Source organism: Streptococcus sanguinis (assembly GCF_019929225.1).
Classification (GTDB): Bacteria; Bacillota; Bacilli; order Lactobacillales; family Streptococcaceae; genus Streptococcus; species Streptococcus sanguinis_J.
On the sequence record NZ_JAHZPA010000005.1, the window covers coordinates 1 to 114108 of the forward strand.

The 114108-nt window shown below is 43.9% G+C and carries 121 protein-coding genes, 1 tRNA gene and 2 pseudogenes; 29 read left to right on the top strand and 95 right to left on the bottom strand.

From position 1 onward, the window contains the following. Window positions 1–308 (top strand): annotated as a pseudogene (locus tag K1I80_RS08365) (transposase); the annotation flags it as partial. Window positions 309–337: 29 nt separating this feature from the next. Here the strand turns inward: K1I80_RS08365 and fni are convergent. The 8 genes from fni to gla all read right to left on the bottom strand — a co-directional run bounded on the left by fni (window position 338) and on the right by gla (window position 8308). Continuing rightward, window positions 338–1345 carry a type 2 isopentenyl-diphosphate Delta-isomerase gene (fni, locus tag K1I80_RS08370; protein ID WP_223313670.1) on the bottom strand — a complete coding sequence of 336 codons (1008 nt, stop codon included), beginning with the start codon at window positions 1343–1345 and terminating at the stop codon, window positions 338–340. After that, the gene (locus K1I80_RS08375; protein WP_223313545.1) at window positions 1326–2345 is read right to left on the bottom strand and encodes a phosphomevalonate kinase; all 1020 of its coding nucleotides are present in this window, start codon (window positions 2343–2345) and stop codon (window positions 1326–1328) included. The genes fni and K1I80_RS08375 overlap by 20 nt, the downstream gene beginning before the upstream one ends. Further along, a complete protein-coding gene (gene mvaD / locus K1I80_RS08380; RefSeq protein ID WP_223313546.1) occupies window positions 2335–3282 on the bottom strand; it encodes a diphosphomevalonate decarboxylase in 948 nt (315 codons plus the stop codon). Before mvaD ends, K1I80_RS08375 begins: the two co-directional genes overlap by 11 nt. Next, entirely contained in the window at window positions 3264–4142 is an 879-nt protein-coding gene (gene mvk / locus K1I80_RS08385; protein WP_223313547.1) for a mevalonate kinase, read from the bottom strand. Before mvk ends, mvaD begins: the two co-directional genes overlap by 19 nt. Window positions 4143–4292: 150 nt before the next feature. Beyond that, a complete protein-coding gene (locus K1I80_RS08390; protein ID WP_223313548.1) occupies window positions 4293–5228 on the bottom strand; it encodes a serine hydrolase domain-containing protein in 936 nt (311 codons plus the stop codon). Next, window positions 5225–5959 (bottom strand): CppA family protein, encoded by a 735-nt coding sequence (locus tag K1I80_RS08395; protein ID WP_223313549.1) that lies wholly within the window; start codon window positions 5957–5959, stop codon window positions 5225–5227. Before K1I80_RS08395 ends, K1I80_RS08390 begins: the two co-directional genes overlap by 4 nt. 95 nt (window positions 5960–6054) lie before the next feature. Next, window positions 6055–7338, bottom strand: a complete 1284-nt coding sequence (locus K1I80_RS08400; protein WP_125433881.1) for a DUF308 domain-containing protein — start codon at window positions 7336–7338, stop codon at window positions 6055–6057. 64 nt (window positions 7339–7402) lie between these two features. After that, window positions 7403–8308 (bottom strand): aquaglyceroporin Gla, encoded by a 906-nt coding sequence (gla, locus tag K1I80_RS08405; RefSeq protein WP_125433880.1) that lies wholly within the window; start codon window positions 8306–8308, stop codon window positions 7403–7405. A gap of 104 nt (window positions 8309–8412) precedes the next feature. On the opposite strand from gla, the gene K1I80_RS08410 reads away from it, so the two are divergent. Further along, window positions 8413–10701 carry a Xaa-Pro dipeptidyl-peptidase gene (locus tag K1I80_RS08410; RefSeq protein ID WP_223313550.1) on the top strand — a complete coding sequence of 763 codons (2289 nt, stop codon included), beginning with the start codon at window positions 8413–8415 and terminating at the stop codon, window positions 10699–10701. Between the two features lie 38 nt (window positions 10702–10739). Here K1I80_RS08410 and K1I80_RS08415 read toward each other — a convergent pair whose 3' ends face one another. Beyond that, window positions 10740–11153, bottom strand: a complete 414-nt coding sequence (locus tag K1I80_RS08415; RefSeq protein ID WP_223313551.1) for a glycosyltransferase — start codon at window positions 11151–11153, stop codon at window positions 10740–10742. Between the two features lie 169 nt (window positions 11154–11322). Between K1I80_RS08415 and K1I80_RS08420 the strand changes: the two genes are divergently transcribed. Further along, window positions 11323–11622, top strand: coding sequence for a YbaB/EbfC family nucleoid-associated protein (locus K1I80_RS08420; RefSeq protein WP_032906355.1), 300 nt, complete (start codon window positions 11323–11325; stop codon window positions 11620–11622). 106 nt (window positions 11623–11728) lie between these two features. Here the strand turns inward: K1I80_RS08420 and K1I80_RS08425 are convergent, their stop codons facing one another. Beyond that, a complete protein-coding gene (locus K1I80_RS08425; RefSeq protein WP_223313552.1) occupies window positions 11729–13483 on the bottom strand; it encodes a glycerophosphoryl diester phosphodiesterase membrane domain-containing protein in 1755 nt (584 codons plus the stop codon). 90 nt (window positions 13484–13573) lie between these two features. Continuing rightward, on the bottom strand, window positions 13574–14068 hold the full coding sequence (locus K1I80_RS08430) for a DUF536 domain-containing protein (RefSeq protein ID WP_002896624.1): 495 nt from the start codon (window positions 14066–14068) through the stop codon (window positions 13574–13576). A gap of 301 nt (window positions 14069–14369) precedes the next feature. Between K1I80_RS08430 and K1I80_RS08435 the strand changes: the two genes are divergently transcribed. Together K1I80_RS08435 and K1I80_RS08440 are read left to right on the top strand one after the other, a co-directional pair. Next, window positions 14370–15545: a BaiN/RdsA family NAD(P)/FAD-dependent oxidoreductase gene (locus tag K1I80_RS08435; protein ID WP_223313553.1), complete on the top strand. Its 1176-nt coding sequence runs from the start codon at window positions 14370–14372 to the stop codon at window positions 15543–15545. A 44-nt stretch (window positions 15546–15589) separates the two neighbouring features. Next, window positions 15590–16045: an 8-oxo-dGTP diphosphatase gene (locus K1I80_RS08440; protein WP_032909604.1), complete on the top strand. Its 456-nt coding sequence runs from the start codon at window positions 15590–15592 to the stop codon at window positions 16043–16045. Window positions 16046–16076: 31 nt separating this feature from the next. On the opposite strand, the gene K1I80_RS08445 is transcribed toward K1I80_RS08440, so the two are convergent. The 8 genes from K1I80_RS08445 to K1I80_RS08480 all read right to left on the bottom strand — a co-directional run bounded on the left by K1I80_RS08445 (window position 16077) and on the right by K1I80_RS08480 (window position 21435). Beyond that, on the bottom strand, window positions 16077–16817 hold the full coding sequence (locus K1I80_RS08445; RefSeq protein WP_223313554.1) for a MerR family transcriptional regulator: 741 nt from the start codon (window positions 16815–16817) through the stop codon (window positions 16077–16079). Window positions 16818–16922: 105 nt separating this feature from the next. Further along, window positions 16923–17669 carry a class I SAM-dependent methyltransferase gene (locus K1I80_RS08450; protein ID WP_223313555.1) on the bottom strand — a complete coding sequence of 249 codons (747 nt, stop codon included), beginning with the start codon at window positions 17667–17669 and terminating at the stop codon, window positions 16923–16925. Window positions 17670–17792: 123 nt separating this feature from the next. Next, entirely contained in the window at window positions 17793–18131 is a 339-nt protein-coding gene (locus K1I80_RS08455; RefSeq protein WP_223313556.1) for an AzlD domain-containing protein, read from the bottom strand. Then, on the bottom strand, window positions 18121–18816 hold the full coding sequence (locus K1I80_RS08460; RefSeq protein WP_223313557.1) for an AzlC family ABC transporter permease: 696 nt from the start codon (window positions 18814–18816) through the stop codon (window positions 18121–18123). Before K1I80_RS08460 ends, K1I80_RS08455 begins: the two co-directional genes overlap by 11 nt. Window positions 18817–18825: 9 nt before the next feature. Further along, complete coding sequence (tsaD, locus tag K1I80_RS08465; RefSeq protein ID WP_002916071.1) at window positions 18826–19836, bottom strand: tRNA (adenosine(37)-N6)-threonylcarbamoyltransferase complex transferase subunit TsaD; 1011 nt, start codon at window positions 19834–19836, stop codon at window positions 18826–18828. Next, on the bottom strand, window positions 19826–20278 hold the full coding sequence (rimI, locus tag K1I80_RS08470; protein ID WP_223313558.1) for a ribosomal protein S18-alanine N-acetyltransferase: 453 nt from the start codon (window positions 20276–20278) through the stop codon (window positions 19826–19828). The genes tsaD and rimI overlap by 11 nt, the downstream gene beginning before the upstream one ends. Then, window positions 20275–20961, bottom strand: coding sequence for a tRNA (adenosine(37)-N6)-threonylcarbamoyltransferase complex dimerization subunit type 1 TsaB (tsaB, locus tag K1I80_RS08475; protein ID WP_223313559.1), 687 nt, complete (start codon window positions 20959–20961; stop codon window positions 20275–20277). Before tsaB ends, rimI begins: the two co-directional genes overlap by 4 nt. A gap of 9 nt (window positions 20962–20970) precedes the next feature. Further along, window positions 20971–21435: a MarR family winged helix-turn-helix transcriptional regulator gene (locus K1I80_RS08480; protein ID WP_000225125.1), complete on the bottom strand. Its 465-nt coding sequence runs from the start codon at window positions 21433–21435 to the stop codon at window positions 20971–20973. A gap of 132 nt (window positions 21436–21567) precedes the next feature. On the opposite strand from K1I80_RS08480, the gene K1I80_RS08485 reads away from it, so the two are divergent. The 4 genes from K1I80_RS08485 (at window position 21568) to rnjA (ending at window position 26033) form a co-directional block, all read left to right on the top strand. Then, window positions 21568–22620, top strand: a complete 1053-nt coding sequence (locus tag K1I80_RS08485; RefSeq protein WP_223313560.1) for an SDR family oxidoreductase — start codon at window positions 21568–21570, stop codon at window positions 22618–22620. Between the two features lie 226 nt (window positions 22621–22846). Next, window positions 22847–23884, top strand: a complete 1038-nt coding sequence (locus tag K1I80_RS08490; protein WP_223313561.1) for an SDR family oxidoreductase — start codon at window positions 22847–22849, stop codon at window positions 23882–23884. 232 nt (window positions 23885–24116) lie between these two features. Then, entirely contained in the window at window positions 24117–24347 is a 231-nt protein-coding gene (locus tag K1I80_RS08495; RefSeq protein ID WP_048772151.1) for a DNA-dependent RNA polymerase subunit epsilon, read from the top strand. Between the two features lie 3 nt (window positions 24348–24350). Next, window positions 24351–26033: a ribonuclease J1 gene (rnjA, locus tag K1I80_RS08500; RefSeq protein ID WP_002898451.1), complete on the top strand. Its 1683-nt coding sequence runs from the start codon at window positions 24351–24353 to the stop codon at window positions 26031–26033. A gap of 29 nt (window positions 26034–26062) precedes the next feature. Here the strand turns inward: rnjA and K1I80_RS08505 are convergent, their stop codons facing one another. From K1I80_RS08505 to leuS, 12 genes are all read right to left on the bottom strand, one after another. Beyond that, on the bottom strand, window positions 26063–26809 hold the full coding sequence (locus K1I80_RS08505) for a DNA alkylation repair protein (protein ID WP_223313562.1): 747 nt from the start codon (window positions 26807–26809) through the stop codon (window positions 26063–26065). Next, on the bottom strand, window positions 26793–27380 hold the full coding sequence (locus tag K1I80_RS08510; protein ID WP_223311901.1) for a TetR/AcrR family transcriptional regulator: 588 nt from the start codon (window positions 27378–27380) through the stop codon (window positions 26793–26795). Before K1I80_RS08510 ends, K1I80_RS08505 begins: the two co-directional genes overlap by 17 nt. Beyond that, a complete protein-coding gene (locus K1I80_RS08515) occupies window positions 27373–27792 on the bottom strand; it encodes a VOC family protein (protein WP_223311902.1) in 420 nt (139 codons plus the stop codon). Before K1I80_RS08515 ends, K1I80_RS08510 begins: the two co-directional genes overlap by 8 nt. Before the next feature lie 104 nt (window positions 27793–27896). Beyond that, entirely contained in the window at window positions 27897–28301 is a 405-nt protein-coding gene (locus K1I80_RS08520) for a GNAT family N-acetyltransferase (protein ID WP_223311903.1), read from the bottom strand. A 54-nt stretch (window positions 28302–28355) separates the two neighbouring features. Further along, window positions 28356–29702 (bottom strand): type I glutamate--ammonia ligase, encoded by a 1347-nt coding sequence (glnA, locus tag K1I80_RS08525; protein ID WP_004193809.1) that lies wholly within the window; start codon window positions 29700–29702, stop codon window positions 28356–28358. A gap of 30 nt (window positions 29703–29732) precedes the next feature. Then, a complete protein-coding gene (locus tag K1I80_RS08530) occupies window positions 29733–30098 on the bottom strand; it encodes a MerR family transcriptional regulator (protein ID WP_002896641.1) in 366 nt (121 codons plus the stop codon). Window positions 30099–30178: 80 nt separating this feature from the next. Next, the gene (locus K1I80_RS08535) at window positions 30179–30703 is read right to left on the bottom strand and encodes an FUSC family protein (RefSeq protein ID WP_002896642.1); all 525 of its coding nucleotides are present in this window, start codon (window positions 30701–30703) and stop codon (window positions 30179–30181) included. Between the two features lie 177 nt (window positions 30704–30880). Further along, the gene (locus K1I80_RS08540; protein WP_223324190.1) at window positions 30881–31546 is read right to left on the bottom strand and encodes a COG3942 and LysM peptidoglycan-binding domain-containing protein; all 666 of its coding nucleotides are present in this window, start codon (window positions 31544–31546) and stop codon (window positions 30881–30883) included. Between the two features lie 171 nt (window positions 31547–31717). Continuing rightward, on the bottom strand, window positions 31718–36283 hold the full coding sequence (locus tag K1I80_RS08545; protein ID WP_317627757.1) for an antigen I/II family LPXTG-anchored adhesin: 4566 nt from the start codon (window positions 36281–36283) through the stop codon (window positions 31718–31720). 317 nt (window positions 36284–36600) lie between these two features. After that, the gene (locus K1I80_RS08550; protein ID WP_002926909.1) at window positions 36601–37797 is read right to left on the bottom strand and encodes a phosphoglycerate kinase; all 1197 of its coding nucleotides are present in this window, start codon (window positions 37795–37797) and stop codon (window positions 36601–36603) included. Between the two features lie 244 nt (window positions 37798–38041). Continuing rightward, window positions 38042–38731: a VIT1/CCC1 transporter family protein gene (locus tag K1I80_RS08555; RefSeq protein WP_111676608.1), complete on the bottom strand. Its 690-nt coding sequence runs from the start codon at window positions 38729–38731 to the stop codon at window positions 38042–38044. 177 nt (window positions 38732–38908) lie between these two features. Beyond that, complete coding sequence (gene leuS, locus K1I80_RS08560; RefSeq protein ID WP_223313564.1) at window positions 38909–41410, bottom strand: leucine--tRNA ligase; 2502 nt, start codon at window positions 41408–41410, stop codon at window positions 38909–38911. Between the two features lie 164 nt (window positions 41411–41574). Between leuS and K1I80_RS08565 the strand changes: the two genes are divergently transcribed. After that, window positions 41575–42138 carry a methyltransferase family protein gene (locus K1I80_RS08565; RefSeq protein ID WP_223313565.1) on the top strand — a complete coding sequence of 188 codons (564 nt, stop codon included), beginning with the start codon at window positions 41575–41577 and terminating at the stop codon, window positions 42136–42138. 67 nt (window positions 42139–42205) lie between these two features. Here the strand turns inward: K1I80_RS08565 and K1I80_RS08570 are convergent, their stop codons facing one another. The 9 genes from K1I80_RS08570 to K1I80_RS08610 form a co-directional block, all read right to left on the bottom strand. Beyond that, window positions 42206–43300, bottom strand: a complete 1095-nt coding sequence (locus K1I80_RS08570) for a glycerol dehydrogenase (RefSeq protein ID WP_223313566.1) — start codon at window positions 43298–43300, stop codon at window positions 42206–42208. A 45-nt stretch (window positions 43301–43345) separates the two neighbouring features. Further along, window positions 43346–44014 carry a fructose-6-phosphate aldolase gene (locus tag K1I80_RS08575; RefSeq protein ID WP_223313567.1) on the bottom strand — a complete coding sequence of 223 codons (669 nt, stop codon included), beginning with the start codon at window positions 44012–44014 and terminating at the stop codon, window positions 43346–43348. 14 nt (window positions 44015–44028) lie between these two features. After that, on the bottom strand, window positions 44029–46470 hold the full coding sequence (locus K1I80_RS08580; protein ID WP_223313568.1) for a glycyl radical protein: 2442 nt from the start codon (window positions 46468–46470) through the stop codon (window positions 44029–44031). 168 nt (window positions 46471–46638) lie between these two features. Further along, a complete protein-coding gene (locus K1I80_RS08585) occupies window positions 46639–47940 on the bottom strand; it encodes a PTS sugar transporter subunit IIC (protein WP_223313569.1) in 1302 nt (433 codons plus the stop codon). Window positions 47941–47957: 17 nt separating this feature from the next. Further along, on the bottom strand, window positions 47958–48269 hold the full coding sequence (locus K1I80_RS08590; RefSeq protein WP_002896658.1) for a PTS sugar transporter subunit IIB: 312 nt from the start codon (window positions 48267–48269) through the stop codon (window positions 47958–47960). Window positions 48270–48289: 20 nt separating this feature from the next. Beyond that, complete coding sequence (locus K1I80_RS08595) at window positions 48290–48613, bottom strand: PTS lactose/cellobiose transporter subunit IIA (RefSeq protein ID WP_002896659.1); 324 nt, start codon at window positions 48611–48613, stop codon at window positions 48290–48292. A gap of 332 nt (window positions 48614–48945) precedes the next feature. Beyond that, window positions 48946–49437: a hypothetical protein gene (locus K1I80_RS08600; RefSeq protein WP_185773105.1), complete on the bottom strand. Its 492-nt coding sequence runs from the start codon at window positions 49435–49437 to the stop codon at window positions 48946–48948. A 101-nt stretch (window positions 49438–49538) separates the two neighbouring features. Then, a complete protein-coding gene (locus K1I80_RS08605) occupies window positions 49539–50510 on the bottom strand; it encodes a sugar-binding transcriptional regulator (protein WP_223313570.1) in 972 nt (323 codons plus the stop codon). 18 nt (window positions 50511–50528) lie between these two features. Then, entirely contained in the window at window positions 50529–51272 is a 744-nt protein-coding gene (locus tag K1I80_RS08610) for a DeoR/GlpR family DNA-binding transcription regulator (RefSeq protein WP_002916109.1), read from the bottom strand. Window positions 51273–51396: 124 nt separating this feature from the next. On the opposite strand from K1I80_RS08610, the gene K1I80_RS08615 reads away from it, so the two are divergent. Beyond that, a complete protein-coding gene (locus tag K1I80_RS08615) occupies window positions 51397–52173 on the top strand; it encodes a glycyl-radical enzyme activating protein (protein ID WP_185755048.1) in 777 nt (258 codons plus the stop codon). Window positions 52174–52243: 70 nt separating this feature from the next. Here K1I80_RS08615 and K1I80_RS08620 read toward each other — a convergent pair whose 3' ends face one another. Then, complete coding sequence (locus K1I80_RS08620; RefSeq protein ID WP_223313571.1) at window positions 52244–53113, bottom strand: glycosyltransferase family 2 protein; 870 nt, start codon at window positions 53111–53113, stop codon at window positions 52244–52246. Window positions 53114–53323: 210 nt separating this feature from the next. On the opposite strand from K1I80_RS08620, the gene K1I80_RS08625 reads away from it, so the two are divergent. Then, window positions 53324–54301 (top strand): nuclease-related domain-containing protein, encoded by a 978-nt coding sequence (locus K1I80_RS08625; protein ID WP_223311909.1) that lies wholly within the window; start codon window positions 53324–53326, stop codon window positions 54299–54301. Window positions 54302–54344: 43 nt separating this feature from the next. Here K1I80_RS08625 and K1I80_RS08630 read toward each other — a convergent pair whose 3' ends face one another. The 6 genes from K1I80_RS08630 to K1I80_RS08655 form a co-directional block, all read right to left on the bottom strand. Next, window positions 54345–55760 (bottom strand): LPXTG cell wall anchor domain-containing protein, encoded by a 1416-nt coding sequence (locus K1I80_RS08630; protein ID WP_223313572.1) that lies wholly within the window; start codon window positions 55758–55760, stop codon window positions 54345–54347. A gap of 118 nt (window positions 55761–55878) precedes the next feature. Next, window positions 55879–56808 (bottom strand): aldo/keto reductase, encoded by a 930-nt coding sequence (locus tag K1I80_RS08635; RefSeq protein ID WP_223311911.1) that lies wholly within the window; start codon window positions 56806–56808, stop codon window positions 55879–55881. A 9-nt stretch (window positions 56809–56817) separates the two neighbouring features. After that, window positions 56818–58596, bottom strand: coding sequence for a glycoside hydrolase family 35 protein (locus K1I80_RS08640; protein ID WP_223313573.1), 1779 nt, complete (start codon window positions 58594–58596; stop codon window positions 56818–56820). Further along, entirely contained in the window at window positions 58597–59958 is a 1362-nt protein-coding gene (locus K1I80_RS08645; RefSeq protein WP_002896670.1) for a PTS sugar transporter subunit IIC, read from the bottom strand. It lies immediately after the preceding gene. A gap of 5 nt (window positions 59959–59963) precedes the next feature. Next, on the bottom strand, window positions 59964–60281 hold the full coding sequence (locus K1I80_RS08650) for a PTS lactose/cellobiose transporter subunit IIA (protein ID WP_002898520.1): 318 nt from the start codon (window positions 60279–60281) through the stop codon (window positions 59964–59966). 8 nt (window positions 60282–60289) lie between these two features. Further along, window positions 60290–60607 (bottom strand): PTS sugar transporter subunit IIB, encoded by a 318-nt coding sequence (locus tag K1I80_RS08655; protein WP_317627767.1) that lies wholly within the window; start codon window positions 60605–60607, stop codon window positions 60290–60292. A 204-nt stretch (window positions 60608–60811) separates the two neighbouring features. Between K1I80_RS08655 and K1I80_RS08660 the strand changes: the two genes are divergently transcribed. Beyond that, complete coding sequence (locus tag K1I80_RS08660; protein WP_223313575.1) at window positions 60812–62008, top strand: ROK family protein; 1197 nt, start codon at window positions 60812–60814, stop codon at window positions 62006–62008. Window positions 62009–62094: 86 nt separating this feature from the next. On the opposite strand, the gene K1I80_RS08665 is transcribed toward K1I80_RS08660, so the two are convergent. Continuing rightward, window positions 62095–62991, bottom strand: a complete 897-nt coding sequence (locus K1I80_RS08665) for a DUF7916 family protein (RefSeq protein ID WP_124764418.1) — start codon at window positions 62989–62991, stop codon at window positions 62095–62097. A 233-nt stretch (window positions 62992–63224) separates the two neighbouring features. After that, the gene (locus tag K1I80_RS08670; RefSeq protein WP_223313576.1) at window positions 63225–65117 is read right to left on the bottom strand and encodes a M13 family metallopeptidase; all 1893 of its coding nucleotides are present in this window, start codon (window positions 65115–65117) and stop codon (window positions 63225–63227) included. Window positions 65118–65266: 149 nt separating this feature from the next. On the opposite strand from K1I80_RS08670, the gene K1I80_RS08675 reads away from it, so the two are divergent. From K1I80_RS08675 to tpx, 4 genes are all read left to right on the top strand, one after another. Further along, on the top strand, window positions 65267–65986 hold the full coding sequence (locus K1I80_RS08675) for a metal ABC transporter ATP-binding protein (RefSeq protein WP_317627766.1): 720 nt from the start codon (window positions 65267–65269) through the stop codon (window positions 65984–65986). Window position 65987: 1 nt separating this feature from the next. Further along, window positions 65988–66836 carry a metal ABC transporter permease gene (locus K1I80_RS08680; RefSeq protein ID WP_032909779.1) on the top strand — a complete coding sequence of 283 codons (849 nt, stop codon included), beginning with the start codon at window positions 65988–65990 and terminating at the stop codon, window positions 66834–66836. Window positions 66837–66855: 19 nt separating this feature from the next. Continuing rightward, window positions 66856–67785, top strand: a complete 930-nt coding sequence (gene ssaB, locus K1I80_RS08685; protein ID WP_223313579.1) for a metal ABC transporter substrate-binding lipoprotein/adhesin SsaB — start codon at window positions 66856–66858, stop codon at window positions 67783–67785. A 151-nt stretch (window positions 67786–67936) separates the two neighbouring features. Next, entirely contained in the window at window positions 67937–68428 is a 492-nt protein-coding gene (gene tpx / locus K1I80_RS08690) for a thiol peroxidase (protein ID WP_002896683.1), read from the top strand. A 20-nt stretch (window positions 68429–68448) separates the two neighbouring features. Here the strand turns inward: tpx and K1I80_RS08695 are convergent, their stop codons facing one another. The 3 genes and pseudogenes from K1I80_RS08695 to K1I80_RS08705 all read right to left on the bottom strand — a co-directional run. Further along, complete coding sequence (locus K1I80_RS08695; RefSeq protein WP_002907383.1) at window positions 68449–69546, bottom strand: DUF3114 domain-containing protein; 1098 nt, start codon at window positions 69544–69546, stop codon at window positions 68449–68451. Window positions 69547–69832: 286 nt separating this feature from the next. Next, window positions 69833–72073: an SEC10/PgrA surface exclusion domain-containing protein gene (locus K1I80_RS08700; protein ID WP_223313580.1), complete on the bottom strand. Its 2241-nt coding sequence runs from the start codon at window positions 72071–72073 to the stop codon at window positions 69833–69835. A gap of 278 nt (window positions 72074–72351) precedes the next feature. Continuing rightward, window positions 72352–72843: pseudogene (locus tag K1I80_RS08705) on the bottom strand (C39 family peptidase); the annotation flags it as partial. Window positions 72844–72942: 99 nt separating this feature from the next. Between K1I80_RS08705 and K1I80_RS08710 the strand changes: the two are divergent. The 3 genes from K1I80_RS08710 (at window position 72943) to K1I80_RS08720 (ending at window position 74575) form a co-directional block, all read left to right on the top strand. Continuing rightward, window positions 72943–73590 carry a metal-dependent transcriptional regulator gene (locus K1I80_RS08710; RefSeq protein WP_223313581.1) on the top strand — a complete coding sequence of 216 codons (648 nt, stop codon included), beginning with the start codon at window positions 72943–72945 and terminating at the stop codon, window positions 73588–73590. Between the two features lie 105 nt (window positions 73591–73695). Beyond that, the gene (locus K1I80_RS08715) at window positions 73696–74157 is read left to right on the top strand and encodes a MarR family winged helix-turn-helix transcriptional regulator (protein WP_223313582.1); all 462 of its coding nucleotides are present in this window, start codon (window positions 73696–73698) and stop codon (window positions 74155–74157) included. Beyond that, window positions 74150–74575, top strand: a complete 426-nt coding sequence (locus tag K1I80_RS08720; RefSeq protein ID WP_223313583.1) for an EVE domain-containing protein — start codon at window positions 74150–74152, stop codon at window positions 74573–74575. The genes K1I80_RS08715 and K1I80_RS08720 overlap by 8 nt, the downstream gene beginning before the upstream one ends. Window positions 74576–74620: 45 nt before the next feature. On the opposite strand, the gene K1I80_RS08725 is transcribed toward K1I80_RS08720, so the two are convergent. Further along, the gene (locus tag K1I80_RS08725) at window positions 74621–75235 is read right to left on the bottom strand and encodes a CPBP family intramembrane glutamic endopeptidase (RefSeq protein WP_223313584.1); all 615 of its coding nucleotides are present in this window, start codon (window positions 75233–75235) and stop codon (window positions 74621–74623) included. A gap of 498 nt (window positions 75236–75733) precedes the next feature. On the opposite strand from K1I80_RS08725, the gene K1I80_RS08730 reads away from it, so the two are divergent. Next, window positions 75734–76531 (top strand): DUF4037 domain-containing protein, encoded by a 798-nt coding sequence (locus K1I80_RS08730; RefSeq protein ID WP_223313585.1) that lies wholly within the window; start codon window positions 75734–75736, stop codon window positions 76529–76531. 99 nt (window positions 76532–76630) lie between these two features. Here the strand turns inward: K1I80_RS08730 and dtd are convergent, their stop codons facing one another. The 8 genes from dtd to K1I80_RS08765 all read right to left on the bottom strand — a co-directional run bounded on the left by dtd (window position 76631) and on the right by K1I80_RS08765 (window position 82505). Next, window positions 76631–77074 carry a D-aminoacyl-tRNA deacylase gene (gene dtd, locus K1I80_RS08735; protein WP_223313586.1) on the bottom strand — a complete coding sequence of 148 codons (444 nt, stop codon included), beginning with the start codon at window positions 77072–77074 and terminating at the stop codon, window positions 76631–76633. 68 nt (window positions 77075–77142) lie between these two features. Next, window positions 77143–79362 carry a RelA/SpoT family protein gene (locus tag K1I80_RS08740; RefSeq protein ID WP_223313587.1) on the bottom strand — a complete coding sequence of 740 codons (2220 nt, stop codon included), beginning with the start codon at window positions 79360–79362 and terminating at the stop codon, window positions 77143–77145. A 267-nt stretch (window positions 79363–79629) separates the two neighbouring features. Next, window positions 79630–80022, bottom strand: a complete 393-nt coding sequence (locus K1I80_RS08745) for a DUF1310 family protein (RefSeq protein WP_223313588.1) — start codon at window positions 80020–80022, stop codon at window positions 79630–79632. Between the two features lie 45 nt (window positions 80023–80067). Continuing rightward, window positions 80068–80460, bottom strand: a complete 393-nt coding sequence (locus K1I80_RS08750; RefSeq protein ID WP_223313589.1) for a DUF1310 family protein — start codon at window positions 80458–80460, stop codon at window positions 80068–80070. A gap of 94 nt (window positions 80461–80554) precedes the next feature. Next, window positions 80555–80956, bottom strand: coding sequence for a DUF1310 family protein (locus K1I80_RS08755; protein ID WP_223313590.1), 402 nt, complete (start codon window positions 80954–80956; stop codon window positions 80555–80557). Between the two features lie 45 nt (window positions 80957–81001). Then, window positions 81002–81394 (bottom strand): DUF1310 family protein, encoded by a 393-nt coding sequence (locus tag K1I80_RS08760; protein ID WP_223313591.1) that lies wholly within the window; start codon window positions 81392–81394, stop codon window positions 81002–81004. A 66-nt stretch (window positions 81395–81460) separates the two neighbouring features. Continuing rightward, window positions 81461–81589, bottom strand: coding sequence for a hypothetical protein (locus K1I80_RS12050; RefSeq protein ID WP_263280787.1), 129 nt, complete (start codon window positions 81587–81589; stop codon window positions 81461–81463). Window positions 81590–81845: 256 nt separating this feature from the next. Continuing rightward, a complete protein-coding gene (locus K1I80_RS08765; protein WP_223313592.1) occupies window positions 81846–82505 on the bottom strand; it encodes a hypothetical protein in 660 nt (219 codons plus the stop codon). Window positions 82506–82756: 251 nt separating this feature from the next. Between K1I80_RS08765 and K1I80_RS08770 the strand changes: the two genes are divergently transcribed. Next, entirely contained in the window at window positions 82757–85168 is a 2412-nt protein-coding gene (locus tag K1I80_RS08770; RefSeq protein WP_223313593.1) for a bifunctional 2',3'-cyclic-nucleotide 2'-phosphodiesterase/3'-nucleotidase, read from the top strand. Window positions 85169–85211: 43 nt separating this feature from the next. Here K1I80_RS08770 and K1I80_RS08775 read toward each other — a convergent pair whose 3' ends face one another. The 5 genes from K1I80_RS08775 to K1I80_RS08795 all read right to left on the bottom strand — a co-directional run bounded on the left by K1I80_RS08775 (window position 85212) and on the right by K1I80_RS08795 (window position 88461). After that, window positions 85212–85964 (bottom strand): 16S rRNA (uracil(1498)-N(3))-methyltransferase, encoded by a 753-nt coding sequence (locus K1I80_RS08775; protein WP_223313594.1) that lies wholly within the window; start codon window positions 85962–85964, stop codon window positions 85212–85214. Continuing rightward, on the bottom strand, window positions 85965–86918 hold the full coding sequence (gene prmA / locus K1I80_RS08780; protein ID WP_223313595.1) for a 50S ribosomal protein L11 methyltransferase: 954 nt from the start codon (window positions 86916–86918) through the stop codon (window positions 85965–85967). It lies immediately after the preceding gene. Window positions 86919–87061: 143 nt separating this feature from the next. After that, window positions 87062–87532: a GNAT family N-acetyltransferase gene (locus K1I80_RS08785; protein ID WP_125341182.1), complete on the bottom strand. Its 471-nt coding sequence runs from the start codon at window positions 87530–87532 to the stop codon at window positions 87062–87064. Then, a complete protein-coding gene (locus K1I80_RS08790) occupies window positions 87529–87981 on the bottom strand; it encodes an NUDIX hydrolase (RefSeq protein WP_223313596.1) in 453 nt (150 codons plus the stop codon). The genes K1I80_RS08785 and K1I80_RS08790 overlap by 4 nt, the downstream gene beginning before the upstream one ends. A gap of 9 nt (window positions 87982–87990) precedes the next feature. Next, entirely contained in the window at window positions 87991–88461 is a 471-nt protein-coding gene (locus K1I80_RS08795; RefSeq protein ID WP_223313597.1) for a DUF3013 family protein, read from the bottom strand. Window positions 88462–88548: 87 nt separating this feature from the next. On the opposite strand from K1I80_RS08795, the gene K1I80_RS08800 reads away from it, so the two are divergent. After that, window positions 88549–89817 (top strand): replication-associated recombination protein A, encoded by a 1269-nt coding sequence (locus K1I80_RS08800; RefSeq protein WP_223313598.1) that lies wholly within the window; start codon window positions 88549–88551, stop codon window positions 89815–89817. Window positions 89818–90082: 265 nt separating this feature from the next. Beyond that, window positions 90083–90155: transfer RNA gene (locus K1I80_RS08805), tRNA-Lys, on the top strand. A 22-nt stretch (window positions 90156–90177) separates the two neighbouring features. On the opposite strand, the gene K1I80_RS08810 is transcribed toward K1I80_RS08805, so the two are convergent. From K1I80_RS08810 to K1I80_RS08930, 25 genes are all read right to left on the bottom strand, one after another. Beyond that, window positions 90178–91389: a site-specific integrase gene (locus tag K1I80_RS08810; protein WP_223313599.1), complete on the bottom strand. Its 1212-nt coding sequence runs from the start codon at window positions 91387–91389 to the stop codon at window positions 90178–90180. Next, window positions 91382–91570: a DUF3173 family protein gene (locus K1I80_RS08815; protein WP_223313600.1), complete on the bottom strand. Its 189-nt coding sequence runs from the start codon at window positions 91568–91570 to the stop codon at window positions 91382–91384. Before K1I80_RS08815 ends, K1I80_RS08810 begins: the two co-directional genes overlap by 8 nt. A gap of 58 nt (window positions 91571–91628) precedes the next feature. Then, window positions 91629–92147, bottom strand: coding sequence for an ATP-binding protein (locus K1I80_RS08820; protein ID WP_223313601.1), 519 nt, complete (start codon window positions 92145–92147; stop codon window positions 91629–91631). A gap of 1 nt (window position 92148) precedes the next feature. Further along, window positions 92149–92532: an ASCH domain-containing protein gene (locus K1I80_RS08825; RefSeq protein ID WP_223313602.1), complete on the bottom strand. Its 384-nt coding sequence runs from the start codon at window positions 92530–92532 to the stop codon at window positions 92149–92151. Then, a complete protein-coding gene (locus tag K1I80_RS08830; RefSeq protein ID WP_223313603.1) occupies window positions 92510–93556 on the bottom strand; it encodes a hypothetical protein in 1047 nt (348 codons plus the stop codon). The genes K1I80_RS08825 and K1I80_RS08830 overlap by 23 nt, the downstream gene beginning before the upstream one ends. A 64-nt stretch (window positions 93557–93620) precedes the next feature. Further along, entirely contained in the window at window positions 93621–94694 is a 1074-nt protein-coding gene (locus K1I80_RS08835; RefSeq protein WP_223313604.1) for a phage tail tip lysozyme, read from the bottom strand. 3 nt (window positions 94695–94697) lie between these two features. Beyond that, on the bottom strand, window positions 94698–97034 hold the full coding sequence (locus tag K1I80_RS08840) for a hypothetical protein (RefSeq protein WP_223313605.1): 2337 nt from the start codon (window positions 97032–97034) through the stop codon (window positions 94698–94700). Continuing rightward, entirely contained in the window at window positions 97034–99541 is a 2508-nt protein-coding gene (locus tag K1I80_RS08845; RefSeq protein ID WP_223313606.1) for an ATP-binding protein, read from the bottom strand. The genes K1I80_RS08840 and K1I80_RS08845 overlap by 1 nt, the downstream gene beginning before the upstream one ends. Then, on the bottom strand, window positions 99528–99956 hold the full coding sequence (locus K1I80_RS08850) for a TcpE family conjugal transfer membrane protein (RefSeq protein ID WP_223313607.1): 429 nt from the start codon (window positions 99954–99956) through the stop codon (window positions 99528–99530). Before K1I80_RS08850 ends, K1I80_RS08845 begins: the two co-directional genes overlap by 14 nt. Before the next feature lie 4 nt (window positions 99957–99960). After that, the gene (locus K1I80_RS08855; protein WP_223313608.1) at window positions 99961–100194 is read right to left on the bottom strand and encodes a TcpD family membrane protein; all 234 of its coding nucleotides are present in this window, start codon (window positions 100192–100194) and stop codon (window positions 99961–99963) included. A gap of 15 nt (window positions 100195–100209) precedes the next feature. Then, complete coding sequence (locus K1I80_RS08860; protein ID WP_223313609.1) at window positions 100210–101160, bottom strand: conjugal transfer protein; 951 nt, start codon at window positions 101158–101160, stop codon at window positions 100210–100212. A gap of 25 nt (window positions 101161–101185) precedes the next feature. Beyond that, on the bottom strand, window positions 101186–101422 hold the full coding sequence (locus tag K1I80_RS08865; RefSeq protein ID WP_223313610.1) for an asparagine synthase: 237 nt from the start codon (window positions 101420–101422) through the stop codon (window positions 101186–101188). A 1-nt stretch (window position 101423) separates the two neighbouring features. Next, window positions 101424–101894 carry a hypothetical protein gene (locus K1I80_RS08870; protein ID WP_223313611.1) on the bottom strand — a complete coding sequence of 157 codons (471 nt, stop codon included), beginning with the start codon at window positions 101892–101894 and terminating at the stop codon, window positions 101424–101426. A gap of 49 nt (window positions 101895–101943) precedes the next feature. Further along, entirely contained in the window at window positions 101944–102216 is a 273-nt protein-coding gene (locus K1I80_RS08875) for a hypothetical protein (protein ID WP_223312739.1), read from the bottom strand. 44 nt (window positions 102217–102260) lie between these two features. Further along, window positions 102261–102407 (bottom strand): hypothetical protein, encoded by a 147-nt coding sequence (locus K1I80_RS08880; RefSeq protein WP_223313612.1) that lies wholly within the window; start codon window positions 102405–102407, stop codon window positions 102261–102263. A gap of 3 nt (window positions 102408–102410) precedes the next feature. Then, entirely contained in the window at window positions 102411–102800 is a 390-nt protein-coding gene (locus K1I80_RS08885) for a hypothetical protein (protein ID WP_223313613.1), read from the bottom strand. Continuing rightward, window positions 102793–103068 (bottom strand): hypothetical protein, encoded by a 276-nt coding sequence (locus tag K1I80_RS08890; protein ID WP_223313614.1) that lies wholly within the window; start codon window positions 103066–103068, stop codon window positions 102793–102795. Before K1I80_RS08890 ends, K1I80_RS08885 begins: the two co-directional genes overlap by 8 nt. Beyond that, complete coding sequence (locus K1I80_RS08895; protein WP_223313615.1) at window positions 103065–104294, bottom strand: replication initiation factor domain-containing protein; 1230 nt, start codon at window positions 104292–104294, stop codon at window positions 103065–103067. The genes K1I80_RS08890 and K1I80_RS08895 overlap by 4 nt, the downstream gene beginning before the upstream one ends. A 258-nt stretch (window positions 104295–104552) precedes the next feature. Continuing rightward, window positions 104553–106223, bottom strand: coding sequence for an FtsK/SpoIIIE domain-containing protein (locus K1I80_RS08900; protein ID WP_223313616.1), 1671 nt, complete (start codon window positions 106221–106223; stop codon window positions 104553–104555). 49 nt (window positions 106224–106272) lie between these two features. Next, on the bottom strand, window positions 106273–106677 hold the full coding sequence (locus K1I80_RS08905; protein ID WP_223313617.1) for a hypothetical protein: 405 nt from the start codon (window positions 106675–106677) through the stop codon (window positions 106273–106275). Between the two features lie 12 nt (window positions 106678–106689). Further along, window positions 106690–107007 carry a hypothetical protein gene (locus K1I80_RS08910; protein WP_223313618.1) on the bottom strand — a complete coding sequence of 106 codons (318 nt, stop codon included), beginning with the start codon at window positions 107005–107007 and terminating at the stop codon, window positions 106690–106692. A gap of 90 nt (window positions 107008–107097) precedes the next feature. After that, window positions 107098–107325: a TetR family transcriptional regulator gene (locus tag K1I80_RS08915; protein ID WP_223313619.1), complete on the bottom strand. Its 228-nt coding sequence runs from the start codon at window positions 107323–107325 to the stop codon at window positions 107098–107100. Window position 107326: 1 nt separating this feature from the next. Beyond that, window positions 107327–107581, bottom strand: coding sequence for a hypothetical protein (locus K1I80_RS08920; protein WP_223313620.1), 255 nt, complete (start codon window positions 107579–107581; stop codon window positions 107327–107329). Window positions 107582–107607: 26 nt separating this feature from the next. Then, entirely contained in the window at window positions 107608–107898 is a 291-nt protein-coding gene (locus tag K1I80_RS08925; protein WP_223313621.1) for a hypothetical protein, read from the bottom strand. Between the two features lie 161 nt (window positions 107899–108059). After that, entirely contained in the window at window positions 108060–108332 is a 273-nt protein-coding gene (locus tag K1I80_RS08930; protein WP_223313622.1) for a hypothetical protein, read from the bottom strand. Between the two features lie 263 nt (window positions 108333–108595). Between K1I80_RS08930 and K1I80_RS08935 the strand changes: the two genes are divergently transcribed. Further along, window positions 108596–109498, top strand: a complete 903-nt coding sequence (locus K1I80_RS08935; RefSeq protein WP_223313623.1) for a beta family protein — start codon at window positions 108596–108598, stop codon at window positions 109496–109498. Here K1I80_RS08935 and K1I80_RS08940 read toward each other — a convergent pair. Then, on the bottom strand, window positions 109493–110098 hold the full coding sequence (locus K1I80_RS08940; protein ID WP_223313624.1) for a sce7726 family protein: 606 nt from the start codon (window positions 110096–110098) through the stop codon (window positions 109493–109495). The two genes, K1I80_RS08935 and K1I80_RS08940, sit on opposite strands and share 6 nt — an antisense overlap. Continuing rightward, window positions 110089–110286, bottom strand: coding sequence for a hypothetical protein (locus K1I80_RS08945; protein ID WP_223313625.1), 198 nt, complete (start codon window positions 110284–110286; stop codon window positions 110089–110091). Before K1I80_RS08945 ends, K1I80_RS08940 begins: the two co-directional genes overlap by 10 nt. Window positions 110287–110401: 115 nt before the next feature. Between K1I80_RS08945 and K1I80_RS08950 the strand changes: the two genes are divergently transcribed. After that, window positions 110402–110764 (top strand): hypothetical protein, encoded by a 363-nt coding sequence (locus K1I80_RS08950; RefSeq protein ID WP_223313626.1) that lies wholly within the window; start codon window positions 110402–110404, stop codon window positions 110762–110764. Here K1I80_RS08950 and K1I80_RS08955 read toward each other — a convergent pair. Beyond that, window positions 110727–110957 carry a hypothetical protein gene (locus K1I80_RS08955; protein ID WP_223313627.1) on the bottom strand — a complete coding sequence of 77 codons (231 nt, stop codon included), beginning with the start codon at window positions 110955–110957 and terminating at the stop codon, window positions 110727–110729. The genes K1I80_RS08950 and K1I80_RS08955 overlap by 38 nt on opposite strands. Before the next feature lie 909 nt (window positions 110958–111866). Between K1I80_RS08955 and K1I80_RS08960 the strand changes: the two genes are divergently transcribed. From K1I80_RS08960 to K1I80_RS08970, 3 genes are all read left to right on the top strand, one after another. Next, window positions 111867–112031, top strand: a complete 165-nt coding sequence (locus K1I80_RS08960) for a hypothetical protein (RefSeq protein WP_223312719.1) — start codon at window positions 111867–111869, stop codon at window positions 112029–112031. Between the two features lie 372 nt (window positions 112032–112403). Then, window positions 112404–112733 carry a helix-turn-helix domain-containing protein gene (locus K1I80_RS08965; RefSeq protein ID WP_223313628.1) on the top strand — a complete coding sequence of 110 codons (330 nt, stop codon included), beginning with the start codon at window positions 112404–112406 and terminating at the stop codon, window positions 112731–112733. 14 nt (window positions 112734–112747) lie between these two features. Next, complete coding sequence (locus tag K1I80_RS08970; RefSeq protein ID WP_223313629.1) at window positions 112748–113179, top strand: ImmA/IrrE family metallo-endopeptidase; 432 nt, start codon at window positions 112748–112750, stop codon at window positions 113177–113179. A 41-nt stretch (window positions 113180–113220) separates the two neighbouring features. Here K1I80_RS08970 and K1I80_RS08975 read toward each other — a convergent pair whose 3' ends face one another. Next, window positions 113221–113670 carry a hypothetical protein gene (locus K1I80_RS08975; protein ID WP_223313630.1) on the bottom strand — a complete coding sequence of 150 codons (450 nt, stop codon included), beginning with the start codon at window positions 113668–113670 and terminating at the stop codon, window positions 113221–113223. Window positions 113671–114108 lie beyond the last annotated feature (438 nt).

Below are 114108 nucleotides of genomic sequence, written 5' to 3' on the forward strand. Positions count from 1 at the left end.
TCGACATCAAAGAGGGATGAAGGAGCTCTATAAGAAGCGCAAAGAAACCATCGAGCGGCTCTTTGGGACAGCCAAAGAATACCACAACCTCCGTTATACAAGAGAGAAAGGCAAGTCCAAGATGGAAGATAAGGTTGGGCTTACTTTGGCGTGTTTGAATCTCAAAAAACTAGTAAAAATGAGGGTGGACAAGCATTTTTATTTTGTTCAAATGACTATTATTCTATCAAAAGATGGAATTTTAGCCTGACAAACAGAAAAAGACAAACACCATTTGGAATGTTTGTCTTCGGTCTGAAAGGCCTTGATGGCCTTTTTTTGTATGTCTTTATGCTATTTATTGAATCTGTTCCTGAGCTTCTTTCAGTCGCCCATAGAGTAGATAGGGAACACTCTTTAGTTCTTGCAAATTTCGGCAGGACAAGGCGCACATGATGAGGCGCAGATCCGATTTCCAACCTTCTACAATATCAATAACTTCTTCCACTGAGTGATTCTCTACCAAGTCCAGCATGGTACGAGATAGGCCAACCGCCTTGGCTCCTAAGACAAGGGCTTTGATCATATCCAAAGGATGGCGGACACCTCCACTAGTCAAAAGTTCGACCTCATCGCGAAGTGGCTGAAGAGCTAGCAGGCTCTGCAGAGTAGATTGCCCCCAATCATTGAGGTAATCACGATTACCACCCCGCTGATTTTCAATATAGGCAAAGCTAGTACCACCACGGCCGGAAATATCAAAAGTCTGAATCCCCAAGGAGCGCGCTTCTTCGACAGTAGAGCGATCCATGCCAAAGCCAACTTCTTTAAGAATTAGAGGGACTTCTAATCGCTGACCATAATCTTCTAAGTGCTGTCTCCAAGAATGAAACTCCCGCTCGCCCTCTGGCATCAGCAATTCCTGCATGAGATTGACATGAACCTGCAAAAAGAGAGGTTGCAAATCAGCTATCGCCTGCTGAGCGGCTTGATAAGGCTTGTCCAAGCCAATATTGGTAGCCAGCAATAAATTAGGCCGACCAACCGCCACCTGATAGGAAGAATCAGAAGGATTTTTCAAGGCTGCGCTGTAAGAGCCAGTTACAAAAAGAAGGCCGCAACTTTCAGCCACTCGAGCCAGCTTCTCATTGATTTGACCGCCTTTGTGACTGCCACCAGTCATGGCATTGATGTAAAAAGGAAACTCCCAGTCACGGCCAGCAAAGTGAGTAGATAGGTCTATCTCTGCCAAATCATACTTGGGCAGAGAACGGTGAACCAGTTCCATTTCATCAAAACTGTTGTAACCCGGACGCTGCTCTAAGGCGTATTTGATATGGTCGTCCTTACGATTCTGGCTCATCATGGCCCATCCTTTCTCTGTATAATAGTTCAATGCCAGCTTCTTGCCAGGCTTGAATCAGTTTCTTGCTAGATGCGGCATCAAAGCTGAGAGCAATCCCACAGTCGCCACCGCCGGCACCACTGCTCTTAGCCACACAGTTCAGTCCCTCTGCCGCTTCTTTTAAGACTTTCAGCCTGTCTGTATAAATAGCTGGGCTGAGCCTTTCTAAGAGCTGGCTAGCCTTTTCCAGACTAGACTGAATAGCAAGCTTCTCTCCTGCTAGTAAAGCCCTCTCCAAAGTATCAACTTGCATCCTACTGCCTGTCAAAAAGGACTCTGAAATAGCTGACTTAACTTGATTGACCAAGTCCTTAGAAATCGCCGGCTGCTTGGTCCAGCCAACTAGAAAATCCATGGCTAAGCAAGGCTTAATACTACGAATTTCAAACCCCCAATCCTCTGCTAACAGCTGTAGCAAATTAACTTTGCCCATACGCTTGCGAACCAGCTCTCTATCAAAAGATCGGTAGTAAATCAGGTCTTCATAAGCAATGCAGGCTAGATCTCCCATGGAGCCATTGTCCCCTCGCTTGAGGAGAACGTAAGAAGCCAGCTTAAAGAGCAGCTCTGGCTCTAAGTCCAGCTCATAAAGGGCTGCCATAGCCTTGATGGTCAGAATAACAACACTACCACTGGAGCCAATCCCAAACTTCTTGCCTTCTCTCTCCATCTTGCCACTAATCTTCAGAGAAAAAGGCTGAAGTTGGTAGCCTAAGGCTAGCAAATAAGTGTTCATAACCCCTACCGCCTCCTGAATCAAGGCATAATCAGGGTCTGGCTCTAGGCTAGCGCTGTGTTCAAACATATCTGATGTCAAGTGATAGTAAGGCGCTGTCTGGATTTCCCCTGTCATATAGATGGGAATGGCCTTGATAATGGCCGGCTGACCGGCCGTCAGCACTGCATATTCACCCGCCAGATAGAGCTTGCCGCAGGTTTGGACTCTTGCACTAGCTTTCATCTGACAAGTCCTTTGTTTTGGAGACGATAAGCCGGTAGTCCTTCTCAAAAATAGCTACCAGATGGGCTAGGTCTTCCTCCAAGCAGAGCACCTTGACATTTGGCCCCGCATCCATGGTAAAGTAGCAACGCTCGCCCTGGTCCCGCAGCTTTCTGACAGCATCCATAGCTTGGTAAGACTCCTCTGTCAGATAAGAAAATGGCGGATAAGCTTTCTCTGTCGTAGCATGCATCCGAAGAGCATTTTCTTCAGTCAGCTGACCCACCTTGGCAAAATCATTGTCCTGCAAATAGCCTAGCATAGCCTGATAATCCAAGGCAGACTGGGCAATCCAATCTGGGAAAATGGTGGAAGTTTTAGCACAGAGCTCCATACCGTCGCGACTGGAAATGGGCTTTTTCTCAGCGTGAAGAACTAGCATAATCATGGCTAGCTTCAAATCCGTCTTGACTGGATAAATGGCCCCACTGTCCTTATCCCAGGCCGCTAGCGGACCAAAGAAAGAGCGAGCAGACGATCCTGAAGCAAACTTGGCCAGCTGAGCCAGCTCTTGCGTCTGATAGCCCGTCTGAAAATAAGCATTGCAGGCCTTGACTAGGGCAGACAGACCGCTGGAGCTGGAAGACAGACCCGCTGCTGTTGGCATATTATTGCTGGTATCAACGCGGACAAAACCATCTTCTGGAGAACGGAAACGGTCAATAATCTTACTGATTTTGGAATGTTCTGCCGGGCTTTGCAGCTGACCGTCAATATAAAACTCATCTCCAGTCGCTGTAGCCGGCAAAGGACTCAGCTGGGTCTCGGTATACATATTTTCCAGTGTCAGCGAGATACTGCTGGTAGACGGAATCATCTTTTCTGCATCTTTCTTCCCCCAATATTTGACAATTGCAATATTGGCATAGGATTTGACACTTACAGGCTTTCGATCCATGTGTTAATGGCCCCTTTCTCTCTCAATAAGGCGGCTAAGGCCTCCGCCTGACTTCTTTCTCCTACAAGAGCAATGACACAGCCGCCCAGACCACCTCCGCTCATTTTACCTCCCAAAGCTCCGTTTTCAAGAGCTGCCGATACCAGCTCATCTGCTTTCTGGCAAGAAACCCCTAGCTTGGCTAGCTTCTCATGAGCCTTGGTCATAGCTTGTCCCATTGTCATCAGGTCCTTGATAGAAATGGCTTTCTCAAGGATTTTCGTTAAATTCCCCAATTCCTGCAGCAAAGGCAGAGCCTTTTGACCCTGACTTTCTACAGCACGGATAGCTTCGCGGGTATGACCGTGAATGCCCGTATCTGCAATCACTAAAAAGGCATCCAGATCCAGCTCAATTTCACTGAAACCGAAATTGCGGATAAACTTAATAGCCACATCGCTGAGGCAGGTCTTGGCATCAAGGCCGCTGGGATTCATATGGGCAATCATCTCTGCCCGATTGGCTAGAATCTCCAGTGTTTGGTCATCCAGTTCTTCCTCAAAGTAGTCAAAGACCGCCCGAATAGCTGCAATACTAACCGCGGCTGAAGACCCCATTCCCCTCTTCTCAGGGACCATGGACTCCACCTGACAGCGTATCTTAGCTCCTTGCTGGCCTAGATGTTCTAGACAGGCAAAAACAGCCATAGACAGCGTATCCTCGGCGTAGAGGGTCCAGGCCCGCTCAGACGGAAAGACCTGACAGGTTACTTCAATACGATTAAGAGGCAGGGAAATGGCCGGATAGCCATAGACCACCGAATGCTCTCCCATTAAAATAATTTTACTATGTGCCTTGCCGACACCGATTTCTTTTGTCATATTCTTCTCTTGTCTGTAGATTCTCTCTATCTTATTTTAATATACTTTGGCAAAAAAAGCGATTTTTATTAAGAGAAAATCACTGGGGCTAGAGACCGATATTTATATAGGCAGACACGATAAAACTCCGGGGCTTGCAGCCGGAGTCTTTTAAAGTTCTCTTCTTATCAGGTCCATCAGCTGGTTACGATCCAAGATCCATTGAGCCCGCTCGTCTTTTTCATAGGTCCGGTTGGACAGGAAAATAGCCGCCTTTTGCTCCTTGCGATTATACATAATAAAGGTTCCTGTGTAGCCAGTGTGATCCAGCCAGCTGCCCTCTAGATTCCAGGCTAGACTGCGTCTTTTGCTAGGCTCCTTGGAAAAATTCTGGGGCAGATTGGCCGCAAAATCATCCTGCAGATAATGCTCCAGAAAGACTTCCAAATCCCTGAGAGTTGAAAATAAGCCAGCACTGCCAGCATGGATGCCTAGAACACGCGCCTTGGGGTCATGAACCTGACCATCATGGACACCGCGAACGGTCGGCACAGCTCCTAGAACTGGACCAAAACCAGTCTCAGCCAAACCCCAAGGCTGGAAAATCTGACTTTGAAAAATCTGATACAGGGACTGACCATAGATCTCTTCCAACATAAAGCCCAAGAGCAGAAAATTCACATCCGTATAGCGAAAGGTCTTATCTTCAAGCACTGTCAAATGATTAAGCGCTGCTTTCAACTCGGGGGCTGTCAGCTGGTCACGATTGGGAATAAAGGGATCCACCCCTGACGTGTGGGTCAAGAGCTGACGCAAGGTCACATCTTCTCGATGGAAGGCCGGATAGTAATGCTGCAAGGGCAAATCCAGCTCCAGCTTGCCCTGCTCATACAAAAAGGCTGCCAGAGTGCCAACTCCGACCACCTTGCTGACGCTAGCCAAGTCATAGACCAAACCCGCTTGAGTGGCCTTTTTTTCTTGCGGATTAGCTAGACCAAAGTAGAATTCCTGCCACCGGCCAGCTTGATACAAGGCCAGACTAGCACCGGGATAGATACCGTCTTTCAGCTGTTCTTGGATTTTACTGATGATTTTTTCTAGAGTCATGCTTCAAACCACAATTCAATCTTGCTAGAATCCTGACTCAGCAGGAACTTATCCGACTTGGGTACAAAGACCTCCTGCCCTTCAAAGATAGGACGCAGGGCAGCGGTTTCTAAACGATTGACCTGAGCTTTGAGCATGGTCAAGTCCCAAGTTAGGGCATTGTCTGCCTGCAAGTCTTGTCCCTCTGCTTCTGTAAAAATCAGGAAATCCAGCGCATTTTCAATCTTGCTGTAAAATTCTTGGGCTGCATTGGCATCAGGCACACGAATTTCTACCGTCTCTATCTCAAATTGGCTAAGACCGATGAAGTCCTCTTGCTTTTCAAATTCAGGCACCGCCGTGACCTCTTGCAGATTTGCTCTATTCTCTTCTGCATGCAGGAGAACTAGGTCTCCTTCTGGCGACAGGGCTTCAAAAGCATAGCCTTTCTCTCCTTGATACAGCTTTGTCCAAGCGGGCTTTTGAGCCAATAGAGACTCTATTTCTTTAGCATCTGCAACCTTGACAACGATTCTGGCTAATTTTTTAGGACCTTTGACTCGCCGCGACCGCATACTGGGTGATTCTTCCAGCTGCAGTTTCTCTGTCTTAGTCTGATCTCCCAAAGACAGAAAAGCAGCTTCCTCTAAAAGGGCCTTCATGCCCAGCTGATTTACAAAAAATTCTTGATTTAAATGACGATTATTTATCTTTAATACAGGGATAATTCTAATAATATGATTCGCGCTCATAATTCCTCCAAACCATTTTATTGTAATGGATTTTCATCTTTTTGACAAGAAATTATGCGCAAATAAACAATTTTTAAAACAAGAAGGCCTTGGATTTATTGGTAAACGGTCTGAGCAATGACCAAGCCTCTAGCGGACTCAAACTCGTACTGCAGATAGGACTGGTAGGTACCGGGCGCGATAATCCCGCGAATATCCAGAATATCTGTCCCAGCCTGCCCAATAATCGAATCTGCTAGTAGGCAACAGTTGGTCGACAGGACAAAATACGTCTTGAAACGACTGGTTTTAAACTTATATAGCTGCGCTCCTAGTTCATGCTTCAACTTGTAGGAGTATGTTGGCTGGCCATTTTTCAATTCTGCTGGCGGCTCCCATTCTACCAACAGCTGATCGATTTCAGCCAAGCGCTTTTCAACCGCCTCTTTCTCCTTATCTGTCAAAGCCAGAGAATAACCAAAGAGTGTTTTCTTGCTTTCTTTTTTGCAAAGCTCAATATAAGCGTCTTTAGGAACCTTGAAGAGAACACCGTCTCCAATCATGCCCTTGCATCGCTCAGAAAAAACATCATAGCTACCATAAGAAATCACTTGTCCCTGATAACAAATATCTACATGACCAATGGCTCCTAATAAACTTGTCTTTGAAGTATGGACCAAGACCTCCAAGTCCGCCTTTTTTTCTCTATTCTTAACAAGACTATAAACATTTTTACAATCAGAAGCTGCATCTCCCTGAATCAGTCGATTAAAGCGTTCCAGATTTTCTACCGGAATAAAGGCTGCAAAAATAATAGGTAGGTTAATACGAATTTGCCTACGTAGCCGATGTTTTTCCCAGTCGTTGTCGAAAAAGAGGCCATCCCGGATATTGGACATTCCCAGCATCATCAAATAGATTCCCAAAATCAAAAACTGTAAGTGTCCGTCGGTCGCAGGCGAAAGAATACTGGTCAGCCCAATCCCACCATAGAGAATGGTATCAAATAGATAGCGTAAACCTCCCTTGACATGATTTTGCCGATAAAGCAGATAGGTCATTCCGTAAATACCGGCAGTCAAGAGCTGGTAGCTACCCAAACTGATAATCACAATATTGACAGGCACATCACTGATTCGGTTGAGCCAGCTGATACCCATGGCGACTGCAATCTGAAGCAGACTATGCCAGACAGCCCCTTCTTTCTTGCGCGTAAAAACATGAAGAACAATATTTACCAAGCCAACAACTGTCAGATAAAGCGAAATAAAATCGAAGGCCAGCTTGGTAAATCTGAAGCCATTGACAATGATAATCAGGCCAAAAACAAGGGCTAAAAAACCAAAGAGTAAGGTCCTGCGGCCACTGACCTTATGAAATTTTGATACTTGCATCTCCATCTTTACCTTCTCTATCGTTCAAAAAAGAGCTGGGGGAAATCCCCCCAACTCTGATCTTATGTGCTTATCCGTAGATTGTTTTAAACAAGAGGACTGCTGTGATACCTGCAAGAATCGGTGCCACAACTGGAACCCAAGAATACCACCATTTTGAATCACCCTTGTGTTTGCCCAAAATGGATTCTGGCAGGATGAAGTGGAGGATACGAGGTCCGAGGTCACGAGCTGGGTTCAGTCCTGGTCCTGTAGGGCCTCCCAGAGAGGTTACCAAAGCCATTACCAAGAAACCAAGTGCCAAGTGAGCGACTGAAAGGCTACCAACTTGGAATGGTGCAACTTGGTCTTTAGCCTGAGATATTGCAGCAGCAATCTGTTCTTTAGGAACTGAAGTCCCTTGTGCTGCCATCTGAGCAGCTTGCGAATTGATAGTTGCTTCAGCTTTGCTCAACAATTCTGCTCCAAAGAAGTTCTTGGTCAAGCCCATAGCAGCAAAGAAAAGAACAAAAGAACCAACAAATTCATTGATAAAACCATTGAACAAGGCTGCTTTACGTGATTCAGGCGTGCCATGGTCTAGACTAGAGATGGTAGAGAAAGTACCCAAAATATTATTAGGATTTTCTGTTCCCAAATAGTAAGGGCGATGGGTCGCAACGACTAAAGCCTGTCCGAAGATAGCTCCCAAAATCTGCGCTGCAATATATGGTGCAACCTGTGCCCAAGGGAAATAACCGCTGACAGCAAGTCCCAAAGTAAAGGCAGGGTTGATATGGTTACCGGACACATTACCAAACATCAAAGCTGGAATCATAACCCCCATACCGTATCCGACAGCGATGACTAACCAACCGCTCTGGTGTCCCTTAGTTCCTTTTAATTCAACGTTGGCAACAGCTCCGTTCCCCAAGACAATGAGGATAGCTGTTCCTAAAAATTCTGTGGCGTATTTAACGACCCATTCGAAATCCATTTAGTGATTCTCCTTAAATATTTTTTAGACAAAGTCTATTTTATCAAGTATAATGGATAATGTAAAGGTCATTTTTAATAAAAATAAGAAAAAGAGGGAAGAATATGCGTTTTAATCAGTATAGTTATGCAAGAACGAAACGGGAAAATATGTTGATAGAATTAGCTGAATTAGGCTTTTTTTATGACAGCAATCGCTCTGACAAGGAAAATCTTGAAGATTTTCTCCGCACCAGCTTTTTCACTTATAAAAATACAGATTATCCCTTGAAATCCTGGGCTGCTGACAGCCAAACAGACCTGCTGAGCTTTTTCCAGTCTGACAGAGAACTGACAGCACCTATCTTTTACACTGTGGCTTTTCAACTGCTTGAGTTCTCGCCCTTTATTGATTTTACAGATGTTGAGGCCTTTCGCAAGGAAACAGGCTTTCCCATTACATTTGGAGACTTGTTGGAAAATCTCTACCAGCTGCTCAACACTCGGACAAAAAATGGCAACCTCTTAGTTGATAAGCTAGTCAGCGAGGGTTTGATTCCTGAGGACAATACCCACCACTACTTCAACGGCAAGAGCCTGGCAACCTTTTCCAGCCACGATGCCAGCCGAGAGGTGGTTTATGTAGAAAGCCGAGTTGATACCGATGGAAACGGTCGGCCAGACCTCATCAAGGTCAGCATTATCCGGCCCCGCTATCAAGGACAAGTTCCTGCTGTCATGACCGCTTCTCCTTATCATCAAGGAACCAATGACCCCGCCAGCGACAAGGCTCTCCACGATATGAATGTGGACTTAGTAAAAAAAGAACCCCATCAAATCACAGTCCAAGATCCTGAGCTCAAATTGCTCCAACTGGATTCGCTGGCCCCTGCCCAAGAAGTCTCTGAAGCCGAGGAAAAATTGGGTCATATCGGCACCTACACGCTCAATGATTACTTGCTGCCCCGCGGCTTTGCCAATCTCTATGTGTCTGGTGTAGGAACTAAAGACTCTGAAGGACTGATGACCAGCGGCGACTATCAGCAGATCGAGGCTTATAAGAACGTTATTGACTGGCTCAACGGTCGCTGCCGAGCCTTCACCGACCACACTCGCCAACGGGAAATCAAGGCCACCTGGTCCAACGGAAAAGTGGCTACGACCGGTATCTCCTATCTGGGCACCATGTCCAATGGATTGGCAACGACTGGAGTAGATGGGTTAGAAGTCATTATCGCTGAATCTGGGATTTCTTCTTGGTATAATTACTACCGCGAAAACGGCCTTGTCACAAGTCCTGGCGGCTATCCAGGAGAGGATTTTGAATCCTTGACCGAACTGACCTACTCCCGCAATCTGAGGGCTGGTGACTACCTGCGCAACAACGACGCTTATCAGCGAAGCCTAGAGCAGCAGCGCAAAGACCTAGACCGGCAAACCGGAGATTACAATCAATTTTGGCATGACCGCAACTACCTGCTCCACGCAGAGAAGGTCAAGGCTGAAGTCGTCTTCACCCATGGCTCTCAAGACTGGAACGTTAAGCCTCTCCATGTCTATAATATGTTTCGGGCCTTACCGCCCCATATCAAAAAGCATCTTTTCTTCCATAACGGTGCCCATGTTTACATGAACAACTGGCAGTCCATCGACTTCCGCGAGTCTATCAATGCTCTGCTGAGCAAGAAACTGCTGGGATGTGAATCAGACTTCGAACTGCCAGCAGTCATCTGGCAGGACAATGGCCAAGCTCAAAGCTGGCTGACCTTGGAAGACTTCGGTGGACAAGAGCAGAATCTTCATCTCCAACTAGGCCAAGACTGCCAATCTATCCAAAATCAATACCCAGAAGAAGACTATAATCGTTTTGCTAAAAACTACCAAAGCTTTAAGACTGAGCTCTTTGACGGTAAGGTCAACCAGATTACTCTGGACTGGACCTTGGAAAAGGACCTCTTTCTCAACGGAGCGAGCCAGCTCAATCTTCGCCTCAAATCCAGCACCGATAAGGGATTGATTTCTGCCCAATTGCTGGATTTCGGACCAGCTAAACGCCTAACTCCGATTCCGACTCCTATTGAGCCTAGAGTCATGGATAACGGCCGCTACTACATGCTGGACAATCTGGTTGAACTCCCCCATACTGAAACGCCTCATCGCGTCATCACCAAAGGCTTCATCAACCTGCAAAACCGGACCAACCTACTGACTGTCGAAGAAGTCACTCCTGACCAATGGCTGGAATTTTCCTTTGAACTGCAACCAACCATCTATAAAATGAAAAAAGGCGACCAACTGCGCCTGGTCCTCTACACTACAGACTTTGAGCATACCGTCCGTGATAAGACCGACTATCAGCTGACGGTAGATTTGGAACAATCTAGTCTGGATTTGCCGACCATGACGTTACTTTAATAAAAGAAAAAGACGCTGAGATTCAGCGCCTTTTTCTTTTATCGTAGATTGAGATATTTCTCTGCATATTTTTTATAATCTGGCTTTTCCTTGCGGTTCATAGCAAAGAGCATACTGCCTGTGAGATAGTCATCGTCTGAGTCAGGAATTAGCATAATAGCAATATTTTTATCTTTCTCAGGAAAGATGATAGAAAATGTTCCGCCATTATCTTTCCGAGTCAGGCCGTAATAACTCACTCCATTCTTAAAACCAACTGCATTTTGAGTATACTCATACTCTTCTTCATTGACAATAATGGTCTTGTCTTTTATTTCAATGGTCTTTTGTTCACCGCTAGCATCCTGTACATTCCATTTTCCCTGAATTTTGGGACTGCCGCTGCAGCCAATTAGGATGAAGAGGGATGAGAGCACTACCAACAGCAAAGCTTTTATCTTCTTGTTTTTCAAGTTGTCTTCTCCTTGGTATATAGATTCATGACCATTCTACTATAAAGGCTAAATTTTTGTCAAACCTCTTAGAAATCTTCTTCTTGCCACTTTTCCAAAAAATGATATAATTTGAAGAGTGAAGATTACCAAGGGCTTAGCCCTTGTGAGAGAAAGGAAAGAAAATCTTATGATGAACATGCAAAGCATGATGAAGCAAGCACAAAAGCTTCAAAAACAAATGGAAAAAGGACAGGCAGAACTAGCTGCAACAGAATTTACCGGCAAATCAGCTCAAGACTTAGTCGTTGCTAAACTGACTGGCGATAAAAAGGTAGTCAGCATTGACTTCAATCCAGCAGTTGTGGATCCTGAAGATTTGGAAACTCTGTCAGAGATGACTGCGCAGGCCCTGAATCACGCGCTGGCTCAGATTGATGAGGCCACTCAGAAGAAAATGGGCGCTTTTGCAGGTAAATTGCCATTTTAAGCAAGATAAATAATCTCTCAACTTAACTAAAGTCAAGACGAACCATCAAAAAAAGACTGAGATTCTTCAGTCTTTTTTGATTTATAGTCGTTTCCTCACTAATCCACTACACAAAATTAAGCAAATCTGCTGCCTTACTCATCAAAAGCAGGGCATAGTCGGGTTTGTTTTGCAGTTCCTTGATAGAGCTCTGCACCAGCTCTAAATCATCAGTAATCATGCCGTCAACGCCCAAGCGGAAGGATTTGCCGATGCTATCCGTATCATTAATGGTCCAGTCATAGAGTTGCTTATCCGTCGTCCATAGCTTATCGACAAAGTTTTCATCGAGGGTCGAGTACTCCATCGTATAGCCGGAAGCCTGTGTCCGTGGGAAAATAGTATTGTAGGGCAGGATAAAGAAGGTCGGTATGCTCTCATCATACTGGACTGTCTTGTCAATAACCTGATAGTCCAAAGACTGAATCTGATGGCCATAAACCTTGATATTGGCTCCGTATTGGCTAAGGAAACGGTCCATCATATCGTCTGAGTCCAAGCTGCTGGTCTTGATTTCTATCAAGAGTCTCTGGCCCATCTGATTGGCTCGTTTGAGATAAGCATCAAAACTGGAAATTTTGGCAGTGTGTCCATTTTCTGAAATATCTAAAGCTGTCAGCTCTTTCAGAGTCAGCTCTTGCGGTTTAGCATCAACGCCGGCCAAGGCTTTTAGATTGGCATCGTGCATCATGACAAACTGGCCATCCTTGGTCTCCTGTACATCCATTTCGATATAATCTGGCTTGAGCAGGGCAGTTTTCTCTAGCGACTCAACTGTATTCTGAACACCATTTCCCTGCGAAACCCCACGATGCGAGATGGTCAGAGGGACGTTTTCCAAGGGCAGATTGAGATAGACAAAGCCTTCAAGGGCAAAGACAGAGCTAGTGACCAAAAGGATAAACCAGCGCATGAGAGGCAGGCCTTTTCTGTAGCGGTATTCAGACAGCTTACTGTCTGTCAGAAAAGCCACAAACTTAATCAGAAAGTAGGCTACCATGAAGTAATAAGCCAGCTTTATGAGGCAATAATTGACAATCGCTGCTGTCAAGGCTATCTGATTGGACTGGCCATCCGCATACTGCTGCAACACTAAAATCGGAATGCTGCTTAAAAGAAAGAAGAGAAAGCTCTTAGCCAGTATCCAAAAGAGCTGCCAAGTATAGCGAATCAAGTGCCCCTTGGTCTTCTCCAAACTATACCTAATCGCATCTCGTAGGCGGAAATGCTCAAAAAAGAGCTTGGGCAGGGCAAACATCAGGCGGACAGCTATCAAAAAAAGCAGAAACCCTAAAGCATAGATTGATAGTCTCATCCATAAGGCCGTCTTGAGATAGGTCACGATAAATTCTGGAATCAGAATTTTATTCAAGTAGTAGATTTTGAGAATTTGCCGCAGAAAGGGAAAGATAAAGCCCATATACAGTGCAATAAAGAGGACCTTGCTGGGCCTAGCGTAGCGAATCAGCGAGCCGCTGTCTTTGAAACTTTTCTTAATGAACTGAAAGGCGCTTCGTTCTTCCTCGTCCAGAAGATTGCGGAGCCCCATAAATATCAGTCCAATCTGAAAATAAGCGACAAAGAGATTGGCCGCAAAAAGCGCTAGAAAGGCTAAGCCAACCCAGACATTTGAAGTCAGAACTTTAAAGGCATTCGTATAAGATAAGAAGAGGTAGCCTGTCTGCTTGAGCAGAGTCTCTGCTGCAAAGGAGTTGAAAGGCACCCAGGCCAGCTCCATGAGCATAAAGACTGTGAAAAAGAGCAACAGAATTTTATCAAGATTGCGATAGAGACGTAAAAGTCCCAGTCTTTGTGATTTCATTTTCCTCCTTTATGTTGTGAACGATACAAAACTTGCTAAAAAGCGATTCTTATTTAAAACAAGGTTGAGACAGATGTCCCAACCTTATTTTTATTTTCCAAATAAACGTGCCCAGAAGCCCTTGCTTTCCTGCTCCTGCACCTTTTCCTTGGCTTCATCCAACTCCAACAGCAAGGTTTCACGCTCATTCATAGCCTTGGCTGTTAGCTGCTGCTGCTGATCCAGTTGCTTGTCCTTTTCAGCAATCTGGACATCCTTAATGCGCAGCTGCTCATCTTTCTTAGCTAGCTGGCTATCCTTGGCCTTAAGCTGCTCATAGAGACGCACAATCTCAGCATTTTTTTCGTCCACCAAGATTTCCATCAGCTCGCGTTGCTTCACATCTTCGCTAACAGGTTCATCTTCAAAAATAGTTTTCTTATAAATCTCTTCCAGCTTAATCAAGCCGCTGCGGGTCACCACCGTGACTCCTTTTTCATTCTTTTCCGTATCTTCTGGCGGCAGTGCCTTGACACGATTGTTAATCGCCTGGCGGCTAACTCCAAGAATCTCGGCTAACTCGCTGACTGTCTTTTCAATTGCCATAATTTCCTCAAAAACTTTTTCTAGTTTGTAGATACCTAAATCTTATCATATCAAGCCTTAACTGTCAAATTTCACAATATTTTTTGAGCCTGACTCCTATCTTTTTAGCCCTTTTTTATGATACAATGAGACAGATTAGTCTAATAAAAGAAATGAAAAAATCGAATGAATTTAGAAGCCTAGAGATGTTCAGCTACAGCCTTCCAAGAACGTCTGCAAGATAGCAAAAACCTGCTCACCAAGGAAGCGCAAGATTTCCGACTAACTGATAGAAACCACTCTCCACGAAAGGAAAAGACCAATGAAGTATTTCGACACAATCATCATCGGAGGAGGACCGGCTGGCATGATGGCTGCCATTTCCAGTTCTTTCTACGGACAGAAGACCCTGCTCCTTGAGAAAAATAAACGATTGGGCAAGAAACTAGCCGGAACGGGTGGTGGCCGCTGCAATGTGACCAATAACGGAAACCTAGATGACCTCATGGCCAGTATTCCGGGCAACGGGCGCTTTCTTTACAGCGTTTTTTCCCAGTTTGACAACCATGATATCATCAACTTCTTTACAGAGAACGGTGTCAAACTCAAGGTTGAAGACCACGGACGTGTTTTCCCAGCGACAGACAAATCCCGCACCATTATCGAAGCTTTGGAAAAGAAAATTGCAGAGCTAGGCGGCACTGTCATCACCAATACCGAAATCGTCTCCGTTAAAAAATCTGACGACCTTTTCACTGTCAGATCCAGCGACCAGACTTGGACCTGCCAGAAATTGATTGTGACGACTGGCGGCAAGTCCTACCCTTCAACAGGCTCGACAGGCTTCGGTCATGATATTGCCCGACACTTCAAGCACACAGTGACTGACCTAGAAGCTGCTGAAAGTCCTCTTCTGACTGACTTTCCTCACAAAGCGCTTCAGGGGATTTCACTGGACGATGTGACCCTCAGCTATGGCAAGCATGTCATCACCCACGACTTGCTCTTTACCCACTTTGGCCTATCAGGTCCGGCAGCTCTGCGCTTGTCTAGCTTTGTCAAGGGCGGTGAAACCATCTATCTGGACCTTTTGCCACAGATGAGTCAGCAGGCTCTGACGGATTTTTTAGAAGAACATCGGGAAAAATCCCTGAAGAACTGCCTGAAAATTCTCCTGCCCGAGCGAATGGCAGACTTTTTTGCCCAACCCTTTCCCGAGAAAGTCAAACAACTCAATCTCAGTGAAAAAGAGGCTCTGATCAAACAAATCAAAGAACTGCCCATCCATGTCACTGGCAAAATGTCCCTGGCCAAGTCCTTTGTAACCAAAGGCGGCGTCAGCCTCAAAGAAATTAATCCCAAAACTCTGGAAAGCAAACTGGTTCCCGGCCTCCACTTCGCTGGAGAGGTCCTAGACATCAATGCCCACACGGGCGGCTTCAACATCACATCTGCCCTTTGCACCGGCTGGGTGGCAGGGAGCTTGCATTATGAGTGATGGCTCATATTTATCCATTCAGGTCAAACAAAAGGAATAAGCAAATGAATCGACTAGAAAATGTAGAATTCGTCAACATGTGCATGATTTATGACGGAGAAAAAGTTCTCGTACAAGAACGAGTCAAGTCTGACTGGCCCGGCATCACTTTTCCTGGCGGGCATGTAGAGCGCGGAGAATCTTTTACCGATGCAGTTATCAGAGAAATCAAAGAAGAAACTGGATTAACCATATTCAATCCTCAACTTTGTGGCATAAAGAATTGGTATGATGATAAAGATTTTCGTTATGTCGTCCTGCTCTACAAGACAAAGCACTATTCCGGTGTGCTGCAATCCTCAGATGAAGGAAAGGTCTGGTGGGAAGATTTTAAAAATTTGTCCCATTTAAAGCTAGCAACAAGTGACATGTCTGATATGCTGCGTGTTTTTTTAGAAGACGATTTAAGTGAATTCTTTTACTATAAAGACGGTGATGACTGGCTTTATGACTTGAAGTAGAAATAAATAGGCTAGGAAATTCCTAGCCTATTTATTTCGCATTTGTCCGAACATAAGCTGCAATCACATCTGCTGTGTACTGGGCAGTGCCTGGTCCAAATTGATCGATATTTTTCTTGAATTCTGGATTATGAACATAGCCCTGACCGATATGGGCAAAGACTTGCAGTGAGCAGTCAAAACCGTAAGTGCGAATGGCTTGTAAGAGACGCGCTGCCTGCTCTTGATTTTCCGCTGCTTCAACTGGCAAGCCTTGTTGCATATTCTCTGCCAGACTTTGAAAAACTTGATTGAAGGCTGCGGCAGATTCTTCTTCCCGTCCATTTTGACGAACCAATGCTTCCGACATGACTTCTTGACCGTATTCTTCGACGGCTTCTTGATGGTATTTGTGATTGTCTTCGTAGGTAAAGCCTGCGAATTTTTCTTTCATTGTCATTTTTCTTTCTCCCTTTTCATCTTGGATGGTTTTTTGTAAGGTGGAAATCAAGGTATCCAAGCGATCTCTTTCCTGCTGCAAATACTCTAACTGCCTAACCAGATGCGGCAATAAGCCCTGTTCATCCTGACTCAGCAGCTCTGCTATTTTCTCCAAAGAAAAACCCAGATACTTATAGTAAAGGATGACCTGCAACCTCTCTAAATCAGCTTGGCTGTATGTCCGATAGCCATTTTCTGATTTGGCGGGGACTAACAGTCCGATTTTATCATAATGATGCAGGGTTTTGACAGAGACTCCTGAAAGCTGCGCAGCTTCTTTGATATGGTACATGATAGACCTCCTTACTACTATAGTATAAGCCCTGACCAAAGGTCAGAGTCAAGCTTTTTTAGAAATTTTTTTAAACCTATTTAAAGTTCCCAAAGCGTCTAGCAGTTATTTACGAGAAACCATAGCAATAAAGCCCAGTTTTTCCTGATTTTTTTGAAACATCTTAAACATCTTCATAAACTGGCCGTAGTTCTCTTTTTTAAGGGCATTAAAGCAGATTTTCAGAGTTCCTCCAAGTCCTTCATCATAAATCATACCTCGAAGGCTCATCAAGGTCATTTCGCCGACAAAAGTGTCTACACGATTAAAAGCGTGAGAACGCGCCAGCTGAATCCAAGAGCCTTCTGTCAGAGGACCGACATTGACATTAATTGCACGAGATAGCTCTTCCCGGACATTCTCATCTTTTTGCTTGAGCATGACGTCGTGGGTGAGGAGCACTCCACATGGCTTCAGCACCCGGTAGTACTCATCCATACATTTGGCCTTCCCCTTATCCGTCTGCATGGTCAGCATGGCTTCATTGATAACAATATCAAACGAATTGTCATCATAAGGCAGCTTCATGGCATTAGCCTGCTCAAATGTGACGAGTTCACTAACACCAGCTTTGTCTCCATTAAGCTTAGCCTGAGCCAGCGCAGCCTTATCCAAATCAACTGCAGTAATCTGGCAGCCATATTTTTTAGCCAGCTCGATTGTTGTGGTCCCCATATTGCAGGCAACTTCTAGAACTTTCTTATCGCTGGAAAACTGCCCCTGCTCAATCAGCCAATCCGTTGCCAGCTTACCACCGGGACGAAGACGTTTCTTTCCTAATTTTGCTAAAAATTTATGACCTGCTTCTGCCATTTCCGAACCTCCATGATTTTTATTGCTTCCATTATAGCATAAAATATTATATTTTCAGATAATTCTTAGAATTTAGCAAAAAAACAGACCGAATCGACCGATTCAATCTGTCTTGTATCTTCTTTACAAGCCAAGAAATCCAGCTAGATAGCGCAACAAGGCCACCAAGACTACACCAAACACAACAGTTGCAATTAAGTTCTTATACTTAAAAGCCACATAGCTAGTCGGAAAAACAGCCAGTAAATCCAACCATTTAAAACTTGGAAACTGGCCCGTTTTAGCATTGGTGACGCTGGATAGGATAAGGGCAAAGATGATGGAAACTGGCAGATATTTGAGAAAACGCTCTGCCACGAGCGGAAGCCCCTTGTATTTGACTAGGATAAAGGGTAAAACCCGCGGAATCCAAGTGACTAGGGCTGACAAAAGAATAGCCAGCAAAATATACTTACTTATCATCCAAAATCACCCCCACCGTACAGCCTAGCAAGGTTGCAAAAAGCACCGCTAACGAATTTTGAAGCAGCATGGTTAGGAGCAAGTAGCTAAGGCCCACCACGCCCAAGACGAAAAAGAGCTTCTTTATCTTGACCCGTCGCAGCATGATTGTAAATTGAGAGGAGAAAATGCCAATAAACATGGCGACTAGGGCAAAGTCCAGACCAAAGCTCTCAGGATTGGGCAGAAGGGCGCCGAGGGCAGTTCCTAAAATAGTACCCAAAATCCAAGAAGTATAACCCATAAAATTATTGCCCATCATCCAACGAGCAGCGATTTCCTCTGTATGTGCCCGCTCTCCCATCAAGACTCCATAAGATTCATCCGTCAAAAAAGAGCCAATGACAATATTCTGCATCAAGCTAGACTTACGAAAAAGAGTTGATGCATGCATACAGAGCAAAAGATGCCGGATATTAATAAGAAAAACAGTCAGTGCGATGGCCAAGACCGGCGCCTGCTGGGCAAATAAACCAATCATGGCAAACTGGGCACTGCCGGCATAAACCAGAACACTCATCAACCCCATCTCCAAGGGATTCATATAAGGCGATGCCATGATGCCGCAGGCTAGACCAATCCCAATATAGCCCAGAGCCGTTGGCACCGCCGCTTGTGCCCCTTGTTTAAATGTCTGTCCGCGCATTCTTCTCCTTTACTCCATGGTTTCAAAAGCCAGACTTGGCTTAGCATTCAGGTCCAAACTGGCAAAATTCTCCTTGTTCCACTCACTGACACTGGCATAGGCAATCATACCAGCATTGTCACCGCAGAGGCGAAGCGGTGGAATAATCACCTTAACATCCTGAATCTCAGCTGCCAAGCGTTCTCTCAGTCCTTGATTGGCCGCAACACCGCCCGCCACGACCAGAGTCTTGACTGGATATTTTTCCAGCGCTTTCTTAGTCTTGGCCATGAGAATATCCATGACCGCCGCCTGAAAGCTTGCTGACAAGTCTTGATTAGATAAGACCTCTCCTTTTTGCTGGGCATTGTGGTGCAGGTTGATAAAGGCCGACTTGAGACCGGAAAAAGAAAATTCCAGATTGTCTTCCTTAATCATGGCCCGCGGAAAATCATAAATATCCTGTCCCTCATGAGCCAGCTGATCAATCTCCCGGCCTGCTGGATAGGTCAGGCCCATGACTCGACCGACCTTATCATAGGCTTCACCGACCGCATCATCGCGAGTTTCCCCCACAATCTTATAGTCACCAGCCTGACTAACATAGACCAGCTCGGTATGGCCGCCACTGACCAAGAGAGCCAGCAAGGGAAATTCCAAGGGCTCCACGCTCTGAGCTGCCATCAGGTGTCCAGCCATGTGATTGACCGGAATCAAGGGAATATCATGAGCCCAAGCAAAAGACTTGGCCGCCGCCAAGCCGACCAGAAGCGCCCCAACCAGACCAGGACCGTAGGTAACGGCCACCGCTGTGACCTGCTCCTCGCTAATCCCTGCTTCTGCTAAAGCCTCCTCAATGCAAACCGTAATGACCTCCACATGGTGACGGCTGGCCACTTCCGGTACCACTCCGCCAAAACGCTTGTGGCTCTCAATCTGGCTGGCAATGACATTGCTCAAAAGCTCCGTCTCATTCTTCAGAACCGCCACACTGGTCTCATCACAAGACGTCTCAAAAGCTAAAATATATCTATCTTTCATGGATCTCTCTTTTCATGACAATCGCATCTTCCACCGGCGCATGGTAGTAGGCCTTCCGCCGCGCGATTTCTTCAAATTTTTCTTTTTTGTAAAATAGCAGAGCTGGCCTGTTCGACTCTCTCACTTCGAGGAATATTTCCTTGTCGGCAGGCAAAAAGTCAAACAAGGCTGTCGCGATTTTCTGCCCCTGATAGTTAGGCAATACAGCAATCTGCAGAACTTCTGCTTCAAAGTCTGTATCCTGCCAGACTAAAAAGCCGACAAGCTGACTCCCATCTTCTGCTAGCGCACATCTATTCACATTCGAGAGCAGGACCTCTTCCAATTGACCCACAGTCCAAGGGCTGACCGCATAGACTGCAAGTAAGAGCTGTTCCAGCTCTTCTGCTAGAACTGCCACGTCCACATCCGAGCTGTCGCTCCATTTTCTCAACTTAATCATAGGCGCTGAATGTAAGAATTACTGGATTCCTGGTGGGTCTTGAGCCAATTTTCCTCGGCTTCTACCCGCTTGAGATAGTTAGGAACAAAGTCATGAATAGACTGGGCTGGCAGGTCTAAACCGAGACGACCAATAGCTGCCGCATCTGGTAAGGTCGGCTGAATGGCAGCCTGAGGAAGAGCCGCTTCAATCTGCTCCGTAAAAGCTGTCGTTTCTCCGACAAAGGTGACCGGCTGGTTAGCAGCGTCAGCTATTTCCAACACCTCTGCCAAAGGCAGATGAGCTTCTGGTCGTACAGACTGACCAGACTGATAAAAGCCAGCATAGACATTATTGCGGCGGGCATCCATGACAGGAATGACCAAACCTTCCACCTGCTCTGGGACTAAAGCCAGCAAACTAGACACACCGACCAGCTCAATCTTGAGGGTATGAGCCAGAGTCTTGGCTGTCGCCACCGCCATTCGCAGACCTGTGTAGCTGCCCGGACCCTGAGCAACTACGATACGATCCAAATCCGTCGGCTTCATGTCCAGACTATTCATCAGAAAATCAATAGCCGGCATCAGGGTAATGCTGTGGTTTTTCTTTATATTTAAAGTCATCTGCGCCAGCAAGGTCTCGTCCTCTAAAATCGCGAGCGTCAGCGCCTTACTTGACGTATCAAAAGCTGCAATCTTCATGCTTATCCTCTATTTTTCCTCTTGCCGCCAAAGTGAGCGGCGTTTTAATTTGTCTTCGTAGAAACTATCTACCAAAAATTCCTCTAAAATCTGGCTAAAAGCCTCCAAATTAGGCACTTGCTGCGCCAAGTGTTTTCCAAAAATCGCTTCTTGCTCAGCAATCTTGGGCAGCAAATCCGCTCCAGCAGCAGTCAAGCTCAAGCGAGAACTGCGCTTGTCCTTGCTAGAGATTTCCTTCTTGACCAAGCCTTTTTTAATCAAAGCCTGCACCAAGCGACTAGGGCTTTTTTCCTCACAAATCAGGGATTCCCCCAAGCCCTTGAGAGACAGCGGAGCATGTTCGCCCAAAACGAGCAAGACCTCGCTTTGATTGGGCGTAATTCCCAAAGGCTCTAGCAACTTCCCATATTCTCTCGTCGCTAAGCTCTCTGCACTTCTAAACAAATAGCCAAACCGAATTCCTTCTGCTACCACGCTGCTCTCCTTTCAAAAATCACTTCTATACTATTTTACACTAGATTAGGTAAATTGTTGACAATTTTAGTTAAAAAATATAAAATCTTAAATAGATGATATATCATCTATTTGCAAAAGGAGGAAAAACGGATGACCCCAAACTCTACAAATCAAAAACCAGCTAGAACAATGACCCACGCTTTTGTGACTGGTGCGACCGGTCTTTTAGGAAATAATCTCGTGCGTGCTCTGCTAAAAGAAAACATTCAAGTGACCGCTCTCGTTCGCTCCGAGGAAAAAGCGCGCAAACAATTTGCCGACCTGCCTATCCAGATTGTCAAGGGGGATATTTTAGAGCCCGAAAGCTATCGTGACTATCTAGCAGGCTGCGACAGCCTCTTTCATACCGCTGCTTTTTTCCGCGATAATTATAAAGGCGGCAAGCACTGGCAGGAGCTCTACGACACTAATATTATAGGCACAAATAACCTTCTAGAAGCTGCTTACGAGGCTGGTATCCGCCAATTTGTCCATACTTCCTCCTGTGTCGTACTGGAAGGTGAGGCCAATCAGCTAATCGATGAAAGCATGTCTCGCTCAAAAGATACTCCTTTTGATTACTATCGCAGCAAGATTTTGAGTGAAGAGGCCGTTCGTGATTTCTTGGACAAGCATTCAGATGTTTTCGGTTGCTTTATCTTGCCGAGTGTAATGTTGGGTCCTAGAGACCTTGGTCCGACCTCCAGTGGGCAGCTGATTATCAATTTTGTAGAGCAAAAACTTCCAGGTATCTTAAAGGCTAGCTATAATATGGTGGATGCTAGAGATGTAGCAGATATTCATCTCCGCGCCATGAAATACGGACGCTCAAAGGAGCGCTATCTGGCAGTTGGACGGCAAGTGACCATGACAGAATTGTACCAAATACTGGAAAAAATCACTGGCGTTCCCGCCCCCAAGCGCAAGATCTCCCCTCTTTTCGTCAAAATCTATGCCCAAGCAAGTGAGCTCTACCACCGGCTCACCAAAAAACCAATTTTGGTTACCAATGAGCTCGCTCATCTCATGGCCGAAGAATATCTCAAAAGTAATTTTAGCTTTGCCAAAACCGAGAGCGAGCTAGGCGGACAGCATCGCCCTCTCGAAGAAAGCTTAGCTGACGTGGTAGATTGGTACCGCAAGCACGGCTATTTCGCCAAATAAGCAGCCCTCAAAATCAAGTGACCAAATGTTCATCGCTAGATTTTCCGCACTTCTGAATAAATATCTAAAACGGTCTCCTAAAGATGACATTCTATTCCCGTCCTTTGCAAATTTCTTCTGTATCTATTTTACACTAATTCCCTTAATTGTTGACAATTAATCTTGCAAAATATAAAATAAGAGAATAGATGACATGTCATCTAAATATGATTTAAGGAGAATATCCATGCCCCCAAAACACCAAAGCCGAAGTATTCACCACGCCTTCGTTACTGGCGCAACAGGTTTATTAGGAAATAATCTAGTGCAAGCCCTTCTAAAAAAAGGAATTCAGGTGACTGCTTTAGTACGCTCTCGACAGAAAGCCTTAGAACAGTTTGGCAATTTGCCGATCCATTTCATTGAAGGAGATATTTGCCAGCCAGACAGCTATCAAAATCATATGCAAGGTTGTGATAGTCTTTTTCATACAGCTGCTTTCTTTCGAGATAGTTTGAAAGGCGGTCAGCACTGGCAAGAACTGTATAATACCAATGTGAAGGGTAGTTTGGAACTTTTTGAAGCCGCTTATAAAGCTGGCATTCATCAGGCGGTCCATACCTCATCAATTGCAGTTCTCTATGGTGAGCAAAATCAACTGATTGATGAAAGCATGCTACGCAGCAGGAATACAAGCAATGACTACTACCGCAGTAAGATATTAAGCGAAGAGGTACTCTTAGATTTTTCAAAAAAACATCCTGATTTTTTTGTTAGTTTTGTCCTGCCTGGATTTATGTTTGGCCCAGGCGATATCGGTCCCACCTCTGCGGGACAGTTGATTTTCGACTTCGTTCATAAAAAACTGCCTGGAATCATTCCCGGCAGCTACAGCGTCGTAGATGCCCGAGACGTTGCAGACTGCGAAATCTTAGCTATGCAGTATGGCCGACAAGGAGAACGATATTTAGCAGCTGGTAGGCATATGGCGATGGAAGAATTATTGAAGAACCTAGAAGCGGTCAGCGGAGTTGCCGCTCCAACTAGACGGATTCCTCTTTTTCTTCTAAAGATAATTGCTCAATACAATGAACTATATCATCGTCTAACAAAACGTCCTATTCTGTTGAGTAAGGCTGCTGTGACCTCTACTGAAGAGGAATATCTCCGAACACATTTCAATTCTGCAAAATCTCAAAATGAGTTGGGAGCCCATTTCCGTCCCTTTGAAGAAACTCTCAAAGATGTCATAGCTTGGTACAAAGAGCACGGCTACCTCTCATAAGATTAAAAGTATCCAGAACAGGCATTTCAGGAATATGGAATCCGAATGCTTTCAGACTAAATCACTCTTACATTTTCTTATCTCCACCTTTTACTATTCCCTTATTTTATGTTATAATCATTATAATTGTAACGAATCAGGATTAATCTACTACTCAGAATTAAATAAAAGAAAACAGCTAATCAGCTGTTGTTTTCTGCAGGTTAATCATGAAAATATGAAAGGAAATGTAATGATTTACAAAGTTTTTTATCAGGAAACAAAAGAGCGCAGTCCGCGCCGTGAAAAGACACGTGCCCTCTATTTGGATATTCAAGCTGACAGCGAGTTGGAAGGCCGCATTCAGGCTCGTAAGTTAGTCGAAGAAAATACCCCTTACAATATTGAATTTATCGAGCTCTTGTCTGACAAACACCTCGAATACGAAAAAGAGTCAGGCACTTTTGAATTGACGGAGTTCTAACCCATGGCATATACCTTAAAACCCAAAGAAGTTGGCGTTTTTGCGATTGGTGGGTTAGGCGAAATCGGTAAAAACACCTACGGGATTGAATACCAAAATGAAATCATCATCGTGGATGCCGGTATCAAATTCCCAGAAGACGACCTGCTAGGAATTGACTATGTCATTCCCGACTACTCTTATATCGTGGAAAATATTGACCGCGTAAAAGCTGTCCTCATCACCCACGGGCACGAGGACCATATCGGCGGTATTCCTTTCCTGCTCAAGCAAGCCAATGTTCCTATCTATGCCGGTCCTTTGGCCTTGGCCCTCATTCGCGGCAAGCTAGAAGAACATGGACTTTTGCGCGATGCCAAGCTCTATGAAATCAATCAAAACACAGAACTGCAGTTCAAGCATCTGAAAGCTACTTTCTTCCGGACAACCCACTCTATTCCAGAGCCTTTGGGAATTGTCATCCATACGCCGCAGGGTAAGATTGTCTGTACCGGTGACTTCAAGTTTGACTTTACACCAGTCGGTGAGCCGGCCGACCTGCACCGCATGGCTGCTCTAGGCGAGGAAGGCGTTCTCTGCCTCTTATCAGACTCGACCAATGCTGAAGTTCCGACTTTTACCAATTCCGAAAAAGTGGTCGGACAGTCTATCATGAAGATTATCGAAGGCATTCATGGACGGATTATTTTCGCCTCCTTTGCCTCAAACATCTTCCGGCTCCAGCAGGCAGCAGATGCTGCTGTTAAGACCGGACGTAAGATTGCGGTCTTTGGCCGATCCATGGAAAAGGCTATTGTCAATGGGATTGAGCTGGGCTATATCAAGGTTCCTAAAGATACCTTCATCGAGCCAAATGAGCTCAAGGACTATCCAGCTGGCGAAGTACTGATTATGTGTACCGGAAGTCAGGGTGAGCCGATGGCAGCCCTGTCTCGGATTGCCAATGGTACTCACCGTCAGGTTCAGCTGCAACCTGGAGATACAGTCATCTTCTCATCCAGTCCTATCCCTGGAAATACGACCAGCGTTAACAAGTTGATTAACATCATTTCCGAGGCTGGTGTAGAAGTGATTCACGGTAAGATTAACAACATCCACACCTCTGGACACGGTGGCCAGCAAGAGCAGAAACTCATGCTTCGCTTGATCAAGCCTAAATATTTCATGCCAGTCCATGGTGAATACCGTATGCAGAAAGTCCATGCAGGTCTAGCCGTTGATACTGGAGTACCAAAAGACAATATCTTCATCATGAGCAATGGTGATGTGCTGGCTCTGACAGCTGACTCAGCTCGTATTGCCGGCAGCTTCAACGCTCAGGATATTTATGTTGATGGGAACCGCATTGGTGAAATCGGAGCTGCAGTCCTGCGCGACCGTAAAGACCTGTCAGAGGACGGTGTGGTTCTGGCTGTCGCAACAGTTGACTTTGAGTCCAAGATGATCTTAGCCGGTCCAGATATTCTCAGCCGCGGCTTTATCTACATGCGTGAATCAGGTGACCTCATTCGCCAAAGCCAGCGTATCCTCTTCAATGCCATTCGCATTGCACTCAAGAATAAAGATGCCAGCGTCCAATCTGTCAGCGGCGCTATCGTCAATGCCTTGCGTCCTTTCCTCTACGAAAGCACTGAGCGCGAACCTATTATCATTCCGATGGTGCTTACACCAGACGAAGACAACTAAAAAATAAGCTTTGCTAGATTTAGCAAGGCTTATTTTTCTGCTTTATTTTTTGTTCGAGAGGCATGCTTGATAATCCAAGCGCAACTCGGACTCAGTTTTTCCTCTTGCCAAGTCCCAATCACCCTCTCAAACTTTTCAGGAGCTTCTTTATATAAATCATTAAGATTATTAGCGACACTTTTTTGGATTGATTTATCCGCATCATCCTTTAGATTCCTTAAAATAGCGGTAAATTCATCAAAATAATCTAAGACAACAGTCTGCTTCTTAGCCCAAGGCAGACGAATCCGCATACACTCGCTGGCTAACCTGCGGACGCGCATATTCTCGTCTTTACCCCACTCTAGCAGTAAATCCATCGTAGCTTTAGGATAATTAGCCAGTAAGGGGCGCATGGAAAATTCTCCAGTAAATCGCTTGGTTAATTCCTTACTGAAGGCTGCACTCAGCTCGAATTCCTGACTTCCGTAAAGTTCTACGTATTTGCCAATCGGCCACAACCAGTACCCTTCTGAGAACATCCCCAAGCCGCCCTCTAACTCCGGACCAAGTATCTGCTCAAAAACCTTCAGAGAATCAGCATAAGAAAGCGGCAAGCATTCTTTGATACTCTTTGCCAGCAACTCTTGACGCTGAGTAAATTCCAAAGCCTCTAATTCGCTTTCAACTAGAGACATAAAATGCTGAGCATCAAATTTATCTGTTACTGTTTGCAAGCGACGGCTCAAATCCTCCGCATAAACCAAATCATAATAATCTTTAACCTTTTTTGCCATAATTTCTAAATCCCCTTAACAGACTTCTCGCTGCTTCTCTGACTTCTGCTTCTTCCTCTTTCTCAGCCAGATAAAGAGACAACTCATTCAAGGCACCTGAAATCATATGAGCTGCCATATCCAGATCAATAGAGATAAGTCTTCCTTCTTTAGATAAAATGTCTAATTGCTCTCTCAAATGAAAGAAAGAATTAGCCTCGTCCTGACGACGCCACTCTTTCCACTCAACGACATTGGGACCATCAAGCAGGAGAATACGTTTATTTTCCGTCAAGGTCGCAAAACGAACAAAAGCAACACAGCCTTCCACCAACTGCTCCCAAGAATCCTGTGCTTCCAGGGCGTTTTTTTCTACATAAGATCCCAGTTCGGATTGAATTTGTGCCAGTACGGCGGTAAATAAAGTTTTCTTATTCCCGAAATGGTGATAAAGTGCACCTCTTGTCATTCCCAACTCATCTACAATTTCTTCCAAGGAAGTTTCTGCATAACCCTTTAAAGAAAAATGTTTCCGGGCGATAGCTAATATTTTCTTGCTTGTCTCTAGAGAAGCCTGCTGCTTTTTATTCATCTTCACTCTCCAAATAATTTGCCGCAAACTCAGCGCTAGGTGGAATGACTTGAATGACATCAACCAAAACAGAACCCGGCGCTTTCACAATGAAATGGCGCTGACCAAAATCTTCACTCTTAATGGGAAGAAGGAACTCCATTTCTTCTTGCTGACGCAATTCTTCATAAAGACAATCCACATTGTCAACTTCGATATTGATGATTAGGCCACTCGCCTTAGACTGGTAGGCTTGTGGCACTGTCCCATGCTTACTATCAATAAAAGCAAGCTCAAAACCACTCTCGATATTCTTTAAACTAATATACCAATCTGAATGGAAGGTTTCCTGAAATTGGAAATGGTCAACGAAAAATTGTGCCGCTTGATGGACATCTTCGCTCATTAAAACGGGGTATAAACTGGTAATCATTTGTTCTCCTTTTCTTAAACTTTATTTTAACATACATACTGAATGTATGCAAATGAATATTAAAAAACAGAAGCCAAATTGACTTCCATCTACTTGAGAATAGCTCAGCTCAATCGCTTGATAAAATGATATTTGGTAATGCCCTTTTGTGGGACATCTGATAGACTGGCGTAGATTTCATAGCCTTGCTTGATGTAAAAATCCTTGGCCTGATAAGATTTAGTGGACAAGGTTATACTAGTAGCTCCAACTTCTGCAGCCTTTTCTTCTAATTCTGCCAGCAGACTGGCTCCCAAACCTTTTTTCTGATGTTCTTTATCCACCACCAAAGCCTTGATATGAATGTTTTCCAGCACCTGTTGGGCATGGAGCAAGGCAATTAACCGGCCATCTTCCTCTCGCCTTAGATAATAATCTTGAGGCTCAAGTTTTTCAAGCATGCCTGAACCAAAACTAGCCTCATATTGCTCATCAAAAACCTGCTTTATAAAATCATGAAATTTTTCCATCTTTCTCCTCCTCCACGAAAAAGCAGGGGATATGCCAATCCTCCTGCTCTAAGTTTAGTATAAATCTAAATAATTATCCACTTCCCATTGAGAGACAAAGGTTGCATAGCTAGCCCACTCGATACGCTTAGCTTCTAAGAAGCTTGTATAGATATGATCGCCAAGTGCTGCTTTAACGACTTCGTCTTCTGTCAAGGCTTTCAAGGCATTGTGAAGAGTTGATGGCAGGTCTGTAATTCCTGCTTCCTTCCGCTCCTCAGGAGTCATGATATAGATATTCTCTTCGATTGGGGCTGGAGCTTCGATTTTATTTTCAACACCGTGCAGTCCAACTTCCAAGAGAACAGCCATAGCAATATATGGATTAGCCATCGGATCAACGGAGCGCAGTTCCAAGCGAGTACCCATACCACGAGAAGCTGGCACACGCACTAATGGTGAACGATTGCGTCCTGCCCAAGCGATATATACTGGCGCTTCATAGCCAGGAACCAGACGTTTGTATGAGTTAACCGTTGGGTTCATGATAGCTGTGTAGTTATAGGCATGGTTAATCAATCCACCCAAGAAATGGTAGGCTGTTTCTGACAGCTGCATACCCTTTGGATCTTCTGGATCGAAGAAGGCATTATTTCCGTCTTGATCAAAGAGGGACATGTTACAGTGCATACCAGATCCTGCAATGCCAAACTTAGGCTTAGCCATAAAGGTTGCATACAGACCATGCTTACGAGCAATAGTTTTCACAACCAGCTTGAAAATCTGAATCTTATCACAAGCACGAAGCACTTCGTCATACTTAAAGTCAATCTCGTGCTGGCCAACTGCTACCTCATGGTGACTAGCTTCTACTTCAAAGCCCATCTTGGTCAGGACATTGACGATTTCCCGACGAGTATTATCTGCCAAGTCTGTCGGCGCCAAGTCAAAATAACCACCCTTGTCATTTACTTCCAGCGTCGGGTCCCCATTTTCATCCAACTTAAAGAGGAAAAACTCTGGCTCTGGTCCGAGGTTAAAGGATTTGAAGCCCAGCTCTTCCATATGCTTGAGGGCGCGCTTGAGGTTACTGCGAGGATCCCCTAGAAACGGTACATGATCCGTCGTGTAAACATCACAAATCAGACCCGCTACACTGCCGTTTTCATCTCCCCAGGGAAACACTGTCCAAGTATCCAAATCAGGATAGAGATACATATCTGATTCATTGATACGGACAAAACCTTCGATGGAAGAACCATCAAACATGGCTTTATTGGATAAGACCTTGTCAAGCTGTTCATCCGTGGCAGGAATTTCCACATTCTTCATAGTCCCTAAAATATCAGAGAACATAAGACGAATAAAGGTAACATTTTTCTCTTTTACTTCGCGACGGATATCAGCTGCTGTAATAGACATTAAATTTCTCCTTGTAATCAAACAAAATAGCTATGGTCGACGCATCTGACCAAAGGTTGGCAGAGAAGAAGCAAAACGGCCTTGCTGCAAGATGTCATGATGCAGGGCACGGCGGACATCTTTGTCACTAATGGTCTTGCGGGACTTGGCTTCACGCTCAGCATATTTCCTCTTAATTGCAGCGATATTATAACCTTCCGAAATATAATCTTTAATTTCTAAAAGGCGGTCCATATCATTCAAAGAATACATCCGACGATTGCCCTCATTCCGAGCAGGGGTAATCAGATTCTGGTCTTCATAATAACGGATCTGACGGGCAGATAGGTCCGTCAGTTTCATAACACTGCCGATGGGAAAGACTGCCATGTTTCGGCGAAACTCTTTTTCCTTCATTCAAATTCCTCTCTACGAACTATTATAGGACGAAATAAATATTATGTCAAGAAATAATGTCAGATTTTCTTACACAGATTTTATTTTTTCTTTTCAAAAATGGTTCGCAGCCGATCTATATCAGAATTTACCAGAATTGCAACAAAGACTCCCATAAAGGTTTCAAAGATTCTGGCAAAGACATACAAGATGGTATCTTCCGGCCGAATAGACAGGGTAATAATCAGCATGGCAGATACCCCGCCAATGACTCCCGCCTTGTTGTTCATGGCGACATTGGTCATGATTGTCAGCATGGTACAGACCGGTACCAAAAGGAGGGTGACCCAATACTGCTCCTTAAAGACACTATTGGCAATGAAAAAGAGCAGAGCGTAAAAACCACCGATGCTGTTTCCTAAGATTCGCGATGTCCCGAAGTGGACACTCTTATCAAAATCCTCACGAAGACTAAAGACTGCCGTCAAAGCACCGATTTGCAGCCCTTTCCAACCAAAAAGCCCAAAGAGCAGTAGAATGATGAAAACAGCCAGACCGGTTTTAAAGGTACGCATGCCCAGACGAAATTTCGATTTATCAAACTTGTACTTATTGAAATAACTCATTAGTCTCCTTCCAGGAAATCCTCCCTCTCTTCATTTTAACATATTTCGTCTCAAAAAAACTCTTTCTGCTCAGGACTTTTCCCACACAAAGAAAAAGCCCTATCAGATACCGCATCAAGAGCTATCGACTATTTAAAAGCTGAGACATTATCTGTCTCAGCCTCGTTTTTATTATCTTTAGTTTGGATAAATGTAGGTAACGCCACCCATAAATTCATTTGGATTAAAGTAGCCACGATAGTTGTTAATTTGCTTTTGGCGATTGTAGTTCGCTTCTAGAACTTGAATTGAGCTGTCGCTTTGCACATCTGTCACATAAGCAACATGTCCGTATTCGCCACCATCCCAAACTGCAATAGCACCTGGTACTGGAACATTTCCTGTTGCATAACCCTGAGCACCAGCATTAATTGCCCAAGTATTAGCATTGCCCCACCAGTTACTTGCCCAAGGCGCCATTTCTTTCACGCCCCAGGTACATTGGCCGATTGGGTAAGAATTGCCATAGTCAGTTGGCGTATTTAAGACAACATCTTCAGTATCAGATACCAAAGCAGCATCGCTTGTCGCTTCATAAGCTGGGGCACTGTAAGGATTGTAAGTCTGCGCCAAAGCTGTACCATTTACTTGCAGCACATCTCCTGGGTTAATCGTATCAAAAATTGATTTTCCATTATTGGCAGCAAGTTCGTAAGGATTCATTCCATTGGCACTAGCAATGGCAAAAAAAGAGTCCCCTTGCTGGACAACATAAGAATCTGCATGAACAGCTTGAGCGCCGATTGTCGCCAAAAAAGCTGTAGAAGTTAAACCAAGAGTTGCTTTAGCAAATGCTTTTTTCATAAATGTATTTCTCCGTATAATTTGATGATAAAAAAATCATACAATATTTACATGTCAGTTTTTTTAGAGTTATGTTTTTGTCATGTTACAAATGATTTAGACTTTTGCTACATGAGATTTAGCAGTATTTTTAAAGATAAAAGGCTAGGGATTCCCTAGCCTCATCTATTATCAGTCTTCTTTACCTTTCAATTTTCCTAGACCTAAAGCACCAATAATGGCTGCTAAACCTAGATATGGCAGATAGACTGTATCTTCTGTTCCTGTTTCTGGCAGAAGAGAAACAGGAATCTTTTTCGCTGCTGGAGTTGGATTGACTCTTCTTGGATCTTTTACATCCGAAACAAGTAGAGGCTGTGCCTTAGGAGTGACTGTTGTAACTGTATTTGAAGCATAGACTACATGATTGACAGTATTGATGTAGGTATTTTCAAAAGTACCTGCAGCAATCCGCTTCATCTGTAGATAGGTTTCAGCCTGAAAAGCTGAATCCAGAGAAATAGTCTCTAAGAATTCTTCCTTGAAACGAATAGAAATCAACCCTTTCTCAAGATCAATATTCGCAGCTGTATACTCAGTCAAATCTGTACCAGCCTTTATCACCTTACCATCTTTGAGCATGATATCTACTTTGGCAGAGGTTTTGTAAGCACCCGTGTACTCATCGCCTCGTTGATCATAATCATCCACAAAGCTATAGTCTGTCAAATCTTCAGAATGGTTAGCAGGGATCAAGCCGCCGATGAGACGGTAGTTAAAGTGCCGTCCCAACGTCAGTTCCTTGCCATCCAAGTTCTCCGCACTTGCTGGATCAAGGCTCAGAGTAATATCTTTTTCAGGACTGATTTTAGGAACATTGTTGACGACTACGTCTGTCGCATAACCATTTCCAAAGTCAATTTGATAAGCCCGGTTCTCGAATTTACCACCTGTGCGGCCCATTCCTTCTTTGACAGCCATAGGGCTTGTTATCGTCAAAGACTTACCTGTTACGACATATTGGTCATAAAAGGCTTGGGCATCGTCTGCTGCAAAGAGTTGGAAAGAACCTTTAACAGTGATATTGGCCTTTTGAAGGAGCTCTCGAACTGCTGCAGGGGCTGTTTCAAGGCTCTCGTAGTGGGTCAATGTTACACCTGCCACAGCTTTGCCATCCGCATCTACTAGCTTGACTAATTCCGGACGAAGTTCAAGTGCTTCTTCCGGATAGTCATCTACATAGTAGAAACCTTTTTGAATCGTGCTCTTAGATGACTTGTCACCCTTATACTGATCCAAATCCCAAGTCAGCTCGTAGTAATTGGTCGAACCAGCCAAGACTTCCTTACCATCAATCACCAATCCTGCCTTGTTTTTATTGACCTTGGTTGGCTTGATGTAATTATTGCTAGGATTGTCTGAATCATCAGGCTTACCTGGTGTAGTCACGCGTACTACGTTTGAGCGGACACCATAGGCATCATTGACTGTCAGGGTGAAATTATTAGTATAGGTTGCGCCATCGTTGAGCACTCGGCCAACCACTGTCGGAAAGAGCGTAGCAACTTCTTTGGTCGTATCTGCGTTATAAGTAGCTAAGGTTGCTGCATTTGCTTTAAATGTCACTGTGTGGCTAGCCTTGTCATAACTAACATCAAAACCTGCACTAGCAGCTTTTGTTGCTGCTAAGTCAACTTCATAACCACTTGGCAACGGATCAGTAATGACAAATGAAGTCGTCTCACTGCGTCCAGCTGGAAGAGCTTCTGTCTTTAGAGCAAACTGAACGACGGACTGCTTAGCCACCAGAGTCTTATCAATATTGGTGCCTTGGTCATTTTGAATCTCTTTATTAATCTGCGGTTGAGATTGCAAGAGATGATAATGATAGCGCACAGTCGGAGCTACGGGCGCTGCTGGCTCTTTTTGATAAACAGGCTCTGCTGGTGAGGTTGGTAGCGGGCTATAAGTTGGTTCTACCGGCTTATTAGGCTCCGGTGTATCTGGTGTAGGAGTTGGCGCTTCCGGCTCCTTCTCATAAGTTGGTGCTGCCGGAGGGGTTGGCTCCTTTTCATAGGTCGGTTCTACCACTGCTGGCCGGACAGCTTTTTCTACTTCATAGCTTGGCTCAGAAGGCTTACTAGGCTCTGGGGTATCCGGTGTACGTGTCGGTGGCGTCGGTTCTTTTTCATAAGTCGGTGCTGCCGGAGGTGTTGGAAGAGCCTTCGGTGTTGGTGCAGTTGGAGCTGGATCCAAAGGCTTAAGCGCTTCTTCACTTGGCACTGCAGGAGCTGTAGGAGCTACGGGCGCTTCCGGTTCTTCTACTGTGATGATTGGCAGATCAGTCGCTCGAACATCACCATTAATCGCAAACCAAATATTTGGTTTCTTAGGAGCTAGTTTGTCAGCCCTACGTGGATCAGTAGCCTCTGGCTGGCCTAACACTTCAGAAGAGGAAATTGTTCCAATCGTCATACTGTTGGTCGTGCCAGAAATTTCTACCGCTCCTGCTCCATACCATGAATTCGGAGCATCTGTAGTGTCCCAGCCTGAGTCCGGCTGACTATTCTTATACATGGTGAAGCGAGATCCGCCAACATCTTTTTTGAAGTTTTCAGACTCAGTCGCATAGATTTGGCCGTTCTTTTCACCAACTGATGAACCCGAAATCTTGTTGAAAGTTCCGGTATAATCTTTGGCCATTTCGATAGAATTAGCTTCACGGTTGAGGGAAGCCACGGACATCAAAGCCTGATCAAAATTAATAGGTTGGCCTTTATCATCATAAAAGACAAATTCCGTCTTCACAAAGAGAGAGGTTGCATCTTCAAAATTTCCTGTATAAGCTGAAGCAAAAACTCCCATGGTCGGGTCTTTAAAAATACCTAACCAGGCCTTATCATTGCGGAATTGAGAGCTTGGATCAAGGGTATAAGTATAGACAATTTTAGAAACTTTTTTCCCTCGATAATAAGTCCCCTGGAGATTTGTATAGGTTGCTGTAGCAGACTCACCACGACGCAACAAGACAGAAGACCATTCAGTTGGCCCTTTACCGCTTGTTACGTTAGAACTGTAGCCTGCATACTTGCCAACTGTACCAAAGCTTTCCTGCTGGTTGGTCTGATAGTTAGCATTTTGAATATCTGTTACTTTGAAGTTGTCCAGTTGGAAGAATTTCTTAGAAAACTCTGCAGTATTCTTTACAGCGGCTTCCATACCAGCATAGCTGACAAACTCACCAGTTGTAGTCAGTGACAAATTAGCATTAGGTTCTGATTTGAAAACCAGGCTTTGCGCAATTGGACGGCTCAAATGCCCGTCTTCAGTCTTCTTTGTTTCTGCAAGAGCCAGTCCAGCCTTAATCTTGGCCTGTTCAGCATCATATTTAGCCTTATCTTGCTGATACTTGGCTAATTTTGTGTTATAGACAGCCAAATCAGCATTATACTGGGCCAACTGAGCTTGATAGTTTGCTTGGGCTTGAGCATTACGCTTCTTGATTTCTTCGTTTTCAGCTGCTATAGTGGCATTCTTAGCTTGATTCTCTGCTAGCTTTTGCTCATATTCTTTTTGAGCTGCTGCATTTTCAGCTTCAATTTGAGTCTTTTTAGCTTCATAAGCTGCTAAATCTGCTTCATATTGATCTTTTTTATCTTGATTTTCCTTTTTGATACGGGCCAATTCTGCCTGATAATTCGCCTGAGCAGCTTGATATGCCGCTTCATTATCAGCATTCGTCTTTCGGACAGTAGCTAAATCTGTTTGATATTGGGCAAGTGCTGCCTCGTAGGACGCTTTTGCAGCCGCATTCCGCTGTTTAATAGCTTCATTATCAGCAGCAATCTTAGAATTTGCAGCTTGAGTATCCGCTAAAGCTTTTTCATACCGTGCCTTAGCCGCCGCATTCGCCTTCTGAACACGATCAAGCTCACTTGCATAAGCCGCCAGAGCCGCATCATAATTAGCCTTTGTTTCTGCGTTCAGTTTTTGGACACGGGCCAACTCTGCATCATAGGCCGCTTTTGCCGCTTGGTAAGCCGCCGCGTTATCCGCATTCGTCTTTTGAACCGCTGCTAAATCCGTTTTGTATTTACTAAGGGCAGCTTCATAATCTGCTTTCAGCTGAGCATTTTCTGCTGTGATCCGAGCTACTTCTGCTTGATGGGCAGCCAAATCTTTAGCATATTGCTCCGCTGTCGCTTTGTTTTCTGCTGTAATCCGAGCCACTTCCGCCTCGTAGGCTGATACTTTTTCTTTGTATTCCTTGACCTTGGTATCAATCTCGGTTACTTGAGCTTGATAATCTGCTGCAATCTCCACTTTTTTATCTGCAGTTTCTTGAGCAGTCTGGACTGCTCCTTTGTCAACAGCTGGGTCTTTGACCACTGTCAGGCCTGCTTCTTGAGCCTTTTTGACGCTTTCATCTAAATCAGCTGTTGAAACAGTCACTGTCACACCGCCATCCGCCTGACCTGCTTGCGCCTGACTCTCTTTAGATGCCTGACTGGCTGGTCCTTGAGCTTGAGGCAGATTGGTCGCTGCATTTCCAGTACCCACCATTTCAGTATTGATAGGACCATTGGTATCCGATACTACTTCATCTGCTCTTGCTTGCATCGTTGACGTTAAAAAAGCCGCACCCAGAACAGCACCGCATAAAGTTTTAACAGCCTTATTTTTCCGAAAACCAAAAACTTCTTTTTTCTTCATTTTTCTCCTCCCTCTGCTAACTTCTACAGTCAGCAGTTTTCTCATGCCCTCTGAAAATCAAAAAGTAATGGAAACCTCCCATCAGAAGATCCATGCTTATTTTGATCCTCTTTAAGCATCAGAATAAATATGTATCTTAATCCTAACAAGTTTTGCCTCGTTTTGCAAGCATTTTTTGCTCCTTTTATTTACCTCGAAACAAAGATAGACACATATCTATAAATTGTCCATTTTGTTCTTCTTTGCTCTCTCTTCCTTCAAATGAACAATGAGAATACAAGAAAAGACCAGCTCTTGCTAGTCTTTCCTTATTACAGTTTTGTACTTGTTCTCTACAAGATCAAAGATTCTAAACTTACTGCTTATTTTTCAGTCAATGCTGCAAGTCCTGGTAATACTTTACCTTCAAGGAGTTCCATTGATGCACCACCACCAGTAGAAATCCATGAGAACTTGTCTGCACGGCCAAGGTTGATGGCTGCAGCAGCTGAGTCACCACCACCGATGATTGATTTTACGCCAGGTTGTTTCACAATAGCGTCCATAACACCGATTGTACCAGCTTGAAAGTCAGGGTTTTCAAATACACCCATAGGACCATTCCAGACAACAGTCTTCGCACCAGTCAAGGCTTCATCAAATTTAGCGATAGATTTAGGACCGATATCCAAACCAAGGAAGCCTGGATCCACTGCTTCACCTTCAGTATCTTTCACTTCAGTGTAGTCAGCAAATGCGTTTGCTTCTTTAGAGTCAACTGGCAGAACCAGTTTGCCGTTTGCTTTTTCAAGAAGAGCTTTCGCAACATCCAATTTATCTTCTTCTACAAGTGAGTTACCGATTTCGATACCTTGCGCTTTGTAGAATGTATAAGTCATCCCACCACCGATAAGGACTTTATCAGCTTTTTCAAGCAAGTTTTCGATAACACCGATCTTGTCAGATACTTTTGAACCACCAAGGATGGCTACGAATGGACGTTCTGGAGTTTCAACTGCTTCTTGGATGTAGGCAATTTCGTTTTCAAGAAGGAATCCAGCAACAGCTTTTTCAACGTTTGCTGAGATACCAACGTTAGATGCGTGTGCACGGTGAGCTGTACCGAATGCATCATTTACGAAGATACCATCTCCAAGAGATGCCCAGTATTTACCAAGTTCTGGATCGTTTTTAGATTCTTTCTTGCCGTCAACATCTTCAAAACGAGTGTTTTCAACCAAAAGAACTTGTCCATCTTCAAGAGCATTGATAGCTGCTTCCAATTCAGCACCACGAGTGACACCTGGGAAAACAACGTCTTGACCTAATTTAGCAGCTAAGTCTGCAGCTACTGGTGCAAGTGATTTACCTTCTTTGTCCGCTTCTTCTTTGACACGTCCAAGGTGAGAGAAGAGAATTGCGCGACCGCCTTGCTCAATGATGTATTTAATAGTTGGAAGAGCAGCAGTGATACGGTTATCATTTGTAATCACTCCGTCTTTCAATGGTACGTTAAAGTCTACACGAACGAGGACTTTTTTACCTTTCAAATCAACGTCTTTAACAGTAAGTTTTGCCATGTTACAAAAACTCCTTTTCATATTTTATACGCAACTATTATATCATATTTTCCAAAAGTTTTCTTGATATAAAGAAAATTTTCACAAAAAAGAAGTGCCACGCACTTCTTTCTCTCGAACTTTGGAATTAGAGAATGGGAAGAAGGGCTCTGAACTCATTCAGACAATAGTTAAAGATGGATTTTTCTCTAGATTTGACAACTCAAAAAGCCAGTAAAACTACTGACTTCAATGCTTTCCATTGTTAAATTGCAAATACTTGTCCTACTGCATAGGTGACCGCCATGGTTAAAAGTCCGATCACGAGGTTGCGAATCATAGCATTTTTGAGCGGTGCCTTGCCCAATCTAGCGCTGGTGTAACCTGTTCCCAAAAGGGCCAAGGCCACGATTAGAACAGTTGCCCAGATACGGACGCTGGCAGGAAGCAGGATAATGGTAATCATAGGAAAAAGTGCACCAACAGCAAAAGCTAAAAAGCTAGAGATAGCCGCATGCCAAGGATTAGTGAACTCCTCAATCTCAATGCCATATTTTTCCTGTACCAAAGCCTCCAACGGCTCCTGGAGAAAAGCCCGATTGGTCATGAGCTGGGCAGAAGTCTCACACTCGCCATTTTGAACATAGGCAGCATAGAGCGACTGCCTAGCGATATCTGGATTTTTCTCTAAAAGCTCTCGCTCTCTGGCAACAGCAGCTTCCTCTGTATCCTTTTGAGTAGAAACTGATACATATTCTCCTCCAGCCATAGAAAAGGCACCCGCAAAGACTGCCGCCAAACCAGACAGAAAGATAATCCAGACATCGTCCGTCGCACTAGCCACCCCGATTACTACTCCTGCGATGGAAATAATACCATCGTTGGCTCCTAAAACCCCAGCTCGCAAGATATTCAGCCGCCCACTAAAGTTCGTATCAATTTTATGTTCTTCCACTATTTTAATTTTCTCTTTCTTTTTATTTATAATGATTATAAATAAAACTCAGGACTAATACAAGAGAAAATCGAAAAATGAGAAAAGTTCTACTATTTAAGAGAAGAAAAGTATTGAAAAAGAGCCGTTTTAAACGACTCCTTTCTTTATAATCACTATAATGCTGTAGCAAACGTATTATTTCACCACGATATTAACCAGTTTATTTGGAACGCTAATCACTTTCACGACTTCTTTGCCGGCGATTTCAGATTTAATTTTCTCATCTGCCAGAGCGATTTCCTGCAGTTCCTCACGGCTCAGATCTTTGGCTACGACTAGCTTAGCACGAACTTTTCCCTTGATTTGAACTACGATTTCGACCTCTGCTTCGACAAGCTTGCTTTCATCATAAGTTGGCCAAGCTACGTAGGAGATGCTCTCGTCTGTTTGAGCTAGTGACTGCCAGAGTTCTTCAGCCAAATGCGGTGCAAAAGGCGCAAGCAATTGAATGAAACCTTTAGCATATTCGACATAGAGTTTTTCTTCCTTGTTGGCTGCGTTGACAAAGATCATGAGCTGGGCAATGGCTGTGTTAAATTTGAGCTCCTCAATCTGCTCTGTGACAGACTTGACTGTTTCATGGTAGACCTTGTCAAGAGCACCATTGTTATCCGCAACGATTTCTTTACTTGTAATCAAACGGTAGACCCTATCTAGGAACTTGCGGCTGCCTTCCAGACCTTCCTCGCTCCAAGCGATGGAAGCATCCAGTGGCCCCATGAACATTTCATAAACACGAAGCGTATCGGCACCATATTGCTCTACTACATCGTCTGGGTTGACCACATTCTTCAAAGACTTAGACATCTTAGCAGGCGCTTGCTCTAGTTCTTCTCCCGTTTCGATGTTGAAGAAAGAACCATCGCGTTTTTCCACCTTGTCAGTCGCCACAAGTGCTCCACGGTGATCACGGTAGCTAGTCCCCAGAATCATCCCTTGGTTAAAGAGTTTTTGGAAAGGCTCTTTGGTCGGAACCACTCCAAGATCATAGAGGAACTTGTGCCAGAAGCGAGCGTAGAGAAGGTGGAGCACGGCATGCTCTGCACCACCGATGTAAATATCAACTGGTAGCCAGGCCTTGAGCAGGTCTTCGTCTGCTAACTTCTCATTATTGTGCGGGTCAATGTAACGCAGGTAATACCAGCTAGAACCTGCCCATTGAGGCATGGTGTTGGTTTCACGGCGTCCTTTGACACCATCTTCCCTAGTCACTTCCAGCCAGTCAGTCAGATTAGCCAGAGGACTTTCACCAGTACCAGAAGGGCGGATATCCTTGGTTACAGGCAAGACAAGTGGCAATTCATTTTCAGGAACAGCTGTTGAAGTCCCATCCTCCCAATGAATGATTGGAATCGGCTCACCCCAGTAGCGTTGACGACTAAAGAGCCAGTCGCGCAGGCGATAGGTGACTTTTTCATTTCCGACACCTTCTGCTTCCAGCCAAGCAACCATTTTTTCAATAGCGGCAGCCTTGTCCAAGCCATCTAGGAAGCCCGAGTTAATGTGCGGACCGTCCTCTGTATAAGCAGCTTCTGCAACATTGCCCCCCTCTAGAACCGGAATAATCTCTAAATCAAACTGCTTAGCAAACTCCCAGTCGCGCTCATCGTGGGCAGGAACAGCCATGATGGCTCCTGTTCCGTAGCTTGCAAGCACATAGTCAGCAATCCAGATGGGGATTTCCTTGCCGTTAACTGGATTGATAGCATAAGCTCCTGTCCAGACACCAGTCTTCTCCTTAGCCAAATCAGTCCGAGCTAAGTCGGATTTGAGGCTGGCTGCGTGTTTGTAGTCTGCAACCGCTTGGGCTTGTTCTGCACTTGTAATGGCATCAACGAGAGCATGCTCAGGAGCCAAAACAGCATAGGTTGCACCAAAAAGAGTGTCCGGACGAGTCGTAAAGACGGTGAAGTCCTTGTCTGTGTCCTTGATCTTGAAAGTTACATTGGCACCGGTTGATTTTCCAATCCAGTTGCGTTGCATGTCCTTGATAGACTCAGGCCAGTCCAGCTCCTCTAAGTCATTGAGCAAACGTTCTGCATAGGCTGTGATTTTCAGCATCCACTGACGCATAGGCTTGCGGACAACTGGATAGCCACCACGCTCAGATGTCCCGTCTGGCAGGACTTCCTCATTGGCGATAGCCGTTCCCAGCTCTTCAACCCAGTTTACTGGCACCTCAGCTTCATAAGCCAGGCCTTCTTCGTAAAGCTTTGTGAAAATCCACTGGGTCCACTTGTAGTAGTTAGGGTCAGTTGTATTGATCTCCCGGTCCCAGTCATAGGAGAAGCCAAGAGCATTGATTTGACGCTTAAAGTTGGCAATGTTTTCCGCTGTAAAGTCAGCTGGGTCATTGCCTGTATCCATGGCATATTGCTCAGCCGGCAGACCAAAGGCATCCCAGCCCATAGGATGCAGGACATTATAGCCCCGAGCCCGCTTGTAGCGGCTGAGGATATCTGTCGCCGTGTAGCCCTCCGGATGCCCTACATGGAGCCCCGCTCCTGACGGATAAGGAAACATGTCCAGCGCATAAAAGTTAGGCTTGTCCTTATCCGTACCTGTCTTAAATGTATGGTGCTCTGCCCAATATTTCTGCCACTTGGGTTCGATTTCTTTGTGATTATAATAAGCCATTCTTTTCTCCATTTTTTGTACTGTTTCTATTATACCATTTTCAAGGAATTTTGAAAGACGGAATCCAGTTTTCACTGACAAAAACTATAACTCATCTCTAAAGCGTTAGTCTCTGATTGACCTCTAAAATTAAAAGTTGTATAATTCTGGCCGGAGGAATAATCATGAATTTACAAACTATTTTCACTTATGTTTTCCTTGTTATTTTTATTAGCACAGAAATGTGGATTAAAAATAAAACTAAGTCAAACAATGTAAACGACTCTGCAGATAAAGGGAGCCGCTACATCATTATCGGCAGTGTTATCTGCTGCTTATTTTTGATAAACGGACAATTTCTCGACTTTGTCCCCCACTTACCCAGCCTCACTATCTATCTTGGAATTCTCATCTCTCTAGCAGGGTTCGCATTGCGGGTCTATGCAGTCAATTATCTCGGAAAAAACTTCACACTGGCCGTTCAGACAACCGATAGTCAACAATTAGTAGACCATGGTCCTTATGCTATTGTGAGAAATCCTGCTTATACTGGCAGTATCTTGTCTATCCTTGGCCTATCGATTACCTCATTAAATCCTCTTACAATCATTATCAGTCTTATTTTACTCATGTTAGGATATAGCATTCGACTTAGAGTAGAAGAAAAAGCTTTAGGCAATCACTTTGGGAAAAATTACGAAGCTTATTGCCAAAAGGTTAGATACCGAGTTTTTCCTTACATCTGGTAATCTCACCAAAAAACAAGCCACATTGTCAACCCTACAGTTGAAAGGTAGCTTGTTTTGTATTTTACTTTTATTTATCCAAATCCCTAACATATTGGTCGACTGCTAGAATGGCACCTGCAATGTCAGAAGCTGAAATCTCAAATGGCATCTGATGGATGGTTTCGCCCTCAATCGTCGCTTGCTGACCAACTTTGAGCAAATCTTCATAGCTGGCATTTTCTAAATGCATTTCTTTCAGAGTTGTCGGCATACCAATCTTTTTATAGAAGCGAATATACTTTTCCAATTCTTCTTTAGGTCTGTTTTCTAAGAAGAGCTGGGTCAAGGTCCCATAGGCAACTTTTTCGCCGTGGGTCAGGTGGTGAATATCGCCTGTGAGAGCTGTAAAGCCGTTGTGGATAGCATGGGCTGCCGCTAAACCGCCGCTCTCAAATCCCACACCGCTGAGAAGGGTATTGGCTTCAATGATATTTTCCAGAGCTGCAGTCACGACTTTCGCTTCACAGGCCGCAATAGCCTGCAGGCCATCTGCAAACAGTGTTTCTTCACACTTCTTCGCAATCGCCACACCAGCCAGACTCTGTCTTTGTCCCAACATGGTAGTGCCATTTTTTTGCTGGACAGCACGCGCTTCTACCCAAGTCGCTAAACCATCTGCAATCCCAGAAGCCAGAAGCCGTTTTGGCGCTCCAGCAATTACTTTCGTATCCACCAAGACGAGTTCAGGGTTTTTACTATAGAAAATATACTTTTCAAAGGCGCCATCTTCTGTATAGATAACAGAAAGTGCTGAAGTTGGGGCATCTGTAGAGGCAATGGTTGGCGCAATGACCACAGGACGTCCTAGTATGTCTGCAATCGCCTTCGCACTGTCAATGGTTTTTCCACCACCTAGACCAATAACCAAGTCTGCTCCGTCTTTTTCAGCCAGAGCAACGACCCGATCAATTTCAGCATCAGAAGCTTCTCCGTTAAAAGCTACATGCAGCACATGAAAGCCATAACGGGTAAGGTAGTCATTGAACTTTTCCCCAACAATCTGGTAAACCATATCATCACAAAGCAAGACTGGATGGCTGCCTAACTGAAGAATCTGTTTTGCATTTTCAAACAGGGCATTTTCTCCCTGAATATAACGAGACGGGCTTGCAAAAATTCTCATAGAACACCTCTTTCTTTTTTATAGATAGAGCATTATATATGCCTTTTAAATGTATTCCTGATTGTGAATTGCTGACCAGTCTGCTGCAAAGTCATCCACTGCCTTAGCGATAGACGGCATGGCAAAGGCTGCTGCAAAGATATCTGGTCCTGCTGTAATAGCTTGAGCCCCATCAGCAAAAGCACGATTGATTTGACCAACATTCTTAAAGGAAGCTGCCAATATTTTGCTGGCGGAATGATCCCGCTCAATCGCCTGAGCCAGCTGACTAATCACAGCATCTGAATCAATATTGAGATTTTCCATGCGGTTATAGTAAGGAGCAAGATAGTCAGCCCCCGCTTCAATGGCTAATAGCCCTTGAAAGATTGTATAAATGGCTGTCGCTGTAATCTTGTAGCCTTCTGCTTTAAGAGTTTTGATAGCTGCCAGCCCAGCCGGTGTGACCGGAACTTTAATGTAGACAGCATCGCCGCATTTTTTTCGAATTTCAGCAGCATCTTTCAAGATTCCCTCATAATCCTTGGCAACAACCTGCACATGGATAGATGGGCCTTCTCCTATGATTTCCCGAACAGCTCGAATCCGCTCGAAGAAATCTATTTTTCCTTCTTTTTTTGCGATGGTCGGATTGGAAGTCACTCCCGCCAAAGGGAGGACTTCCGACCATTTTTTTATCTCCTCTAAATTTAAGGTATCAAGCATGAATTCCATAAATTGGACCTCTTTTACAATGTGTGCTCCGTACGTCCAATAATATCATCTTGCGTCGCCTTGGAAAGCACATTGAAGAAAGCAGAGTAGCCTGCAACGCGAACAATCAAATCGCGGTGTTTTTCAGGATGCTTCTGAGCATCAATCAATGTTTCCCGAGAAACGACATTGTATTGGATATGATAGCCATGCAGACGGTTAAAGAATGTACGAAGCAAGGCAATAAGTTTCACTTTATCTTCTTCCTTAGACAGGGTCTGAGGATTGACTTTTTGATTGAGCAGAACGCCACCTACGATTTCGTCTGTCGGTAATTTAGAAACAGATTTTAATACGGAGGTCGGGCCGTTCTTATCCATATTGTGGGATGGAGAGCAGCCTTCAGCGAGCGGTGTTCCGGCATTGCGGCCATCTGGTGTCGCCAAGGTACCGCGACCTTGACCTACATTGGCTGAAATAGAAGAAGTTCCAGAGTAGCGGATACCGCCAATTGGACCGCGGCCATAGCGGGTATTTGGATATTTAGCGATTTCATCCACATAAATATCATAAGCATCTGTCACTAGCTTATCTGCGTAATCATCATCATTACCATATTTCGGTGCATCATGAATCAACATCTCTTGAATTTCTTTACCACGCTCACCTGCATAGTCCGTTTCAAGTGCATGCCAGAGTTCAGCTGGAGTCAGCCTGCCTTCCTCAAAGACCAGCTTCTTGATAGCCGCCAGTGAGTCTGATAGATTGGCAATACCGACTTGAAGACCGGAAATATAGTCATAGACAGCTCCGCCCTCTTTCAAATGCTTGCCGCGTCCGATACAGTCATCTGTCAAAGCTGAGCAGAGGATATCCGGCACTTCTCTTTCAAGAGATAGGTCGATAGAATTTTCCACGATGACACTCATGCGGGTCAAGTGGCGCAAGGTCTTGTCCCAAGCCGTTTGCAGCTCAGCAAAGCTCTTCATATCTTTAAAGTGACCGAAACTTGGCGCAAAGCGCTTGCCAGATGCTGGATCAATCCCATCGTTCATAGTGATAAGGAGCACCTTAGGGAAGTTCATGTAGCTCATACCTGTACAACGGTAGCCCCATTTACCAGGCACAGCAGTTTCCACACAGCCGATAGCACTGTAGTCGTATGCGTCTTCTTCCAAAACTCCTTTAGCAATAAAGGACGGAATGATGATTTCATCATTATTGAAGGCCGGCATACCGAAGCCAAGCTTCATGACTTCGATACACTCATTCATAAAGCGAGCATCTAAGCCTGCATGATAACGAACGGTCAGATTCGGCTGAGGAAGATGAGTTTGAGCTACAGATTTCAAGACAAGGTAGGAAAGTGGGTTGACTGCATCTCTCTTATCTCTCGTTTGGCCCCCGATTGTCACATTTTGATAAAGGGGACTGCCTGCAGATGAGAATGTGTGGGCCTGACTGCGCACTTTATTAATGGTAATCGTCTTAATCCAGAGATTGGTTAAGCGTTCTACAATGCTAGCTTCTGTCTCACGTCCAGCTTCCAAATCTGCTTTGACATAAGGGTACATGTACTGGTCAAAGCGTCCATAAGAGAGTGAATGTCCGTTAGACTCAATCTGAAGGATACACTGGATAAACCAAACAGACTGAACAGCTTCAGCAAAGGTTGATGCTGGCTCATACGGCACTTTAGAACAGATTCTAGCGATTTCTAAGAGCTCCTGACGGCGCTTAGGCTCTGCTTTTTCAGCCAGCTGATTGGCCAAAGCAACAAAACGCTCCGCATAAGCTTTCACAGCATCCACAACGATGAAAATGGAATCATAAAAGTGGTATTTGTCAATACTAGCCGGATCGGTCAAATTCAAAGCTTCCTTAGCTGCCCGAGCTTTTTCTTCAAAACCTTTCAGTCCATAAGCCAAGAGTTTTTGATAGTTGACCGCCAAGTGGGCGTCCCCAGAGTTCATCTTTCCTTCCATACCAAAGAAGCCTGTTTCCATATAAACCTGAACTTCTTCTGGAAGGAGAGCTCCAGCTCTCGCACGGAGGTTATTATTTTCCCAGAAAGGAGCAATACTGCGGAGCTGCTCTTTGGTTTCCTCTGTAATGTAGAAGACGTCTCCGTCCCGCTTCTCAAAAAGATCTAGTTCATTGAGTACAAACTCTAAAGTATACTCTGGGAAAATAGGCGCATCTTTATTAGATGAAGCTTGATTACCGACAATCACTGTTTCATCTTCAATATAAAGCGTCATATTTTCCAAAATCTCTTTGAGCATGTAAGCGCGCTTCAACACATTTGGTTTTTCCTTGTGTTTATCATAGGCCTTAGTAGCTAGGACAGCACGCTCTGCATCAATATAGGGCTTTTTATTTAAAACATCTTCCCGATACTTATTCATCCGCTCTGTTAAGCTACCAAAATAGTCTGTTTTTATTGTTGTTTTTTCTACTTCTTTTACTTGGATCATTTGGCCACGACCTTTCTTATGAAATTTAATTTATTTCTTTCGTAACTATTGTAACATGCAAAATCCTAGAATTCAATCATTTATAGGCGATTACTGAATTAAAGATTTTTTGCACATTTGTGCCATCCGAGCCAAGAAACTTTTGTGTTTTTATCCATCAAAATCAGATTATTCTTCATTTTTCAACTCGTTATTGTAGGCAATCTTATCCTGAAACTTCACAAATGGGAAATAGACAAAGGCGGACATGGCTAAGATGACAATTTGAATGACTGCCCCTTGCCAGCCAGCGACCATAAAGCCAGAAATGATAGCCGGTGTACTCCAAGGCAAAGTCACACCTGCGAATGGCTGCATAAAGCCGACCGCAATCGCCATGTAGACAATCAAAGCGGCTAGAACCGGTACCAAAACAAAGGGCAGAAACATGACCGGATTCATCACAATCGGAAAACCAAAGACAACTGGCTCATTGACATTAAAGATTGCCGGGAAAGCAGCAACTTTCCCCAGAGCCTTATACTGTTTGGACTTGGCAGCAAAGAGCATGGCCACGACCACTCCGAAAGTAATACCGGATCCCGATAAGATAAGAAAACTATCCAAGAACTGTTGGGTCACAATATGAGCGCCTTGACTAACGGACAGCTTATCTGCAGCAAGCAGGGCCTTATTGGCATCTAGATTTGACAGTAGCAAAGCTGTTACGACACCATTGACAACGGACTGACCGTGGACGCCGAACCACCACAGGAAAGAAATGAAGAAAGCAATACCGATAGCTCCATACAGAGAGCCCGTCAGACCTTGCAGAGGCACCTGAATGACATCGTAAATCATCTCAATAAAGGTACCGCCACCAGTCGCTATCTTGGCAATAATATAAACAATCATTGACAGCAAGAAAATAACGAAAGCAGGAATCATGGCTTCAAACTGCTTGGCAATCGCTTGCGGAACCTGCTCTGGCATTTTGATGACAATATGCTTTTGAATGAAAATCGTATAGATACTGCCAACTGCCAGACCAATGAGAATGGCCCCAATGATTCCTTGACCGCCAAACCAGACCTTGGCAATCGCATCTGCAATCGCCTCACCCTTTTCTGGTATGTAGGAGGATTTCAAAAGGATAAAGAAAGAAGAAAGAGACAACACCCCTGCCGGCAGAGGCTCTACACCGCTGTTCTTGGCATAAGAATAGCCGATTGAAAAACAAGAAATCAGCCCCATAATGGCAAAGGTTCCTGAATAAACCTGCATAAACGGTTCTGTCCAGTCCGTCCCAAACACACCAGCAATGGCTTGATTTAGACCTTCAAATGGTAATTGCCCTACAATCAAGAATAGGCTTCCCACAACTGTAAGAGGCAAAATTGCCAACATACCATCTTTTAAGGCGATAATCCCGCGCATATTGACAAACTTCATAATCGGCGCAATGATTTTTTGAGTATCCACTTTAGACATAACGAAGCTCCTTGATTTTAATGTTTATCCAACAAACTCAAAGCGAGGTTTAGCACTTTTTCACCATCTAGCATACCGTAATCAGCCATCGGAATAACTGCAATCGGAGTATGGCAGCTGTCGCAAATAGCTGTAGATTTGTCTAGTGTATAGGCTACCTGCGGGCCCAATAAAGCGACATCCAGATCCGCTGCATAATCAGCCAACTTAGCCTGAGAGTAGGCTTCAATCTCAGCTTCCAACCCTTTTTCAGCTGCAGCTATTTTCATATTGTTGACCAACATTCCTGTTGAAAAACCTGCCGCGCAAAACAAACCAATCTTAACCATCTTTTCATCCTCCTGATGATTTATTTTTCCCCTTGTAATTCTCTTCTCAAGTCGATGATTTCTTTGATGAGGTTAATCTCTGTAATGCTAGTCATCAAATGATCTTGAGAATGAACAAACAGCGCTGTAATCTCTGTTTTCGTTCCTCCAGCTTCCTGAGCTAGGAACTTGGTCTGCAAGTTATGGGCCTCTAACAGCGCCTTATCTGCCAGCTCAATCTGCTCATCGCATTCTGAAAACTTACCATCTTTAGCTAGTGATAAAGCTTGATAAATATGCTGCTTGGCATCACCAGCGTCTAAGATAAGACCCATGATAATTTGATCTGCTACAATCATTTCCATATGTTACAATCGCTCCTATCTTTATAATTAACAAAAACCTGTTCTTTTGTTTGAAAGTGATTTATTTTTGTTTGTAACTAGAATGTATCACCTTTATCTCAGTACGTCAATACATTATAGAACAAATTAGCTTATTTAAATTTTTTCGCACATTTGTGCAAAAAATAAAAACTCCCCCATAAAGGACAGTTATGTACAGCTTTATGCAACTGCGAATCAAAGGCACTCTATTAGATAAGAACGATAAGCAGATTCGACACAAAAAAAGAAGCAGCAGCTATTCGCTTCTACTTCTTCATATATGCTATTTTAAAAAACCAAAACTTATCTTTTTAAACGGCTTTCTCAATTTCCTTTGCTATTTTACTTTTCCGCAATTTCCTCTGGAGGATGTATTTCAATAAAACAGCAGGATTCAGACTGTAGGATAATTGCCATTTAAAATAATTAATCCACTCGATGATAGCAAAAAACCAAATTGCTAAAGAGATTATGGATGTGGGAAATTCACTGTAATTTAAAATAATTATCAGGGCCCCTACACCTAGTAAAATAAGGTCTAAGATCTTTAGTATTCTGTAAATCTTGCCTGTATATCTTTCAGCAAATCTTGGATTGGAAATCCTTTTTATCAAAATCCACCAGAAAACAGAGCCCTGTATCAAAATAAAACTCAGTACAAACAAGGAGAAAGAAATAGAAATCAAAGCTCCAGTAGTAAGAATCCATTTTTTGAGAAGGAAAAAATTCATCCAAAATACTAGCACAGCGACTAGCTCCCCTGTGGCTAAACTAGTCAATTTTCGTTTCATTGGCTTTTTCAAATCAAGAATCCACCTCCATACATAGCTGCTAATCCACTATTAAAAAATAGAATCCCTAAATTCCGTCTTGGAAATCTCTTGCACCTGAGATTCCACTGACATCAAGAAGTGAAGAAACTCCTATCTCCATCCAAGTCTAGCATTTTTAGAATCGTCGCTTCATCTGTCACCAAATGATTAACATAGCCAGCTCGCAACACTGCTAAGATGGCAGCAGATTTTTGACTGCCATAGGCAAAGGCCAAACTAAGCGGCACCTTTTTCAAATTTTCCAAAGAGATGGCAATCGTTCGATTTTGCAAATGCTGGTAGACCATCTCCCCTTTTTTATTAAAGAAGCGGCAGCAGATTTCTCCAACAGCATCCTGACTCTCTAGAGCAAGAAAATCCTCCGAGGTCAGCATGTCCAGCCATTGGCGATTTCTCGTGTCAACCTGCCCTCCAATACCAACCACAGCCACATCCAGCTCCTGCCAGCTACTTTTCAGATCTTCAAAATATTTAGAAGCCAATATTCCATTTGTCAGTTGCTCGTTCTCCTGAATAATCGTGGAATTCATAAAACGGCAGTCCCCATGGTATTTTCCAGCCATGCTATAGATGAGGGTGTTCACATGATAGCGTGCATGGATATGACTCGGTCCACCTGCCAAAGGAAAGAAATGGACATTTGTCAAATGCTTGCTGCTGGAGTGCTCTACTAAAAGGCTTAAGCTCTTTCCCCAAGAAAATCCCACTTTATCATTGTCTTTAATCAGGCCGCGCAGCATACCCGCAGCAGCTTGAGCCAACCTCTCTTCCAAGTCTGCTGGAGATTCATCTACTAAGTTACTGACAATTTCGATTCCCTTGAGCCCATATTTTTCTTTTACATAGTTTTCCAAATGAAATAAGCGGGTATCAAAGTCTTCAATCTCAATCTTTACAATACCTTCTTTTTTAGCTTCTGCCAGCATTCGGCTGATAGTGGTGCGATAAATCCCTGTCTCAGCCGCAATGTCAGACTGGCTTCTTTCTTCTAGGTAGTAGAGATAAGCAATTTTTGCCAATAGTTTTTTTCTTTCATTTTTCATCTTATCTCCTTCTCTCTGCTAGATTAGAGTCAGTTTGATATCCGCAGCTTTCAAGCGCTCAACAGCTTCTTTAGGAATCGCCTTGTCAGTCACCACTTGAGCAATCTGCTTGAAGCCGAATCTCTTAACTATTCCTTTTCTGGTAAACTTACTTGAGTCCGTCAAGACAATCATCTGGTCAGATGCCTCTGACATATACTGCACAACCTCACTCCGCATCAGATCCTTGCCTGTAAAGCCTAGATTTTCATCATAGCCATCTGTTCCGACAAAAGCATGTTCTACGTGAAAAAAGCGGATCATTTCCTTGAGAAGAGGCCCTACTGTCACTTGAGAATCTTTCTGAAATTCTCCGCCCAGTAAGATAATTTTACAAGAATCAGTTTGTTTTATATAATCCGCAATAAAATAAGAATTGGTAATAATCTTGACATTCTTTTTCGTTCGGCAGATTTCCTCAGCTAGTAAGGCACAGGTCGAGCCTGATTCGATCATAATGGTTTCATTATCCTGAACGATTTTTGCCGCTTCCTGAGCAATCCGGCGCTTGGTATCATAATGAAAGGAAAGCCTGACATTCAGATCATCGCCGCTATTTAAAACAGCATAGCCATGCTCTCTGCGCAACAGACCTTTGGTTTCCAGCTTATCCAAGTCTTTGCGAATCGTTACTTTGGATACTTTTAAGCGGTCAGACAAAGTATTGACATCGATTCGTTCAAATTCAGATACTAATTTAACAATTTCATCTAAACGTTCCATTCTATCACCTCTGCTATTATTGTAACAAAAGACGTCTTAAAAATAAAATAAAAATAACTTTCATTCGTAATTGTTTTTCTTTCTAAAATAAGTTATAATGATTGTATCCAAAGGAGGCCTGAGTATGGAAACAACAAAAGGAATTATTTTCAACATCCAACATTTCAGTATTCATGATGGACCAGGGATTCGTACAACGGTTTTCCTCAAGGGCTGTCCTCTGCGTTGCCCTTGGTGCTCCAATCCAGAATCACAGCAATTCAGACCCGAGCCTATGCTGGATGCTACTACCAAAAAAAGCATCACTATGGGGGAGGAAAGAAGTGTCGAGGAGATTATCAACGAAGTCCTAAAAGACAGAGATTTTTATGAAGAATCTGGTGGCGGCCTAACCTTATCTGGCGGAGAGATTTTCGCCCAGTTTGAATTTGCCAAGGCCATTCTCAAAGCGGCTAAGGAAAAAGGGATTCATACCGCTATTGAAACAACTGCCTTTGTAGAACATGAAAAATTCGTGGATCTCATCCAGTACGTTGATTTTATCTATACAGACCTGAAACATTATAACTCTGTCAACCACCGCAAGGTGACTGGAGTAAAAAACGAATTAATTGTTCAGAATATCCACTACGCCTTCACTCATCAAAAGACGATTGTTCTGCGCATTCCTGTCATTCCAGATTTTAACGACTCTTTAGAAGATGCGGAGCAGTTTGCGACTCTGTTTAATGAACTATCCATCGATCAAGTCCAGCTGCTGCCTTTCCATCAATTTGGCGAAAATAAATACAAATTACTTGGCCGAAAGTATGCCATGGAAGATGTCAAGGCCTTGCACCCTGAAGACTTATTTGAATACCAAGATGTCTTTTTGAAGCATGACATTAATTGTTATTTTTAGTCTTTAATTTTCAAACACTAAAAAACAAGCCACGCTGTCAACCCTGCGGTTGAAAGGTGGCTTGTTTTGTTTATTCTCCAAATAGTTGGAGTTTGCTTTCAATTTCCTGATAGACCAGACTAGACTGCATACCGACAGCTGCAGCGCTATCGCGACAATACTGGAGCAAGAAGGTGTAGTATTTGTAGTAGAGGCTCAGGTCATAGCCTAGCTTACCTAGAATGGCTATCTGCTCCTCAAAACCTACAATCAAGTCTCGGAACCACTGCTCATTCCAAGTCATGGAGATGCTATTTGGCCGCAAGCGATAGTAATAGAGCGGTTCATTGAGATAGATTATCTTGTCTGACTGAAGATAAAGCTTATAAGTCGTGAAGGCATCTTCGGCCACTCGGCCGACTGGATAGCGCACTGTATCAAAGAGCTTACGCTTATAGAGCTTGGCCCAGGCACAGAGAAAGACACCGTCTAGCATGCGCCGTCTAGGGTACTCCTCAATCATCTCTTCTCGCGTATAGAGGGTTTCAAAATGCTCTGTCGAATAGTAGAGGAAGGCTGAATCCTCAGCACGGAAACTACAGTGGTGACCAATGGCAATGTCCGCATCATACTCCTTGAGCTTTTCATAGAGGCGGGCAACATGCTGCTCAGGCAGCCAGTCATCCGAATCCACAAAAATCAAATAGTCTGCACTAGAGTGCTCAATCCCTGTGTTGCGGGCACCGGACAAACCTTGATTGTCCTGATAAATGAGACGAATCCTCGCATCCTGATCAGCTAGCTCTTGGCAAATCTGACCAGAAGCATCTGTTGAACCATCATTGACTAGAATAATTTCCAGATTTTGATAGGTCTGACGACAGACGCTGTTCACACATTCTGCTAAATACTGCTCAACATTGTAAACAGGGATGATAACACTGATTAATTCCTGAGACATGATAACTCCTATTCTTTTCCTGTCTTTTTATTATACATGATTTTTTAGGTTTGTGAGGTGTTTTTGGAAAATAAGTTTTTAAAGGGTAGTTTCCGTTTTTTAGACATATTTCAATCTATTGTTCAATTGCTGTGTTTTTACACTTATAAAAATCTTCCGTCCTTTATTTTGTGCTATACTCGAATTAGGGATTTTAAGGGAGATTAGGAAATGTTTGGATTCTTTTTCGTTGCATTTGTGGCTGTCTTTGGCATCGTCTTTTTTATCAGTTATAAGCTACTTGAAGACAGGGAAGATACGGACTCGGATTGGTCATCCAGCCAAAGCCCAGAGCCTGACTATTTCCAGCAAACCCAGACTGCCCCTTGGGAACTCAAATATAACAAGGGAAAACAGGGAGAGTACCAGCTTGGTCAGGTCTTGAACCAGCTCTATGGCTATAAAAAGATTTTGTACAATCTCTATATTTTCAAAGAAGATGGATCTACCACTGAGATTGATGCCCTGCTGATTCATCCATCTGGAATTTACATTTTTGAGTCAAAAAACTACAAGGGCTGGATCTTCGGCTCAGAAAACCAGCAATACTGGACTCAGGTTCTTTCCGGAGGCCGCGGAAAATCCTACAAGAATTCTTTTTTCAATCCCATTATTCAAAATAAAGTCCATCTCAAATGGCTCAGCTACTATCTCAACCAATACACGCCAAACCTATATTCCTATATCGTCTTTGGCAATGACTGTCAGCTTAAGGAAATCCATCTAAACAGTGACAGGCATAAGGTTATTCAGACCTGGCAAGTGATTGGGGCAATTGACCGGCAGGCCTGCCAAAGTCCAGTCTACCTGTCGTCTGAGCAGATTGACGACCTCTATCGTATGCTGCTACCTTTGACCAAACGAAAGCAGGTCATCAAAGAGCGCCATATTAACAGCATTGCCCAGAATAAACAGCGTAGAGAAGCAGAAAAGATCTGCCCTCGCTGCCAGCATAGATTGGTGCTCCGTACCGCATCCAAGGGTTCTAGGGCTGGTCAGCAATTTTGGGGCTGCTCCAACTTCCCAAGATGCCGCTTTACTCAAAAATACCAAGAGCCTGTCTGCAGTCCGCCCGCTGCGCAAGCACCTAATTTTGGACAGCCTGTCGTGCAAAACCTAAATCAAACACAAAGCAACAGCAGATTCTAGCTGTTGCTTTTTTGTAGATTATTTTTTTCTCTAGCTTGCAAAACTAAGATTTTTTCTTCAGGCCAAGGAAGGCAGCACCAAGCCCTAAGAGCCCGAATCCCAGCAAATTGGCCAATAGACTGCTTTGGCTGCCGGTCTTAGGCAGTTGTTTGGAAGAAGCTTGTTGAAGAGTTGGCTGTTGAGACGCTGCTTGAGAATCCGTCTGGCCGCTTGTTTTGTAGGTCAGATTTTCCGCTTGGCTACCCTTTGGATCAGGCCTTGCAGGGGTTGGCTGCTGAGCTTGATTTTGGGCGACCTGCTCCATATCGGCCAGCGGCACGATACTCTTCATAAATACATCTTGTGAAATGGCCCTTTCTTCGACTGCATCTTGAATACCAGTGAGGCTGACAAAATAGTAACGCGCCCAATCCTTGGTCAGTCGCTGAATACCAGCCAGACCAGCTCCTGGATACCAGAGCGGCTTACTCACTTCCTCAGCAAACTTCCAGTCACCGCCAACTTGAATACCCAGCTTGGCATCTGGGTCAGATTTTTCAGAAATACGAGCTTCTACGGAAACTAAAACAGCCCGAATGGTTTGAGGATTTGGAATATCACGGGCCTGATCAGAACCCCAGTGGGCAACCCGATCCTGCTTAGGTAATACCTCAATAGCTGTTCCACCGCCAGTCAAGGCTTCCTGCCGTGCATCTTCTACATAGCTGGACATATTGCCCTTGAATTGAGCAACCCATTGAACCCCTTGAGGGTGATCTACAATTTTCTCCCAGACATTGGAGTCCTTCCGGAGCACAAAAGCCTGCATGTTACGAATATCCGCCCACGCATTGCTGGCCTTATTGTCCGTCATTTCCATCACAACGCCCCAAGGATCAAATTCATTCATCCATTTGCCGCGTTCCTTGTTAAAGACAGCCTGTGCTTCTTCGTCGGTCATCCCTTCGCCTTTATAAGCTAGGTAGTACCAATCAGCCGCTGGGTCATAAGTCGGACGGCCGCCTAACACGACGGCTCCGCCATTAAATTGGCCAAGACCGCCATTAGGACCTCGCTTTTGACGCTCTCCATTTTCTTCAACGACATTTTCCTCCGACCAAACCCAGACATCCCCTTGATTGGCTCCCATCTGAGCAATGGCACGCTGTTTCTGCTCATCAGACATGACCTGACTGGCTGGCAGCTCGCTAGCGGCTGCAGCTGATTCGGCCTGATTTGCAGGAGCTGTTTGGGGTTCAGTTGGAGCTGGATTTTCAGCCTCAGGACTTGCTTGCGCCGTCGAAGAAGCCGGCGTTTCAGCCACTGCGGCAGGGGCAGGCGCAACATCTTCTGCTTCAACTCTTGAGACAGCTGTAAAAGCTGCTAAGGACAAGAGGGAAGCACATAGCAGCAAGCCGCTCCCATACTTGGCAGCAGAAGCAGATTTTGCTAGGGCTTGCCAAGAAAACTTATTATTCATATCATTCTCCTTTCATAAGGTGCAGAGTCGAGCTTAATCAATGAAATATGCAGACCGATTCGGTGCTCTTAGGCTTCATTGATTCTGAATAACAAATAATCTCCCTGCAAAAACAAGCTTAGGGCAGAGGATTCCCCGCGCTCTTGTATATCTTATACCAGTCAGCCCGAGAGAGCTCAATATCAAAAGCAGCCACCATTGAGCGAATTCGCTGCGGATTCATGGAGCCAACAATCGGCTGCATTTGTGCCGGATGACGCAAAATCCAGGCGAGAACTAAGGCTTCAAAAGAAACTTGATAGTCTGACGTAAAGGCATGCAGAGTTTCTGTAAGCTGAGTATATTTAGGATGCTCCATAAAGAGTCCCTGGTTCAAGTCGACCTGAAATGGTGACCAAGGCTGAATCGTGATATGATGCAATCGACAATAGTCCAGCACACTACCATCTCGAACGATTGCTAAAGGATTGAGCATATTGGCATTGAGCCCAGCATCCAACATCGGAGTATGGGCTGGACCAAACTGCAGTTGGTTGGCAATCAAGGGCTGCTCCACACTCTTCTGCAGCAGCTCAATCTGATAAGGATTTTGATTGCTAACTCCGAAATAGCGAACCTTCCCAGCTTGGTGCAGCTGTGAAAAAGCCTCAGCTACCTCTTCTGGCTCCACAAGAGCATCTGGCCGGTGCAGGAGGAGCACATCCAGATAGTCCGTCTGCAAGCGCTCCAAGCTGCCTTCAACCGAGCTGATGATATAATCCTTAGAAAAATCAAAATGGTAGTTGGTGTGAACATCCCGCAGTCCGCACTTGGACTGGATGAATACTCGGTCCCGGGGAATCTTAGCTGAGCGAAGAGCCTGCGCAAACTTAGCTTCAGACTGGCCGCCAGCATAGACATCTGAGTGGTCAAAGAAATTAATTCCCACTTCTACCGCTGTTTCAAGAACAGAAACGACCTCTTTAGGATCATGCTCTGCCAGTCGCATGCAGCCCAAAATCAGCTGACTGGCTCCTTCCAGTTCATTTCCGACTGTCATATATTTCATCGCAACACCTCATTTCTTATAGACCGGATGGTCAAGCAAGGTCAACTCTTCAATCTTGACATTTTCAGTTTCAAAGACGATAAATTCATTCTTTTCCTTAAGCAGGCCAGACGGCACATAGAGATAGTGAATCGGCCCTTCATTCCAGTAGCGGCCTAGGTTGAAGCCGTTGACCGAAATACAGCCTTTCCCATACTTAGAGCAGTCGATGAAGGTATCAGCGATATCATCCAACTCTACTTCAAAGCGATAGAAGGTCGGTGCTTTGACTTCCTCCGGTGGAGCTGAGTAGCAGTCTAGCTTGGCCAGCATTTCCTGGTCAAACTTGAGCGCATAATGCTTCCAGCCCTTTCGGAACTGGTGGTTAATCATGATACCACCCTTGACTCCCTTGGATTGACTGGGTGCGCCCAGCTTGTAACCATAGTTGACACGCCCCATATTTTCTACCAGCACATCAATCTGAATCCGCTCTGTATCAGCTGAGAAGAGCATCTCATCACCGATTTCTTCCCGATACTGGGTAGCCAGGTGCTCCTGATTGATATAGAAATGACAGCGGTCATGAGTCTCCAAGGCCTTGAGCCTTTCCTCATGGTATTGATTTTTGATATCGGAACGGTAGAGGATATAGCCATGATTCTGCCCAATCTGCTCCATAGGCTGCGGATAATCCAGCAGAATTTCCTCTGTGATATCCGCTGCCACATCCAGCAGGTTTGCAGTCCCAAGCAGTGGAAAACTGCCATAGGCCTTGGCCTGTCGGCTAATAGGCTCCATCTGCTCAAGCTCTGGAAAGACCTCGTGGATCACCCGCTGAACAGCGTAGTATTTCTCGGTTGGGTGCCCCCACTCAGTAATGGGTGCGTCAAAATCATAGGAGGTAATCTGCGGCAAATCCTTGGTCTTTCGTGCCGAACAGCCGCTAATAAAGCCAAAGTTTGTCCCACCTCTCAATAGGAAGAGGTTCATGCTGCCCAGCTGCAGCATTTCTTTGACATCCTGGGCCAAATCTTCGGCTTCACGCCGAACGATTTCCTCGCTCCAGCGGCTGAACCAGCCGTCCCAAAACTCGGTACACATAAGCGGCCATTTCTTGCCATAGCGCTCCATGAAAGCTCGCAGATTATCTGTATTTTCCTTGGGCTGAGATCCGAAATTCCCCGTCACAAAAATATCATCCTCAATCAAGGTCCCAGATTCCAAAGCCTCTATCCATGTCCCATCAGAAGTAAAGAGGGGAACCGTAACGCCACGTACCTTCATCATCTGCGCAATGCTACGCATGTAGGCCTTGTCTTCGGCGTAAGAACCGTATTCATTTTCCACCTGCATCATGAGGATAGGACCGCCTTGATCACTCTGATAGGGCAGAAGCTTGGGAAATAGCCAGTCATAGAAATGACTGACCTTTTCCAGAAAAAGCGGATGATTGACCCGCAGGCGCATCGAAGGATATCTCAAGAGCCAAGCCGGCAGGCCGCCAAAGTCAAACTCTGCACAGATGTAGGGCGTCGGACGGACAATGAGATAAAGCCCCATCTCCTCAACCAACTTGAAGTATGCTTCAAAATCCAGCATGCCCTCTGCCTGAAACTGACCTTCCTGAGGTTCATGCAATGCCCAAGGAATATAGGTTTCTACCGTATTAAAGCCTAAAGCTTTAAGATTGTAAAGGGTATCTCGCCACTGGTCTGGATGAAGCCGGAAATACTGAATAGCTCCCGATAAAATCTTAAAAGGCTTGCCATCCAGGTAAAATTCTTCTTTAATTTCAAATTTTGCCATCTATCCAAGCTCCTCCTGTTTATCTGCCATCTTGACAAAGGGCAGATATATAGCGGTCGAAATAGCGATGTTAACCAGCGAAAGAATAATTGCCCGCCAGTCGAAGGCTGTCGCAAAGAAACCGTAGAGAATCGGCGGCATTACCCAAGTAACGTTTTGAGTAACCGGCGCAACCAAGCCCATAGAGGTTGCAAAGTAGGCTACTGTTACCATGACCATTGGCGTCAGGACGTATGGAATAAACATAATTGGATTCAAAACGATTGGCAGACCGTACATAACCGGCTCACCGATGTTGAAGACCATTGGGAAAATTCCCAACTTAGCCACTTCGCGATAGTGCTTGTTCCGAGATTGCCAGAGAATGGCAATGGCAACACCAATCGCATCAAACCAGACAAAAGCACCGAAAGAATTATCCGTCCACATGTAAGGAATCGCATGCCCAGCCTGATAAGCTTCCAGATTAGCCAGCATGGTCACACCAAATAGACTAGCCATAACTGGCGCCAGCACATTACCACCGTGCAGTCCGAAGAACCAGAAAATCTTATTGAGAAAGACAATGAGCAGTACAGCCCAGAAGCTTTGAGACAAGCTGAGAAGCGGTGCCTGAAGAATCTTGTAAATCCAGTCAATCAACAGTTCTCCTGTCACCAGATTAAAGAGATAGGTCGCAATTCCCACGACATACATGGCAATCGCAGCCGGAATGATAGACAGGAAGGGCTTCATGATAGCTGGCGGAACAGAATCTGGAAGTTTGATCGTCCAGTTACGATTCATGACCTTACAGAAGATGATGACAGATACAAAACCAATTAGAATAGCAGTAAAGTAGCCACGCGCACTAATCTGGTCACCGGGAATGACACTGTTAATCGTCACAGACAGATTACTGCCGTCAAGTTTTAGCTCTGGGAGTTTTGAAATTGCCTTACTCAGCCCTGGTGTTTTGCCAGCTAACTCAAAGGTTTTAGTAACTGATCCACCAATGGTAATGATGTAGGAAGCAACAGCTACCAGACCGGCAGACACCTTATCAGTATTGTAAATTTTAGCGATATTGACCCCGAAGGTAAAGAGGAACAAGAGGGTAACGATAGGAATACTGCCCTTGAATACCAGCCAGTTAATATCAATCAGCCACTGGAAGGTAGAGGAAATCCAGGTCCAGCCGAACTGCCCTGGCAAGTCAGATAGAAAGGCGTTGACCATGAGGGCGAAAGAGCCCGTCATAATCACAGGCATGGTTCCGATAAAGGAATCCCGCAGGGCAACCAGAAATTTTTGGTTGCCGATTTTATTGGCAATAGGCATGAGACGCGCTTGCCATTTATCAACCAAACTACTCATCTGCATTTCTCCTATTCATCAAATTTTTTATGTAAATCAACAATCTCCTTTGCCAAATCAACAAAGGCGATACTGGTCATGAGATGATCCTGTCCATGCACCATAAATAAACTAAGTTCTGTCTTTTCTCCTTGTGCCTCCTTGCTCAGCATTTCAGCCTGAGCATGATGGGCTTGCAACAGGGCCTTCTGAGCCTGACTCAGCCTCTCCTGAGCTCGGTCAAAGTCCTGCTTTTTAGCTGCTGCAATGGCTTCGATAGCACAAGACTTGGCCTCTCCGCCATACATAATGAGGGTCATAGCGACCTCTAAGGAATCTTTATTTTCCATAGTAGTACCTACTTCATGAGCGACTCTGCCAGATCCAGGACCTTATCCCCCTTCATCATTCCGTAGTCCGTCATAGGGATAACATCGACCGGAACGCCTTTTGAAGCTAATTTTTCCTGTAAATCCTCCAACAGATAGCGGACCTGAGGTCCCAGCAACAGGACATCAACCTTTTTCTCGCTTAGATAGTCTTCTGCTTCTGACACTGGCACCGCAAATATCGTCGCAGCCAAGCCGCGCTCCTCTGCAGCTTTCTGCATTTTATTGACCATGAGACTGGTGCTCATCCCAGCCGCACAAACTAACATAATCTGTTTTGTTTCCATTGGCATCCTCCTTTATGAATCTGACCTAGCCTGCAACGACGCTTGCTATTTATTTTTAATATATAAACAAAAACCCAAAAAAAGAATATTTTTCACCATGTTATTAATATTCTATAAACATTATAACTATTTTTCTGTACTATGTCAACGCTTACATTTGAGATTTCTAGCTTTTTTTGATAGTATAGCAGCAGAGGAAACAAGATGACACGAACTAGAAAACAAAACGAGCTAAGGGCAACTGTTCTGGATCAGCTCTATGCCAAACGACCGATTTCTCGGATTGATATTTCAAAAGAAACTCAGATTACACCAGCCACGACTGGCAGTATCATCAATGAACTGATCAAGGAAGGCTTGGTGCTGGAACTGGGCGAGCTCAATGATGAGAGCGTAGGCCGCAAGAAAACCCTGCTGGATATTGCACCTCATAGCCGCTACTATCTGGGTTTTGAGATTTCTGAAAAACAGCTGGCCATGGTCATCGCTGATAATACCGGTGAGATTGTAGAAAGCAATATTCGGACTTATCAGATCGAGGTGACAGGCGGGCCGTCTGACCAGGAAATCATCCGGCTGATTCAAGATTTTCTGAAAAAGAACAGCAAATACTCCATCTCAGCAATTGCCCTCGGGCTGCCGGGGCATGTGAATCTCTCTGAGAGTGATTTTATCATTTCTAAAAATCCCCACTGGGGACAGATTAACCTGCAGACTATTCAAGAAGCCTTTGACCTTCCTGTCTACTTTGCCAATAAGTCCCACTGTTTGACAATGGCTGAACGCCTCTTTAGCTATCATCCTACAGACAGTAATTTTATCGTCTATCATGTCGCCAGAGGTATTCATTGCTCTTACATGTACAAGGGCAGCATTTACAGTCAGGAAAATTATCTTATCGGGGAGGTGGGGCATACCGTCATCAATCCTGAAGGCGAGCGCTGTCCTTGCGGTAAGCACGGCTGCCTGCAGGTTTATGCCAGCGAGAGCGCTCTGATTGATAAAGCAGCTATCCTGTATCAGGCTTCCCAGACCTCGCTCTTAAAGACCCTTGTAGAGGATGCTAATGACATTGATTTGACAAGTCTGATGACCGCCTATCGCTTAGGAGACTTGGGCAGCATTGAGTTGATTCATACTGCCTGTCGCTATCTGGCCATTTCCATTTCCAACCTCTGCCAGCTTATTGATAGCGAAAGGATTTATCTGGACGGCCAGCTCTTCTCTTATCCGGTGATTGCCGAGCAGGTTCTGGCTCAGTTAGAGCAGGAAGTACCTCTCTTTCCAAAGCAAAAACAAGCAGAGATTGTCATTATCCCCTACTCTAAATACAGCATTGCCCGCTCTGCAGTCAGCCTCTGTGTCTATCATGAATTTTTAGATAAAAAAGGAAACCTATAAAGGCCGAGACAAGAATCTCGGTCTTTTTTTACAAAAAAGAGACAGGCTTTCTAGGAGCTTCCCCCTTAAAAGTCTGTCTCATTTTACTATCTATTGATTGAGCGTGAAATCATGGAAATGGTGTGGCGCTGTCCTCTGAGAGCCTTGCTCATGGCAAAGATATTTTCAACCGGAGCCAGACAGCCGTAGCCTGAATCTCCGATATGCTGGATATCTACACCGCAGATTTTGTTACGGATAGCCATTTGCTTGACAATATCCTCATCAGCACTCTCTTGGCTGGTACCGATTGCACTCATAACCAGAGCCCCCTTTTGATGGGCCAGTCGGACAATCTGCTTCAAGTCCTGCTCATCAAAGCCTGGTACACTGCCGACTGCCGGTGCTAGGACAATATCAACACCAGCTTCGATAAATTGAGCGATTGCTTCCAGGTCTGCTACCGGCTCATCCACACCTGAAGCATGCATTTTACCTGCAATCAACAGGCCTGAAAAATTCTCCTTGACCACTCGAATGGTGTCAATAATGGCTTGATTGGTGACACCAGTCCCCGGATTACCCGTCAGACAGATAAAGTCAACGCCCAGCTCCTCTGCTCGCTGAATAGTCGCTAGACTAGCCTGACGCCCCTCATTGATGATCAGGCGTTCTCCTGCCATCTGGGCCTGACTGTCCACCGGCTCTAGATTGATACCGATAGGACGACCCACCAAGCGGTGCAGCTCCTCAACAAAATCTTCCTTGGCATCCAGACCAGCTACAAAAGGCTGGAATATATCAATCCCATTCAACAGAATCAAGTCAGCACCAAAAGACCGAGCAATCTCTGCATTGGTCACATCACCGATATAAGATTCTTTAAAAGCTACGTTTTCAGACAGGATAACGCGGCCCTCACTGGCCTTGATGCTCTGTTTCAGCTCCGGCGCAGTCATATTTAAAATTTCTGAAGCATTTGAACTAATGAATCGTTTTACCATAAGAACATCTCTTTTCTTTATTATTCATTAATAAACACTTTGAAATCTATTCTATTTGGATATTTTGTTTGTTTTTTGCTATCAACTACAGTATAGCACAAGGTTAGATAAATGTAAACGCTTTATATTTTCTTTGACAAAATAGCCTGCTTTCACAAACAAAAGCAGACTATTGAAACGAACTCGATTATTTTTGAACTGAGCAGGATTCGATAAGTACTCTTATCTCCGCATCACCAGATGACCACCCGCTCTTCTGGGCTCCGCCACATGCCATCTCCCTCTTTCACATCAAAGGTTGTAAAGAAGTCGTCAAAGTTAGGCAACTGCACATTGGTCCGAAGTTTGGCTGGCGCATGGACATCAACGCTTGCCAGAAGCTTCATATACTCTTCGCGTCCCTTCATCCGCCAGATGCGGGCAAAGTTAGTAAAGAATTCCTCAGCAGAGAAATCCGCTTCTTTCTTGGCTGCTTCTAGGGCTGCTGCAATGCCGCCAAGATCAGCCACGTTTTCTGAAACGGTCAGCTTGCCATTGACCTTAGCACCATAGGAATCCTGTCCTTCGAACTGGTCAATGACCTTTTGAGTCCGCTCGGTAAAGGCTTGATAGTCGTGCTCCGTCCACCAATTGTTGAGGCTGCCATTTTCATCAAAGGAAGCGCCATTGGTATCAAAAGCATGAGAAATCTCATGGGCAATGACCGCTCCGATACCACCGTAATTAGCTGACGAGGACTGGTGCAAGTCATAGAAAGGTGCCTGCAGGATAGCCGCTGGAAAGACAATCAGGTTTTTCTGTGGATTATAGTAGGCATTGACCATATGGGCTGGCATTCCCCATTCCTTGTAGTCCACTGGTTGATTCCACTTGCTCCAGCTATAAGCAATATCAATCTGGCTCAGCTTCTGAGCATTTTCAAAGAGAGTCAGATTTTCATCTACAACCTTTCGAGAGTAACGCTCAGGAAGCTCATCAGGATAGCCAATATAAGGCTTGATGGCATTGAGTTTGACAATAGCCTTGTCCCGATTTTCTGGTGTCAGCCAGTCATTCTGGCTCAGGCGGTTTTTGTAAACTTCAATCATCGTCGCCACTTTCTGCTCCACATCAGCCTTGGCTTCTGGCGAGAACTTCTGACCGGCATACCAGAGACCGACAGCTTGATTAAAGGGACCTTGGGCCAGGTAAAAGGCTGCTTTTTCCTTGTCCTGAGCCTGAGGAGTCCCTGATAGAGCACGATGATAAGCTCCTGCTAAGACACGGATGTCATCCGTTAGATAAGGGGTCGTATTGCGGACCGCAGAGAGAATCAGCAGAGCATGGAGTTTATCCCAGTTAGCAGCTGTATAGATATCCTTAGCTGCTTTCCAGAAGCGTTCCTCAGGCACAATGACCTGGTCGGGTTCTTGACCGATTAACTTGGTGAAAATATCCGCCAGAGGCAACTCTGGTACCAAGGCTTTGAAATTATCCCACTTATAAGGATGGTAGAGCTTAGCGTACTCAGAGCTTTCTTCACTAGACAGAACATACTGAGCAAAAACAGCATCCAGCTCCAAGATCTTGTCCAGAAGATCCTTGATTTCCTCTTCCGCAAAGTCAAATTTTGCCAGCAAATCTTCCTGAGCCTTGCGCCATTTCGCAAGGAGGTCCGCCTTCTGCGGATGGTCCTCCACATAGTAGGTCGTGTCTGGCAAAATGGTTCCCGGTCCGTCTGCCCAGAGAACATTGATACGGGCATCCATAAAGTCAGGCGCCACACCAAAGGGGAAATAAGTCGGCTTACCAGCCAGCTCGAAGTCAGCAATCTTAGAAGCATATTCTTCAAAAGATGTTAGGTTGCGAATTTCATCAATGTAAGCACGCGCAGGCTCAATCCCAGCTGCTTCCCGCTTGTCATAATCCGCTGCCAAGCGATGGTAAGCAACAAAGTTCTGCAGAATGTCATCTTCTGGCACTCCATCGCCAGCCAACCATTTGTCAGTCGTGGCTAGCATAAGATCTTCAATCTCATCTGCCAAATCCATGAAGCCGCCCGTCACTGGCTTATCATCAGGAATGACCGCCGTCTTGGCCCACTCACCATTAACCGCATCATAGAAATCATCTTGTAGTCGTGTCATCTTCTTCTCGCTTTCATGCTTTTGATATAACCTTATCAAAATCTACTTGTTTTTTCAAACATTTCTTATATTAATTTTAGAGATTTGTTAAAAATTAACTTGACTTAATTTTTGTTTTAATGTATATTAATCTTATAGAGGTGTATGAGATGATTACAATTAAAGATTTGACTGTCAGCTATCAGGATATGCTGGCTCTTGAGCCCCTTTCATTAACCATTAAGGAGCCAACCATTACTGGGATTATCGGCCCTAACGGAGCCGGAAAATCCACCCTGCTCAAGGGCATGCTAGGGATTATTGACCACCAAGGCCAGACTCTGCTGGATCAAAAGCCGCTGCAGAACTCTCTCCAGCGCGTCGCCTATGTAGAGCAAAAGATTAATATTGATTATCATTTCCCTATCAAAGTCAAAGAGTGTGTCTCTTTGGGACTTTACCCGCAGCTCAAACTCTTTCAAGGGCTAAAGAATTCCCATTGGGACAAGGTGGCTGAGGCATTGAAAATTGTCGGTTTAGCAGACTTGGCGGAGCGGCAGATTAGCCAGCTGTCTGGCGGGCAATTCCAGCGGGTCTTGATTGCTCGCTGCTTGGTTCAAGAAGCGGATTGTATCTTCTTGGACGAGCCTTTCGTCGGGATCGACTCTGTCAGCGAAGAGATTATCATGTCTACCCTGCGCAGTCTCAAAGCCGCAGGCAAGATTATCCTGATTGTCCATCATGACTTGAGCAAAGTAGTTGATTATTTCGACCAAGTTATCCTGCTCAATCGTAAGCTAATTGCCTTCGGTCCTACTGAGAGCAACTTTACCAAGGACAATATGAAAAAGACTTATGGCTCCCAGCTCTTTATGAATGGAGGTGTCTAGGATGATTTTAGAATTTTTCCAAGGGCTGCGGGACTTTCACTTTTTGCAAAATGCCCTCATCACAGCCATCGTCATTGGGATTGTTGCTGGAGCTGTCGGCTGCTTTATCATTCTGCGCGGCATGTCGCTCATGGGGGACGCTATCTCTCATGCGGTTCTGCCCGGTGTGGCCCTGTCCTACATTTTAGGGATTAATTTCTTTATCGGAGCCATCACCTTCGGACTTTTGGCCTCGATTATTATCACCTACATCAAGGGCAATTCCATTATTAAAAGCGATACGGCCATTGGGATTACCTTTTCTTCCTTCCTGGCTCTGGGGGTAATTCTGATCGGCGTTGCCAATAGCTCCACCGACCTCTTTCATATTCTCTTTGGGAATATTTTGGCCGTACAGGACATTGATATGTGGATTAGTATTGGAGTCGGAATAGCTGTGCTCTTAATCATCACCCTCTTTTTCAAGCAGCTATTGATTACTTCCTTTGACCCACTGCTGGCTCAAGCCATGGGTATGCCGGTCAGCTTCTATCACTATCTGCTGATGATTCTTTTGACCTTGGTCTCTGTGACAGCCATGCAGAGTGTGGGAACCATTCTGATTGTCGCTCTCTTGATTACGCCGGCAGCAACGGCCTACCTCTATGCCAACAGTCTGAAAACTATGATCCTGCTGTCCTCAGGACTGGGCGCTCTAGCTTCTGTACTGGGGCTCTTTATCGGCTACAGCTTTAATGTCGCTGCAGGATCCAGCATTGTCCTGACCTCAGCTCTCATCTTTCTCATCTCTTTCTTTATCGCCCCTAAGCAACGCTATTTAAAACTTAAAAACCGACCTAAACTAAAATAAAATTTGATGGAGGACTCCCATGAAAAAATTAGGTTTTTTATCTCTGCTTTTGCTAGCAGTCTGCACTCTCCTTGCCTGCTCCGGTCAGAAGAAGGCATCCAGTGACTCGTCCAAGCTCAAGGTTGTTGCGACCAACTCAATTATCGCTGATATTACCAAAAATATAGCTGGCGATAAGATTGACCTGCACAGCATTGTACCAGTCGGCAAAGACCCCCACGAATACGAGCCCCTGCCTGAGGATGTCAAAAAGACTTCTCAAGCTGATCTCATCTTCTACAACGGTATCAACCTGGAAACTGGCGGCAATGCTTGGTTTACCAAGTTGGTCAAAAATGCCAATAAGAAAGAAAACAAGGACTACTATGCTGTCAGTGATGGCGTTGACATCATTTACCTTGAAGGGCAAAGTGAAAAGGGCAAAGAAGACCCTCATGCTTGGCTCAACTTGGAAAACGGGATTATCTATGCACAGAACATTGCCAAACGTTTGATTGAAAAAGACCCTGACAATAAGGCCACTTACGAGAAAAATCTCAAAGCCTATGTAGAAAAACTGACCGCTTTGGATAAGGAAGCCAAGGAGAAATTCAACAATATCCCAGAAGAAAAGAAAATGATTGTGACTAGCGAAGGCTGCTTCAAGTACTTCTCTAAGGCCTACAATGTGCCATCAGCCTACATTTGGGAAATCAACACTGAAGAAGAAGGAACTCCAGACCAAATCAAAAGCTTGGTTGAAAAACTACGCAAGACCAAAGTGCCATCTCTCTTTGTCGAATCAAGTGTGGACGACCGTCCGATGAAGACTGTTTCTAAAGACACCAACATCCCAATCCACGCTAAAATCTTCACTGACTCAATCGCTGACCAAGACGAAGAGGGTGACAGCTACTATAGCATGATGAAATACAATCTGGATAAAATTTCTGAAGGATTGGCCAAATAACGATAAAAGGTTAGGGAGACAAAATCCTAACCTCTTTATTTTTGGAGAAGGAGCTTCACATGGAGTAGATTTCAAATTTCCAGTCAAATTATTCGAAAAAAATCACTATTCGCTGTACAATGAAGCTATCAAATATGAATGGAGACTCCTTATGACAACTTTTCTCGGAAATCCTGTAACCTTTACTGGAAAGCAACTGCAAGTCGGCGACACCGCACACGATTTTAGCCTGACAGCAACTGACCTTTCAAAGAAAACTCTGGCTGATTTTGCTGGCAAAAAGAAAGTCCTGAGCATCATCCCATCTATCGATACTGGTGTCTGCTCGACTCAGACTCGTCGTTTTAACCAAGAACTCTCTGACTTGGACAATACCGTTGTTATCACGGTTTCAGTTGATTTGCCTTTTGCTCAAGGCAAGTGGTGTGCTGCTGAAGGCATTGAGAATGCTGTCATGCTCTCTGACTACTTCGACCATTCTTTCGGCCGTGACTATGCTGTCCTCATCAATGAATGGCACCTTTTGGCTCGCGCAGTTCTAGTTCTGGATGAAAATAACACTGTGACCTACGCTGAATATGTCGACAATATCAATACCGAGCCTGACTTCGAAGCAGCTATCGCCGCAGTTAAGAGCTTGTAAGAGATAAAAATACGGATTTGCTAGTCCGTATTTTTTTGTACAAAAAACTTCTGCCAAAACTGACGGAACCAAGCCCAAGAACGCAAGAGAAAGGATGGTCGATTCAGTAATTTCTTGAACCGAGCAATCTCTGCCTTTACCTGTTTATAAGCACTCCGCCCCTTTCGAGCATAAGGGCTCTTAGCCGAACGATAGCCCAGCGGACCACGATTATTCTGAGGTGATTTGAACTTGCGGCCACCATTTTCAATGCCAAGCCTGCGAAAGCGAGGATCCCAAACTGCAGGCGTTTTGACATCATAGCGAGTATGAGAAGCCTGATTGCCCGGCCGGTTATGCTCACCATAGTTAAAGCTGGCGCCATTCACAATACCATTTTGGCTAGCCCTCTCTGGATCGATAATATTGAGAAAACGACCTGTCTGATCCAAAATAAACTCTGTATGAAAATCAATCAGGATTTTTATATTAGCCTGACTTGCTTGACCATCCGGATAGATAGCTTGCTCTGACCTCTTATCAATATGGGCTTTATTGTGCAAGCGAGAGGATTCTTGAAAGCTATAAGGCAGCGCAGACCAATCCTTTAGATAGGAGGCCAAGGCTTCTGCATCTGTCATACCAGTCTGACGGTAGTGATCTCTGACCCACTGGGCCTGCTGGCAGGAAATGACATAGCGAAACTGATGTAGCTGTCTTTTAAGCTTTTGATTGCCATCCCTTTGGCTGAAATCATCTGCTGGAAAAGCCTGGCGCAAGGTCCTTGAGAAAATTTTCCAAAAGCCATCATGAGGTGTTAGGTTTGGAGCAATCCGAGCCAGTAAAAGATCCGTCTCTGCCTTATCTCCACTCAGCTCCTCAGGCATATTAACAAGATTCATAGCCAGAACCAGCAGCTCCTGAGCTCCTAACCTGCTGTTCTGAGCATCCTCAGCCAGCCAAAGATCTTGAAAAAAGGGACTGCCAAAAAGCTGAGCCTCCTGCAGGTAATATCCTTCTTCTGGCACTGTTTTCCCTTGCACACTAATCTCTGCAAAAACTTGTTCCAGTGCTACCTGAGACCAGCCGATTGATTGCAATTGCTGAAAGAGATGTTCTTTCCCTTCTTTCGGATACATGGCTTCCCTCCTTTCTGTTAGCTCTAATAGTTCAAAACTGTAGGGATTATAATAAAAAATCTAATCTACATAGAACAATTAGATTTTATCACAAACTCACATGATAGCAAAGAACAAAATATGAACCCTTGGAGTGCTAACAATAAAGATGTTCTTAACAAATTACTCAATAAATAAAGAGAAGACCAAACTGGTCCTCTCTCAGTATGAGTTTTGTTTAAATGAGCTGTTCCAACTTTGATTTTGCTACAATTCATCTAGAATTCGATTTTATCAATAAATGCTCTTAAGCTTTACGACGTTTTGCAAAAGCCAGTCCCAGCATAGAGAGCAATCCCAATCCTGCAAGCGCTAGAGAAGATTCAGCAGATCCTGTTTTTGGAAGAGCTGCTGGAGCCTGATAGGTCTGAACTGGTTTCTTTCCGTTCTTCACTCCTGTTGTAGTGACTTTCAGAACCTTTCGCTCATTCTTAGAAACGAGGTTGGTTGGGTCGTCTGTCTCAAGGGCTGCAAGAGCTGCTTTCAAAGCTTCAAGTTTGGCATTTTCGACTCTATAGGTTTCTTCCTTACTTGCCAAGTTTGCTTTAGCATCATTGAGAGACGCTTCTGCTTCTTTTAGAAGAGCAGGGGCGTTTTGCAAGCGAGTAACATAGTCTTTAGCAGCTTGAACAGCGCGTTGAGCCTCTTCCAGAGCTGTAGCCGCAGCAGTTGCCTTTTCTTGAGCGGTCGCTGTAGCTGCTTTCAAAGCCTCAAGTTTGGCATTAGCTTCCTCAGCTGTTTTTTGCGCAGTTGTTTGGGCTGCTTCTTTTTCTTTCAAGCTTGCTTGAGCTTTAGCTAAAACTGCAAGTTTAGCCTTGGTTTCTTCAGAAGCCGAATTCTTGCTATTTTCGAGTTCAGCTTGGTAAGTACGTTCCGCCTTGGCCAACTTGTCCTTAGCAGTTTTCACAACCTCACGCAGTAATGGTGCTGTCTCCTGCTTGTTCTGAGCATTTGTCAACGTACGTTGAGCAGCGTCCAACTTAGCCTGCGAAGCAGCCAAATCTTTACGAGCAGCGTCTGCCTCTTGATTATTAGCATTTGGATTGATTAAGGCTGGTGTGATTTTGGAAGGATCCTTAATATCACCGTCATTATTCGCGAAGAGAAGGAAGTTAATTCGGTTAATAATGCCGTTGTTGCTAAAGCTAACAGCTACATAATCTCCCTTTTTCTGCCTATCTAGGCTGCCAACTATTTTTTGAGCATAGATTGTTGTTCTAATGGGGTCTCTAAAGCTATCTCCAAGGTCAAATAATTGGAATTTAATATTGTCATAGATAGTCTTCTTCAAATAATCAACGGACACTTTTTCTTGACTGGCCAAGGTAGGATAAAAACCCAGCTCATTTAAACCAGTAACTCTATATCCAAACTGATCAAGCCCAAATTTAGCAACCACATCTTTTGGAACATTCACTTGTGAAGTTATAGGATCTTTTGCTTGGGCTCTATATTTTTGCTCACGGGCTGCTTGGCTTAGGGCCGCCGCATAATCCATACTATTTTGCGTTAATGTTACAGGAGCATTGCCTACTTGCTTACGGATTTGGTTGATTAAATCTTGAGCATAGTAGTTAATTTCCAAAAGGATCTCTTTAGGAATATTATTAATATCTACTATACGTCGAACATCCTTTTGACTGCTAATGAAGTTATTACTTGATTTTAGAATCGCTGCCTCTTTTGCAAGCATTTCTTTCGCTTCAGGAGTTAACTGGCCCGATCCTTTTTTATCAATAGTTCTTGCTGCCCTGATGTAATCTTGCGATAGGGTAAAGGTATTGTGTACTTGGTCCTGGGAAGAAAGTTTCGCTTCTTTTTCCTTGATTTCTGCTTGGGCTACTTTGATATCAGCCTGGGCTTGATCAATCACTGCTTGGCGTTTGGCATCTTCCACTTCAGCTGTCTTCAACTGGTCTTCGTAAGAAGCTAAGTGGTTTTTAGCCTTGTCAAGCTCATCCTTTGCCTTCGTTACCTTTTCACTCACCAGTTTGCTATCCACAGCTTTTTGGGCTGCATTCACAGCATCCTGAGCTGCTTCAGTCTCGTTTTGTGCCTTAGCTGCTTGAGCTTGAGCATCCTGAGCTACAGCTGCCTGTGTGTTTTCTACTTTTTTAGCTGTATCAAGAGCTGCTTGGGCTTGCTTGGCCGCGTTTTCTGCTGGAGCAACTTTCTTCTCAGCTTCTGTCACAGCTGCTTGAGCTTCGGCAATTTTTTGTGCACTTGTATCAGTATTATCTTTCTTAGCTGTTTCAACCTTAGTCTCAGCTGCTGTAACCTGTTCTTTGGCTTGGTCAACAGACGCTTTTGCTTGATTAACCTGCTCAGTCTGCTGTTTAAGAGCTTCTGGACTTGCAGATAGAGCCTTATCTTGGTTTGCAGGGGCCTTTGCATCCACTGGAGTTGTATCTGCAGCTACAGTGTGAGCAATGCCAGTACTAGCAAGAACTGCTGCCCCTAGAATGACATGTTTTTGGATTTTTTTCATGTTTTTCCTCCTGATATGTTAATAGTATAATGAGAAAAGCTTTGTTTGTCAAACTATTTACATGTTTTTTTGAGAACGTTTATCGCAAATATGTCCAAAAATAGAATCCCGTCCCCATCGCTTCCAAAAAAACCGTGTGTCTAGCTATAATTGTATAATGAATTTTACGCTTACTGACCTTGCCGATGATAAAGTCTTAACCGATTACAAACATAATAGTCATAGAATGCAGAAAACCGCCCGTCAAGCAACGAGCGGTCTTCTTATTCACGAATTTCTTATCCTTTGATGGCAATGAAGGGTGAACCCTCTGTATTATCCGTCGGATCTACACTCTTGACTCCAAAGAGATAGTCTACTGGATACCAGCCATTATTAGCTGCATTATAAGGGTCACGGACATAGGTTTTTCCATTGTCATAGCCTTTGAGAACCAGCTCATGAGTGACTGGATAATGGGCAAAGATGCTGGTACCAACGGCACCTAGGACATGATACCCCTGCGAAAGCACTTCTTTGACTGCAGAAGCTGTAAACAGGGTCTCAGTCGTCAGATCCCGGTGCTAGGCAGCTTGGACAATACCACGGCTGCTGGTGCCAAATTCATCTTTATTAAATTCATTGGTATGGTTATATAGGTAATCCGCAACAGTTGTCGGAAGCACTTCTGTCCCAGTAATCCCAGAAATAACCATGGCTAGCGTTGTCGGCACGCATCCTGTTGCATCCATGCTGTAAGGACCATACTTCCTGCCGCCCCAGCGGCCGTCACAATGAAGAAAATCTAAACATCAAAGAAAGGCTTAGACACTGTATTCTTGCAGCGATTTTTGTTATACTAATGATAGAAAGTTCAGCGAGGATGCAAGATGACCCCAAATAAAGAAGACTATCTCAAGTGTATCTATGAGATTGGCAGCCGTCACAAAAAAATCACCAATAAAGAAATCGCCCAGCTCATGCAGGTTTCACCTCCGGCTGTGACGGAAATGATGAAAAAAATGCTGGCGGAAGAACTTCTGGTCAAGGATAAAAAAGCCGGCTACCTGCTGACTGATTTGGGGCTAAGGCTAGTTTCTGACCTCTACCGCAAGCACCGGCTGATTGAAGTCTTTCTGGTCAACCATCTCGGCTACTCGACTGATGAAATCCATGAGGAAGCTGAAGTCCTAGAGCACACTGTTTCTGAGCGCTTCGTTGAGCGTCTGGATGCCATGCTCCAGTACCCCAAGACCTGTCCACACGGAGGTACCATTCCAGCCAAGGGAGAGCTTTTAGACGAAGAAAACCAACTGACTCTGGAAGAGGCTCCTGCCCCTGGCGACTATATCATCAAACGGGTGCATGACGACTTTGACTTGCTCAAATACTTGGAAAAATATAACCTGCAAATCGGCCAAACCATCACCTTCATCCAATACGATTCTTTCGCTCAGGTCTATCTTCTCAAGACAGAAACCCAAGAAATCCAAATCAATCCTATGATTGCCCAACAGATTTATGTAGAAAAACGATAAACATAACCCAGTTCGGACTTTTTAGTCTAAACTGGGTTTTTATTGACAAAAATAAAATGTCGGATTATAATAAGTACACTTATAAAATATCTAGAGGGAAAGCTAATGGAAAAATCGCAGTTTAACTCCATCTACAAGGATGAATATCAAAAATCAACCGGTTTGCTCTTTATCCGTGCCTACCACAAGTGGCATGGGCTGATAAAAAACAAACTGAGAACGATTGATTTGACCCATCCCCAGTTTGTCGTTCTGACCACTCTTGCTGCACTCCTACGTCAGCAAGAATGGGTGAGTCAGACCCATATTGCACAATTTTCTGACATGGATGTTATGACCGTATCCCAAATCATCCGCCTCTTGGTCAAGAAAGGTTTGATCATGCGGGAAGTCCATCCCAAGGACAGCCGCGCCAACATCATACTTCTAACGGATATGGGGCTTCAAAAGGTCAACCAAGCCCTTCCTCTGGTAGAAGGCATTGATCAGGCGTTCTTTGGAAAATTAGAAGATAAAACAGAAATATTGAATCAACTCTTAATGGAACTGGAGGCAGAAAATGACTAGATTTTGGATTGGTGTCGTATCAAAAGAACACGTTCTAAGAGGTCTAGAAGGTGGATTTTGCCAAGTCTGCCATGGAAAGAAAGCACCATTGAACCGAATGAAAAAGGGGGACTATCTTCTGTACTACAGCCCCAAGTATCAGCTAAATGGTCAGGAAAAGCTGCAGGCCTTTACAGCAGTTGGCAAGATTCTAGATGACACTGCCTACCAAGTAGAGATGTTCGAAGGCTTTGTCCCATTTCGGCGAGATGTAAGCTACTACCAACCTGTCAAAGGCTGCCCCATTGACCTAGTCCGACAACATCCTCAGTGGCGCCAATATGCTTCTAAGATAAGATACGGACATTTCGAAGTTTCGAAAGACTTCTTCCTTTATGTTTTTGGGCAAATGAAACTGGACAGCCCTGCAAATCAATAAAAGCAGCTTCGTTTGACTTACACCTAAACCTTTGCTCACCTGTCATCAAATCAGCATAAATGCCGATAAACTACCCGTAATCACATTTGCTAGAGCATGTATGATCCAGCTGGCTAAAATGGAGCCATCGGATTTCTTTTCATTGACAAAGCCCATATAGGCCGCGATGCCACCCGTACACAAAATGATGAGCAGGGTTTGCTGCCAAGAGAGCACTGTTATAAACATCAAGCCATGGAGCAGACCAAAAAGAGCAGCTTGTATGGTGTTGGCCACTACAAAGGATAAGCGGCTAGCCAATCTCTTTAAAAGAAAACCTCTGAATAACAGTTCTTCCGACAGAGAAGTTTGAAAAATACCATAAATCAGAACAGCTGGCAAGGCTTGGAAGCCAAGGCCTGAGAAATTCGAAGTCGCTGTATCCAGATTTTTTACAGCAGGATATACTAGCAAAAACGAAAGAAGCAAGAAAGATAGCGAACCCAACAAAATCCACAGCCAGATCTTCCGGTTGCCAGTATCTTTTAGCGGTTTTAAGCCAATCCATTCTAAAAATGGACTTTTTCTTCTAGCACTTATCAACCACCAAACAAAAGGAAGAAAAGCAAACAAAGCGATTTGAATCAGAGCATTGATCATCTGTTGAACTAGATTACCCATGGTAAGAGACTCCTTTCTTTTCTTTAATATGATTGTACAAGACAAACTTCAAGAATTTATAAAGTAATTCTAAAATATTTCTAAAGAATGATAGAAATCATAAACATAAACAATTCAAAGGTTATCGCCGCTTCCACTTGATTGCTATGCTTCTTATTTTTGGACTAAATGATGTCAAAAACTCTTTAAAGATCTATCTCAAAATCTAAGAAAAGTTGTAGATAAAAATGTGGAGATTGAATTTAAAAAAAGAAAACTGACAATGCGTTAAAGGAAGAAAAAAGCCCTAAAATTTTATCATACGAAGTCAAATTTTCAGCCTATCTATCCTAGATGATTTTCTTTTTAGTCCAATACTCCCAACTCCTGCTCATCCACTTCCTACCCCTCGGGGTCTCAATTTTGCAGGCTGGACACCATGTCAAAAACTATTTTTTCCTTCTTGCCAACCCGCTTACATTTTGCTACAATGATGTCAAAAATCAGTAAGGAAAAATTATGCCACAACAACTTTTTAAAGAATTTGCCCAGCTAGATCAAGTGGAAGCTATTGTTCTCGGTGGCTCTCGTGCTGGACAGCATTTTGACAAAGACTCAGACTATGATGTTTATATCTACTTGACAGATTCCATTGCTCCCACGACTCGACGCGATATCCTCAGCAAGTACTGCTCCTACATGGAAATCGGCAATCAGTTTTGGGAACTAGAGGATGACTGTGTGCTAAAGAGCAAGATCGAAATTGAGCTCATTTACCGTACACTGGACAGCTTTTATAAAGACCTGCAGACTGTAGTCCTAGACCATCAAGCTCAGAATGCCTATACCACCTGTATGTGGCACAATCTGCTCCACAGCAAAATCATCTACGACCGAAATGGTCGCTATGAAGCACTTCAAAACAAGTACAGACAACCTTATCCAGCTGAGCTAAAAAAGAATATTATTAAGAAGCAGCTCCTCCTACTCGATCAAGCCATGCCAGCTTTCTCCAAACAAATAGAAAAAGCGCTCAAGCGTCAGGACTTGCTCAGTATCAATCACCGTAGCAGTGAATTTTTTGCTTCCTATTTTGACTTGCTCTTCGCCCTAAACGAACAGACGCACCCTGGAGAAAAGAGAATGCTAGAGTTTGCAAAAACCAACTGCCCGCTATTACCTCAGCATTTCGAAGAAAATATACAGACCTATTTTCAAAAACTCTACACTGAGCCCGCTGAAGCCATAAAGCTTATCAATCAGCTAGTGACGACCATCAAAGAAGCAATTCCTCAAGAAATTATTGGTGATTTTTAGTAATGTTGTCGGAAACTATACATTCATTGCTGCAGAAGCTCAAAAAAATTAGGAGTTTGAACATTAGTGTTCAAACTCCTTTTCATTCTTCTTGTCTTATCAGCGATTCTTTGTATCCAAGATAATGGTCACTGGGCCATCATTGACTAGTTCTACCTGCATGTCTGCCCCAAAAATCCCCGTCCGAGTCGGTACCTCTTGCTTCAGGGCAAGATTGAAGGCATCATAAAAATTGCTAGCCATCTCTGGCGGAGCAGCCTTAACAAAGGCTGGCCGATTCCCCTTTTTGGTATCTGCATGCAGAGTGAACTGGGAAATTGACAAAATCTCTCCAGCAATGTCCTTGATAGACAGGTTCATCTTGCCCTCAGCATCGGAAAAAATCCGCATATTGACAATCTTCCTGACTGCATAATCCATATCCTCCTGACTATCGTCAGGGCCTATGCCTACTAGGAGCAGGAGACCTTGTCCAATACTGCTGTGCAGCTGCTGGTCAATGCTGACCTGAGCACGCTTCACGCGCTGAATCACTATTTTCATATCTTTTCCTTTGATTTAAGCAAATCACCAAGAGTAGCTTACAGCTAGATAATGATTTCCGAAATGGATCAACCATTAGTCCGCTTGACCGAGTAGACCTCCGGCACGCTCTTGATCTTATCCACCACCGTCGTCAGCATGGATAGATTAGCAATGCCAAAAGAAACGTGGATATTAGCAAATTTCATATCCTTGGTTGGCTGAGCATTAACTGTTGAGATATTTTTGGTGGTATTGGACAGAACCTGCAACACATCGTTGAGGAGACCAGAGCGGTTGAGACCGTAAATATCAATGTGAGCCGTGTACTCTTTGGTTGTGTTATTGTCTTCCCATTCCACATCAATCAGCCGCTGCTCGTAATTTTCCTGAGCCTTGAGGTTCATGCAGTCCTGCCGATGAATGGCTACACCGCGTCCTTTGGTAATATAGCCGACAATGTCATCACCCGGTACAGGATTACAGCACTTGGCAATCCGGATGAGGAGACCAGACGCCCCCTGAATAACCACACCGCCTTCGTGCTTGACCTTGAGGGTGTCTTTTTTATTTTCGACCTTGACCTCGCCGCCCTTGACCAATTCCTCCGCTTCTGCTCTGGCCTTGGCCCGCTCTTCCTCACGGCGCTCTTTTTCTGTCAGACGGTTGAAAATGCTTATCGCGCCAATCTCACCGAAGCCAATCGCCGCAAAAAGCGCCTCTTCAGTCTTATAGCTGGTCTTCTGCAGCACTTCTTCCATGTGCTTCTTGTCCATGTACTTATTGGCTACATAGCCATGCTCCTGGAATTGAGCCTGCAAGAGCTCCCGCCCTTTGGAGATAGATAGCTCCTTGTCTTGATTTTTAAAGAACTGACGGATTTTATTTCTAGCCTTGCTGGTCTTGACAATATTGAGCCAGTCACGGCTCGGTCCGAAGGAGTTAGCGTTGGTGATGATTTCCACCTGATCACCTGTCCTAAGCTTAGTTGTCAGGGGCACCATGCGGCCATTGACCTTGGCTCCTGTGGCTTTCTCACCGACCTTAGTGTGGATCTCATAGGCAAAGTCAATGGGGCCCGAGTCCTTAGGCAGAGAACGCACCGCTCCGTCTGGTGTGAAGACGTAGATTTCCTCAGCCAGATAGCTCTCCTTGACCGAGTCAACGAAGTCCTTGGCATCGTTAGACTGGTCCTGCAGCTCCATCAGCTCCTTGATCCAGTTCATCCCGATGGTTGATTCTCTGCTGTCTACCTGTCCCTTGACACCTTTCTTGTAAGCCCAGTGGGCTGCAACCCCATACTCAGCGACCTCATGCATTTCCTTGGTCCGAATCTGAAACTCAATCGGACCTTTGGGTCCATAAACGGTCGTATGGATAGACTGGTAACCATTGGCCTTGCGATTGGCAATGTAATCCTTGAACCGCCCCGGCATCGGCCGCCAAAGCTCATGAATATAGCCCAGCATGGCATAGACATCACTTTGGGTATCCAAGATACAGCGAATAGCAATCAGATCATAAATCTCATCAAAACGCTTCTTCTTGTCCTGCATCTTGCGATAGATCGAGTAGATATGCTTGGGCCGGCCATAAATCTTACCGTGCAGATTGCGCTCGCCAGCATAGGTCTCAATCTTCTGAACTACCTCTTCTACCAGAGCTTCACGCTCCCGACGCTTCTCCTTCATCATGTGGGAAATTTTGTAAAATTCCACTTCATTAAGATAACGGAAAGACAAATCCTCCAGTTCCCACTTGACACTGGAAATCCCCAGGCGGTGAGCCAAGGGTGCGTAGATTTCCATTGTTTCTCGGGAAATCCGCTCCTGCTTATCCTTGCGCAGGTGCTTGAGCGTCCGCATATTGTGGAGACGGTCTGCCAGCTTGACCAAAATAACCCGGATATCCTCCGACATGGCCATCAGCATCTTACGGTGATTTTCTGCCAGCTGCTCCTCGTGGGATTTGTACTTGACCTTACCCAGCTTGGTAACCCCATCCACAATCACGCGCACATCAGTCCCAAACTCTCTTTCCAAATCATCCAGCGTCGCACGGGTATCCTCAACCACATCATGCAGGAAGCCGCAGGCGACCGTTACTGCGTCCAGCTTGAGCTTGGCCAAAATCCCTGCCACCTGAATAGGATGCACAATATAAGGCTCCCCCGACCTGCGAAACTGCCCGCTATGACAGTCAATCGCATAGATCAAAGCTTTCTGTATAAAGGCCACATCCTCCGCAGCCAGATATTTTCTCGTAAGGGCCAATACCTGATCGCCCGTCAAATTCACTTCTTTTGGCATCTCGTCTCTCCAATTCCTGCCTACTATTTTATCACTTTTAACCCGATATGAAAACCTAGAAGACGGTTCATATAAAAACCCGCCTTAAACGGGCGGGAGTTATCCGATATGAGGCTGGTAAAAACAAAGCCTTACTTATTATCCTGCAATTCCTGAATACCACTTCTCTTTTGCTGGGCACTTTCTTTGACTTGTCACCGATTTTATAACTAGTATATTCTTGCCAAGCAATCTTATTCTTTACTTCATCATTGTAAAACATCGAAATCACTCCTTAAGTAAATCTTGAAATTTCTTTGATTTTGACATTCCTACTGTACTAATTGGTTCGTCTTCCCCATATTTTTGAATGCCAAACTTACCTATAATATCTAGGTTTTCATTGATCACAATATGAAACATGATTCCGCCCATAGGATTATGACGGATGGTCTTGTCATCTATTTTATAAGAGCGAATCTTCCCCTTATCCGTTAAAGCATAAGGATCTAATTTTTTTAATTTCTTTTCTATTAGATTCTTCACTTCCTCACTGTGGACAATTTCGGTCATTTCATTCTGAAATTCTTGATTTTTGTGAGCCATGTACATTCCTCCTCCTAGACAAACAGCCACAAACAAACTGATAACCGATAAGATAATTTTATGTTTTTTCTTCATATATTCACCTCTAAATAAAGAAATCTCCTTATGACTCTTTGGCCATCACTCCTCTAGTAACTTCTGAAGTTTTTCCGTAAGAGTGCCGCCAACTAAACTCATTCTACCATCTTCACCGTATTTCCTTATACCAAATTTAAATGCAGCATCCGAATCGTCATTAATTATAACATGAAACATAATACCCCCCATCGGATTATGTTTAATGGAGCTATCATCTATTTTATAAGAACGAATTTTCCCTTTCTCCGTTAAAGCATTTGGATCAATTGCTTTTAATTCTTCCACAATCAATTTCTTCACTTCCTCACTGTGGGCAATTCTTGTCATCTCATTATGGAATTCTTGATTTTTGTGAGTCAGGTATATTACTCCTCCCAGACAAAGAGCTAAAAACAAACTGACAACCGATAAGATAATTTTATGCTTTTGCTTCATGAGATACTCCTACGACTATTATAATTTAGTATGTGGTATAGGTTTTGCAATTTCAATTAAAGCAAGAGGTTTTCGCTATAGCTAGAATACTGAATCACTTGTCGTCACTTTCCAACAACGCCCGCAAACCTGCTGATTCAGTCATACCTTCCGTACGAATTTTCCCATTCTCACCATCCATTCGAAGACCAGTCTTCCCAACCATACTTATACTATCATTAATGATAATATGAAACATAATTCCTCCCATCGGATTATGCTTAATGGAGCTATCATCTATTTTATAAGAGCGAATCTTCCCTTTGTCTGTTAACGCATTTGGATCTTTTCTTTTTAAATCTTCTTCAATCAACTCCCTCACTTCCTCACTATGGACAATTCTGAACATTTCATTCTGGAATTCTTGGTTTTTGTGAGCTAGGTAGAGACCTACTCCTATGCAAGCAGCCACAAACAAGCTAACAACTGATAAGACAATTTTATGTTTTTTCTTCATATATTCACCTCTAAATAAAGAAATCTCCTTATGACTCTTTGGCCATCACTCCTCTAGCAACTTCTGAAGACCTTTTGACCTATCCATACCAACAGTTCGTATCTCCTCATTCTCTCCATATTTTCTAAGGCCTGTTGACCCAACAATATCAGGGTCATCATTAATGATAATATCAAACATAATGCCTCCCATTGGATTATGACGAATGATTCTATCATCAATTTTATAGGATTGAATTTTCCCCTTATCCGTTAAAGCATGAGAATCTAATTTTTTTAATTTCTTTTCTATTAGATTCTTCACTTTCTTACTGTGGACAATTCTTGTCATCTCATTCTGAAATTCTTGATTTTTATGAGCTAGGTATAGGCCTACTCCCAGCAATATCAGTACACTTAGGCCAATAAGCCCCATAATTCTATTTCTTCTCTTAGACATATAAACATTCCTCAATCTTTATCAGTTTCATTATATAATATATTTCCCCAAAAGCAAAAACCCGCCTTAAACGGGCGGGTTGTGGTGAAGAAAGTGATGAACTTCTTCCTTGATAAATTGACAATAAGCGTAGACAAGGTAGCAAGTAGATGCCACACCTAAAAAGGCGACAAACAACTCAAATAAGGCAGACATAGTCATGGCGAACCTCCTCTCCTTATCAGGCAAAGAATGCAGATACGCTTCTCAGCTTAGGCAGTCTGATTTTTTCCGTTTTATTTTCCTTTCCGACTTACCTAAGTGAGTTCATCACCATTATACCAAAATACGAAAGCGGATACAAGGCGATGAGGCAGTTGCTCTTAATAATGATTTTATCAAAGTAGATAACATGCTAAATTTGAAGCATCTAAAGTAGGAATGACACTCTTAACAAATTTTTTATCTCCTCTTAATTTGACACGGTTTCTCTAAATGAATAAGTATTATCATAGTTGACAGTTACTGAATAATAGTAATAATCGTCGTTTCGGTTTGAGCTTCCAAAACCTAAAGTTGCCTGCTCTCTTTCATTTTTGTGAAAATAATGATTGATAGTTTGATTTTGAACCGAATAATCAATATCGAAGGCCCCGTTGTTGCCATTATAACTTTTGGATTTCATAGATAAAGAAGATAGAAAAGACTGATTAATCGTTAACTTTTGAAATAAGAATCCATCAAAAGTCCATAATTCTTTCGCTTTCCCCTCATCAGAAAAGATAAATTTCCCATCTATATAATCAACTCTTATTGTTTCTTCTGGCTTTTCAGTAATATCATCAGAAGCCCGTATCTTGGTTAGCACTCCAGAAATTGTGTGATTGCTACTATCCCCTTGTAAAGACATTTCGATAAGATAAGTCCCCCGTTTGATATACACTTGCTCTACTTTAAACCCATCCGGAAATTGCTTAAACAAATCAAATAGATTTTCAGTAGGATAGACGCGACTCACTTCAGCTACCTTATTCTCAATCCAATCTCGGCTGCTCCTCTTTTCTCCACATCCTATTAATCCTATCATGACTCCCCCTAAAAGTAATATTTTGAGAAAAACTCTCTTTTTCATGATATTCTCCTTGGTTATTATGCTTAACAAAGTAACTTATTTCAGTCACTGTATAGTGTACCATAAATTTTTGAAACTCTATTTTATTCTGCCTCCATCTAATCGTTCGCTTATCTGCTGATGTCTTCATTCAGTATTTTCAAACCAATGTTAGAAAGCATAAAAGCTCTATACTGGAAATTTCTTCTTGATGAGAGCGCTTTAATATAGTATAATATAAGTCTGAAATTCATTTTAACAAAGGAGATATTATGTCTAAATCATCCCTTCAAAAAACGGTTGTGCTTTTAAGTACAGCAGCTCTTGCGGCAGCTGTAAATGCTGTTCAGGCTGATGAGAATACTGCACCGGTCACTGCTAATCCTGCTGCAGTAGAAAGCAGCGCAGCTGAAGCAAAATCAACGACTGCTGCAAGTCCTACTGAAGCTCCTGCGACACCAGAGAGCACGGATCCTAGCTCTGCTATTTCTCCAGAAAATGCCAGTGGAAATACTGATGCTTTGATGGCTATGGCTCGCAATGTAGCAGCTACTGAGGATACTAAGCCAGTGGAGGGACAGACTGTCGATGTTCGTATCTTGGCAACGACCGACCTCCATACCAACTTGGTCAACTACGACTACTATCAGGACAAGCCGGTGGAGACCTTAGGACTGGCTAAAACAGCCGTGCTAATCGAGAAGGCCAAGAAAGAAAATCCGAACGTCCTCTTGGTGGACAATGGCGATACCATCCAAGGAACGCCGCTTGGAACCTACAAGGCCATTGTGAATCCTTTGGAGAAGGGCGAGCAGCACCCTATGTATGCTGCTCTACAGGCTCTGGGCTTTGAAGCTGGTACGCTAGGCAATCATGAGTTCAACTACGGCCTGGACTATCTGAACCGCGTGATTGAGACAGCTGGCTTGCCTATTGTCAATGCCAATGTGCTGGATCCAGCGACTGGTAAATTCATCTATCAGCCTTACAAAATCATCGAAAAGACCTTTACGGATACTCAGGGACGCTTGACGACCGTCAAGATTGGTGTGACTGGGATTGTACCGCCGCAGATTCTCAACTGGGATAAGGCAAACCTAGAAGGAAAAGTGGTCGTTCGCGATTCTGTTGAGGCCATTCGAGACATCATTCCTGAGATGCGCAAGGCTGGTGCAGACATCACTTTGGTGCTTTCTCACTCTGGTATCGGAGATGACAAGTATGAAAAAGGCGAGGAAAACGAAGGCTATCAAATCGCTAGTCTGCCAGGTGTGGATGCTGTTGTAACGGGCCACTCCCACGCAGAATTTCCAAGCGGAAACGGAACTGGATTCTACGAAAAATATTCTGGCGTAGACGGTGTCAACGGGAAAATCAACGGTACTCCAGTAACCATGGCTGGAAAATACGGCGACCATCTGGGCGTCATTGACCTCAAGCTAAACTATACCGACGGCAAATGGAAAGTCACTGACAGCAAAGGCTCCATCCGCAAGGTAGATACCAAGTCTAATGTAGCCGATCAGCGCGTCATTGACATTGCCAAAGAATCCCACCAAGGGACTATCAACTATGTCCGCCAGCAAGTCGGTACTACGACTGCACCGATTACAAGCTACTTCTCTCTGGTCAAAGACGATCCATCCGTGCAAATCGTCAATAATGCTCAGCTTTGGTATGCTAAGCAAGAGCTGGCTGGCACGCCTGAAGCCAATCTTCCTATCCTGTCTGCAGCAGCGCCTTTCAAGGCAGGAACTCGTGGAGATGCAACGGCCTACACAGACATTCCAGCTGGTCCTATTGCCATCAAGAACGTAGCAGACCTCTACCTCTACGATAATGTAACTGCTATCCTCAAGGTCAACGGTGCCCAGCTCAAAGAATGGTTGGAAATGTCAGCTGGCCAATTCAATACCATTGACCCAAATAATAGCCAACCGCAGAATCTGGTCAATACTGACTACCGGACTTATAACTTTGATGTTATCGACGGTGTTACCTATGAGTTTGACATTACCCAGCCGAACAAATACGACCGCGAAGGGAAACTAGCAAACCCAAATGCCAGCCGGGTCCGTAATCTGAAATATCAAGGCAAGGAGATTGACCCAAATCAGGAATTTATCGTCGTGACCAACAACTACCGGTCTAACGGTAATTTCCCTGGTGTTCGAGAAGCCAGCCTCAATCGTCTCCTCAATCTGGAAAACCGCCAAGCTATCATCAACTATATCTTGGCTGTCAAAAATATCAATCCAAGCGCAGATCAAAACTGGCATTTCGCTGATACCATTAAGGGACTTGACTTGCGCTTCCTGACAGCTGATAAGGCCAAGAACTTGATTGATACAGACGGAGACATCGTCTATCTAGCAGCCTCCGCCCAGGAAGGATTTGGCGAATACAAATTCGTCTACGTCGCACCGAAAACTGAACCGGTTCCTATTGAGCAGCCAAGCTCTCCGACTATCGCAGTCGAAGCAGCCAAGCTGCAGCATAGTAGAGTAGATTTCCCTGTCTTGACTGCTGTTGCCCCTAGCACAAACAAGCAAGCGTCTCACAGACAGGCAGGGGCAGAAAGCCTCCCAGCAACCGGAGAAAAGACGTCCTCGCTCGGACTCTTGGCACTTGTCATGACCGGACTTGCAGGAATCTTCGCCCTCAAAAAACGTGAAAGACAATAATGATTAAAAAATCAGCAGCCAAAATAGCTGCTGATTTTGCTTTTTAAAGACTGTCATTTCTCAATTCCAACAAAACACTGACTGCCGTCAAGGCATAAAGCGGAGCAGTTTCAGCCCGCAGGATACGTGGACCTAGACCAGCGGAGACAGCCCCTGCTTGGTCAAAGGCAGCTATTTCATCTGGCGATAGACCGCCCTCCGGTCCGAAGATAAAGAGCACTTTTGCTCCGGTTGCCAAGCCAGACAGAGCTTGGACTAGAGCTGCAGATTCTCTCTCTTTGGCTGATTCTTCATAGGCCACGATGATGCGGTCAAAGTCTGTCAAGGCTGCCAGAAAGTCTGCCTTTTTATCAAAGAGCCGAATCTCAGGAATCAGATTGCGCTTGCTCTGCTCCGCTGCTCCCTGAGCAATTTTCTCCAGCTTTTCACTCTTTTTAGCCAGCTTTTTGCCATCCCACTTGGCCACCGACCAGTCCGCTGGAAAGCCCCAGATAGCACTGGCTCCTAGCTCCGTTGCCTTTTGAGTGATAAACTCCAACTTATCACCCTTGGGAAAGCCTGAAGCAATGGCCACTTGAACAGGCAACTCGGTATTGTCTGCTAGCTCCTCCACGATTTCCAAGCTCTGCTGGCTGGGATTCAGTACCCGAGCCAGCTGTTTTACTCCATCATCAAAGACCAGTGTGACTTGGTCACCCTCTTTGAGCCGCATGACTGAAAACATATGTTTGGCCGTGTCCTTATCCGTGACCACCAGAGGGGACTGAGGACTTCCTTTTATAAAATACTGCTGCATCTAACCACCTATCACGCCTGAAATGTCCTGCGTTTTCTTAAAGACACAGGCATTCCATTCGCCCTGAATCATATGCGTTTCCAGGAAAAATCCTGCTACTTCTGCTGACTTTCGCACCATTTCCCACTTCTCAGAAATTATTCCACTCATAATCAGATAACCCTCATCCTTGACCAAACGATAGGCATCCTCAGTCATATGGACAAGAATATCGGCCAAGATATTGGCAACAATGACATCCGCCTCGATTTCTACACCTCGAAGAAGATCCCCCGGCGCCACATGAATGTTCTCCATACCAGGGTTGAGCTCAATATTTTCCTGCGCCACGCGCACCGCCACCTCGTCCAAATCATAGGCGTAGATGTCCTTAGCGCCTAAGAGAGAGCTGGCAATGGAGAGGACGCCGCTGCCTGTGCCCACATCCAACACCGTTTCTCCGCCTCGCAAGACCTGCTCCAGCGCAAAGAGGCTCATCTTGGTCGTCGGGTGAGTGCCCGTACCAAAGGCCATGCCAGGATCCAGCTTGATAATCTTCTCACCAGCTGTCGCCTCATAGTCCGTCCAGGATGGCACAATGGTCAAGTCGTGGGTAATCCGAGCCGGCTCAAAGTATTTCTTCCAATTGTCCGCCCAGTCTTCCTCAGCCAGTTCCTGCCGAGTCAGCTGAATATCTCCCGTCTCCAATCCGAAGCCATCCAGCTCAGCCAGACGCTCATTGGCCTTGGCCGCAACAGCCTCTATATCCACCGAATCCGGGTAGTAGCCAGTAATCCTGACCCGATCGCTCTGCTCAACTTCTGGAAAAAGCTCACCGTACTGATCAACCTGCCCCAGATAATCTGCGCTGTCATCGATAGCCACGCCCTGACTGCCCAGCTCGATCAGAATATTAGAGGCTGCTTCTTCCGCCTCCCGCTTCACTTCAATCGTTAATTCCTGCCAAGTATCCATATTTAAAATACCAAGCCCGTAAAACACAAAGCCAAAATAGGAAATTCTCTGACGACGTTTGTGTCTAAGAGAACTTTATCTTTTTGCCACAGTGTTTAGGGCGGGTTCAGTTTAGAAATTTAACTGAACGATCCTTTCTTTGTTTATTTCATTGTCTTCGTCATGTAAACCATATCCATGCCCTCTTTTTCAGGCTCAGTATGGGTCTGATGATAGCCGTTTTTCTCATAAAAAGCTACCATGCCTTTGTCCTGGAAAACCGTGCACAAATCCCATTTCATAACGTTGGAAAATTTCTCCTCAATCAGACCAAGCCCCTCAGAACCATATCCTTTGTTCTGGTACTCTGGCAAAATCGCCACTGTCCCAATCCAGCCTGCTGTCTGTTCGTCATTTGTATTCAAGCGAATAAAGCCCAGAATCTTCTCGTCGTCTTTGACAAAATAATAAAAACTATTGGGCCGCTCAACCAGCTTCCAGCGAATCCGCTCTCGCTCCTCCAGATAGGGGTCGTATTGATCCTGATATTTCTCATAAACGGCCTTAAAACTCGCTCGCTGAATGGCAATAATGGTCTCTAAATCCTCAGCTCCTGCCCGCTCAATATGAATCATGCTTGTACCTCCAAATAATCGCTCAACCTGTCCTGCAGCTGCGGAATAACCTTTTTATCTGATAAGAACTGGCTCGCATCCATCATCTGATAAGCCTGTCCCTCGTCGCCAAAGACAATGCTGGCAAATTCTTCCTGAGTGATGGTTCCCGCCATAAAAATAGAGGTTTTGTCTGGATCAAGCATTCCTTGATATTCCTTAACCCAGACAATAGCCGCTTCTTCAAGCTTCAAACCAAGCTCTTCGAAAACCTCTCGTTGAACGCATTCAAAGGGACTCTCCTCTCCCTCGCGGCCACCTCCCGGCAGCTCCCACATATTTGGCCAAGGAATGGTTGAAATATCATCTCGCAAGATGGTCAGCAACTTATCATTACAGATCAAGGCAATCTTGCAGCCAGAAAATTCCATCTGTTTGTGCAGTAAATCTAGTCCTTCTGCATTTGCCATAAGCGCCTCCTAATACCTCGGATAGGAATAAAAGTCAGTCTCAGTCAAATCTGCTCTGCCATTTTCAAAAGCCTCAGCATTCCAAGCCAGCTCAAACTCTGCTGCCTCTGGATCAGCTAAAAAGTCCATGAGTGCATCGAGACCAGACTCAGCTGTTTGGGTTAGAAAATCCACGAAATAAGCCAGAAACTCCCGTGACAGCCCCTTTTTAGGCTCATAGGGCAGGGCTGCCAGATAGTCCTCAGCCTCAAAACGAGACTTGATTGGATTATAGAAAAGCACGGCTTCCTCAAAGTAAATATCCTCAGCCGAGGCATTGCCCTCAGCATCAACGGTCTCAATCCCGCCTGGATTTTGCACCTCAAGGAGAAAGGCCACTTCCACTGCGTGATTTTTCTTATCCCAGTTTATCTCATAGTCAAAAGGAAAGCTCTTCCCCATTTCCTCGTCCAATATCTCCAAAAAACCGTACTTAGCCATGATTTCCTCTTTTCATTGTGATAAAATATTACTATCTACAATAGTAACACAAAAAACCAAGAAAAACACTTGCAGAAAGGAAATCTTATGCCAGAAAACCTCGCCCTGCGCATGCGGCCTACTGACATTGATCAGATTATCGGTCAGCAGCATCTGGTCGGACCTGGAAAAATCATCCGTCGCATGGTTGAAGCCAACCGCCTGTCCTCGATGATTCTCTACGGGCCACCCGGCATCGGCAAAACCTCCATCGCTTCGGCTATTGCCGGCACAACTAAATATGCCTTTCGGACCTTTAATGCGACGGTAGATAGCAAGAAACGCCTACAAGAGATTGCTGAAGAAGCGAAATTTTCCGGCGGACTGGTGCTCCTGCTAGACGAGATTCACCGCTTGGACAAGACCAAGCAAGACTTTCTGCTGCCGCTCTTAGAAAGCGGTCTGGTCATCATGATTGGAGCGACGACAGAAAATCCTTTCTTCTCTGTCACCCCTGCCATCCGAAGCCGGGTTCAGATATTTGAGCTTGAGCCCCTCAGCAACGACGACATCCGAAAAGCCATCCAGCTAGCCTTGACGGATAAGGAACGAGGATTTGATTTCCCAGTGGAGCTAGACGATGAGGCTCTGGATTTCATTGCTATCTCTACCAACGGAGACCTGCGCTCTGCCTACAATTCACTGGATCTAGCCGTGCTCTCTACCCCAGAAGATGACAAGGGAATCCGCCATATCACGCTCGATGTGATGGAAAACAGCCTGCAAAAGAGCTACATCACCATGGATAAGGATGGAGACGGCCATTACGATGTCCTCTCTGCCCTGCAGAAGTCCATCCGCGGCTCCGATGTCAATGCCAGTCTCCACTACGCAGCTCGTCTCGTTGAGGCAGGAGACCTGCCTAGCCTAGCTCGACGCCTGACCGTTATCGCTTACGAAGATATCGGCCTGGCAAATCCCGACGCCCAAATCCACACTGTCACAGCTCTGGAGGCTGCCCAGCGGATTGGTTTTCCTGAAGCCCGGATCCTCATTGCCAATATTGTCATTGATCTGGCTCTATCGCCCAAGTCCAACTCAGCCTATCTAGCCATGGACAAGGCCCTAGCTGACTTACGAAAGAATGGAAACCTGCCTATCCCTCGCCACTTACGAGATGGCCACTATGCCGGCAGTAAGGAACTGGGCAACTCACAAGACTATCTCTACCCTCACTCCTATTCTGGCAATTGGGTCAAGCAGGACTATCTGCCTGACAAGATAAAAGATGCCAATTACTTCACGCCTAATGAGAATGGCAAATACGAGCGAGCCCTTGGAATGACTAAGGATAAGATTGATGACTTAAAAAAATGATGACATCGTTTGCAAAAAATCACATTTTTCTCTTGAATTTTTCAAAATTTATGGTATCATAATTATAGAAACGCTGTGGTGTACGACTTCACACTTAAGTGTTGACCGACTATTTTTTGTATTATTAGGGAAACAAAAGACTTCTAACAGCATGCAAGCCGTGTCACGCGGAAGCAGCTTCAGTTAGAGCGAGTTGCCCACCTGCTTAATTGCGCGGGTTCAATACAAATCGTGAAGGTCCGGCACCAATACAGCTTTTTCTATTGCCTCCTTAGCTCAGCTGGCAGAGCAGCGGACTCTTAATCCGTGGGTCGCAGGTTCGATCCCTGCAGGGGGCACTAGGTCAAAACGTGAAAAAGCCTATTCCAATAGGCTTTTTTCTTGTGTTTTTGAGACTTGTCCGCCAGTTTGTCCGCCATCTTTTCTTTTCTCAATCTCAGCCCACTCATCTTTCGTCTCCTGTAATAAATGAATATAGATTTCTCGCAACATGGTTGTGTCCTTATGACCGAACCATTTTGCCAGGACTTCCAAAGGAACGCCTTCTCGAACTTTTACACTTCCATAAGTATGCCGGGCTCCATAAGTAGTAATCAAAGGCTCAATTTTCAACTTCTTTAAAATTTTTTTCAAGGTTTGATTTAAAGTTGTTTCATCTGGTACAGGCCACTTCTTACCATACTGAAAAAAGACAAAATCCTGCTCATTAACTAAGTTCAAAATTTTTAATATTTTTTCTTGTTCCTCCTTTAAATCTCTTAAAATCTTTATGGCTTGACTATTCACCGGCACCCTTCTAACAGATGGATTCCTACGGTTAATTCTGCGATAATGATAATCATTCTTCGGCGGAACAATAGTATGCTTATGAGAAGACCAACGACTATGAGTATAAATCTCTTGATTTTCAAAATCAACATCCGACCATTTCAAAGCCAAGATTTCCCCCGGTCTCAAACCAATCACAAACTGAAAATAAAGAACATGCGGAACAACAGATTTTCTATAATCCATAAACATCAGCAGATACTCCACCACTCTGTCATAATCAGCCTGGCTATGCAGAAATTTTCTATCCGGATGCTTCCGTTCCTTCATAGAATTAAGCTTGATGTTCTTCAAGAAACTATCATCAATCGGTATTTTATCCGCTTTAGCAAATTCAACTGCCTTTGCAATATTAGCATTCATACGCCCCAGCTCATTCAGCTCACAGCGCTCACCATAAGAATTTAAAAATTTCTGATACTTAGAACGAACAATATGAGAAACACGTATATCTCCAAAATATTCTTTAATAACCTCCCTACGGCGTGTATAACGATTTTTTGTTTCAATATCAATATTCTGAGGCATGATTTCAACCTCCAACCAACTATCAAATAATTCAACCAAAGTCAATGGATTTTCATACACAGAAAGTTGGCCATTAGCTAACTGCATTTCAATTTCTTTAGCTTTAGCAGCAGCCTCTTTTTTTGTTTTAAACCCACTGCCGCTATATGATCTATGCAGAGTTGTCTTTTTTATTTCATAACTCCAAGTCTTCCCACGCTTTCGGATTCTAGCCATTTTGAATTTTCCTTCCTAAAACTCGATAAATATATTCTTGCGGAATCTCTACTTTCCGTTGATTCCGATAAAACAAAAAACCATCTTGAACTAGCAAATCAACCGCCTGCTTCAAAACCTTACGAGCCTTATAGTCACTCATTTCATTTAACAAATCTTGCTTATTAACCGTATCTCTCATATCATTTCCTCCTTTTTACAAAAAAAAAGCAAGCCTGCTTAGACTTGCCCTTAGATACTCAATATAGGAATTGTTTTAGTTCCTCCAATTTTAAATCACTATCATAAATAAAAACCGGAATATCTTTTAAACGAGAGAACTCCAAAACTTGATTCTGCTCCTTATCTTGAAAAGATTCAATCAAATTTTGTTCCCAATGCTCATTGTCCCTTTTCTCTAACCTCTCTCGAATAATGGCAGGCTGCTCTATTTTTAATATAATTTTACTGATTTCCAAACCATCAAAAGTAGAAAAAGGCAGTTCAACAATTTCCCTTGAATGATTCAAAAGGGTAAAATGTCCATCTAATATCACAACATTATTGTCCTTAAATGGATAATGAGCTAATTCTTGCTTCCAAAGTTCTTGATTATTAGCTATATTTTTTGTGAATTTATCAGATGACTGTATTTTATTTCCTGCTTGTCGAATTAAGTCGCTGATTGACAGAGCAACAAGTCGTACATCTTTTTTTAAATTCTCTAACAGAGTTGTTTTACCGACTCCATGAACACCTACTAGTAAAATATATTTCAAACTAATACCTCCCTATATAACAAAAAGATTGAGGTGCAGCTTTTATAGTAGAATCAAATTCTGATAATTCAAGATGTTGCTTGTACTCTTTAAACATTTTAATCTGAATAGCAAAACCACTGTCTCTATCTTTAAAGTACTCATAGAAATATTCCTCTGAAATACCGGATTGATGTTTAGTATCATTCCATAATTTATCAATATTTTCTTCTAAAATAGTTTCAATTTCAAATTCTCCAACTACTTTACCGTATGGCTTCGTTGCGTAAACTACGATGGAAGAAACATCAGGACGCTTAAAAACCTTTTTCCGATACTCGAACTTTTTCCTCCCTTCTATAATTTCTTCTACAAACTCTGGCTTAATTGATAATAAAGCTTTCATTTATTTCACCCATTTCTAAAATATTGTAAAATTGATTATCTGTCAAAGTTAGATAGCCAAAATATTCATCTCTATCTAATCCAACTTGCTCAATTAAATCTCTTCTAACAATCCTTCTCTCCAGAGGAAGATTGTATAACATTTTGATAATGTATGGATAACGTTTAGTATTCCAAAAGTTAATTAACTCATTTTGTGTAAAAATTGTGCCTTTCCCGCAATACTGAAGAAAGTCCCCTATTGAAACAAAATCGTATATACTAATCACTTCTACAACTGTACAAATAGACGTGGCAACAGAAGAGTACTCTGCGGCCCTCCCACCCTCAGCAGTTCGATATATAACAACCAAATCCCCCGGAAACATATTCTGAACCCCGACCATCTTCGTTAGATAAATCTTTTCACTAGTATTAGTAAAAGACAAATCCTCAATCACATGAGTACGTTCAGTATTTAATCTTGAGTTTGGAAATAATTTTGTATGAAAATCAGGCCAAATTCCAAGTAAATGTTTCTGGGAATTCACTCCTAAATTAATTCTTGGAAAATCTTTGTAGATATCATTAAAAACTGCCAAGTCTTTATAATAAACTAACTCTCCATTATTCTTCGTTCCCCATTGACGAAATCCGAATTTTTTAAAAAGATTAATTAAACCTTCCTGTCCAGGAAACAGAGTAACATATGTAAAATCATACTCTTCATTAAGCATTTTTCTTAAAATAATACTCAAAAAACGTTGCCCCAGAACTGTGCCATGAGAATCAATCTTAAAGGTACCAATTTTCAAACGGCGTCTCATATCAAAAGAAGGAGTAATATTTTCATCAGCTTCTACTTCATCTTTAAGATACAAAAAGCCCAATAATTGATTGTAATCCTCTAAAATATAGGCGTACTCTCCGCTTTTTCTACTAAGCCAAGAATTGAACTCCGGATAATCAGCCCTTAGAGAATCAAAAAAAGGATTTCCAAAATCAAGACTGCCAATTTTAACCTTTTGAATCACATCATTTTTCATAATTTGCCTCCAAAAATTGATATAACTCATTATACCATAATTCCACCATCCTTATTTAAAAATTTTAATGCCCATCCACATACCAGAGCTGTTTAGCTGTGGTTGCATCAATGACCCGATAAGCCACCGTCAGAGCTGGCACCCCTATCACATTCATCTCCGAAATCAGGATAGAACCGTCGCTCTTGACCTCCTCACAGAAGGCCACATGACCGTATGTCGGATCAGAGCCAGCTAGACCCTGAACAAAGGAAACAGCAGTGTGCTTTTTAGGGCTATGACTGGACGTATAGCCAGCCTTTTGCCCCCACTGACCACCGTTTCCCATGTAAGAATCGAACTGGATTCCTAGCTGCTTCGCACGATTATAAACGTACCAAGTACACTGACCGGCTGGATAGGAAGCACTTCCTTCATAGGCATGCCCATCATACTGGCTGATGTTCCCCCAGCCCTCTGGCATAGCCGTTGAACTAGCACCGGTATTGTTATTCTGATTAAAGGTTGCCTGACCGTCTTTCAGGATGTCATAGATGACCTCCGCCCACTGTTCAATATCGCTGACCTTGGTCTGAGAATCGCTGATAGCCACCCCCTCATAATACTGGGACCAGTCGCGGGCCGCCTGTTTCGGGTCCGTGCTGGGACCGACCTTTTCTGTCACCTGTGCATAAGGACCGGTCAGCTCGGTACTCATGAGGTCCAGCTGGATGTCTTTCTCCAGCTTTTTCTCTTTGGCCTGGGCCCATCTATCCCCATTGATAGTCGAACTCCAGCCCGACCACTGATAGAAACCAGCTACGCCCCCGCTGGGATTGACAGCCTTGTAATCAAAGCCGCATTCCCGATAGGCCACGGCTAGGCTGCCACTCGCTCCCTGGAGGGTGAAGTGGTGCTGATTCATCAAGCGCCCGGCAAAGTCAAGAGCCGTCTGGGCCTGCTCCTCGCTCAGCTGGCGGCCGGTCTTCTCCGTGAATTTCTGTGCAAAGTCTGCGGCAGAAATCGAAACGCCACCTGAAGTGGTCGAGTAGGTTTTTGACGAGACCGTACCGCCTCCGACCATCACAAACAACATAAACGAAAGAAAAAGGACGGACAGAGACCCCGCTCCGATCAGTCCTCTTTTTAGTGCTTTCATAACTTACTTTTTCCCCTTTCTAAACAAGTCCTCTGCCGGATTCTCCTCTAAGGTCCGTTTTTTCAGCTGCTCCTTTTGATACTCCCTTTTCAAACCTCGCACTGCAAGCCGATTTTTCAAAGGGTTTTTAGAGGAAGGCGGATTGTTTCTTTGTTTCTCCTCCCGGAACTGCTCAAAATCCGCCTCCTGTTTCAAGCGTTGATTCTTGCGCTCCAGACGCTCCAGGCGGCGACTTTCCCGCTCCTGATAGCTCTGCTGGACGGGTGTATCGGTATCTCCAGCCAAATCATGGATTTTAGAGCGCAGACGCTCCGCTTTTGGCATGGTAAAGAGGTGGCTGAGGTTGTCCTTGCTGTCTTGCAGTTTCTGCTTAAACTCCGCTCTGGACTGGTGAGCTGCCTCCTTATCCAGACTAGGACCCGCTCCATAGCGCAAGCGGTCATAGAGACCGGTCGCACCATTCTTGCCTGCTTTAAAGAGTGTACGAGCAGAATTGGCAGCCATAGCCAGACGAGCCGCAGAAAAGGCTGTTGCCGCCATCTTAACCGCTCCACTCCGCTGCAACATCCGAGCAGGAGACAAGCGATTCATTCCAGGTACCCGCGGCATAGAGAAGCGGTCAAAGCCGGACTGGGCTTTCTGGGCCAACTCTTTAGCCGACAGGGTGCCTCTGACAAAGAGATTCCCCAGCAAGTGGCGCAGCTTAAAGAGAATAACCCAGACCAAGCCCTGGATAATAGCCACCCAGAAGTAAACTTTGGTCATCCCTCCAGACACTCCCTCAATCAAGCTATTGACAAAGAGGAAAGCCCGGATGAAAAAGAGTCCCAGTGAGCCCAGGAGCACAAATTGAAAGAGTTTCTTTCCTGCATTACCTAGCACCTGTTCACAGCTCGGAATCATAGCCACAAAAAGCAGGAGCACCAGAAAGACCAGCAGGAAAATGGCTAGGTAGCGAAAGACAAAGGAAATGAGGCCAATCACAATTAAGGCAAAGCCGACAACTACCGCTTTCACCAGAGAAGCCAGAGCCGTAAAAAATTTAACTCCCATAGCGTTAAAGGATAACTGCTCAATATCTGTATTTTTTTGAGCTAGCTTCTCAACTTTCGCTTGCTCGCCTTTGGTCTCAAATAGGTCAATCACCTTATCCTCTGGAACATTGGTAATCTCTTGGTCCTTTAGCTTGTCTGCCTTGAAATTCATAGCCAGAAAAGGGCGATAGACCAGCTGGTCGAAAATGGCTTCCTTGACCTTGGTCAGATTGTCACCAGACTGGCCTTGAATGCTTTTGCTGGCCTCACTATCGTCCAGCTGGTCAAAGCCCTGAATCGCCATGCGAGTGATGTCTTGACCCATGCCATCTACCGCTTTGACGATTTTTGAGAGGTTATAGGTCGCGGGCACCCTCGCATTCCCATAGTTGAGCTGAAGACCATTTTGCTGGTAGAGAAAGAGGGCAAAGAACCAGACCAAGATAAAGCGAAAGGCCCGGATCGGAAATTTTCGGGTCTTGAAAAATTCCACGACACCCCACATGAGAGAAACGCCATAAATGAGCCAGCGAAACTCTGTCATGAAGGTATTGAAAAAGTTAGCAGAGAAATTCACCACCTTATCCAATTCCTGGTAGGTATTGGCTGAAAAGACCTGCTCCAGAACAATAATCGTCAGGCAATAAAGGGCCTTGGTCAAGAAAAAGATTCCCTGGCTGATGGCATTGACCGCCTTGGGCCAAATGTCCTCCGCATTGAAAAAGCCGCCTTCTACATAAATATAGGAGGTCAACTTAGACATGTCTCCCGGATTTTCACTGTCCCGCGCCTGCTTCAAGTAGGTTTGAGCTTCCTCTGCAGCTTTTGCGTCTTCCTTCTTTGAGGCGATTTTTTCCTCAAAATTGTTCTGAGTGGTCTTTAGACCTTGAATCTGAGCCGCTGTCTCTTCTTCTGGATGGTCGGCTATATATTGCTTAATCTCCTCCATATCTTTTTCGGCTTGCTCCAGCTCCTTTGTAGAAGCGTCTTCCTTTTCAAGGGTCTGATCAACATTCTCAGCTTTCTGTTCGATAGACTGGTAGTTCCTGTCTTTGTCAATCTTCTTTTCAGAAGCTTCCTTTTGGTCCTGTGCCTCCTTTTTACGCTCCGCCTCCCTTTTCTGGGCCTCCTGAACATTGGGCGGAGCATAACCATTATTTTGCTTCGGAACAATATTCTTATTAGGATTCTCATTCGTATAGCCATTGGCTCCTGGCCGAGGCGGCGTATTGGCCGACACCGCAGCCGGAACCAGAGCCAAGAGAAACAGGCCAATCACCGCCAGCCGTTTCAGAAATTTTAACATTAAGCACCCTCCTTTTGTTTTTCTTGCTTGCGTACCGTTTCAAAAAGCCGGCTCATCTCTGGGAAGTAGAGACCATCTACCGTGACCCGCTCTACTCGGCCGGAAGTGTCTTTCATGAGACATTGGCCTTTAGTCATAGTGTCAAACCAGGCTTTACTATCGTCTGTCACTTCCACCTTTAGGCGATTGAGAACCTTCTCAGCACTTCCTGGGGCATCATTATGGAAACACAGATACGTTCCAAAAGCGGAAGCTTCTCCATCTGACCGATTAGAATCCTCTGGTAATTGAGAAGTAAAGACGAAGAAGCAGTTTTGAGACCGACCCATCCGTCTGATTCGGTCTTGCAGACCACGACCAGAAGCCGTGACACTAAGGACCCAAGCTTCATCCTGACCAATAACCGTTTTTGTACCATAGTCCCGCTCCCCAAACTTAATACAGAAATCGCCTAAAGCGTACATCACCGCCATGGCTTTTCTGTTTTGCAAGGTCAGTTCTGCATGTTCGTCAGCCGGCAAATTCAGATAAGCAATTTCCAAAATGGTATTGCGAGCGGTCAAATCAACCGCAGGATTGGTCCCATCCGAGAAGACCAACTCCAAGACGGAATCGGTAATCTTTTCCAGTAGGTTTTCTGCTGTCTCCCGAATCTTTTCAATATCCGACTTCATCAATTCCTGAATAGCAGACAAAGTTCCAACTGTTTCACCACTGGCTCGCTTCGCCGCAAAAATCCGAATCATCTTAGACAATTCGGTTTCAAACTTTTCTTTGTCTTTCAGCGGCATGACTTCATTGACCATAGAAAGAATCAGGTCTTTGGCTTGCTCACCACTCAAAAAGACTAGCGGATCCAGAACCCCATGATTTTTGGGATTCGTATAGTCCAGAGTCACAAAGTGAATACTACGGATATAGTCCTGTAGCTCCGGACAGCTACCTGTCTCTTCCAGCTCTTTCAAGAGCTTGTTGTACCAGTACCTCTTTTCCCTTTTTGGATCAATATAGAGTGTTTGGCAATTCAACAAGCTAGCATAGAAAAAGATTTTGGAGGTGGCGAAGGTCTTCCCAATCCCTGTATCTCCGGTTAAAGAAATATGGGGATTGTCCGTATTTTTTCCCTCCACCTTCTCATTGGCTTGCAGGATATCCACCAGCACCGGTTTATCACTGGCTTCCAGAGCTTTCTCAAATTTTGAATTCCAGCTAGAAAGTTGGTTGTCAATCATGCCAAAATAAAAGCCAACATCCTGGCCGACCTTTTGAGTCACAAAAAAGAGGTCCTCCGCAAAAGCGGCCGCCTCTGAGGTCTGGATAAAGTTTTTATCCTCCAGTGACAGTGTTTCACCAAAACGGTTTTTGGCAAAGAGATATAATTGATAAGGAGTAGCCCTTGAAAGGCGTACTTTATCCCCCTTCATCTTCTCCATCAGGAGATTGATTTTTTGCTTGAGCATTTGCAGGTCACTATCGGACACGACCAGGGTCTGCAGGTAATTGATGATAGGAGTACCTTCATCAATCTTCTGCTCAATATCTTCCACCAGATACTTGCTTTGAGCCACAGATTTTTTCTGAACGCTGTCTGCCTCCAGTGATTCTACCTGGGCCCCCCTGAGTTTCAGCCGGGCATTACGGGCCTTGGTCCGGACATTGTTAAAGGGCAGACCTTTGACCCGGGCAAACTTTGCCTTGGTCCAGACCTCTACCGGAAAGCCCAAAGACTGGGCCCGCTCAATCAAATGCAAGTAGGAAGCGTTCTCGGGCTTGTAAGCCACCGGAAGAAAGGCCACATACTGTGGACCTTCTTCATTGAGCAACTCCAAGACATTGATTTTCTCAAAGTCAATCGATTTATCCCCCAGATTCCCCATCCAGTTTTCAACCAGATTAACCTCATACTCCTGATCTGCAGTCAAAGAATGCAGGTAGGAGTAGCGGTTGACAAAAATTGTCTCTCTGGTCGTCAGCCGGCGGCAATCCAGCAAGGACAAGTCTTCCTCCAGCTTTTCCCGCTGACGTTCATACTTCTTTTCCCACCCCTCCAGGACATTCTTCTGAAATCCAAATCCCTCTACTAATTTCTCGGCCGTATGATTGATAGAATCCTGGATGACCTCTTTCAAATCCACAGAAATATTGAAAGACTTCAGAGGCAGGGAAATAAAGTAGTGATAGTCGCACAGCTCCCGCTTCATCAGGTAATTATAAGATTTTTCAAGGACAGAAAAAGCCATCTCCTCCGTATCCTCTGCGAACTTTTCAGAAAGTTCCCGAAATTTCCCCAGCAAATCCTTGGGAAATGGCAACATGGCAATATCAAAATCGCCGTAAGGCTTAATATCGCTTAACCAGCTTTCCACCGTCGCTTTCAGTTGCTCTTTTTTCGTAAAAGCGACCGGATTCATTATCTCCGGCTCTACTTCATAGAGCGCAAAGACACTGCCATCTGCTCTCAAAATCAGGTTGTCTACAATATCTACAACTTGGTTATCTAATCTCACTGATTTTCTTCCCCTCTTTTTTTAAAATATAAGACGGCTTATAGTAAAGCAAACCGTCATTAATCTTTTGTTTCTTTCGTTTTCTGCCGTAATGTCGGTAGAAACGAACATAGTCTCGCAGAAAGCGAAAAACTCCCTGCTGCTCAATCGTGAAATCCGCCAGCAAAATTCCCAGCAGCCACAAAGGCGGGGCACCAAAACCAAGCCAAAAAGGCAAGGGAATGGGAATCACCTTGGTAACAAAATTTTCAACCAGCCAATAGTAAACCACAAGCAAAAAAGCCGTCCAACCAATCGTAGACAACTTAATTGCATTTGGCAGCGAGTGCCGATCAGAAATCTTTTGAATCCAGGTCGGCTGCATAAAAGCCGACCGATAATGATATGCCCTCTTATCTTTCTTTTCCGTTCCCATAGGCTCAACCGCCAATCTTGAACATGTTTACAAGCAAATTGAGAATTTCTGATGTTTTATTCATCACTGTTTCAGGATTCCAGCAGAAGTAAGCAATCAAAAGACCTGCAACAATCGTTCCAATAATCTTCCCCGCTGAACGTGAGGTGAGGAAAATAATCAGAGCAACAGCACCAGAAATACCAATCGCAGTCCAAGCGCCAACATCACTCAAGAATAGTTTTACAATTTCTTTCATAAGTTTTTACTCTCCTTATTTAATCTGTTTACGATACTTTTCAGCAATCCCATGTTCCATGTTTTGAACACGGTAGGAATCACTATCCGCTTTCAAGGTCACAACAAAGTTTTCCTGATGTGCCATCTCAAAGGCATCCGTCATTGTCACCTGCACCACAGCAACCAGTTTCGTTTTATCCTGCTCGTCTTGGATGAAATAAACATAGTCTAAGCTTTTCAGCAGGTAGCCCTGAACCGGCTGGACTTCCTTAGAGAAAGGCGCCATCTGGGTTTTATCCCCGCTGGTATAAGCTTTGAAAAAGGCCTCCACATACTGCTTCGGTTTTTCAAAGTCTTTCTTGTCGTCCTGCTGGTCTTTCAGTCGCAGGCCTGACTTCACCCCTTTCGCCACATAAGAGCTTTCATTGGTGAAATAGGGCAAATCAGCCACATAAAAACGGCCAGCTTTGACCCCGTAGGGAATGGAAAGCAAGCCTACGTTATCCTGCCAGTCTTCCCCGACTTTAACCGCATACTCCACGCGGTAAGTTGCTAGGCTATCGGTCACCTCAACCAAGGTCGCATTGGTCAGCCGACTGTCCGTATTCGTCGTTTCACTGGATTTTACATCCAGCCCTGCTGCATAGAACTTTTTCAAAGCCGCTTGATTTTCAGCGTTATTCTCTGAAAAATAAAGACTTAAAAAGTCAGCCATAAACAGACTGACTTGATTGGAATAGGTTCGGGAATTTTTCTCCTGCACCTGCTGGACAACCGGCTTTGTTCCCATGCTCCGAATGGCATTGGAAACAACCGTCAAAGCTGCCAACGCTACAATCCCAACTACAAACCCCAGCAGCAACCGATTAGCTGCCCTTTGACTAATCTTTCGCGGTTTCACTTCCACGTTTGTTTTTCGTGGTTTGGGAAACTTCACTTGTTGCGCTTTCTGTTTCAAGTCAGAAAGCCATTGTTTTACATTCAATCTTTTTTCTCCTTTACTTTTACTGTTAGGCTCCAGTCAAGCGAGATACAAAGCTATTATAGGCTTCTATATCTCCCCGCATGCCATCTGCTTGCTCTTGCGTGAGATAGCCCAGCTGGACCCATCTTTGCAGCTCCCGAAAAGACCAGTACAAAGCCTCTCCGAAAGACAACTGATTTTCAATCAATTCATCTCCCAGCCAAACACTGTAAGGATTTTCCTCCTCTGCTCGCCGGTCCTTTTGAATGGTATAAATCCTCATGTCAGACCTCCTCCACATAGAAACCTCTGGGAGTATTAAGCACAATCCCTTTACTGATATAAGATTGAACCGCCGTCGGCCAGTTACTGGCCTGATAAAAGAATGTGACAACCTTATCCATATCCGCCTCTTTCAAAAGATACTGCATAAGCTCTACTTCATCTTTGCTCACAAACTTAAAGTTATGAGCCATCACAAAGATAAAAGACTTATGAGCTTTGAATAAATACTGAACTAAGTAATCATCCCCCTCATAGCGATTGGCAATCATATTTTTCAAGATATAGGCCTCCTGAAGTGACATATTTGTATCTACTCCCCAATCAGAGAAGCCAGAAACAAAAAAATCCTCCTCCTGGATGCCTCTTTCTTCCATCCTCCGACGGACCCCCTCAATACTGAACTTCATCAAATCCAGTTGACACAGCTCAGAACTGGAACCGTCCGATCGAATTCGTATATTGGCAATCATTCTGTCTTCCTCCTTCCAAATAAAAAAAGAGAGGCGCAACGCCTCCCTCTTATTCCATCTGGGCCATCTTCCCGCCGACAGCGGTCATGGCTTTGTGAGCCTGATTCACAATATCATTTTGATGGTAGTAGTCTCTGACATACTTTTCCAAGGCCTCCACCATGTAGTCTGGTAAAGCCAGATCGTCTTTCTTCTTGACTAGGCCATATAACTGCCCCATAACCGGCCAAGCCTCACTATACTTATAATTAACCAGCAATTCTCCGGCTTCCTTTGCAAGACCCAAGACCTTCTTATCCGTTTCACTTCGTGTTTGTGCCATCTGTTTTATCCTCGTTTCTTTCAAATTCTCTGATCCCAACTAATTCAAACAGCAACAGGAGGAGGGCGGGACTTGCCTTTTTCTGTCCGTTTCAAGAACAAGCCCATAAGCTTTTCTTGTACCAGCTTATCCGAAAAAGCCATCCGCACCCACTCCAGCATACCAAGTGGCTTCCAAAAATGATAAAACACGCTCTACCTCCTTGTCTTTGATTCTAGTAAGAACTTCTCTTTGTGGTATTTAGCCGCCAAAAAGAGAAGCCAGAGCACCTGCTGGCTCCTCTCCAGTTCCAACATTTTTTCTTCTAACCGGCGACGCTTGCCATCTGCCAGGGCTTTCAGCTCTCCCAGATATTGCTTAATCAATGAACTAAGCATTTCCCGGTCAGCCGGCCGCTTGAACTTCCTCACTTCCTGAACAAGTTCTTGAATATCTAACTGATAATCTCGGTAGGTTTGATTCTCCTCCACTTCTGGAGAGTAGAAGCAGCGGTCGGGAATCAAGTGAACCAGATTCTTTATAACAATGGTCAAATCTTCCTTTTCCTGTAATTGCTCTTTCAATACTGGATTAAAATTAATCATCTCCCCTCCTTTGTTTAGTCGTTTCTACTAAAGCCGTCACCCCCTCCGGCATCCGATCCCAATCAATCTCGCAATCCCGCAGAAAGCGAGGCCGTGCCTTGGGCTCAAGCACTGGAATCTGCAATAAACGATAAGACCCCCGATAGGTAGGAAAATACCGACTGGCAAAGACCAGATCCGTTTTACCAGCTACCTTAACAAATAAACGCTCACGGTCCACGACCGCCATATTATCAGGAGTAATATACTCTACCTTTTTATTATTCAAACTGCCACCTCCTTGCTTTCATCTTGCAGCCATTCCAGTTCTTTCAAGCGTTTTTCTGGAATCTCTGCATATTCGTCTATCTCCTCCAGTCGGCCAGAGCCAGTGACTGCCTCGACTTCCTCCAGGAACTTTCTAGTGCCAGCCACCACCCGCTCATACCAGCGGTACTGCTTTTCTGCAATCGCCACCTCCTGAGGAGCGGTCACAAACTGACAGGCTTTCAGGCTTCCCATGAGCTTGTACCAATCGGGGTCTAAGACCAGGCGCTTGCCTTTTCTGACATAAACGTGGAGTTTATCATTGATAACTCCAACCGCCTTTCTCGCCATATCTTCCCGCTGATAGTACCACTCCAGCAGGAAATCATGAGACTTGTCACCGAACATCCGGACTTCATAGCGGTTTTTATAACCGTATAGCTCCCGAATGGTTTCCAAGGAAACCTTGGACTGGTGAGCCTGCTCAAAGTCTTTCTCATAGAAATTGAGCAGGACCGCTGACTGTCTGGAGCCAAAATAGACTGAGCAGCCATCTGCCTGATTCTGGGTTTCCCCATCAATAAACTTGAAAGAGCGCATTTTGGACTGAATCAAGCCCCGCTCTTTTTTCTCTTTTAGTTGGTATAAGTTATAGTTTCCCTCCTCCTTGTTATAACCCTCATCCAGTGAAACATCTAGCCGGGTAATCTTGAGAAAATCCGCCGCCTCCTCTGGGGCCTTGGTTTTCCTTTTAGCATAAGCCAAGGCTGCCTCTAAAACCTCCTGCCAGGTCCGGCCGTTCTGCTCGTTTTCTAAGTACCATTCAAATTCTCTGCACCCCCGACCAGTCATCTCAACCAGCGTCCCCATCTCGCTATCTTTCTCTGAATGGTAGACATTGATAAAATTGAAATTCTCAAGAGCGCTATAGCCATAGCGGCCAAAGTCATGCTGGATAAAGGGTTTCTTCTTGAGGCCAAAGACCTCATCTATCACCCCCAGCCAGTCCAAGGTCCGAAAGCGGAAGCGGATATAGTCAATCCGTCCCGTCAAGCGGACACTGGTTTCTTTATTCAGTGCCAGCAGTTCCTGCAAGGGCAGACCCACCTTTTTAAAAGGCACCGTGTCTTTTCCCAAGTAGCGGTTATAGGTCGCCGGCGAAACCGTCAAGAGCTTACTAAACTCTTTCTTGGAAAAACCCAAGTAGAGCCGCAGCCGCTCCATATCCTTTGTTTCAATCTCTTTCATACAGCATAGATTCACCTTCCTTTTTTAGTCTTTCAGTCTTTCGACTTTAAAAACCGCTGAAAGTCCCTCTTTCAGCAATTTTTAAAATCGCCTTGAGGCTTAGAACTTCAAGGCATTCATGATTTTGTGATTCACCGTAACCCCCTTATTAACATACAGGGGGTTACATGAAAGCAGCCCGCCTCACGGCCGGCTGCTTTCAGCTAGAGAGAAGCGCCCAGCGCCTCACCGCTCAAGCTGGCGCTGTTCGCTCTCTCCCTAGCCAAACTGCTCCTGGACAATCTGCTTGTAAGACTTGTCAGAGCGTTCCTTCTCCTCAAAAACCTGACGGAAAGCCGCCAAGTCCTTTTCTTTGATGACTGGACTACCTGCTTCTCCAGTCTCAAAAACATAGGCTCCCTCTTTTAAGAGGTCAAAGACCGTCCGGACATTCCGGTCCGTTAAGTCAGAAAAGTCCCCCTGCAGGACCTGCAGGGCTTCCTTGCGGGTCAAAATTCGATTTTCGGACACCGGCAAAGGAATATCCGGTGCAGGCTGACCTTGACTGCCTGCCTCCAGAGGATCAAAGGGATTTTCAATCCGCTCATACGTTTCAAAGAGGTCATAGAAATTGAAATCTTTGGTAATCAAAGGCGCATAGAACTCTTGAGCCTGTTCACCGAAATTGGCACAATAGCCCCGGCCATAGACCCGTTTACCTGCCAAATGAGTGACATTACGGAAATTTTTATTTTTGTTTTCCTCTCCAAACATAGCCGCATAAGCATATTCATCTAGGCGGCCCATGGTGACATGGAACATCATATTGGAGCGGATTTTCAGCGGCAAATCATCACGGCCAGGGCGCTGAAAGGCTTTAATCAAATAACAGCCTGCCTGACGGCCCTTCAAGGTCACATTGTCATCTGCTTTCCTGAATCGCTCCCATAAACCATAAGAATCATTCCCATCAAGAGCAGACATAAAGGCATTGACCTCATCATGAATGAGAAAGACCGGTTTTAGGTCATACTTTTCAAAATTCCCTAATTCTTTCTCCCCTCGCTCCTCCATGAGCTGATTCATGTAGGCATAGCGGGCCTCCATCATCTGTTCAAAACGCTCATACATGGCCACAATGTCTTCCTTGGTATAAAAGACCCGGTCTTTAAAAACGTCCAGTCGGGCCAAAGGAACGAAATCTGCATGTTTCGGGTCACACAAGTAAGCAGCGCCTTCTTTCCCCGCACCAACCAAGAGAGAGCGCAGGAAAACGGTCTTCCCGCCGCCAATTCCACCGCCCAGAAGCAAGTTGGGATTTTCCACAAAATCCCAATAAACAGACTTGGATAGCTTTAACCCTTTGCCTTTTACCATTTTTACATCTCGTGCATGAATCCGGTTGAGGTAAGCTGAGTAAGCCAGCTTATAGACAATAAACTTTTCTTCATAGGTATCTTCGATATAGTCCATAAAGAAGGTCGTTTCAAATTCCCCTCCCAGCTTTAAAAACCGATCCTGGAACTTAGAACCGGACAGCTCCAGCATGACCTCCAATTCATAGCGGCCTTGTCTCAAGTAAACCTTAGGGAACCTGATTTTACTTTTCTTGCCAGCTTCTTTCTTCTTTTTCTCATAGTAATAGCCCCGCTCATAGAGATAGCGGGCCAAGACACTCAAGCGAAAAAGCTTTTTCCAGAAAAGCAAGCGCTCCTCTAAGAAACGATTCAAAAAAGCGACCAAAAAGAAGTTCAGTAAAAACCCTGCTCCCACCATCAGCAGTAAAGCCTGATTCAGAGCCTGAACATCTTCCATGCGAAGATAAAGCAAAAAGCCCAGAGCCAGCCATACAGGAAGCAGCAGCAGGCTATACAAGATTAGGGGAATTTTCATCATCCAAGGGCGAATCCGGACCCCCTTGTAACGGAAAATAGAGCGCAGAACAGACATCTTTCCTCCTTCCTAGTCCAATAAAAAACTGAATCAGATTGATTCAGTCTTACCCTTTATTTTCTTGAGGTTTGTCTGCTTTTGGAGCAGGAGCAGCCGCCTTCTTAAAACCATCTACCCGCAGGGCAAAGCCGTAGGAGCGAACTTCATAAGGATCCGCATTTCGCTGGGTAACCGTCCGATTAAAATTGTAAATAAAAGGACTAGCCTTCCCCATCACTTCAATTTCGGACATGAAAGGAACTTCTTCGGGCTGGTAGCCATCCGGCAACTTCAAGCCAATCACATCATTGAGCTTTTCAGAAAAGACTTCAATGTGGGTAGCGTGAGCCTCTCGCTCGCCATCTTCGGAAATTTCAAAGGCTTCCCGGAAGCCGACAAAGGTCAGCTTCCCAAGGTTAACCACGTTGTAAGGATCGGTACTGGTATTAAATTTTTCTACTGCAAAGGTCATCTGGTTTCCTCCTTATTTTGCCAATTTTAACTTCTTTGCCTCAAAGACAATTTCATCTTTGGACTTGCCACGAGAGCGGACAGAGCCAACGGTCATGACCAGACCGGTCAGGCTCTCAATCTTCTGCATTCCTTTGTCCTTAGGAATATCAGAGTTTTCCAGGCCATAAACCCGAATCCGAACCCCATTTTGCACATCCCCGCTGACTTCAAAGTCGCGGTAAGCGTCAGCATAGGTCGTCGCTGGTCGTTCTGTAAATCCAGGCAGGACAAAGAGCCCTGTCTTTCCAATCACTTCTTGTCCCACTGGGAGCTTTTGTAAATCTGCCATATCAATTTTCCTCATTTCTTTTGTTTTTTCCTTCTGCTTCTGCTTAAAGAGCAGCAGCAGGGGCACGAGCCAAAATCATCTTTACACCTCCTAGAAGCCCAAATATTCCTTTTTCAACCGGCGCTTATAACTGTTTCGACAGTCCATGAGCCGCTTAGAAAAACCATCATGATGATCATGACGGTGAAACAGTGCATCCATCTCTCCAAGCGCTCCCTGGTAGCACTGCTCGCAGTGCGCCGGGTCGCCCTGGTACATCCGCATAGAAAATCTGAATTTCTCCAGAATTCCCTCAAAGCGATTTTCAAAATATTCCATGTCATCCACCTTTCTGCAGTTTCCAATACTGCTTTTCAATCGCTCTTTTATACGGCAGCATGAGAGACTGGGTCACGATTTTATCTCTTTCAATAGATTGTTTACTCAATCGCTCCAAAGCTTCTAAACTGCTCTTGCAGAGCCGCTTTAACATCAGCTTACTATTCTTATAAATTTCAAAGGAAAAGCAAAAGTTATTGTAGATTCTACGATAACCCAATTGATAGTAAGCAATTACCACTTTATCATGATTCATTCCAATTCATTCAGTCTCCTTCCTCCTTAATCAAAACAAAGACGATAGTCCGACATAGCTGCATGGACTTTCTTCAAGCTCTCTTCCAGCTGCCAGAGTTCATCATAAATTTTTCGTGCGTCAGCTGTCCTGAGGATTCGACTTTCCCCAAAGAAAGGATCTTGAATCCTCAGGACATAGCCAGCTTCTGTTTTTCGGACACTGCCTGAAAATTCAGTGCTAGCATAGTTGTCATACAACTTTAAAAACCGACTTTCAATTCCATCTACAACCAAAGCCACAAAAGTTTCATTCAGAATTTCTTCAAATAAATCCATGTTATCCTCCTTTACTCAAAAAACTGAAAAAGCTTATTTAAAAGACCAATGGTAAAATTTGGGTCTATCACTGTAACTATTGCCAAAGAAATCATAAGAAACACTATCGAAAAAATAAGCATATCCACGAAATCATCCATACACTTTCACCTACTTTCTAATCAAAAATTTAAAACCCATTTTACAAACTGGATAAACTGAAAAATTAAAAAACCATACCAAAGAATCAATCCAACAAGTAAGAGTATAGCCAACAGAATCAGCAAACCCACTTCAAAAACAGCCGCAATTTTACTAATATACTCTAAAAATTTATCAATTCTCTCAAGCCTCACCCCTTTTTCTCTCATCAGTCCATAAAGCAAAGTGAAAGGAATCAACACCATTCCAATACAGAGAACTACTTTAACAAACAAATAAAGAATAAAGGTCATATCCCTCTCACCGCCTTTCCAATCAGGAACACCAGCAAAAGAAAGACAAAAACTGAAAGAGAAGCCGACAAAACTAGTACACTCACAACAAACAGCAGCAGCTTCTTCATCATACCATCACCTCATTTCCATAAAATAAAAAAAGACAGGCAATAAAACAACCTGTCTCAATAACAAACTTCCTAGGATAAATAAAAGCAACTATGGTACCCTTGATTATTTTTCTAAAATATTGTATCTTAAATATAAAAGGAGGAATGCCTATGTATATTATTACCGTCAGACCCAAAGCAGGAGAGCTAAATGCTCTATCTTTTATTCCTGAACACTATCGAAATCAACTCATACCAAACTTTATTATTTCAGCCGAAGAAGATATGAATAAGATTATTCAAAAATATCCTCATCCTATTTGGGTTGATATAAGGGAACTACAAGATTTTCACAAACTGCCTTCTATTGAACAGCGGATCCAAGAAAATGATGAATATATCCATGCTAAAATTGTCTATCCATTATCTTATGTTCTTCAACATTTAGTTGAACCCAAACATTGTGTGCGATTTACTCCACAAGATTTATCGGATGATTATAGCTGGTTAGAAAACTATCAACATCAGCTCCCTCACAATATCCTCATTGACTTTGGTTACATCTCAGAAATTCCTAATCAGAATATAAAAAATAACATCACCAAACTTATCAATTTCTTAGGCAATCGAAATATTGTCGTTGCCTCTGGTTCTATTCCAGAAAATTTAGGAATTAGTCGGACTACCAATTTCAATCAACCGAGATATGAAAAACAGTTTTACCAGCAACTCTCTGCACAAAGCCCAACTCCAATTATCTATGGAGATTACGGAACAGTATCTCCTGTTTCTAAGCTAATAGACACAAATGAAATAATTGTTGCAACTGTACAATTAAAGTATACACGTGAAAGAGAGTATCTGTTTGTAAGAAATGGAAAAAGAAAAGCTCCATATGATATTAAAAGTGTTGCACAAGAACTATCACTTTTATCTGAATTCAATGAAAATCACTGTATGGGTGAAAATCAAATAAGAAGCATCTCATTGGGAATACTGCGAGGAAGTCCCACAACTTGGGTTAGTATTGGAATGAATCATCACATCATGTTATGTATTGAGGAAAATCTATAACAGTTCTCCATCCTTATACAAAGTCCGGACATCATAGCCTTTAAAAATAGAGCGGGTAATTTTTGTAATTTGCTTTTGTTCTATTTTTGAACTTTCTTCATTAATCATAGCAATAATATCTTGCTTAATCATTCCTTGGACAGCTGTTCGGCTAAATTGCTTCTGAAAACGAGGAATTTCTTTCGTAATATACTTCAAATCATTAGCTGGAAGGAAAAAAATAAATTCATCAAAAGACCAATACGGATTTCGTTTTGCTTGACGTTGAAACTCAATCAAAACGGATCCGTTTTTTTCTGTCGCAACAATGATTCCCCAATGTTCCGGAACATATTCATGAACTTTGGAAGCGAATTTTTGGCCTACAACAATATAATTCTTTTCAAGGTAAATATCATATTCCTTAATCTGGGATGGCAGCCGTTGAAGGGAATCCACATCACTTTTTATTTCATAACCTGTAAAATGTCCGTTTACAACAACAACATCCGCACGAGCTTTACTGGAAGGCAAAACAAACTCCTCATAAATTTTAGAATCCTTATAAGTTTGTAATCTCTTCAAAAGAGCAGCTCGTATTTGTTTATCATTTAATGCCATGGTAAGCCTCCTTCTTCATTATTGATTATTTTTTGACCTTTGTCAACACTTACGCCGATAGGCATAAAAGAAACTCTGAAATTTTTTCCTCTACCAACTTCTCCTAAAACTAGAATATGTGGGTTAGTATCAAGCTTTGGAATATCTTCTTTGCCTGCTTTCAATCTACAAAAAATTTCTTTCTCCAATTATATCTCACCTCATTTCTATAAAATTAAAAACCAACTCCTGGCTAGCTGTATCATCTGCTTAAAAGAGTAGAAAAAATGTTATAATGAACCAAAAACATAAGGAGAAAACTACATGGCAACACTTTCTGATGACCAAAAGAAGAATTACATAGACCAAGAAATAGGAAAAATCATTAATCCTTACCGAAGAATCATAAAAGACTATGCTTTACAAAGACGAGTTGCAGCAGTTGAAGAATTCACAGTAGAACTATTTCAGCAATTAGAAAACTTCATTAACTTGCGTTTTCAAAAATCTTCTCTCTTTCTTGGGAAATACCGTTCCCAAACTCAACCCATCAAAAATCGAATTTTTTCAGTATCAGAAGATACTGAAGCAGTCGAAACATTGCCTCAGTATTTAAACCAACTGCATGGCTTCACAGTTGAATTTCTTTCTATATATTCTCACCTGCTTCGTCTATCAGATGATTAAGCGCCTGCTCCATTACCTGAGTAAGAGCAGCCCGATATTCTTCAACAGCCTGATCATAAGCATCCACTAATTCTTCTGGAACTTGTTCCAACCAGGCTACATCAAAATTTCTCACTGACTTAGCAAATGGCAACCGGAACTCTTTTTCTCGGCCCACCTCTGCAATAAATTTATACAACTGTTCACGATTCATTTAATAACCTCGCTTTCCAAACAAAAAGCGAACCATCTATTCAGACAATCCGCTGTAAAACAACATTCAATTCATTACACATTTTTCTACTCTCCTAAACAGGTTATCATCCGCTTAAAAGAGTAGAAAACCAGTCAAAACATGGTATAATATATCTGATAATACCAAAATAATCTCTCTCCTCCTTAATAGATAACCTGAAAGCAAACTTTGAACAGCTTTTGACTTCTTCAGAGTTATTCTATTTAAAGGAGGTAAAGAGATGATTATCTTGGATATTATCAAAGGTTTGTTTCTCCTAACATTCTGGATCATAAAATCTATTTTCAGATTCTATGCTGGTATGTTCAGTGAACAACCAGAAATTACACTTGTTCTGACTGTCATTATTGTGATTAGTTGGTTCTTGTAATTTCAAGCCAGGCTGCGGCCTGGTTTTTTGTTTTCTACTCTCCTAAACAGATGATATCTGCTTAGTGCATGCTCGTATCTTGACATGCTTTTCACTTCCGTCGAACTACAAAAGTTACTCCCCGAATAAGTCACGAATTCAACCCCGCATCACCAGGCTCTCTTTCTCACCTTATCCATTAGCAAGCCTACAAGGTAAGCTCACACACCGCCCGCATATAGTTCTACTCAGCTATCCGCCTCTACCACGTTTTCACCAAATAGTGCCTCCACCTCTCGGTAGCAGTTCCTTGTGATTTATCCAAGCCAGCTCACAAGGCTAAAAGCTGGTGCGTGTGTGCTAGATTTGTCAGAACCTAGTTTTGACTTCTTAAAATTTTCTGGTATAATAGAGATGAAAAAACTAAAACCGAATACAAAATCAATCCTCGGGCAGATGGTAACACCCCTTGGGTGATTTTTATTCTCTAGCATACACAGATTTTTAAGGAGAAGATGATGATATTTTTTGAAATTTTAACAACCATTCTGGCAGCGCTAGTAAGACTGACTTGGAAAGCAGCGAAATGGCTTTTTCTCAACTATCTCGCTTTTCTCCAGTATTACTTTGTCCCGACAGTTATCGTGACCATCATCATGATACTGTCTTTCTGGCTGCAATGAATCTATCTTCTCGTCAAACTAGGCTCAAACAAACCTAGAACAACTCCAGTCCCGCTTTTAACCCTCTAACCGATAACCCTTTGACATATCGTCAATTTTAGGTTATAATAATAGTTGCTAAACTTTGGTGTGTTGGTTAGTTTCAGTGGAAACTGTCTGACGCACTTTTATTCATTTTTCAAAGAACAAACCTAAAATCTATATCGTCAACCTTACTTCTCAATACTTCACTTATCTAAACATAACGTTGAGCAAGTTTTGACTAGATTTTAATAACAACCTTAAGTTGTTAAATACATTATACACCCATTGGTTGTATTTGTCAAGAGTTTTTTTGAAAAAATTTAAAAATTTTTTAAAAAGGATAAAACTATGTTTTCAGAGCGGTTAAAAGAACAAAGAAAGCAAGCTAAATTGACACAAAAAGAAATAGCTGCTCAAATAGGAGTTTCCCAACAGGCATATCAAAAATGGGAAAAAGGCGATAAAAAGCCAACCCAAGACAAGCTAACTAAAATAGCTGAACTTTTTGATGTATCTATAGACTACCTGCTGGGAGCTACTGACGACCCCCGGACACAGGCAGAAATTGACATTGACGAAGCTATAGAAAACTCTGTTTCCTATGATGGAAAACCCATCACAGACAATGATCGAGAAATCATCAAAACCTTTTTAAAAGAATATTTCCACGGCAAATAGATAGAAAGTAACAAATGGATTTACCCCAGCTTATTCGTAAAAGCGAAAGGGACGGATTTTTGATTATTTTCAAAGATAAGCTTGATAGTCCGGGAAGATTAATAGCCCACCCCTCAAAATCAATTATCATTGTCAATAACAAGTTACCAGATTATGCCAAAATCAATGTGATTCTTCATGAGTTAGCACACGCCAAACATAAAGACCCTGAAAATATTTTAAGTCAAGTACCTACTTTTCTACATCATATCGAAACCCGGGCAGAAAAGAAGCGAATCACTGACTTCATGAAACTAATTAATCTGGAAACCCCCATTGACGAAAATTTCAACTATCTAACCTATATGCAAAATGCTTTTATAGAACCTCAGTTTGAAAATTTTGTAAAGGAAACCGCACGAAAATTATATGAGGAGAATAAACGGAAAAAATCATTTGATGGGTAAAATAAAAAAGAACTAATATCAGTCCTTTTCTTTATATCTATCTAATTATTTTCATAATCCCATTCAGTCATCTTCTTTGCCTTTTTATAAACTTCAGAACTTTTCTTGACATAATCGTCATTATCAAAAGTCAATACACCATCTTTTAAAACATAAGGATACTCATGTGAAGTAGTCTGCTTAACAATAATCACCTGTTTTTCAGTATCCACACTCCACATATCCCCCTCATTTTCATCACCATTTTTCACCCAAAAAGCATCCTTAAACAGAGCCGTTTTCCCATCAACCTTCAGGATATTGTCTTCAATTACCGTATTGCTTTGCCGGTGATAAACATAGTAGATACCATCTAGGCTATCTCCCAAACCTACGGAGCTGCCATTAGCATTGATAGCAATCAGGTACACTACAAGAGCAACAGCTGCTAGTCCTCCAATAAGGCTCCAAGTAAACTTTTTATTGAATACTTTGTCTTCTTGTTCTTCCATTGTTCCACCTCCAAACACTCTATAGATATTATACCATAATTTTTTCTAAAAATCAGTGACACTTGACAAACTATCTAAAACAATATATAATAATGACACTAGGAATTGTGCTCACTGCACACCCAAACACCCCAACTACTGCGAATAGATGGGGTGTTTTTTTATGTTCCTTACGGTTTAAACAGGGTTGGTTAGGCTAGTCATCTCGGTTGTCCTTGCTATCTAGCCATTTGCAAATGAAATAGGCGATTACATTTGCTGCGACAGCAAGTAAGAGCTCTAGGAATTGGCTCACTGATACCACCCCCTTTCGTTTCTCAACGAAAGTTGAGAGATGATACCATCATTATATCACAAAATAGACAAAATAAAATGTACAAACAGGAATTGATTATACACTTTATTTTATCTTACTTTCCAGTCTTCTCATGGCATAAA

Coding starts and splice junctions, on each gene's coding strand:
- fni (WP_223313670.1), bottom strand. CDS start 1,345: ATGATGAGCCAGAATCGTAAGGACGACCATATCAAATACGCCTTAGAG.
- K1I80_RS08375 (WP_223313545.1), bottom strand. CDS start 2,345: ATGAAAGCTAGTGCAAGAGTCCAAACCTGCGGCAAGCTCTATCTGGCG.
- mvaD (WP_223313546.1), bottom strand. CDS start 3,282: ATGGATCGAAAGCCTGTAAGTGTCAAATCCTATGCCAATATTGCAATT.
- mvk (WP_223313547.1), bottom strand. CDS start 4,142: ATGACAAAAGAAATCGGTGTCGGCAAGGCACATAGTAAAATTATTTTA.
- K1I80_RS08390 (WP_223313548.1), bottom strand. CDS start 5,228: ATGACTCTAGAAAAAATCATCAGTAAAATCCAAGAACAGCTGAAAGAC.
- K1I80_RS08395 (WP_223313549.1), bottom strand. CDS start 5,959: ATGAGCGCGAATCATATTATTAGAATTATCCCTGTATTAAAGATAAAT.
- K1I80_RS08400 (WP_125433881.1), bottom strand. CDS start 7,338: ATGGAGATGCAAGTATCAAAATTTCATAAGGTCAGTGGCCGCAGGACC.
- gla (WP_125433880.1), bottom strand. CDS start 8,308: ATGGATTTCGAATGGGTCGTTAAATACGCCACAGAATTTTTAGGAACA.
- K1I80_RS08410 (WP_223313550.1), top strand. CDS start 8,413: ATGCGTTTTAATCAGTATAGTTATGCAAGAACGAAACGGGAAAATATG.
- K1I80_RS08420 (WP_032906355.1), top strand. CDS start 11,323: ATGATGAACATGCAAAGCATGATGAAGCAAGCACAAAAGCTTCAAAAA.
- K1I80_RS08425 (WP_223313552.1), bottom strand. CDS start 13,483: ATGAAATCACAAAGACTGGGACTTTTACGTCTCTATCGCAATCTTGAT.
- K1I80_RS08430 (WP_002896624.1), bottom strand. CDS start 14,068: ATGGCAATTGAAAAGACAGTCAGCGAGTTAGCCGAGATTCTTGGAGTT.
- K1I80_RS08435 (WP_223313553.1), top strand. CDS start 14,370: ATGAAGTATTTCGACACAATCATCATCGGAGGAGGACCGGCTGGCATG.
- K1I80_RS08440 (WP_032909604.1), top strand. CDS start 15,590: ATGAATCGACTAGAAAATGTAGAATTCGTCAACATGTGCATGATTTAT.
- K1I80_RS08445 (WP_223313554.1), bottom strand. CDS start 16,817: ATGTACCATATCAAAGAAGCTGCGCAGCTTTCAGGAGTCTCTGTCAAA.
- K1I80_RS08450 (WP_223313555.1), bottom strand. CDS start 17,669: ATGGCAGAAGCAGGTCATAAATTTTTAGCAAAATTAGGAAAGAAACGT.
- K1I80_RS08455 (WP_223313556.1), bottom strand. CDS start 18,131: ATGATAAGTAAGTATATTTTGCTGGCTATTCTTTTGTCAGCCCTAGTC.
- K1I80_RS08460 (WP_223313557.1), bottom strand. CDS start 18,816: ATGCGCGGACAGACATTTAAACAAGGGGCACAAGCGGCGGTGCCAACG.
- tsaD (WP_002916071.1), bottom strand. CDS start 19,836: ATGAAAGATAGATATATTTTAGCTTTTGAGACGTCTTGTGATGAGACC.
- rimI (WP_223313558.1), bottom strand. CDS start 20,278: ATGATTAAGTTGAGAAAATGGAGCGACAGCTCGGATGTGGACGTGGCA.
- tsaB (WP_223313559.1), bottom strand. CDS start 20,961: ATGAAGATTGCAGCTTTTGATACGTCAAGTAAGGCGCTGACGCTCGCG.
- K1I80_RS08485 (WP_223313560.1), top strand. CDS start 21,568: ATGACCCCAAACTCTACAAATCAAAAACCAGCTAGAACAATGACCCAC.
- K1I80_RS08490 (WP_223313561.1), top strand. CDS start 22,847: ATGCCCCCAAAACACCAAAGCCGAAGTATTCACCACGCCTTCGTTACT.
- K1I80_RS08495 (WP_048772151.1), top strand. CDS start 24,117: ATGATTTACAAAGTTTTTTATCAGGAAACAAAAGAGCGCAGTCCGCGC.
- rnjA (WP_002898451.1), top strand. CDS start 24,351: ATGGCATATACCTTAAAACCCAAAGAAGTTGGCGTTTTTGCGATTGGT.
- K1I80_RS08505 (WP_223313562.1), bottom strand. CDS start 26,809: ATGGCAAAAAAGGTTAAAGATTATTATGATTTGGTTTATGCGGAGGAT.
- K1I80_RS08510 (WP_223311901.1), bottom strand. CDS start 27,380: ATGAATAAAAAGCAGCAGGCTTCTCTAGAGACAAGCAAGAAAATATTA.
- K1I80_RS08515 (WP_223311902.1), bottom strand. CDS start 27,792: ATGATTACCAGTTTATACCCCGTTTTAATGAGCGAAGATGTCCATCAA.
- K1I80_RS08520 (WP_223311903.1), bottom strand. CDS start 28,301: ATGGAAAAATTTCATGATTTTATAAAGCAGGTTTTTGATGAGCAATAT.
- glnA (WP_004193809.1), bottom strand. CDS start 29,702: ATGTCTATTACAGCAGCTGATATCCGTCGCGAAGTAAAAGAGAAAAAT.
- K1I80_RS08530 (WP_002896641.1), bottom strand. CDS start 30,098: ATGAAGGAAAAAGAGTTTCGCCGAAACATGGCAGTCTTTCCCATCGGC.
- K1I80_RS08535 (WP_002896642.1), bottom strand. CDS start 30,703: ATGAGTTATTTCAATAAGTACAAGTTTGATAAATCGAAATTTCGTCTG.
- K1I80_RS08540 (WP_223324190.1), bottom strand. CDS start 31,546: ATGAAAAAAGCATTTGCTAAAGCAACTCTTGGTTTAACTTCTACAGCT.
- K1I80_RS08545 (WP_317627757.1), bottom strand. CDS start 36,283: ATGAGAAAACTGCTGACTGTAGAAGTTAGCAGAGGGAGGAGAAAAATG.
- K1I80_RS08550 (WP_002926909.1), bottom strand. CDS start 37,797: ATGGCAAAACTTACTGTTAAAGACGTTGATTTGAAAGGTAAAAAAGTC.
- leuS (WP_223313564.1), bottom strand. CDS start 41,410: ATGGCTTATTATAATCACAAAGAAATCGAACCCAAGTGGCAGAAATAT.
- K1I80_RS08565 (WP_223313565.1), top strand. CDS start 41,575: ATGAATTTACAAACTATTTTCACTTATGTTTTCCTTGTTATTTTTATT.
- K1I80_RS08570 (WP_223313566.1), bottom strand. CDS start 43,300: ATGAGAATTTTTGCAAGCCCGTCTCGTTATATTCAGGGAGAAAATGCC.
- K1I80_RS08575 (WP_223313567.1), bottom strand. CDS start 44,014: ATGGAATTCATGCTTGATACCTTAAATTTAGAGGAGATAAAAAAATGG.
- K1I80_RS08580 (WP_223313568.1), bottom strand. CDS start 46,470: ATGATCCAAGTAAAAGAAGTAGAAAAAACAACAATAAAAACAGACTAT.
- K1I80_RS08585 (WP_223313569.1), bottom strand. CDS start 47,940: ATGTCTAAAGTGGATACTCAAAAAATCATTGCGCCGATTATGAAGTTT.
- K1I80_RS08590 (WP_002896658.1), bottom strand. CDS start 48,269: ATGGTTAAGATTGGTTTGTTTTGCGCGGCAGGTTTTTCAACAGGAATG.
- K1I80_RS08595 (WP_002896659.1), bottom strand. CDS start 48,613: ATGGAAATGATTGTAGCAGATCAAATTATCATGGGTCTTATCTTAGAC.
- K1I80_RS08605 (WP_223313570.1), bottom strand. CDS start 50,510: ATGAAAAATGAAAGAAAAAAACTATTGGCAAAAATTGCTTATCTCTAC.
- K1I80_RS08610 (WP_002916109.1), bottom strand. CDS start 51,272: ATGGAACGTTTAGATGAAATTGTTAAATTAGTATCTGAATTTGAACGA.
- K1I80_RS08615 (WP_185755048.1), top strand. CDS start 51,397: ATGGAAACAACAAAAGGAATTATTTTCAACATCCAACATTTCAGTATT.
- K1I80_RS08620 (WP_223313571.1), bottom strand. CDS start 53,113: ATGTCTCAGGAATTAATCAGTGTTATCATCCCTGTTTACAATGTTGAG.
- K1I80_RS08625 (WP_223311909.1), top strand. CDS start 53,324: ATGTTTGGATTCTTTTTCGTTGCATTTGTGGCTGTCTTTGGCATCGTC.
- K1I80_RS08630 (WP_223313572.1), bottom strand. CDS start 55,760: ATGAATAATAAGTTTTCTTGGCAAGCCCTAGCAAAATCTGCTTCTGCT.
- K1I80_RS08635 (WP_223311911.1), bottom strand. CDS start 56,808: ATGAAATATATGACAGTCGGAAATGAACTGGAAGGAGCCAGTCAGCTG.
- K1I80_RS08640 (WP_223313573.1), bottom strand. CDS start 58,596: ATGGCAAAATTTGAAATTAAAGAAGAATTTTACCTGGATGGCAAGCCT.
- K1I80_RS08645 (WP_002896670.1), bottom strand. CDS start 59,958: ATGCAGATGAGTAGTTTGGTTGATAAATGGCAAGCGCGTCTCATGCCT.
- K1I80_RS08650 (WP_002898520.1), bottom strand. CDS start 60,281: ATGGAAAATAAAGATTCCTTAGAGGTCGCTATGACCCTCATTATGTAT.
- K1I80_RS08655 (WP_317627767.1), bottom strand. CDS start 60,607: ATGGAAACAAAACAGATTATGTTAGTTTGTGCGGCTGGGATGAGCACC.
- K1I80_RS08660 (WP_223313575.1), top strand. CDS start 60,812: ATGACACGAACTAGAAAACAAAACGAGCTAAGGGCAACTGTTCTGGAT.
- K1I80_RS08665 (WP_124764418.1), bottom strand. CDS start 62,991: ATGGTAAAACGATTCATTAGTTCAAATGCTTCAGAAATTTTAAATATG.
- K1I80_RS08670 (WP_223313576.1), bottom strand. CDS start 65,117: ATGACACGACTACAAGATGATTTCTATGATGCGGTTAATGGTGAGTGG.
- K1I80_RS08675 (WP_317627766.1), top strand. CDS start 65,267: ATGATTACAATTAAAGATTTGACTGTCAGCTATCAGGATATGCTGGCT.
- K1I80_RS08680 (WP_032909779.1), top strand. CDS start 65,988: ATGATTTTAGAATTTTTCCAAGGGCTGCGGGACTTTCACTTTTTGCAA.
- ssaB (WP_223313579.1), top strand. CDS start 66,856: ATGAAAAAATTAGGTTTTTTATCTCTGCTTTTGCTAGCAGTCTGCACT.
- tpx (WP_002896683.1), top strand. CDS start 67,937: ATGACAACTTTTCTCGGAAATCCTGTAACCTTTACTGGAAAGCAACTG.
- K1I80_RS08695 (WP_002907383.1), bottom strand. CDS start 69,546: ATGTATCCGAAAGAAGGGAAAGAACATCTCTTTCAGCAATTGCAATCA.
- K1I80_RS08700 (WP_223313580.1), bottom strand. CDS start 72,073: ATGAAAAAAATCCAAAAACATGTCATTCTAGGGGCAGCAGTTCTTGCT.
- K1I80_RS08710 (WP_223313581.1), top strand. CDS start 72,943: ATGACCCCAAATAAAGAAGACTATCTCAAGTGTATCTATGAGATTGGC.
- K1I80_RS08715 (WP_223313582.1), top strand. CDS start 73,696: ATGGAAAAATCGCAGTTTAACTCCATCTACAAGGATGAATATCAAAAA.
- K1I80_RS08720 (WP_223313583.1), top strand. CDS start 74,150: ATGACTAGATTTTGGATTGGTGTCGTATCAAAAGAACACGTTCTAAGA.
- K1I80_RS08725 (WP_223313584.1), bottom strand. CDS start 75,235: ATGGGTAATCTAGTTCAACAGATGATCAATGCTCTGATTCAAATCGCT.
- K1I80_RS08730 (WP_223313585.1), top strand. CDS start 75,734: ATGCCACAACAACTTTTTAAAGAATTTGCCCAGCTAGATCAAGTGGAA.
- dtd (WP_223313586.1), bottom strand. CDS start 77,074: ATGAAAATAGTGATTCAGCGCGTGAAGCGTGCTCAGGTCAGCATTGAC.
- K1I80_RS08740 (WP_223313587.1), bottom strand. CDS start 79,362: ATGCCAAAAGAAGTGAATTTGACGGGCGATCAGGTATTGGCCCTTACG.
- K1I80_RS08745 (WP_223313588.1), bottom strand. CDS start 80,022: ATGAAGAAAAAACATAAAATTATCTTATCGGTTATCAGTTTGTTTGTG.
- K1I80_RS08750 (WP_223313589.1), bottom strand. CDS start 80,460: ATGAAGCAAAAGCATAAAATTATCTTATCGGTTGTCAGTTTGTTTTTA.
- K1I80_RS08755 (WP_223313590.1), bottom strand. CDS start 80,956: ATGAAGAAAAAACATAAAATTGTCTTATCAGTTGTTAGCTTGTTTGTG.
- K1I80_RS08760 (WP_223313591.1), bottom strand. CDS start 81,394: ATGTCTAAGAGAAGAAATAGAATTATGGGGCTTATTGGCCTAAGTGTA.
- K1I80_RS12050 (WP_263280787.1), bottom strand. CDS start 81,589: ATGTCTGCCTTATTTGAGTTGTTTGTCGCCTTTTTAGGTGTGGCATCT.
- K1I80_RS08765 (WP_223313592.1), bottom strand. CDS start 82,505: ATGAAAAAGAGAGTTTTTCTCAAAATATTACTTTTAGGGGGAGTCATG.
- K1I80_RS08770 (WP_223313593.1), top strand. CDS start 82,757: ATGTCTAAATCATCCCTTCAAAAAACGGTTGTGCTTTTAAGTACAGCA.
- K1I80_RS08775 (WP_223313594.1), bottom strand. CDS start 85,964: ATGCAGCAGTATTTTATAAAAGGAAGTCCTCAGTCCCCTCTGGTGGTC.
- prmA (WP_223313595.1), bottom strand. CDS start 86,918: ATGGATACTTGGCAGGAATTAACGATTGAAGTGAAGCGGGAGGCGGAA.
- K1I80_RS08785 (WP_125341182.1), bottom strand. CDS start 87,532: ATGATTCATATTGAGCGGGCAGGAGCTGAGGATTTAGAGACCATTATT.
- K1I80_RS08790 (WP_223313596.1), bottom strand. CDS start 87,981: ATGGCAAATGCAGAAGGACTAGATTTACTGCACAAACAGATGGAATTT.
- K1I80_RS08795 (WP_223313597.1), bottom strand. CDS start 88,461: ATGGCTAAGTACGGTTTTTTGGAGATATTGGACGAGGAAATGGGGAAG.
- K1I80_RS08800 (WP_223313598.1), top strand. CDS start 88,549: ATGCCAGAAAACCTCGCCCTGCGCATGCGGCCTACTGACATTGATCAG.
- K1I80_RS08810 (WP_223313599.1), bottom strand. CDS start 91,389: ATGGCTAGAATCCGAAAGCGTGGGAAGACTTGGAGTTATGAAATAAAA.
- K1I80_RS08815 (WP_223313600.1), bottom strand. CDS start 91,570: ATGAGAGATACGGTTAATAAGCAAGATTTGTTAAATGAAATGAGTGAC.
- K1I80_RS08825 (WP_223313602.1), bottom strand. CDS start 92,532: ATGAAAGCTTTATTATCAATTAAGCCAGAGTTTGTAGAAGAAATTATA.
- K1I80_RS08830 (WP_223313603.1), bottom strand. CDS start 93,556: ATGAAAAATGATGTGATTCAAAAGGTTAAAATTGGCAGTCTTGATTTT.
- K1I80_RS08835 (WP_223313604.1), bottom strand. CDS start 94,694: ATGAAAGCACTAAAAAGAGGACTGATCGGAGCGGGGTCTCTGTCCGTC.
- K1I80_RS08840 (WP_223313605.1), bottom strand. CDS start 97,034: ATGTTAAAATTTCTGAAACGGCTGGCGGTGATTGGCCTGTTTCTCTTG.
- K1I80_RS08850 (WP_223313607.1), bottom strand. CDS start 99,956: ATGGGAACGGAAAAGAAAGATAAGAGGGCATATCATTATCGGTCGGCT.
- K1I80_RS08855 (WP_223313608.1), bottom strand. CDS start 100,194: ATGAAAGAAATTGTAAAACTATTCTTGAGTGATGTTGGCGCTTGGACT.
- K1I80_RS08865 (WP_223313610.1), bottom strand. CDS start 101,422: ATGAGGATTTATACCATTCAAAAGGACCGGCGAGCAGAGGAGGAAAAT.
- K1I80_RS08870 (WP_223313611.1), bottom strand. CDS start 101,894: ATGATTGCCAATATACGAATTCGATCGGACGGTTCCAGTTCTGAGCTG.
- K1I80_RS08875 (WP_223312739.1), bottom strand. CDS start 102,216: ATGGCACAAACACGAAGTGAAACGGATAAGAAGGTCTTGGGTCTTGCA.
- K1I80_RS08885 (WP_223313613.1), bottom strand. CDS start 102,800: ATGATTAATTTTAATCCAGTATTGAAAGAGCAATTACAGGAAAAGGAA.
- K1I80_RS08895 (WP_223313615.1), bottom strand. CDS start 104,294: ATGAAAGAGATTGAAACAAAGGATATGGAGCGGCTGCGGCTCTACTTG.
- K1I80_RS08900 (WP_223313616.1), bottom strand. CDS start 106,223: ATGTCTGTTCTGCGCTCTATTTTCCGTTACAAGGGGGTCCGGATTCGC.
- K1I80_RS08905 (WP_223313617.1), bottom strand. CDS start 106,677: ATGACCTTTGCAGTAGAAAAATTTAATACCAGTACCGATCCTTACAAC.
- K1I80_RS08910 (WP_223313618.1), bottom strand. CDS start 107,007: ATGGCAGATTTACAAAAGCTCCCAGTGGGACAAGAAGTGATTGGAAAG.
- K1I80_RS08915 (WP_223313619.1), bottom strand. CDS start 107,325: ATGGAATATTTTGAAAATCGCTTTGAGGGAATTCTGGAGAAATTCAGA.
- K1I80_RS08920 (WP_223313620.1), bottom strand. CDS start 107,581: ATGAATCATGATAAAGTGGTAATTGCTTACTATCAATTGGGTTATCGT.
- K1I80_RS08925 (WP_223313621.1), bottom strand. CDS start 107,898: ATGGATTTATTTGAAGAAATTCTGAATGAAACTTTTGTGGCTTTGGTT.
- K1I80_RS08930 (WP_223313622.1), bottom strand. CDS start 108,332: ATGACCTTTATTCTTTATTTGTTTGTTAAAGTAGTTCTCTGTATTGGA.
- K1I80_RS08935 (WP_223313623.1), top strand. CDS start 108,596: ATGTATATTATTACCGTCAGACCCAAAGCAGGAGAGCTAAATGCTCTA.
- K1I80_RS08940 (WP_223313624.1), bottom strand. CDS start 110,098: ATGGCATTAAATGATAAACAAATACGAGCTGCTCTTTTGAAGAGATTA.
- K1I80_RS08950 (WP_223313626.1), top strand. CDS start 110,402: ATGGCAACACTTTCTGATGACCAAAAGAAGAATTACATAGACCAAGAA.
- K1I80_RS08955 (WP_223313627.1), bottom strand. CDS start 110,957: ATGAATCGTGAACAGTTGTATAAATTTATTGCAGAGGTGGGCCGAGAA.
- K1I80_RS08960 (WP_223312719.1), top strand. CDS start 111,867: ATGATATTTTTTGAAATTTTAACAACCATTCTGGCAGCGCTAGTAAGA.
- K1I80_RS08965 (WP_223313628.1), top strand. CDS start 112,404: ATGTTTTCAGAGCGGTTAAAAGAACAAAGAAAGCAAGCTAAATTGACA.
- K1I80_RS08970 (WP_223313629.1), top strand. CDS start 112,748: ATGGATTTACCCCAGCTTATTCGTAAAAGCGAAAGGGACGGATTTTTG.
- K1I80_RS08975 (WP_223313630.1), bottom strand. CDS start 113,670: ATGGAAGAACAAGAAGACAAAGTATTCAATAAAAAGTTTACTTGGAGC.